Source organism: Duganella paludis (genome assembly GCF_054461335.1).
The window spans coordinates 5,842,443-5,957,375 of sequence record NZ_CM136922.1 but is presented as its reverse complement, the minus strand read 5'-3'; the positions used below and the strand labels follow the sequence as shown (position 1 = coordinate 5,957,375).

Sequence of the window (114,933 nt, the reverse complement as noted above, 5' to 3'; positions counted from 1 at the left end):
CCTTCCGGCAGGTTTTTCCAGAAGCGTGACGGGATATGGCTGCGCAGCAGGTCGGCGTTCAGGCGCGCGGGGTTGAAAATGCTGCGGTAGTAGGTGAGCCACAGCGCTTCGCCGGCGTCTTCGATGTCGGCGGCGCTGCGCAGCAGGGATGGGGCGTCGTGCAGGTGTTCGCCGTCCCACAGCACGGCGGCACTGGGCGTGGCGATCATCCAGGTGGTTTTGCCCATGCGGCGGGCGAAGTGCCGCGCCACTTGCGGCAGGACGTCGTGCGTCGGTTCGAACCAGGCGACGAAGCGCGGTGCACCGTCGTCCTCCTTGCGTTCGCGGAAGCGTACGTAAGCGTGCATATCGTGCTCCTCGCGGTGCACGGCTTTTACCATTGCGTAGAGCCGCGCGCCGTCCTGGTCGGCGGCCGACACCACATCGCGTTCGCCGAGGTGCCAGCGCCAGATGATTTTGTACAAAAAGGCCCAGCGGTCTACAGCGCTGAAGCATGCCGCACTGGCCAACATCTCCATCAGCTCGCGCGGCAGGCGCAGGACTGGCGCGGGGACGGCAGCCGGCGGCTCAGCGGCGTCGCCAAGCGGCGCAGCAGCGGCGCCGGCCGGCGACTCGACGGCGGCCGAGAACAGGTCGCCCTCCTCCTCGTTGGAAGCCCATTCTACAAATTCCGGCGCTACTCGGCGCGCGATTAGTTCGCGGGCGGCCTCACGCCACTCATCAAACGAGCGCACTACCTTGCGCATCATGCCGCCTGCAGCTCCGGCCACAGATTCATTTGCTGCGGCGCCTCGGCCATCGACCGGCGCAGATGCTCGGACGGACTGGCGTCACGTGCAGGAAAATAATCCGCCGTAATGATGAACGGCGAAATCTTCTTCATGCTGCAGCGCAGGCGCGACAAATCCGCATACCGCACCTGCCGCAAACGCCGCAGCTCCACAATGCGCTGCGCATTGCGCAAGCCGATGCCCGGCACCCGTGCAATCATGTGCGGCTCGGCGCGATTCAAATCCAACGGAAAATGCTCGCGATGCTCCAGCGCCCACGCCAGCTTGGGATCAATGTCGAGCGCCAGATTGCCGCCGCTCGCCGGCAGCAGCTCGCTGGCCTGGAAGCCATAACTGCGCAACAGGAAATCGGCCTGATACAGCCGGTGCTCGCGCATCATCGGCGGCGGCGCCAGGGGCACGCTCTTGGGACTTTGCGGAATCGGACTGAAAGCCGAGTAGTACACGCGCTTCAGCTTATAGCTGCCATACAGCGTCTCGGCGGTGGACAGGATCTGCTGGTCATCGCTGGCATCCGCGCCGACAATCATCTGCGTGCTCTGCCCGGCCGGCGCGAAGCGCGGCGACTTCGGCTCCTCGGCCTTTTCATCCAGCTTGCGGCGAATCGAACCCATGGCCAGCTTGATGGTATGGACGCTCTTCTCCGGCGCCAGCTTCTGCACGCTGTCCTGCGTCGGCAACTCGATGTTCACGCTCAAGCGATCGGCATAACGCCCCGCCGCCGCGATCAGCGCAGGATCGGCGTCCGGTATCGTCTTCAAATGGATATAGCCGCGGAACTGATGCACCTCGCGCAGCTCGCGCGCCACCTGCACCAGCTGCTCCATGGTGTAGTCGGCCGACTGGATAATCCCCGAGCTGAGGAACAGCCCATCGATGTAATTGCGGAGATAGAAATCGGTGGTCAGCTTGACCACCTCCGCCACGGTGAAGCGCGCACGCGGCACGTTGGACGTGCGGCGATTCACGCAATACTGGCAATCGTACAGGCAGTAATTGGTCAGCAAAACCTTCAGCAGCGACACGCAGCGGCCATCCGGCGTGTAGCTGTGGCAGATGCCCATGCCGGTGGTGGCGCCAAAGCCGTCCTTGCCGATGGAGTTGCGCTTCGGCGCCCCGCTGCTGGCGCAGGATGCGTCGTATTTGGCCGCATCCGCCAGGATCTCCAGCTTGTCCGTCAACTCCATATGTGCGCTCCGATACACTGTATTTATATACAGTATAACAGAACGTTGTTCAGGACAAAATGGCTTTCAGTGCGTCGACCAATTTGCCGCACTCTTCGTCCGTGCCGATCGAGATGCGCAGGAACTGATCGATGCGCGCAGCGGTAAAGTGGCGCACGAGGATGGCGCGCTCGCGCAAGGCCTTGGCCAGTTGCGCGCCATCGTGCTGCGGATGACGCGTGAAGACGAAGTTGGCCTGCGACGGCAGCACCTCGAAGCCCAGCGCCTGCAACTCCGCCACCAGCCACGCGCGGCTGGCGATGATCGCCTGCGAGGTCTGCTCGGTGTACGCCACATCGTCCAGCGCCGCCACCGCGCCGGCCTGCTGGACCTGGCCCAGCGGATAGCAATTGAAGCTGTTCTTTACCCGCTCCAGGCCCGCGATCAGGTCCGGATGGCCGAGCGCAAAGCCCACGCGCAGGCCGGCCAGCGAGCGCGATTTGGACAGCGTCTGGATCACCAGCAGATTGTCGTAACGGCCCAGCAGCGCGGCAGCGCTCTCGCCGCCGAAGTCCACATAGGCTTCATCGATCACCACCACCTGCTCCGGATGCGCCGCCACCAGCGCCTCGATCTGCGCCAGCGGCAGGCCGATGCCGGTCGGCGCATTCGGATTGGCGAGGATGATGGCGCCGCACGGCTGCTCATAGTCCGCCACATCGATCTCGAAGCGCTCGTTCAGCGGCACCTGCACGCACTCGATGCCATACAGGCTGCAATAAGTCGGGTAGAAGCTGTAGCTGATATCGGGCGCCAGCAGCGGCAAATCATGCTTGAGCAAAGCATGGAAGGTATGCGCGAGCACCTCGTCCGAGCTATTGCCGACGAAGACCTGCTCGCGCGTGAGGCCGAAACGGCGCGCCACCGCGTCCTTCAACGCCGCGTTGGACGGATCGGAATACTTGCGCAGTCCATCGCCGGCGGCGGCCTGCATCGCGGCGATCGCCTTGGGCGATGGACCGTAGGGATTTTCGTTGGTGTTCAGTTTGACCAGGCCGGGCATCTGCACCTGCTCGCCCGGCGTGTAAGGGGTTAAACCGTGTACGACTTTGCTCCAGAACTTGCTCATGCCATTTCCTCAAATGCCCGCTCGATATCGGCGATTAAATCCTGAACGTCTTCCAGGCCGACGTTGAAGCGCACCAGGATGCCCTTGTCAGTCCAGTTCTTGCGCATATGTTGTATGCGGTAAGGCATCACCAGGCTGTTGGCGCCGCCCCAGCTATAACCGATCTTGAACAGCTTGAGCGCATCGACAAAACGGTCGGTCTGCGCTTCGGTAAAACGCTCGTCGAAGATCACCGAGAACAAACCGCCGGCGCCGCTGAAGTCGCGCTTCCATATCTCGTGGCCGGGGCAATCCGGAAACGCCGGATGCAGTACCCGCGTGATTTCGGGCCGCGTTTGCAGCCAGGCCGCCAGCTTGCGCGCCGCCGCGTCGTGCGCGTCGAAGCGCAGGCGCATGGTCGGCAAACCGCGCGACACCAGATAGGCATCGTCCGCGCCCACGCCCATGCCGAGCCGCATATGCGCAAGGCTGATGCGGTCGTGCAGTTCGCGGTCGCGCGTGATCACTGCGCCCATCAGCATATCCGAACCGCCCGACTGGTACTTGGTCAGCGCCTGCATGATGATGTCCACGCCCAGGTCGAAACCGCGCAGCGCCAGGCCGGCGGCCCAGGTGTTATCCAGCGCCACCAGCACGCCGTGTTCGTGCGCCACCTTGCAGATGGCCGGCAGGTCCGGCACTTCCATCGACACCGAACCCGGTGCCTCGGTCCAGATCAGCTTTGTATTCGGCTGGATCAGCGCCGCGATGCCCTCACCGATCAGCGGATCGTAGTAGCGCGCGGTGATGCCGTAGTCAGCCGACAGCCAGCGTCCCAGCTCGCGGTTCGGGTTGTAGACGTTATCCGGCAACAGCACATCGTCGCCCGACTTAAGCACCGCGAAATCGACCATGGCGATGGCCGCCAGGCCGCTCGGCGCCAGCAGGCAGTGCTTGCCGTCTTCGATTTCAGCCAGCCGCGCTTCCAGCGTAAAAGTGGTCGGTGTGCCGTGCAGCCCGTAGGTATAGGCGTTCTTGTCTTTCCAGTCGCCCGAGCGCATGGCCGCCACATTCTTGAACAGCACCGTGGAGGCGTGATGGATACCGACCGGGAACGCCTCGAAACCTTCAGGCGCCTTGTAGTCGGTGTGGATCAGCGCCGTTTGCGGAGATTTTTTTACCATCGTCATCAGCGCATATTGCCGGTGTGGCCCAGCGAGTAGCGCCCCGGTTGCGGCCACACGGTCAGGCCGTGCGGCTCCTGGCCGACCTTGATCTGCTGCACGTCGCCGTTGCTGGTGTCGATGCGGTACACGCGGTCGTCGAAGCGGCCGGACAACCACAGGTATTTGCCATCGGCGCTGACGTTGCCCATGTCCGGGCTGCCGCCGCCTGGAATCGCCCATTGCGCCACCACTTTTTCGGTGGCGAAGTCGATCACCGTCACGCGGCCTTTGCCTTTCGGCTTGCCGTGGATCTTGTGCGTGCCGCGATTGGCCACATACAGCTTGGTGCCGTCGCGACTTGGATACAAGCCGTGCGCGCCGACGCCGGTCGGAATGAAGCCGACCTTGGTGAAGCTGGCCGAATCCACAATGTGCACGCCGTCGGCGTCCATGTCGGCGATGTAGTAACGCTTGCCGTCCGGCGAAACGCGGATATCCTGCGGCATGCCCTTCTTCTTGCTGCACACCTCATTGGCCAGCAGCTGGTCGATCGGATCTTTCTCCGAGAAGCGCGTGGCCGGCATCGACAGCTTCAGATAGCCTTCGACCTTGCGCGTCTGCAGATCGATGCGCGCCACCGAGCCGCTGAATTCGCAGGTGAACATGGCGTAGCGGCCGTCAGGCGAAAAGTCGGCATGGTTGATGCCGCCGCATTCCGGCACGTCGATGGCGTACTGCACGGCCATGGTCTTCGGATCGCGGAAATCCAGGCGGTGCAAAGCCTCCGCTACCACGATGGCCGATTTACCGTCCGGCGAGAAGTACATATTGTAGGGATCTTCCACCGCCACCTGCGTGCCCGGCTTGCCGGTGCGCGGATCGATCGGCGTCAGGCTGCCTTTGTTAGTGCGCTCGGCGTTGTTCGCCACCCACAGCGTCTGCAGGTCGTGCGACGGCACCACGTGCTGCGGGCCGACGCCTACCTTGAACTTGTCGACCACCTTCATCGTCTCCGGGTCGATCACGTAGACATCGTTGGAGCGCAGGTTGGGCACATAGATGCGCTGCAAATGGTCGCGCACGGATGGGCTCATATTCGCCGGTGCGATGCCGGCATACACGCTGACCGGAGTCGAAGCCGCTGCGGTTGCGGCAGCGGCGGCGGCGGCGACCGTCTTGGCCGGCGAACTCGCGGCGGCCATCAGGCCGCCCGTTGCGATCAGACCGGCGGCGGCCAGGGCCGCATAAACCATATGATTAGTTTTCATTTGGGTTCTTTACTCAAAGTGGACGGCGCTCCATGCGCCGCAAATGCGGAAATAGCGGCAACCGAGGTATCGACGATGCGCTGCACGCCAAGCTTGCCCAATTCGGCAGTGGCGCGGCGCGCGTCTCCGCGCACGCCATCGTTGACGGTGGGCGCGGGACCGCGCGCCAGCGCCTCGGCACGCACCAGGGATTTGTCGGTGGCCAGCATCAGCGCGGCGTCGGCCAGGCCGGCATGCAGGCCGATTTCGGCCTTGCTGTAGCCGCGCTTTTCAAGATCGGTGATATACCCTTCCTGCGTGACGTCGTAATAGGCCAGCAAGGCCAGCGCACCGGCCTTGCCATCCTTGGCCCAGGCCTTGTTCAGGCGCTGCGCCACGCGCGTTTCGCTTTTCTGGTAACCGCCATGGTCGCCGACGAAGACGACGTGGCGGAAGCCGTGCTGGCGCAGGCTCTGGCCGGTGGCGAACAGCAGGTCTTCAAACGTGGACTCGGGGATGGACAAGGTGCCGGCAAACTTCATATGGCCGGCCGGCGGCGTGATACTGCCTTCCGGGACGTAAGCCACCACCGGCGCGACCACGGCGTTGTCCAGCTTTTGCGCGATCATCCGCGCCAGCACGGCGGCGCGCACATTGTGCTTGCCCAGCGCGATAAAGGGACCGCTTTGCTCGGTGCCGCCGATGGGAATGATGGCGGTGGTGGCCCCGCCGTCGATGCGCGCACGCAGTTCGGTGCTGGTCATTTCTTCCAGCATGACGGGCGCCTCGGCTGCGGAAACCGCAGCGGGCCGCGCCAGCGCGCCTACCAACAAGCAAGCGGCAAGCACCGCCGGGAATTTCAAGTCAGGCATAAGCACATCATCTAACAAAAAAGGCGAACTGCCGTTACGCTAGTTCGCCTTTATTATAGTGGAAGAAACGCTTAAAGCGCCTCGCCCCACAGGTCATGTGCATCCGATGTCGTAATTTTCACATCAACGAACTGACCGACCACCAGTTTCTTGTGCGGTTCGTACGGCGGCTTGACGTACACCACGCCGTCGATTTCCGGCGCGTCGGCTGCCGAGCGGCCTACGCCGCCGGTACGATTGACTTCATCGATCAGCACGCGCACGGTCTTGCCGACTTTCGCTTTCAGGCGCGCTTTCGAGATTTCTTCCTGCAGCAGCATCACGCGGCCGCGACGTTCTTCGCGCACTGCTTCCGGTACCGGATTGGCCAGTTCGTTGGCGGTGGCGCCTTCCACCGGCGAGTAGGCGAAGCAACCCAGGCGGTCGATCTGCGCTTCCCGGAGGAAGTCCAGCAGGTATTCGAATTCCTCTTCGGTCTCGCCTGGGAAACCGGCGATGAAGGTCGAACGGATGGTCAGGTCCGGATTCATTTTGCGCCAGGCCAGGATGCGGTCCAGGTTCTTCTCGCCGCTGGCCGGACGCTTCATGCGCTTCAGCACATCGGGATGCGCGTGCTGCATCGGGATGTCCAGGTACGGCAGCACGTGCTCGCCCATCAGTGGAATCACCTGGTCGACGTGCGGGTACGGATAAACGTAGTGCATGCGCACCCAGGCGCCGTAGGACTTGGCCAGTTCGCCCAGCGCTTCCATCAGCTGCGTCATGTGGGTCTTGATCGGACGGCCGTTCCAGAAACCGGTGCGGAACTTGACGTCCACGCCGTAGGCCGAGGTGTCCTGCGAGATCACCAGCAATTCCTTCACGCCCGACTTGAACAGGTTCTCCGCTTCCAGCAGCAGTTCGCCGATAGGACGCGACACCAGGTCGCCGCGCATCGACGGAATGATGCAGAACGAGCAGCGGTGGTTGCAGCCTTCCGAAATCTTCAGGTAGGCGTAATGCTTCGGCGTCAGCTTGATGCCCTGCGGCGGAATCAGGTCGATGAACGGCTCATGCGGCTTAGGCAGGTGGAAGTGGACCGAGTCCATCACTTCCGCCAGCGCGTGCGGGCCGGTCACGGCCAGCACCTTGGGGTGGATCTTGGTGATCAGGTCCGAGCCGTCGGCATCCTTCTTGGCGCCGAGGCAGCCGGTCACAATCACTTTACCGTTTTCGGCCAGCGCTTCGCCGATGGCGTCCAGCGATTCCTGCACGGCGGCGTCGATGAAGCCGCAGGTATTGACGATCACCAGATCGGCGCCGTCATACGATTTGGCGGTTTCGTAACCTTCAGCACGGAGCTGGGTCAGGATCTGTTCGGAGTCGACCAGCGCTTTAGGGCAGCCGAGCGATACAAAGCCCACTTTCGGTGCTGGCGCGCCGGCGGCTGGCTGGGGAATACGGGAGAGTGGTTGCGATTGCATGATTGGTTGCTTTATACGTCACAAAGATTACGAGCAATCGACGATTATACCATGTTACGATAGTGGCTTAACGCCCTTTGCTAGAGGAGATTGTGTGGCAACACTGAAAGACGTCGCAATGCTTGCGGGTGTAGGCATGTCGACAGCATCGCGCGCCATTTCCGGCGCCGGACCGGTATCGGCCGAAGCGATGAAAAAGGTCCAGGCCGCAATCGAACAACTGAACTTCCGCCCTTCCTCCATCGGCCGCTCGCTGTCGGCGCAGTCGCTGGGCATGATCGGTATTTTCGCGCCCTCCTTCTTCGGCGCCTACTACGGCACCATCCTCAAACAAACCGACATCGAACTGCGCGCCATGCGCCGCCACGTGGTGGTCGCCACCGGCTGCGGCGACGGCACGCCGCGCGAGGAAGCCATCGAAGCGGTGAAGTTCCTGATCGGCCGCGATTGCGACGGCATCGTGGTGCTGGGCCACGACCTGCTCGATGAAGACATGCAGATGCTGCACAAAATGCATCCGAAGATGGCCTTCCTAAACCGCCGCAGCGAAACGCTGGAGGCATCGTCCTTCTGCCCGGACCACTACCACGGCGGCGAACTGGCCGCGCGCACCCTGCTCGACGCCGGCCATCGCCAACTGGCCGTGATCTCCGGCCCGGCCGGCACCTCGGACAACCAGGAGCGCTTGCGCGGTTTCTTCGACGAGCTGGAACGCCAGGGCATCGCGCGCGACGCGGTGCGCATGATTCCATCGGACTTCTCGCGCGAAGGCGGTTTCAGCGCGGCGCAGCAGTTGCTCAACGAAGGCCGCCATTTCACGGGCCTGTTCTGCGCCAACGATGAAATGGCGATCGGCTCGATGTCCTGCTTCCACCGCGCCGGCGTGCGCGTGCCGCAGGAAGTGTCCATCGTCGGCTATGACGATGACTACTCGGCCGAGTTCTCGTCGCCGGGCCTGACCTCGGTGCACATCCCGATGCAGCAGCTGACGCAGAACGCGGTGCGCTGGCTGCTCAACCTGTGCTACGGCACCCACCACCAGATCTCGCGCGAGTTCCCGGTGTCCGTCACCATGCGCGGCTCGGTGGCGCCGCCGCAGTAGCGGCTACACAAAAGCGCCTAGTCCGGAGCGCTCAGCCATTCCTCGATGGCGGCGCCGGAAATCGGCCGGCTGTACAGATATCCTTGCCCCTTGTCGCAGCCCTGCTCCGCCACCACGGCGGCCTGCTGCTGCGTTTCGATGCCCTCGGCCACCGTATTCATGCCCAGGCTGCGCGCCACCTTCACCGTGGCCTCGATCAGCACCTCGTGATGCTTGCTGGTGGCGGCCAGCGTAATGAAGGAGCGGTCGATCTTCACCGTATCGACCGGCAGCAGATGAAGACTCGATAACGATGAGTAGCCGGTGCCGAAATCGTCCAGCGCCAGCTTCACGCCCAGCCCCTTTAACCCCAGCAGCTGCGACTGGATATCCGTGCCCTGCGCCGCCAGGCTCTCGGTGATTTCCAGCTGCAGCTGTTCGGGCGCCATGCCGTTGGCGGCCAAAATCGCTCCGACCCGCTCGCACAAGCCGTCCTGGTTCAGCTGCGCGCGCGACAGGTTGACCGCCAGCAGGCGCGGCGCGCGCTCGCCCAATTGCCGCTGCCAGCGGGCGAAATCGGCACAGGCCATGGCCAGCACCTGCTCGCCGATGGCGCCGATCAAGCCGCAATCCTCGGCCACGCCGATGAACTCAACCGGCCCGACCACGCCGCGCAGCGGATGGTTCCAGCGCACCAGCGCCTCCACGCCGGCGCTGCGGTCGATGCCGCCGTCCGGCAGCAGGCCCACCACCGGCTGATACACGGTAAACAATTCGCCACGCTCGATGCCGCTACGCAGGTCGGCCTCCATGCCACCGCGCCAGATCGCCTGTTCGCGCATCTCGCGCGCGAACGCGGCAAACTGGTTGCCGCCGCCGGCCTTGGCCGCGCGCATGGCGATGGCGGCGTCGCGCAACACGTCGTCGGCCTGCTGCGGCTCGGCCTCCATTCCAAGCGCCACGATGCCGATGCTGAAGGTGCAGGACAACTCGTATTCACCGACCTGATAGGGTTTGCTCAGCCGGTCCAGCAGGCGCGCCGCGATGCGTTCGGCGGTGTCGCGCTGCGGCAGGCCGTCGAGCAGCACGGCGAATTCGTCGCCGCCCACGCGCGCCGCGATCTCGGTGCTGTGCGGCTGGCCCGGCGGGCGACTGCTGGCGCGCACGGTGCTGCGCAGCCGCTCTGCCACCAGCATCATCACCTGGTCGCCGACGTCGTTGCCGAAGGTGTCGTTGATTTGCTTGAAGCGGTCGAGATTCAGGAACATCACCGCGCAGTGGTCGTTCGGCACGGCGCGCTGCAGCATGTCCTGCAACAGCTCCAGCGCCCGGCTGCGGTTGGGCAGCTGCGTCAACGGATCGACCCGCGCGGCGCTGGCCAGGCGACTGGCCAGCGTGCGCTGCTCGCGCATCACCTCGTGGGTGGCGTCCAGCAGCACCGCCATCAGCCGCTGCGCATCGACCTTGAGCAGGTTCAGCGACAGCACCGACGGTCCCTTGTCGGTGGCGGCCAGCACGATGCGCCGGCCCTCGCACACCACGCCATGCGCTCCCTGGAAAGCGGCGCACTGCTGCGCCAGGTCCGGCGCATATGGCTGCAGCACCTCGAACAGGTTGAGCAAGTCGCCGTCCGGCGCCAGTGGCATCAGCAGCTGCGAGGCCATCGGATTGAGCATCTCGATTTCGCCGTTGTGCTGCAGCTGGATCAACGCCACCGGCGCCCGGTACAGGAACTGGATCAGGGTTTCATACGCGGTGTCGGTGTCGGGCTGCATTCAGCGCCCTCCTTCGGCCAAGCCGGGACGCCAGCAGGCCACCTGGTTGCGGCCGCTGCGCTTGGCCAAGTACAAAGCCTGGTCGGCACGGGTGAGCAGGCCGTCGAAGCCGGTCACGTCGTCGTCCATCATGGCCACGCCAATGCTGACCGTGTAGGCAATCTGCTGCTGCTCGTACACCGCCGGCGCCTGTTGCACCTGGGCGCGCAAGCGTTCGGCCACGGCCATGGTGTCGTCCAGGTCCACCGATGGCAACAGCACGGCGAATTCCTCGCCGCCGATGCGGGCCAGCACGTCGACCTGGCGGCACACGCCGCGCATGGCCGCAGCCAGCTGGCGCAGCACTTCATCGCCGGCCGGATGGCCGTAAGTGTCGTTGATGCCCTTGAAATGGTCGGCATCGAGCATGATCAGCGCCACCGGCCGGGGCGTTTTCTTGCGCCGCGCCAGCTCCACGTCGGCCGCCTCGAAGAAAGCGCGCCGGTTAAACAGGCCGGTCAGGTGGTCGCAGTAGGCGGCCTGGCGCAGGCTCTGGCTGATTTCACGCTTATCCGAGATGTCGCGGATGATCATGCAATAAGCCGGCTCGCCGCTATCTTCCTCGACCCGGCCCGGCAGCGGCGAAATCATGGCGCTGCCCCAGAACTGACTGCCGTCGGCGCGACGGCGCAAGCCTTCGTCCAGCGTCCAGCCGTTCTCGTCGGCTTCGCGCAGGCGGTCGGCCTGCTGCGCGGGCGTGGTGGCGTCGTCCGGATAGAACAGCGCATACGGCTGTCCCACCACCGCCGCATCGTAGCCGGTCACGCGGCCGATGCTTTCGTTCCACGATTCGATGCGACCGTGCCGGTCCAGGCTGGCCAGCGCATAGTCGGCGATATTGGTCATGATGGCGTTCAGCCAGGCGTCGGTGTTGCGCAGCTGGCGCTCGCGCCGGTCCTGCACGGTTATATCGCTGAGCACCGCCATCAGGCGCGCGTCATCGAGCTTCAACAAGCTGAGCGACAACACCTGCGGTCCGCCGCCGACATTGTCGGCGTGCAGGAACAAACGCGTGGCGTCGCACACCTGGCCGCTGGGTTCGGTGTAGGCGGCACACAGCTGGCGCAGGTCCGGCGCCACTTGGGCCAGCGCCTCGAACAGATTGGTCAGCTCGCCGTCGCGGCTGAGCGGCATCAGCAGCTGGGCCGAGAGCGGGTTGAGCATGAGGATGCTGCCGTCGCTGCTGAGTTGCACCAGGCCCACCGGCGCCATGTACAGGAACTGCAGCAGGGCTTCGTACTCTTCCGCATCCGGATGCGGCGGCTGCACGGCGGCGCAGGTAGCGCCGCTCATAGCCGGTGCACCAGCACGTAGGACAGCGCCGCCGATGGCGCCGATACCAGCCGCAGCTTGACCTTGGTCGGCCGCATGCGCAAGGTCAGCACGTAGTTGATGATGTCGTCGAGCGGCTCGCCGGCCTCGCGCGCATCCACGAAGCGCTGGGCCACCAGGAAATTGTTCATACACGGCGCCACCACGGTAAACAAATCCTGGTCCAGCACGCGCTCGGGACGCAGCCCGGCAGCCTGCGACTCGAAGCTGTTGTAACGCAGCACCCGGTGCTCGTGGTCGAAGCCGATCACGCCGAAATCCAGGGTATTGAGAGCCGCCTCGTCCATGTCCGCCAGCAGCGTGGCGATGCCCGGCTGCTCAAACTGTACTGCTGCCTGCATAGTCATTCCTTCACCGAAAAACCTTCAAACGACACTTTCAGCATGTGGCGGACGATATCGTCGGTTGTCATCTTGCTGAAGGTCTGCAAATACTCGACCGCCGGATCGCAGGTGCGCGCGTAATAGCTGAACAGAATCACATCCGTCGGCAGCTCGCGGTTCAGCAGGCCCTGCTCCTGGCCCTGCTTGACCAGCGCTTCCAGTTGCCGGTTCAGCTTCAGCACCTTCATCATGTACTTCAAATTGCGCATCAACATCTCGCGCACATGCGGGCTGGTGGAGGGCAGGAACGGCAGGCCGCCATCCAGCCGCACCCGCAGCGCCCACTCCAGCAGCGCCGACAGCTTCTCCACCGGTCCCAGCGCCGGGTCGATGGCGGCGACGTAATCGAGCGCGCCGTCCAGCAGGCGGATCAGCGCCTCGCCCACCAGCTCCTCCTTCGATTTGAAGTGCTTGTACAGGCTGGGCTTGGAGATGCCAACCGCACCGGCCACGTCATCCATGGTCATTAAATCATAACCTTTGGTGCTGAGCACCGCAGTCGCGGCGTCCAGTATCGCGTGCTCCCGCAGCTTAAAGGCTTGATTTTTAAAGCTTAATTTTGGAAAAATACTCATTGGTCAATTTTCGCTACTGATTAGTAGCTTTTCTTATTGGACGGTAGTAATATTAGCACACCAGTTAAACATTCTCATCATCACCCTATGAATCAGAAACGTCAACGTATAGCCATCGTCGGCGCCGGCATCTCCGGCCTGGCCAGTGCCTACTTCCTCAGCCGCGCCCACGATGTGGTGCTGTTCGAGGCCGGCACCTACCTGGGCGGCCATACCAATACCGTGGACGTCGCGCTGGAAGGCCGCACCCATGGCGTCGATACCGGCTTCCTGGTTTATAACGAACTCACCTACCCCAACCTGATCGCGCTGTTCGATGAACTGAACGTGGCCAGCATCGCCAGCGACATGTCGTTCGCGGTGTCGATGGATGATGGCGCGCTGGAATGGGCCGGCACCAATCTCGACAGCGTGTTCGCCCAGCGCAGCAACCTCGGCAGCCCGTCTTTCCTGCGCATGCTGTGGGATATTTTGCATTTCAATCGCAATGCGGAGCGCTTTCTTGAACAGGCCATGCAGAGCGGCGCCACGCTGGGCCAACTGCTGGAACAACAGCGCTACAGCGCGCGCTTCCGTGACGCCTACCTGCTGCCGATGGCGGCGGCCATCTGGTCCAGCGCGCCGAACGACATCCTCAACTTCCCGGCCGCGACCTTCCTGCGTTTCTGCCTGAACCACGCGCTGCTGCAAGTAAACAATCGGCCGCAATGGCGCACGGTGGCCGGCGGCGCACGCAACTACGTCGAAAAAATCGCCGCCGTGTTGCCCGATTGCCGCCTGCGCACGCCGGTGCGCGGCGTGTGGCGCAATGCCGACGGCACGCTGCAGGTCGATAGCGGACTCGACAGCGAAACCTTCGACGCCGTGGTGTTCGCCACCCATGCGCCGACCACGCTGTCGCTGCTCAAGGATGTCAGCCTGGCCGAACGTTCGATCCTCGGCGGCTTGCGCTACCAGCCCAACACCGCCTACCTGCACACGGACGCGAAGCTGCTGCCGCGCCGCCGCAAGGTGTGGTCGGCGTGGAACTACCTCTCGGGCGCCAGCACATCGGGAGGCCGCCCGGTTTGCGTCAGCTACTGGCTCAACCAGTTGCAGGCGCTGCCGTTCGAAACCCCGGTGGTGGTGACGCTCAATCCCCACGTGCCGCCCGACGCCGCCAAGGTGCTGGCGAAATTCGAGTACGACCACCCGATCATGGACCAGGGCGCGATCCAGGCGCAGCAGCAATTGCAGCAGATCCAGGGCGTCAACGGCACCTGGTACGCTGGCGCCTGGACGGGCTATGGCTTCCATGAAGACGGCCTGAAATCGGCGCTGCGCATCGCCGCCGCATTCGGCGTTGCACCAGCCTGGGCCACGCTGCCATGAAACCGGCCCAATCCCCGGCCCAGCTGGTGCACGGCCACGTGGTGCACGCGCGCCTGCGGCCGGCGTTGCACCGCTTCGTCTATCCCCTGTTCTACGTGCGCCTGAACCTGGCGCGGCTGGACGAATGCAACTCGCGCTGGTTCGGCGTGGACCGCTGGCGGCCGCTGGCCATCCGCCGCCGCGACTACGGCCCGCGCGACGGCTCCAGCCTGGAATTGTGGATGCGCGCCCTGCTGCGTGAACACGGCATCACCGCCGACGGCGAAATCTGGCTGCAAACCTTTCCGCGCGTGGCCGGCTACGTCTTCAACCCGGTCAACTTCTGGCAATGCCATGCGGCCGACGGCCGGCTGGCCGCCGTGCTGGCCGAAGTCAACAACACCTTCGGCGAAACCCACCGCTACCTGCTGCGCATCGATGACGGCATGAGCGTGGCCGCCGTCAAGCAGATGCACGTGTCGCCGTTCTGCGAAGTGCAAGGCCACTATCGCTTCCGCTTCCGGCTCGGCGGCGCCAGCCACAGCATCGGCATCGACTACCACGACAACGACGGCCTGCTGCTGCGCACCGCCGTCAGCGGCCATCCGGCGCCGATGACCGACCGCGCCATCGTCGGCGCGCTGTGCCGCTACCCGCTGCTGGGGGTCGGCATCGTCGCCCGCATTCACTGGCAGGCGCTGCGGCTGTGGCTGAAGCGCGTCCCCTTCTTCAGCAAGCCAGCCGCACCGCTTACCCAGACCACCGTGCACCAGGAGACCGCACAATGAACCGCACCTTGACCACCCAGTTCTCGACAGCGCCCACCGGCGCGCGCTGGTTTCTCAAACTGCTCAACAATATCCGCGTCGGCCACCTGGAGCTGATCGCACCGGACGGCGCGCGCATGGTGTTCGGCAATGCCCACGATACGGCCGGCGCCACGCTGCAGGTGCACGACTGGCGCGCATGCCAGCGCATCCTGCGCGCCGGCGACATCGGTTTTGCCGAAGCCTGGTCCGCCGGCTGGATCGACACGCCGGACCTGACCGCCCTGCTGCGACTGGCCCTGCGCAATGAGGCGGCGCTGGACCGCCTGGTATTCGGCGGCGCGCTGGCCCGAGCCTGGTATCGTCTGCGCCACTGGCTGCGGCCGAACACGCGCAAAGGCAGCCAGCGCAACATCCACGCTCACTACGACATCGGCAACGCCTTTTACAAGCTGTGGCTGGACCCGAGCTGGACCTATTCCAGCGCGCTGTTCGAAGGCGATTACAACCTGCCGCTGCAGGAAGCGCAGCGCCGCAAATACCAACGCATCATCGACACGCTGCAACTCAAGCCGGGCCAGCGCGTGCTGGAAATCGGCTGCGGCTGGGGTGGCTTTGCCGAGCAGGCCGCGCGCCAGGGCATCCAGGTGCACGGCGTGACGATCTCGCCATCGCAGTTGGAGATTGCGCAACAGCGCATCCGTGACGGTGGCCTGGGCGACCGCGTGCAGCTGGAGTTGCGCGACTACCGCGACCTCGACGGCCAGTACGACGCCATCGTCTCGATCGAAATGTTCGAAGCCGTGGGCGAGCAATACTGGCCGCAGTATTTCCAGACCGTGGCGGTGCGGCTCAAACCGGGTGGCCAGGCGCTGGTGCAAAGCATCACCATCGGCGAGCAGCACTTCGAGCGCTACCGCAGCAGTACCGACTTCATCCAGCAGTACATCTTCCCCGGCGGCATGCTGCCCAGTGTCGAGCGCTTCGAACAGCACGCCGCGCGCGCCGGACTGCAGCCGCTGGAAGCGCACGCGTTCGGCCCCGACTATGCGGAAACGCTGCGCCGCTGGGATGCGCAATGCCGCGTCACGCGCCATCAGCTAACCGAGCAAGGCTTCGATGAGCACTTCCTGCGCATCTGGCACCTGTACTTCGCCTACTGCGAGGCGGCGTTCGACGAAGGCCGCACCGACGTAGTCCAATTCCTGTTGCAAAAAGCCTGAGGCCGGGAGCCCGCCATGCGCACCTTGAACCATCCTGTCAGAGACTGGCGCGGCCGGCGCATCTGGCTGATCGGCGCCTCCAGCGGCATCGGCGCGGCGCTGGCCGTGCAACTGCTGGAGGCCGGCGCGCAGGTGGTGCTGTCGGCCCGCCGCATCGCGCAGCTGGAAGCGGTGGCTGCTGGCCATCCGCAAGCCATCGTGGCGCCGCTCGACATCCTCTACCGCGAAGGCTGGAAGGAGCGCTACCGCGACATCTGCGCGCAGATCGGCGGCATCGACCTGATCGTATTTTGCGCCGCCGACTACCTGCCGGAACGCAGCTGGGAAGTCACGGCGGACGGCGCGGCGCACACGCTGGCCGTCAATCTCGGCAGCGTCTACACCGGGCTGGCGACGGTGCTGCCGGACATGCTGACGCGCGGCAGCGGCGGCATCGCCATCGTTGCCAGCGTGGCCGGCTACATGGGACTGCCGAACGCCAGCGTCTACGGCCCCAGCAAAGCGGCGCTGATCAACCTGGCGGAACTGCTCTACTCCGACCTGCACCCGCGCGGCCTGGACGTGTACCTGATCAATCCCGGCTTCGTGCGGACCGAACTGACCGCCAAGAACGCCTTCACCATGCCGGCGCTGCAGACGCCACAGGAAGCGGCGCATGCCATCCATGGCGGCCTGAGCGCCGGCAAATTCGAAATCCATTTCCCGAAGCGCTTCACGCTGGTGGTCAAACTGCTACGATGGTTGCCCTACCGTGCGCGCTTTGCCTTGTTTACCCACTTGCTGAAACCGACATGAACCCAAAACGTTCCTTCCATTCCCTGTTCTCCCTGCTCGGCTGGATCGCCCTGACAGCCGCCGTTGCCGCCATAGGCGCCATGGGCTCCACCCAGGCCCCGGAATTTTATGCGCAGCTCGATCAGCCATCCTGGGCGCCGCCCACCTGGCTGTTCGGCCCCGCCTGGACCGTGCTGTACTTGCTGATGGCGGTGGCCGCCTGGCGTGCCGTCCGCAGCACCGCCCTGCCGGCCGCGCCGGCCGTGCGCCTGTATCTGATCCAGCTGGTGCTCAACGCGCTGTGGAGCTGGCTGTTCTTCGCCTGGCACCAAGGGGCCTGGGCCTTCGCCTGCATCGTCGCGCTGTGGCTGCTGATCGCCGCCACGATGACCGCGTTCTACCGTCGCGATCGCCTGGCGGGCGCATTGATGCTGCCCTACATCGCCTGGGTCAGCTTCGCCGGAGCGCTGTGCTTCACCATCTGGCAGCGCAATCCCACCCTGCTATAAAAAAAAGGGCTGGCGAGGGGAGCCGCCAGCCCGAAATCACTACCCCCTACAACAACAGAAGACTTAGAACTTCATCGACACGCGCGCGCCCAAGGTGCGAGGATTGTTGTAATACGCGGCCCAGATCTGCTGCTTCGGCTGGCATGGCGCGCCGACTTGCGTGCAGACTTCGATGGCGTCGTACTTCACTTCCTTGTCCGTGGCGTTGTTGACGAACAACTCGGCCGTGTAGGCCTTGCCGCGCGGCTCGTAGCGGATGCTCAGGTCCAGCGTGGTGTATGCGTCCTGCATCTTCACGCCTGGGTGGCCCGGCACATCGTTGGCGAACGCGCCCGAACCGACGAACGATTTGGTTTCGTAGTGCGCCGAGATGCGCGGCGTGATGCGGCCCTTGCCGGTGTCGAAGTCATGCTCGTACATCAGCGTCGAGGCAAACGTCGGTGCGTGTTTCAGCACGCTGCCGCCGACATTGACCGTCGGCGCCGTGGTGCCGCACGATAGTCCGTTGGCGCGCGCCGCGTCCACGTCGCAGGACAGGAAGTCGTCATAGCGCGCTTTCAGCCAGGTGGCGTTGCCGCTGAAGCGGTCCACGCTGGTCGGACGCCATGCCCATTCCGCTTCCACACCCTTCACCGAGGCGCCGGCCGCGTTGAAGTTTTGCAGCGTGTTGTTGACCACCTGCGATTCCAGCTTGTCCTTGTACTTCATCCAGAAGGCGTCGATGTTCAGCGACAGCTGGCGGTCCAGCAGGTCGGACTTGAAGCCGAATTCGTAGCTGGTCAGTTTTTCAGGCTTGGTGGTGGCGCCGCCGTCGCCAATCGCCGGCGAGTGGAAGCCGGTGGTGACCGAGGCGAAGGTCAGGATGTCCTTCGATACCTTGTACTCCACGCGGCCCAGGTAGGTGCCTTGGCCATACGCCAGGTCGGCGGTGTTGTCGCCGTAGGTATTGCCGCAGGTGGACTGGTTCACCACGCCGCCCGGTCCGATGTTGTGGGTGTTGATGGTGCCCACGCCCGGAGTCACCAGTTGCGCGATCTGGCCCGGCGTCAGCGCTGCGCCACGCGGCGCGTTGTCCGGCCAGTTCGGGCAGGCCCAGTTCTGGCCACCGATATCGTATTTGTGATCCTTGGTGTAGCGCGCGCCGGCGGTCAGTTTCCACATCGGGTCGAGCTCATAGCTGGCTTGCGCGAACGCCGCCTTGGAATGCAGTTGGCGGTTGCCCTGGATGAAGGACATGGCCGACGCATACTGGCCCACCGTCGGCTGCACGAAGATCACGCTGCCGGAGGCGATGCTCTGCGCCAGCATCGCTTCGGAGATCTGGCTGCGGTCGATGTCGAAGCGGATCTTGTTTTTCTCGCGGAAGAAGAACAGGCCGCCCACCCATTGCAGCGCCGCTTCGGAATCCGAACGCACTTGCAGCTCGTTCGACAGGCTGTCGAACTGGCCCCACTCGGTGCGGTTTTCCGCTTTGAAGCCTGGATAGAAGCCGGCATCCGCATCGCTGGCGTTGCTGCGTTTCAGGCGGCTCCACGCACCCAGGTACTGCGCTTCGATGCCTTCGACCGGACGCCATTGCACCTTGCCCTTGGCGGTGATGATGGATTGGTCCAGCGTCCCCGGCGTGTCGATCAGCGCCGAGCGCAGATCTTGCCCCGCTTTCGGTTCTGCCGCCAGGTAGATGTTGCCGGCGCCGGTGTCGCTGTAGTAGTCGGCGATGAAGGTGGCCTTCAGGTCGGGCGTGAACTTCCACAGCAGCGAGGCGCGCGCGCCTTGCTGGTTGCCGGCGCCGTACTTGTGCGTGCCCGGCGAGACGTTGGAGCCTTTCAGGAAGTCGACGTAGCCGTCATGCTGGTCCTTGATGGCGGCCACGCGCAGCGCGATGTCGTCGCTGAGCGGGATGTTGATCATGGCCTGGGTTTGCAGGCGGTGGTAATCGCCCACCACCACGCTGGCCGAGCCGAAGACCTTCTGCGTGCTCGGTGCGCCCGACACCAGGTTGACCGCGCCCGCCGTCGAATTGCGGCCGTTCAGCGTGCCCTGAGGGCCGCGCGCCACCTCGACGTGATTCAGGTCGTACATCAGCGCCGTGGCGCCTTGTGGACGCGGCACATAGATGCCGTCCACATAGAACGCCACCGCCGGATCGCCCAGCTCCGTGTGATTGGCCGAACCGACGCCGCGCATGTAGACGTGCACGCCGCCCGAATCGCTGTGCGGCTCCACCACCAGGCTAGGCACCATGGCGGTCATGCTGGCCAGGTCCTTGACCTGGTTATTGGCCAACGTGTCCTGCGTGTAGGCGGTGATGGCCAGCGGCGTGTCCTGCACCAGCGTGTCGCGGCGGGTGGCGGTGATGATGATTTTCTCGACGTTGTCCGACGATGCCGCCGGTGCTTCGGCCGCTGCCGTTTGCTGCGCGTAGGCCGCGCCGCAGGTCAGCGCGATCTGCGCAACACTCAATGCCAATATGGTTTTTTTCATTGCTGTCTCCTCGTTTCTTCAAGTGGAACCGGTTCCACCGCCAGACGCACGGGTGCGTCGGGCCATGCCTTGGCAGGCCCGGTGTTGAGTTAACTACGGTTTTTTATCCGGGGTCAGGTCCTCCATTGCTACACGGTCTCTGCTGTAGCCACAGCTACAGCAGAGACCGTGTAGCAATGGAGGACCTGACCCCGGATTTTTTAGAGCCGCTGTTCGCTGGCCCCGTCAAACAGGGAAATGCGATTGGGTCGGATAGCGAAGCTGATGTCCTTCCCGCTGTCGATCTGCTGCTGGTCCTGCACGATGCCCGCAACCTGCGTGCCGTGGAAGTCCAGCCACACTACGCGGTGCGCACCCATGGCTTCGACCAGCGAAACCGATGCGCGCACCGCCTGACCGACGCCGTCACCATGGCCGACGTCGATGTCTTCAGGCCGCACGCCGAGCACGCAGGCGTGCTTGCCGGTGGGCGGCTGCTTGAAGGGATAGCCGGTCACGTCGACCGACACATGCTCGTTGCTGAAGATGGTTTTCGCGCCCTGCTGCTCTAGCGTCCCGGTGAACAAATTCATGCCCGGCGAACCGAGGAAGGTGGCGACGAACAGGTTGGCCGGCGTGTTGTAGATCACGTCCGGCGTGTCGAACTGCTGCACCACGCCGCCCTTCATCACGGCCATGCGCTCGGCCAGGGTCATCGCCTCGACCTGGTCGTGGGTGACGTAGATCATGGTGGCGCCGAGCTGCTTGTGCAGCTGCTTCAATTCGCGGCGCAGTTCCGTGCGCAGCTTGGCGTCCAGGTTGGACAGCGGTTCGTCGAACAGCATCACGTCCGCTTCGCGCACGATGGCGCGGCCGATCGCCACGCGCTGGCGCTGACCGCCCGACAGGTTGGCCGGCTTGCGCTTCAACAGCGGTCCCAGTTGCAGCATGTCCGAAGCGCGCGTGACGCGGCGCGTGATTTCCGCCTTCGGCGTGCCGCTGATGCGCAGGCCGAAGGACATATTCGCTTCCACGTTCATGGTCGGGTACAGCGCATAGGACTGGAACACCAGCGCGATGCCGCGATCCTTGGGATCGGCCCAGGTCATGTCCTTGCCGCCGATTTCGATCTGGCCGGCGCTGGTGTCGATCAGGCCCGCGATACTGTGCAGCAGCGTGGACTTGCCGCAGCCCGAAGGCCCGAGCAACACCACGAACTCCCCTGCCTTCACATCGAGGTTGAGCGACTCGATCACCTTGTTGCCGCCCAGCTGGATCTGCAAATTACGAATAGCTACGTTAGACATGTTTATCCTTTAACCGCGCCAGAGGCGATGCCGCGCACGAACCAGCGGCCTGAAATGAAGTAGAGCGCCAGCGGCACGACCGAAGTCAGAATGGTCGCCGCCATGTTCACGTTGTACAGGCGCTCGCCGGTGGTGGTGTTGATGATGTTGTTCAGCTGGACTGTCATCGGCAGATGCTCGGAGCCCGCAAACACAAGGCCCAGCAGGAAGTCGTTCCAGATGCCCGTCACCTGCATGATGGCCGCGACCACGATCACCGGGGTCGACATCGGCAGCATCAACTGCAGGAAGATGCGCCAGAAACCGCCGCCGTCGATACGCGCCGCCTTGAACAGTTCCAGCGGCAGCGCAGCGTAGTAGTTACGGAACAGCAGCGTCATCACCGGCATGCCGAAGATGGTGTGGATCAGGATGATGCCCGGCAGAGAGCTGAACAAATTCACCGAAGCCAGCACCCGCACCAGCGGATAGATCATCACCTGCACCGGAATGAAGGCGCCCATCATCAGGATGGCGAACAAAAAGCCGGCGCCGCGCGGACGCCAGAACGACAGCGCATAGCCGTTCACCGCGCCGATGGCGATCGACAGGATGGTGCTGGGCACCACGATGGCGACCGAGTTCCAGAAGCCGGTGCGGATGCCGTTGCATTCCAGGCCGGTGCAGGCCGAGGACCACGCCTGCAGCCACGGTTCCAGCGTCATGTTCTGCGGCAGCGCGAACAGCGTGCCGAGACGGATCTCTTCCATCGGCTTCACCGACGTCACCAGCATCACGTACAACGGCAGCAGGAAGAACAGCGCCGCCACGATCAGGAAGCCGTACACGCCGATGCGGGCCGGCGTCCATGCCGGCGTGCGGCGCGGACGTGGCGTCGGGATGCTGGCGTCGTTGGCGGCGCGGCGCGCAGCTTCCTTGGCGGCGGCGGCTTCGGCGGCGGTGCCGCCGACTTTATCGAGTTTCACAACTTGTCCCATCATGCCCCCAGCGCAGCGCGGCGGTTGCGCACAAAGTACAGCGGCGCGACGATGGCCAGCACTGTCAGCAGCAGCACGATCGAAGCGGCGGAAGCCAAACCAATATTGGCGCGGCCGAACAGGTAGTCCATGATGAACTTGGCCGGCACTTCGCTGGCGGTGCCGGGACCGCCCTGCGTCATCGCCACCACGGCGTCGAACACCTTGACCACCATCACGAACAGCAGCACGAAGGCGGTGGACACCGAAGGCCCCAGCATCGGCAGCACGATGCTGACGTAGACGCGCCAACGCGGGATGCCGTCGATGCGGGCCGCCTTCCAGATTTCCTCGTCCACGCCGCGCAGGCCGGACAGCATCAGCGCCATCACCAGCCCGGAGGCCTGCCACACGGTGGCGATGACGATGGTGTAGATCGCCATGTCCTGGTCGACGATCCAGTCGAATTGTGCGTTCTCCCAACCCAGCTTGCGCAGCACTTCCTGGATGCCCAGCTCCGGATTCAGTATCCACTGCCAGATCAGGCCCGTGGCCACGAACGACATCGCATACGGATACAGGAAGATGGTGCGCAGCGCGCCTTCGGCCATCACTTTCTGGTCGATGAACACCGCCAGCAGGAAGCCGAGGATCAGGCAGGCGGCGATGAACAGCACGCCGTAGACGGCCACGTTTTGCAGCGACAGCAGCCAGCGCTCGTTGTTGAACAAACGGATGTACTGCGAGGCGCCGACAAAGTCGCTGGCCGGGAAGGTGCGCGAACTGCTGACCGATACGCGCGCCGTCCACAGCATGGTGCCGAGGTAGGCCAGCAGCACCGTCAGCGCCATCGGCAGGATGGCGATGTAGGCCGCGACGGAAACGTTCTGGCGTTTCTTGATCATGGCTTATTCGCCTTTAATGGCGCGGGCGAACGCTTTCTGCGCGTCGTCCGCAGACTGGTTCTTGTTCCAATAGCTGGTCAGCACGTCCTGCAGCGCGCCGGTGGTATCCGGCGTGGCCAGCATCTCGGTGTTCGGCAACTGGCGCGACTTGTCCTTCATGATGGCCAGGCCCTGGCGCGCGCAGATATCGAGCTGCGATTCATCGACGTCGCCACGGATCGGGATCGCGCCCTTGCGCGCGGCGAAGGCCACTTGCGCCGCTGGCGACGTGACCACATTGGCCAGCAGCTTCTGCGCCTTGACGGCGTTGGCGTCGTTCGTTTTCGGGAACACGAAGGCGTCGCCGGCCACGATGTACGGCGACTTCGGACCGAAGCCCGGATAGCAGCCAAAGTCCTTGCCGGCCACCTGCTTGGCGGCGTTGAATTCGCCCTTGGCCCAGTCGCCCATGATCTGCACGCCGGCCTTGCCCTGTACTACCAGCGCGGTGGCGTCGTTCCAGTTGCGGCCCGGCGAGCCGGCGTCCACGAAGCCTTTCAGCTTCTTGAATTCGACCAGCACCTGCTTGAAGGCCGGCGACATCACGGCTTTCTGCTCGCGGTCGCGGTACACCTTCAGGTACAGGTCCGAACCGCCGACCATGGCGAAGATGGCGTCGAAGGTGATCTTCTCCTGCCACACCTGGCCGCCGAAGGCCAGCGGCACCACGCCGGCCGCTTTCAGCTTGGCCAGTTGCGCCAGGAATTCTTCCCACGACTGCGGTTCGTTGGTGATGCCGGCTTTTTTATACGCGGCCTTGGAGTAGAAGAACCAGGCCGGCATGTGGATGTTGACCGGCGCGGCGTAGAAATGGCCGTTGATCTTGATCGCCTGCAGTATCGACGGCGGCATGATCTGGTCCCACTTGTTCGCAATGGCGACGTCGTCGACGTTGTTCAGCAAGCCCTGCTCCACGAAATCGCGGAACTGCTTGGAGGTGTTGAATTGCGCGGCGGTCGGCGCATTGCCGCCGACGATGCGGTTGATGGTGGTGGCGCGCGACTGGTCGGCGCCGGCCACGGCCTGGTCGATCCACTGGCCGCCGGCCTTGTTGTATGCATCCGCGAACTGCTTGACGGCGGCCGACTCGCCGCCCGAGGTCCACCAGTGAATCACGGTCGCTTTCAGCGGTGCTTGCGCGTGCGCCGCGCTGACTGCCAGGGCAAGCGCAACGGCGCCGCCCAGTTTTGAGGCCTTGTACATGCTGTCTGTCTCCCTTGAGGGCGTCGTGCGCCCCATTCTATTCGACTTGCTCAATTCCGGTCGGCGCGCTCCGCCAAAAATTGGGTCACCAGTTTGGCGCTGCGTTTCAGCGTACGCTTCTGCGTGGCGTAATCGACATGGATGATACCGAATCGGCGCTCATAACCAAAGGCCCATTCGAAATTGTCCATCAGCGACCAGATAAAGTAGCCGCGCACGTCGACGCCGGCCTTCACCGCCTGGTTCACCGCTTCGAGATGGCGGTTCAGGAAGGAGATGCGCTGGAAGTCATTGACTTCGCCCTCGATCACCACGTCGTCGGTGGCCATGCCGTTTTCGGTGATGTAGATCGGCGGCAGGTTCGGGTAGTCGCGGTGGAAGCCGACCAGCAGGTGGCGCAGGCCATCCGGATAAACTTCCCAGCCCATTTGCGTGCGCTCCACGCCTTCCAGGTCGACTTCGGTGTAGCCATGCTTGCCGTCGCTGACGACGTTGGTGCGGAAGTAGTAATTAATGCCCAGGAAGTCCAGCGGCGCGCCGATGATCTCCATGTCTCCATTCAGGATGGTCGGCTCGGCGCCCGGCCACAGTTCCCACAGCGCGGCCGGATAGGACTTCTTCAACAGCGGATCGAGGATCCAGTTATTGTGCTGCAGCTCGAACAGCCAGGCGGCGCGCTGGCCGGCGGCGCTGTCGTCGGTGCTGGTGCCGCGTCCCACGTTGGCGACGATGCCCACTTGCGCGGCCGGATCGTTGGCGCGCAGGTGCTGCACCGCCAGACCGTGACCGAGCAGCAGGTGGTGCATGGCCTGGGTGGCGAAGACCACGTCCTGCTTGCCCGGTGCGTGGTGGCCGGTGCCGTAGCCGTGCATGGCCGAGCACCACGGCTCGTTCAGCGTGGCCCAGGCGTCGACCAAGCCGGCCAGCTGCTTGCTGATCATGTCGGCGTATTCGGCGAACTTGTAGGCGGTGTCGCGATTGACCCAGCCGCCCTTGTCTTCCAGGTGCTGCGGCAGGTCCCAGTGGTACAGGGTGACGTAGGTTTTCAGGCCCTTGGCACGCAGTGCGATCAACAGCTTGCGGTAGAAGGCGATACCCTTCTCGTTCGGCTGGCCGTCGATGGTCATCACGCGCGGCCAGGAGATCGACAGGCGGTAGGCGCCGACGTTCAGGCTGGCCAGCAGCTCGACGTCCTGTTCCCAGCGGTGATAGTGGTCGCAGGCGAATTCGCCGGTGTCGCCGGCCAGGGTCTTGCCCGGCGTGGCCGAGAAGGTATCCCAGATCGACGGCAGGCGGCCGTCTTCGTTGATCGCGCCTTCAATCTGATAGGCGGCGGTGGCCGCGCCCATCAGGAAATCCTTGCGCCACAGTACCGAATCGGCAGGCGGCGAAAACGTCTCTTCATGTGCTACAGAACCCACGAAAACTCCTTAGTCTGAACTGGAAGTGGAAGCGCTTCCACAAGATGTTCAGATACTAACAGCGAAGAATTTCGGGTGTCAACGACATTCGCTAAAAATAAAGGGCGGCGCTGGCGGCGCCGCCCTGTTTTTCGGAGCGAATTACTTAGTCAACGAAGGCGCGCACACCTGCGTGCACGCTGTTCACTTTTGGCAACGGTTCGCTGGTATCGACCTCCAGCGTCGTGGTGCCCTTGCGCGCCGCGCCCAGCATGTAGTTCACCGCGCCCAAGTAGCGCTTGCCGGTTTCCAGGCCGGACCAGCTCATACCCACGGTGCCGGTGCCGTTCACGTAGGAGATGCCCGGCAAGGTGACCTTGAAGTTGCCGCCGGTGTTGCCCGCGTTCAGCACCCATTGCGACAGCTTGTACTCGGCCTGGCCGCCCTCCGGGTCATAACCGAACACGCACACCTTGTAGGTGCCCGCTGCGGGATTGTTCAACTGTATCGACTCGGTCGCACCGGTGGTGGTGCTGGCGAACAGGCCGACGCCGTCCGGCAGCAGCAGCCCCAGGTCGAGGTCGCTGTTGTCGCCGCCGCTGGTGTCGGCCGCGTACAGCCCTACCCTCAGCACCATGGTGCCGGGCGGGACCACCAAGGGCTTGACGTTCACGCCCGGACCGCCATTGCCACGGCAAGCCGCGACCGCCGCCGCATCGGACGTGTATTGGCCGATACTGCCGCTGGTCTGGGTCGCCGCCACCAGGCCGGTTTTCACGCCCGTCAGCGAGCCATTGAAGCCGGTGCCGATGGTCAGCACCTTGCTGCCCGTGGCCGCTTCGCTATACACCTGCGGCAGGATTGCCAGCGCCGCACCGCGCGCACTGATCGGGCTGCGCACCTTGTGGCCGTTACCGTCCGACCACAGTAGCGAGCCGTAGGTCCAGGTTTCCAGCGGCGCCGTGGTGCGCGTCAGCCTGACCTTGAACGTTCCCTTGGCGCCCGGCGCCAGCGTGAGCGTGGCCGGCTGCACTTCCACCGCGAAGCCCGGCACGCTGGCTTGTGCCGTGTAGGTGGCGTTGGACTGGCCCACATTGGTCACGGTGCGGTTCAGCGTCTGCGTGCCGACTACCGAGGCGGCGGTCAGCGACGGCAGGTTCAGGTTGTACGGCTGGATGCTGCCGTAGCTCTGGCAGGTAGCCGCCGAGTAGACGTCAAGACCCTGGCCGCACAGGAAGCGGATGTAGTCGCTCTCGTCGGCATCGTAGACCAGGCCGGGATCGGCGGCCGACGTCGGCACCACCTGCCCTGCCCCCTGCGCCCACGGCAAGGTGCCGGTGTCGAGCGCGCTGCTGTCCCAGCCCAGCGAGCCGCTGCGGCCGTCCGGCTTGGTGTCGGCGGCGGTGGTCATCAGCGCCGACTTGATGGCGGCCGGACTCCAGTCCGGATGGCGCTGCTTGATCAGGGCGGCGATGCCGGCCACGTGCGGCGAGGCCATCGAGGTGCCGGAGTAGAACGCCCAGTCGACCTTGCTGGCTTTGCCGTCGATCACGACGGCGGCGCGCTCCGCCTTGCTCAAGGCGGGCGTGACGCCGGCCAGGATGTCGGTGCCGGGCGCGGCCAAGTCGGGCTTCAGGATGTTGGCATTGGCCACGTTCGGCCCACGCGACGACGAATCGCTCATCACCGGCGCCGGCAGGTTGGGGTCGATCACCATCTTGACCTCGCCCAGCGCGGCGGTGGCCGTGGTCGGCGCCGAGGCGACATACGACTTCAGCGTCTTGCCATCGGCCAGCGACAGATGCACGGCCGACAGCGAGTGCGCCGCGTTCAGCACCGTGGTGGCGCCGCCGTCGACGTTGACGATCACCACCCCGGCGGCACCGGCCGCCTTGGCATTGGCGCTCTTGTTGATGAGCGCGTTGGCGCCACGGTCGCAGACCAGGATCTTGTCCTTCACCTTGGCCGGATCGAGCAGCGCCGCCACCTCGTCGGCCGCGCCGTAGCAGCGCGCCAGGCTGAGGTCGCCCGCCGGCACGCCGGCCTTGCCGGCGTCCTTGGCCAGGATCAGCCTGGCGGACTCGGTGTTGGCGTTGCTCGATGCGCCGGTCAGCTTGCTGCCGTTGCCGAGGCTGGCGGTGGCGCTGTAGGTGCGGTTATGAGTCGAGTTGCCCACCGTCGTCAGCCAGGGGCTGATGTGCGAGGCCGGCGCCGGCGCCCCCGATCCGGGGCCGGAATTGCCGGCCGAGGCGGCGACGAACACGCCGGCATTGGCCGCCTCCAGGAAGGCCAGCTCGGTCGGGTCGTCGAACTCGCCGCCGCCGGCCGTCGGGCCGATCGAGAAGTTGATGACGTTGACGCCGTCCAGCACCGCCTGCTCGATCGCGGCCACGCTGTCGGAGCTGGGGCAACCGGACTGGCCGCTCGGCGCCGTCCAGCACACCTTGTAGGCGGCGATGCGCGCACGCGGCGCGATGCCCGACAAGGTGGCCAGCGGCACGCCGCCGACCACCGCGCCGACGCCGGCGTTGCCGCCGGCGGTGGTCGAGGTGTGGGTGCCGTGGCCGCCGCTGCCGGACGGCGCGCCCAGCGAATCGCGCGCGGAGTTGAACTCGCTCCAGTGCAGCGTCATCAATGGATGCTTGAAATAGCGTGCGCCGATCAGCTTGTTGTTGCAGCTGCTGGCGCCGAACCCCTCGCCGGTGTCGCAACTGCCTTTCCAGCTGGCCGGCGGCGCGTCGTAGGCCAGCGTGCCGCCGTTGAAGGTCGGCAAGCCGTTCTGGTCGACGTGGTCGGCAAAGGCCGGATTCTCCGGCCACACACCGCTGTCGACGATGCCGATGATGATGTCCTCGCCGGCCGCGCCCTGCCCGCCCAGTTGCGACCACAGGCCGCCGGGCTGGCTCAGGCCCAGAAAGGCCGGGGTGTAGCTGGTGTGCAGTTCGAGCAAGTTGTCGACGCTGATTTTGGCCACGCCGCTGTTCTTTTTCAGCGCGCGCACTTCGGACTCGCTGAGCATGGCGGCAAAGCCGTTGAACACCACGTTGTACTTGTGAGTCACTTCGGCCGCGCTGACCGTGTTCAGCACGTCGGCCTTCTTGCGTTCCAGGTAGCCGATGTAGGCTTGCACGTCGGCGGCGTCGGCGTTCAGGCGCTGGCCCGGTGCCGGCTTGGTCGCCGCCAGGCCGGCCACCTGGCCGGTGTAACCGGCCACCGGCTTGTCGGCCAACTGCACCAGGTAGGAGCGGCGGCCGTCGTCGGCCTGGGCCTGCGCCGACAGCGACGCCAGGCCCAGCACCACGGCCGCAGCCTTGCGCCGGCGCCGCCGCGCCGCCAGGCCTACGCCGCCCAGGCCGGCCAGCATCATGGCCCAGGTTTCAGGCTCCGGCACCGCGCTGATGCTGAGGTTGTCGACCGCGAACTGGGCCTGGCCATAGGCCGGCTGGTCGAGCGAGTTGACACAGGCGCCGCTGTCGTCGAACAGGCAGGCGCTGAAGGTCACACTGAGCAGGCCGGCGCCGTTGAAGGCCGAACCGAGCAAGGCGTTTTTGAAGGTGAAATTATCGTTGCTGTCCTGGCCCGGCAGGTCGAGCGCCAGCAGGCTGGTGCCGCCGCCGGCGCGCACGCCGCTCAGCACCAACTGGCCGTAGCTGCCGTCCCGCACGCTGAGCGGCGCGATGAAGGCGAAGTCCAGGCTGGACAGGCTGAACGCCTTGCCATCGGTGCGGCTCAGACTGAAGCCGCCGTCGCCGAGGCCGGCGTAGTACTTGCTGCCGTCGCCGACCGGGCACGATACGATATCGCAGCTGTAGCGGTCGGCAGAATCGAGGATGGCGCCCGAGGTACTGGAGATCCCGTGGGCCGCCGTGTAGGGCCCCTCCAACACCAGCAGGTCATACCCGAGTTCGTTGATGGCGTCGCCGCCGACAAACACATCCGGTTTCTGGCCGTCAAACGTAATGACGTCCGCCATGGCCGGCGCTGCGGTCAGCAACGCGATGGCACCCAAGGTGCCGGCCAGTTTTCCCAGCATGCCGTGCGCCTGGTGGGCGCATCGGTGCCGATGATTTCTGATTTTCTTCATTCTTCTACCCTATCGATATGGAATCAATGTCGATGCTCGTGGCTCTACGAACACCCGTGCCACCACCTCAAGCTGCCGCGCGTTCTCCTTTTTTTTGTGCGCGGCGGCCGAACACGCCCAGCAGGCCCAGGCCGCCCATCAGCATGGCCCAGGTGGTTGGCTCAGGCACCGGCGCCATCACGTACTGCAGGCGGTCCAGGTAGATGCCGTCGCCTTCCACCTGGCCGGTGATGGTGATGGAGGTGATCGGCTCGGAGAAATAGGCGGCGGCAAACAGGAAGAACTCCGGGTTGCCGTTCGAGGCGTAGCCGCTGAAGAAGTCGTGCGAACCGTTGACGTAGGTCACCGTCAGCGCCGACGGGATCGGCGCGCCGCCCGGGGCGTTGAAGATGGTCGCCAGGCCCCAGACGTCGAACGCCAGCTTGCTGACCGGACGGTCGAAGGTGAAGGTCAAGGTATCCGGCGCGCCGAAATACACGGCGTGGCTGCCGTCCGACTGACCGAACTTGTCGGTCGGGCCGCCGGTGAAATACGGGCTGCCGCTGTCGCAATACTGGCCGGCGCAGCTGACGGTGACGTCGCCGTAGTCCCACGACTGGCCGTTCTGCACATAGCTGCCCTCGAAGCTCTCGGTCGTCACTTTCTCACCCCAGGTGATCAGCTTGAACTCGCGCTCGGTCTCGACAAAGCCCTCGTAGGCGTACGCAGGGGCGGCGCCGAAGGCGGTGATCAGGGACAGTGCCAACATCAGTTTTTTCATTTTTAAGCTCCTTCAAGTTCATTGATCCGAATGAATCAATGGCGATTTGCAAGGCCGATACTACGACCGTTTGTAGCGCTATCAAATAAAAAAATGTTAACGATTTTAGCGATGTTGGATGCGTGACACACAGGTCTATACAAGCGTAAAAATGACAAATAAATAATGTTTTAACATCAAACAAGCTACGTGTTTTTACCTATATATCATTGATTACTCCGGATATTTCGTTTATTTAAAGGAAAATTAATTTCTGTAACAAAAAGTAAATAACCAACTTTGTTTTATATTTAAAATGGTTTTCATGACGTAAGGAAACGGCCGGATTTTCCTAGTTGAATCGCTGATTTTGATAGCGCTAACCTATGTGAGCAATAAAAAACGGCACAGGGCGAGAGCAGCTGTGCCGTTCTTGCCGGAATGGTCGGCGTTTATTTCTTGTCGGTCGGGGTCGGTGGGACCGGGACGAATGGGAAGGTGCCGAACAGGTTTTTGCTCTGGCTTTGCATCTGCTCCTGCATCTGCACGAACAGGCTCTTGCTCTGGTCGATGTAGTTGTTCATCATGCCCTGCATCATCGGACCCTGGACGTTCATGAACTGGGTCCACATTTCAGGGCTGAACGGCTGGCCACCGACGGCGGTGCTGGTGAATTTGCGCTGGATGTCGGTGAACGCCTGGACGTTCTTTTCCAGGTAGGAGCCCATCATGCCCTGCATGGCGTGGCCGTAGAAACGGATGATCTGGGCCAGCACGTCGCTGGAGAACATGGGCGCACCGCTCGCCTCTTCTTCCAGGATGATCTGCAGCAGGATGCTGCGGCTCAGGTCTTCGCTGGTCTTGGCGTCGACAACGGTGAATTCCTCGTTGTCCAGTACCAGCTGTTTCACGTCGGTCAACGTGATGTAGGAGCTGGTCTGCGTATCGTACAGACGGCGGTTAGGGTATTTCTTAATCAGGCGCTCTGCATTTTTTTTCGCACTACTCATCACAAGTCCGTTTATTGCGCCGCAGCGCATGTCTCTTAAATATCGGAAAGAAGGTGGACGGATGGTCCCCTTCCCGCGTGCCTACTTTACTTATTATAGAGGGGAAAAAGCATGTCTTGCACAATCTGATATAACTTTTGGCTTTTATTGCAACGCAACCAATTTTACAGCTTATCAACTTTCTGCTTTTCTCCCCTGCAACGTCAATCCGCCTTGACCTTTACATAACGTCCCGGCGCCGGCTCGATCGGCTGGTACTTGGCGTTGCCCGGCTTGGCCTTGGGCTTGACCTTCTTGCCGCCGTTCTGGTTCAGGAACTCTGCCCATTCCGGCCACCAGCTGCCCGCCACTTCGGTGGCGCCGTCGAACCAGGCTTCGGCGCTGCCGGCCTGGCCGCCGTCGTTGGTCCAGTAGTTGCGCTTGTTCTTCACCGGCGAGTTGATGACGCCGGCGATGTGGCCCGACGCGCCCAGCACGAAGCGGTTGGCCTTGGCCTTGCCCGGATTGAGAATGCTCAACGAATCAAAGGCCGACGGCCACGGCACGATATGATCCTCGCGCGAGCCGTAGATAAAGGCCGGCGCGTCAATCTTGCCCAGTTCCACGCGCTCGCCCGCCACCACCAGTTGGCCGGTCTTGAGCTTGTTTTCCAGATAGGTATTGCGCAGGTACCAGCAGAACATCGGCCCCGGCAGGTTGGTGCTGTCCGAGTTCCAGAACAGCAGGTCGAAGGCGGCCGGATCGTTGCCCTTCAGGTAGTTCGACTGCACGTAGTTCCACACCAGGTCGTTAGGGCGCAGGCTGGAGAAGGTGCTGGCCAGGTCGCGGCCCGGCATCAGGCCGCCATCCTTGAGCTGTTGCTCGCGCAGCGCGACTTGCGTTTCGTCGACAAACACATCCAGCACGCCGGTGTCGTTGAAGTCGAGGAAGGTGGTCAGCAGGGTCAGGCTGTTGGCGACCTGCTCGCCGCGCGCGGCCAGCACCGCCAGCGCGGTCGAGACGATGGTGCCGCCGACGCAGAAGCCGAACATATTCAGTTTTTCCTGGCCGCTGATGTCCTGCACCGCGCGGATGGCGTTGATCACGCCCTTGTCCACGTAGTCGTCCCAGGTGGTGTGGGCCAGCGATTTATCGGGATTGCTCCACGAAATCAGGAACACGGTATTGCCCTGCTCCACCGCGTAGCGTACCAGCGAATTTTCCGGCTGCAAGTCCAGGATGTAGAACTTGTTGATGCACGGCGGCACCATCAGCAGCGGCGTCTGGTTGACGGTGGCGGTCTTGGGCGTGTACTGGATCAGCTGGAACAGCGGCGTTTCATACACCACCGTGCCTTCGGTCATGGCCAGGTTGCGGCCGACCTCGAAGGCCGATTCGTCGGACAGCGAAATATGCCCCTTGTTCATGTCGGCCAGCATATTGGCCAGGCCCTTGGTCAGGCTCTCGCCCTTGGTTTCAATCAGCTTTTGCTGCGCTTCCGGATTGGTGGCCAGGAAGTTGGCGGGCGACATGGCGTCGACGATCTGCTGCACGGCAAAGCGGATCTTCTGCTTTTGCTGCGGCGTCACTTCCACGGTATCGACCATGGCATTGAGGAATTTCGCGTTCAGCAGGTAGGCCGCCGCGTTGAAGGCGGTCAGCGGATTGCCTTGCCACGCCGGCGAGGCGAAACGGCGGTCGCCCACGGCCGGGGTCTTGCCGGATACGAATTCCTGCCATAGCCCGGCGAAATCGTTCAGATAGTCATTCTTCAGCCGTTCCATGGCGTCTGGCTTGATGTGCGCGCCAACATCCTGCATCATGGCGGCCAACGGATGCGCCTCCACCGCCGGCGCCGTAGTGAACCAGGATTGCCATTGCCCAGGGTCGCTCATCTGCGACATCCAGGCGTTGGCAATAGCTTGAGGATCGGGCAAATTCATGTGTGGTTCCCTAAAGTAAGTTAAACACAATGCTGATTGTTGCTATTGCTTGGATTTACGTGGTCGGACTCATGGCATTGACGGAAACTTCCATCATTGCGGGAATTGTAACGTTTTTGTTCTATTGCGTGCTGCCCTTGGGGACTTTGATTTACATCGCGGGCACGGGAAAGCGCAAAGCGCGCCGCCGGGCGGCCCTGCAAAAAGACCAGGCGCCCGGGGAATAGGTTCATTTGATCCAGATCAACGTGGCCTGGCGGCCCGTGACGCCGTCGCGCCGGTAGGAGTAGAAACGGCCGGAGTTGGACACGGTGCAGAATTCGCCGCCGTGCACTTCCTTCACGCCAGCGCGGTGCAGCAGGTAGCGCGCCAAGCCATAGATATCGGCCAGGTATTTGCCAGGCCGGCTGGCGACGACGCTGAAGGCCGCCTCCACGTGGCGCTGGTCGGAGGCGTCGCGTGCGCCTAGAAGAAACGCCTGCTTGACGTCCGGCCCGACCTCGAACTGGTAGGCGCCGATGGCCGGCCCCATCCAGGCCATCAGCTCGCCGGCGCCGGCCGCGCGCATGCTCTCCACCGTATTTTCCAGCACGCCGGAAGCCAGCCCGCGCCAGCCCGCATGGGCGGCGGCCACGGTCTTGCCCTGCTTGTCGCAGAACAGCACCGGCAGGCAGTCGGCGGTCATGATGACGCAGACCTTGCCGGCCATGGTGGTCATGCTGGCGTCCGCCTCCGGCACCTGCTGCGGCCGCACCTCGGCCAGGTCGACCACGGCCGTGCCATGCACCTGCGCCAGCCAGGCCGGTTCGTTGGGCAGCTGAGCGCTGAGAACGGCGCGGTTGTGCGCCACGTTGTGCGGCTGGTCGCCGACGTGGGTGCCGAGGTTGAGGCCGCCACGGCCCATGCCATCGTCATACGGCGCAGGGCTGACGCCACCGCGCCGGGTGGTGGACAGCACACCGATATGTTCTGGCAAACCCGGCCAGTGCGGGACCAACCATTGCTGCTGTATCGACATTAAATCGTTTCCGGTTCCTCGATGCCGGCGCGGGCCAGCAATTCTGCAAAATCATCGGCCAGCGGCACTTGCCACTCGCATTGCTCGCCGGTGGCCGGATGCACCAGCCCCAGGCGGCGCGCTTGCAGCGCCTGGCGCGGGAAGTAGTCGGCCAGGTGCGGCTTGCCGTAGACGGTGTCGCCGACCAGCGGGAAGCCGATCGACATCATGTGCACGCGGATCTGGTGGGTGCGGCCCGTTTCCAGACGGCACTGCACCAGGCTGACGGGACGGCCTTCGCCCAGCTTGCCGCTGGAGATCAAGGTGTAATGCGTGATCGCCGGCTTCGAGCCCATGGAGGTCGAGACCGCCATCTTGACGCGCTCGCGCGGGTGGCGTCCCATCGAAGCATCAATAGTACCGCTAATGCGCGGCGTGCCCCACACCAAAGCGAAGTACTCGCGCTTGACGGTGCGCGCGGCCAACTGGCGCACCAGGTCGGTCTGGGCGGCCAGGGTCTTGCCGACCACCATCAGGCCGCTGGTATCCTTGTCCAGGCGGTGGACGATGCCGGCGCGCGGCACACCGCTCAGCTGCGGATAGCGGTGCAGCAGGCCGTTGAGCAGCGTGCCGGACCAGTTGCCGTTGCCGGGGTGAACCACCAGGCCAGCCGGTTTATTCACGACAATCAGGTGCTCATCTTCAAAAACAATGTTAAGTTCTATCGGTTCGGGCTTAAAAGCCTCGTCTTCCGGCTCCGGTTGGGGCAGAATGACGATCTTCTCGTCGCCGTAGACGGTATCCTTGTTGCTTTTCGGGGTTTTGCCGTCGACCGTGACAAAGCCGTCGGTGATCCAGGTTTGCAGGCGGCCGCGAGAAAATTGCGGGATCAGGCCGGAGATGACTTTATCGAGGCGCTGGCCGCAATGTTCAGGGCTCAGTGCGAGTTCGATCGGCGCCAGACCGTCGTCATCGTCGTCGTGTAACGCCAATTCGGCGTCGATATCGAGTTCGGAGGAAGATTCGGCCAAATTTGGCTTTGCGTTTAATATCACGGTAATCCTATCGGCTATAATTAGCCTCGTAAAACTTTGGTTAAACAGTTTCTTGCAAAAGATATGCAAAAAAAATTATCGGTAATTGCAGCAACAGTAGTCCTGCTTGGTTTGTCCGGTTGCGGCCTTTTCTCTGAAAAAGCCGACGAAACAAAAGGTTGGAGCGCGACGAAATTATACTCGGAGGCGAACGAAGAACTGGAAGGTCAGCACTACGAGCGCGCAATTCAGTTGTTTGAACGACTGGAATCGAGCTATCCTTTCGGCACCTACGCCCAGCAGGCGCAGATGAATATCGCCTACGCCTATTACAAATCGCAGGATCAGGCACAGGCCCTGGCATCGGTTGAGCGCTTCATCAAGCTGCACCCGAACCACACCAACGTCGATTACATGTACTACCTGCGTGGCCTGATCAGCTTCAACGACCAGATCAGCTTCCTGAACTTCGTCTACGAACAGGATGCGACTGAGCGCGACCCGAAGGCCACGCGTGAAGCTTACGCCGCCTTCAAGGAGTTGGTCACCAAATTCCCAGAGAGTAAGTATACCCCGGATGGGCTGGCCCGTATGCGATATCTGGTGAATGCGATGGCGTCGTATGAAATCCACGTGGCGCGCTACTACTACCGCCGTGGCGCCTACCTCGCTGCGGCCAACCGCGCGATGGGCATCATGAGCGACTTCCGCGACTCGCCGTCGATCGAGGAAGCTCTGTTCATCATGATCCGCAGCTACGACAAGCTCGGCATGACCGAACTGAAGAACGACACCGAACGCGTGTTCAAGCTCAACTACCCGAACTCCAAGTTCCTGGACGAGGGTAAAAAAGCCGAGCGCCACTGGTGGAAGTTCTGGAGTTCGAACGCCAGCATGTAAAGCTACGTAAAAAAACCGGGAGTCGCCTCCCGGTTTTTTTATTCAACGATCCTGCGGCGGAAGACCCAGGTTTTTTCGTCCGAGTCCTTCTTATCGAAGGTGTAGCCGTCGACGTTGAATTTCTTCAGCTTTTGCGGATCGGTGATGTTTTTGACCGCCGCATAGCGCGCCATCAGGCCACGCGCGCGCTTGGCGTAGAACGAGATGATCTTGTATTTGCCGTTCTTCCAGTCCTCGAACATCGGCGTGATCACCGGCACGTCCAGCAGTTTCGGCTTGACCGATTTGAAGTATTCCTCCGACGCCAGGTTGACCAGCGTGTCGGCGCCCTGCTCCGCCGCCTGCCGGTTCAAGGCCTGGGTAATGGTCTCGCCCCAGAAGCTGTACAAGTCCTTGCCGTGCGGCGTGCTCAGGCGCGTGCCCATCTCCAGCCGGTGCGGGTGGATCAGGTCCAGCGGCCGCAGCATGCCGTACAGCCCGGACAGGATGCGGATGCGCGATTGTGCGTAGTCGAGCTGGCCCGGTTTCAGGGTGCGGGCGTCCAGGCCGTCGTAGACGTCGCCATTGAAGGTCATCACCGCCTGGCGCGCTTCGCTGGTGTCCTTGGTCCATGAGGCGTAGCGGGCCACGTTCAGCGCCGACAGGTTGTCGGACAGGTCCATCAGTTCACCGAGTTCGGTCGGCGAAAATTCGCGCAGGCGGTGGATCAGCTGCTCGGAGTGGTCCAGAAACGACGGTTGGGTGTGCAGCTTGGTGGTTGGCGGAGTCTCCAGGTCGAGACTTTTTGCCGGGGAAAGCACTATCAGCATAAGATTCCAAAAAACATTTTCACAAAACTAGCCCTACATGATACCTGTTCCAAAGAAACGCATCGTCATCGATACCAATGTTTGCCTCGACCTGTTCGTGTTCAACGATCCGCGCTGGGGAAAACTGGTGGCCGCCATCGAGAGCGGCGAGCTGGAGGCGGTCACCCGCTCCGATTGCCGCGACGAGTACAACATCGTGCTCCACTACAAGCACCTGCCGCTGGACGACGACAGCCGCCCGCTGGCCTCGGCCCGCTTCGACGCGCTGATCAAGGTGGTGGCGCCGCCCGTGTCCGGCGTGCGCCTGCCGGTGTGCGCCGACAAGGATGACCAGAAGTTCCTGGAAATCGCCCGCGACGCCCAGGCCGAGGTGCTGATCACCAAGGATAAGGCGCTGCTGAAACTGGCCCGCCGCCTGGCTCGCGAAGGGATGTTCAAGGTCATGTTGCCGGAGAAGTGGATTGCGCTAGAATAGGCTATCCGTTCACTACTCAGCCACCATGAATAGCCGCACAACCCTGCCGATGACGCCTGCCCTGACCACCCGCCTGCCGGCGGTTGGCACCACTGTTTTCACCCGCATGTCGGTGCTGGCCGCGCAAGCGGGCGCCGTCAACCTCGGTCAGGGCTTCCCCGACTTCGGCTGTGAACGCAACCTGATGAACGCGGTGACCGAGGCCATGCAGGCCGATTTCAACCAGTATCCGCCCATGAACGGCGCGCCGGTGCTGCGCCAGGCCATCGTCGCCAAGATCGCGGCCTTGTACGGCCACCAGTACCACGTCGATAGCGAAATCACCGTCACCGCCGGAGCCACCCAGGCGCTGACCACGGCGATCTTCTGCTGCGTCCATCCGGGCGACGAGGTGGTGGTCATCGAACCGGTGTACGACAGCTATGTGCCGGCGATTACCCTGGCCGGCGGCGTGCCGGTTGCGGTGGAGATGGAACTGGGCGCCGACGGCTACACCGTGCCCTGGGCCAAGGTGGCCGCCGCCGTCAACGGCAAAACCCGCCTGATCATCATCAACACGCCGCACAATCCCACCAGCACCGTGCTGCGCGCGGCCGACATGCAGGCACTGGCCGACATCGTGCGCGGCACCGACGTGCTGATCCTGTCGGACGAAGTCTACGAACACATGGTCTACGACAGCCACCAGCACGAGTCGGTCAGCCGCCACCCGGAACTGGCGGCGCGCGCCTTCGTGGTGTCGAGCTTCGGCAAGACCTACCACGTCACCGGCTGGAAGGTCGGCTACGTCGCCGCGCCGGCCACGATGATGGCGGAGTTCCGCAAGGTCCACCAATACAATGTGTTCAGCGTGAATACGCCCATGCAGCACGGCATCGCCAGCTACATGGCCGATCCCAAGCCCTACCTGGAATTGCCGGCGTTTTACCAGCGCAAGCGCGATCTGTTCCGCGATGGCTTGAAAAATACACGTTTTGAGTTGTTGCCAGCCGACGGTACCTACTTCCAATGCGTGCGCTACGATAAAATCTCTACACAAACCGAGGCCGAATTCGCGGAGTGGCTGACCACCGAAATCAAGGTGGCGGCAATTCCAGTATCGGCCTTTTACCAGCAAGGCAAGGAGTCCGGCATCGTGCGCTTCTGTTTTGCCAAAAAAGATGAGACCTTGGCGCTCGCATTGGAGCGACTGGGCAAAGTGTAGATCGGGATCGAATCATGTCCGAAGCAAATCAACTGCAATCGCCGCTGGAGGCGCCGGCGTTTGCGGAATCCACGCCGTCGGTGCTGCATCAGCTCAACCTGTGCAACCGCCTGCTGGAACGCCTGCTGCACAACCTGCGCAACGAGCACAACGCCGAAAGCGAAATCCGCGACATCGCGCGCGAGGTGATCCAGGCCGTGGCCATCAATCCGGACATCGCGCTGGCCTGCATCTTCCTCAGCCAGATCAACGGCACCTATGCGGTGCGCCACTGCATCGAAACCGCAGTGGTGACGGTGGTGATCGCGCGCGCCATGGAACTGAGCGCGGTCGATACGCTGACCGTGACGGCCGCCGCCCTGACCATGAACGTCGGCATGCTGCGCCATCACGAAACCTTCCAGAACAAGAACACGCCGCTGAGCAGCGAGGAAATGGCCATTGTGCGCCGCCATCCCGAGGAAAGCGTGGACATGCTGCGCTGCGTGGGCATCGAGGACGACGACTGGATTTCCTGCGTGCTGATGCACCATGAGAACGACGTCGGCAGCGGCTACCCGGCCGGCATCGCCAGCCCGCAGGTGACCTTGAACGCCAAGCTGCTCAGCCTGGCCGACCGCTATTGCGCGCAGGTGTCGGCGCGCAATTACCGGCGCTCGCTGCCGGCGCAGCAAGCGCTGCGCAACCTGATCGAGGACAAGGCGGCGCCGGTCGATCCGACGCTGGCGCAGTATTTCCAGCGCGAGCTCGGCGATTTCCCGCCGGGCTGCCTGGTGCGTTTGGAGAGCGGCGAGATCGGCGTGGTCAGCCAGCGGCTGGACGGCGGCGAGGCGCGCACCGTCCACTGTCTGCGCGACCCGGCGGGCGGCGTGCTGTCACCGGCGGCGCAACGCCGTACCGACGACGGTTGCTGCATTGCCGAGGCGCTCAGCGAGGACCAGGCCTCGATCCGCTTCAGCATGAAGCAGATCTGGGGCCCGCAGGCCAGCCTGTAGGCGATTTAGCGGGAGAGCTGTTCGATCTTGCGCTCGACGAAGGAGCGCAGTTCGGGCGTGAGGCCGGCGGCGCCGCGCGCGCGGACAAAGGCTTCGCGCGCCTCGGGCAGATGCTGGTCCGCCTGCAACGAGATGCCCAATCCCATCCACCACACGCCGTTTTGCGGCGCCAATTGCAGCGCATGCCGATAGTGTTCGGCGGCGTCGGCGTGTTTTTGCTGGCGTTGCAGCACACCGGCCAGGAAGGCGTGATAGTCGGCGTTGTTGCCTGCGTATGGCAAGGTCTTCAGCAGCGTATCGAGGGCCGGTTCGCCCTTCTCCAGTTGCAGCCGCGCCAGCACCATCGCCAGCCCCGGTTGACGCGGATCGACACCCAGCGCCAGGCGCAGCTGGCGGATAGCGTCATCGGTGCGGCGGTTTTCCAGTAGCAGGCTGACGTAGGTCTGGCGCGCGGCTTCGTTGCGCGGATCGATTTCGACGGACTTGTCCAGATCGGCCAGCGCCGCGCTCACGCGGCCTTCCTGCAAGGCGGCCAGGGCGCGGCGATAACTATTGTCCGACATCTGTTTTGGCGTCAGCTCGCGCACCACCACGCCGTCTTCCGCTTTCGCAGCCGGCGCGGCGGCTTTGCGCGGACGCACCGGCTCGGCGCTATCAGTGCGCTCAGCACGCGCTACGCGATCGCCACGTTCCGCGCTGCGCTTGCGCGGCGCAGCCTCGCCACGCTCCGCATGTTCCGCATAGTCCGTCGTCTCGGGCGCCGCACGTTTCGGCTTGGCGGCAACCGATGGCGGCACCGCCTCCACTTCAGGCTTGGCCTCCGCCACGGCTGCGTGGGCCGAAGCCGACGACGGCTCAGCCGTGACGGCCGAAGGCGGCTCCTGGAAGCGCTGCTTGTTCGGCACGCGGTTATCGATCACCTTTGCCATGGTCGCCGCCGGCGGCGCGCTGCGCGCCTGCCACCACTGCCAGCCATACCAGCCGCCGGCGGCCAGCACCAGCACGCCCAGCGCGGCACCGCCCAACAACAGCGGACGACGCTCGCGCTCCGTCTGCGGCACCGCCTTCACTTGTTCCTGTTGCATGGCCGACGCGCCCTCGCCGCCGCGCGCATCCAGGTCCTGCAGCATTTTATTAATCAGGCTCATTTGGTCAACGCCCAGGTCAGGCCGCAAGCGGCAATCAGCAGGCCCACGCCAGCCGCCATCCAGGCCCAGCGCATGCGCTTGGCCGGCGTTACCGTGTCGCTGGCGGCCAGGTTGACATGGCGACGGGTCACCTGCCGCTTGCCTTCGCCAAAGCACAGCATCAAAGCCTTGTTGGCCATGATGTTCACCAGGCGCGGAATGCCGCCGCTGGATTTATACAAGCCGGCGATCGCCCCACGGCTGAACAGGCGTCCGCCCGCATAGCCTGCGATGCGCAGGCGGTGCGCCAGATAGTATTCGATATCATCGCGCGACAAAGGTCCAAGGTGGTAATGGAAGGTGATGCGCTGCGCCAGTTGGCGGATCGAATTTTCCTGCAAATGCTGGTTCAGTTCCGGCTGGCCGAACAGCACGATCTGCAGCAGCTTGCGCTTTTCGGTTTCCAGGTTGGTCAGCAGGCGCAACGCTTCCAGGCTCTCGGTCGGAATCGCCTGCGCTTCATCGAGCAGCAGCAACACCCGCTTGCCGTCACGCGCCAGGTCCATCAGACGGTGCGTGATCGACTTCAGCAACTGGTGCTGGTCCACATCGCGTTCCAGCGGCACTTCCAGCTCATCGGCCAGAGCCAGCATCAGCGTGCGCGGCTCGAGATAGGGATTCGGAATGTAGGCCGTCACAAATTCCGGGCCGATGGTGGCGATGAACTTACGGCACAGCAGCGTCTTGCCGGTGCCCACCTCGCCGGTGATCTTGATAAACCCTTCGCCGCTCTTGGCCGCCACCAGCAAGGTGTTTAACGCCTCTTGCGAATGCGGACTGGTGAAGAAGTAGCTGGTATCCGGCGTGATGCTGAACGGCGCCTCGCGCAGGCCGAAGTGTTTGCTGTACATGATCAGTTGCGTCCCTTGGCACGGCCTGGATCGAGCTCTTTCATGCGGCGGCCGCTATCGAGCAAATCCTGATTCCAGTCCGACGACGATTCGATCACGGTCGGCTTGATCAGCACCACCAGTTCGCGTTTCTGGACCACTTCGCTCTTGCTGCCGAACAGCGCGCCCAGCACCGGCACGCTGTTCGCGCCCGGCACGCCGGAACGGTCGGTGGTCGTGGCCTGGCGCATCAAGCCGCCGATCGCCACCACTTGGCCGTTCTGGCCGCGCACCATGCTGTCCATTTCCGAAGTCGACGACGCCGCCAGCGGCAGGTTGAAGTTGCCCAGCGAGCCGAGGTTCAAGCCCTTGTTCACGGTCGACACCTGGCTGACCGATGGGTGAACGTGCAGCAGGATATTGCCCTCTTCATCGATCTGCGGCGTCACATCCAGCACCACGCCGGAGAAGAACGGCTGCAGCGTCACGGTTGGCGAGCTGGTGCCGCCGCCGGAGCTGTTGGTGGTCGTGGTGGTGCTGACGCCGGTCACAAAAAATTCATCGGTGCCGATTTTCAGCAGCGCCTTTTGATTGTTCATCGTCGCAATGCGTGGGCTGGACAGCACATGCACCGTGCCCTGCCCTTCGAGGAAGGAAATCAGCGCGGCGAAATTGCTGGTCTGGAAAGCCATGCCGAACAGCGAACCGACGGCATCGGCCGACGCGCCAATCAGGCTGCCCGGCGTGGCGCTGATGCCGGCCGGACCGGTGCTGCTCAGCGGCGTGCCCAACGGCCCCAGGGTGGACCCCGGCTGCAGCGTGCCGGCCGAGAAGCGGTTGTTGCCGCCGGCAGCAAACTTGCCGAACGCCGCCCAGTTGACGCCGCTCTGGAAGTTGCTGTTCAACTCCACTTCCAGGATCTTCGCTTCCAGGATCACCTGGCGGTCCACCGACAGCTGGGTGGCGCGCAGATACATGTCCACATTGCGCAGCTCTTCCGGCATGGCGCGGATCACGATCACGCCCGACTGCGGGCTGATGGTGACGTTGCGGCCGTCCTTGCCGGTGGCGACCAGTGCGTCCAGCGCGGTCTTCAGTTCCAGCCAGAAGTCGCTTTCCGAGCGGGTCGAGACATTGGCCGAGTCGCGCTGCGACTGCGAACCGCCGCCGTTGGGATTGTTCGGATCGGAGCCGTTGTTATTGTTATTGTTGTTATTGCCGCCCGAACCGTTGTTGTTCTGGCCGCCGCTGTTGCTGGTACCGGCATTGGCCACCGAGGTCGACGACACGCGCAGGCTCGACCCGCCCTTGCGGACGGCGGTCAGGTAGTTAATCTTGAACATCTTGGTCTGCATGGTCAGCGGACGGATGTAGATGCGCGTGCCTTCCACCTTGTAGTCGTAGCCGTACAACTCGCGCACGGCGTCGAGCGCCTCGAACAGCGTCACGTCCTTCAGGTTGGCGGTGATGTTGCCGGTCACCTCAGGGTTGATCAGCATGTTGTAGCGGGTGCCGGCCACGATGGAGTTGTAGAACTGTTGCACCGGCACGTTGTTGAACGAGACGTTGAAGCGCTCATCCAGCACCGCGCGCGCCTTCGGCAGCTGGTCGGCCAGTTGCGACACCGGCGGCAGCAAGGCGCTGGCCACGGCGTCGCTCTGGGTGACGACGGCCGGCCGGGCGCTGGCGGCGTTGACTTCGCTGTTGATCTTGTCGTAGGTATCCCGCGTGGACGGCGTCTGGCAGCCGCCGAGCAGCAGCGTCACGATAGCAATGGTCAGAATTTTTTGCATGAGCGTTCTTTGCGTTATTTGTGCGGCGGTTCGGGGAACAAGGTCAACACTTGCTTGCTCCGGCCGTTTTGCAGGACTACCTGATTCTTGCGGACTTCCACCAGCACCGCACCGTTAAACTTTTCACCCTTGCGCACCGTCTGGCCGTCGATCACGGCGACCTCGCGCCCGCGCGAACCGATCAGCACCGATTGCAGCTGCGGGCCTGTCGGCGTCGCCACTGCCGCTTCCGACGTCGGCAACAGGCGCGATTCGGGCGGCGGCTGGGTCGGATCGACCAGGGTTTGCGCCTGCGCCGCCCCTGTCAGCAACAAGACTGTGCAGAGCAGGCGCTTCATAGTTTCATCCATTTCTGATCCAGGCTCAAGGTGTACAGGGTCAAGGTCAGGCGCGAGTTCGGGTACTGTTGCGCGTCCAGCCGGGCCTTGCCCCAGAACAGCTGCACTGGCAAGGATTCCAGCGCGTCCATATAAGTGACCATGTCCAGATAACTACCTTGCAGCACGATCTCGACGCCGTGGCGGTACAGCAGCTCGCGCGGCTTGGCCGACGCATTCGGCGCTGCCGCAACCGCTGGCTGGCTCGCCGCCTGGCCCGCAGGCGCTGGGTTGGCGGGCAGCGCGGTCTCGTTCAAGCCGGTGACCGGCAAGGTCTTCATCGACATCAGCTTCAGCTTGCCATTGCCGCGCAACAGATGCTCCAGCAGCGGCACAATCTTATCCGGCGCCACCAAGCCTTTTTGCACCGCCATCAGGCCGGCGCTGGTGGTATCGATGTCGCGCCGCAGCGCTTGCAGTTTGGCCCGCGCGTCCGCATCCGGATCGACCACGAAGCCCTGCGCTATGGCGGCGATCTCCATGTCGATGCCGCTGATCTGGTTCTGCTGCTGCTTGACCTGCATGCGCAGCAGCTTTTGCTTGTTGAGCAGCGGCTCCACCGACATCGTGTACAGCAGGAACAGAATGCCGGCCACGATCGCCGCAAACACCATGGCGCGCTCGCGCAGGGTCATGGCATCCAGTTTGGTGCTGAGCTTAATCCATTGTTGCAGAAGCTGTTGTTTCATTTGACCACCTCCTGCGCCGTCGTTTGCAGGTTGAATTCCACAAACGGCGATGCCGCCGATACCGCCGGCGCCGGGGCTCCGTTGGCAACCGGCGCTGCTGGCGCAGACACCGCCGAATTCTGCGGCCGCCCGATATCCAGCGTAGCAAAGCTCTTGCCGCGCATGACGCGTTCGGCGGTCAGGCGGGCGATATAGTTTGGAATCAAGGTCGCCTGCATGGCCCTGCCCTGCACGCCGATGTCATTGCCAGCGCCGTTGATGCTCACACCGGTCAGCCACAAGCCGCTGACGTTCTGGCGCGACAGCGCGCGGAAGTATTCCGCATAGCCGGATGTATTCCCCAGCGCGCCACCCTGCAGCACCGAGGTCACATCATGCAGCGCCTTCAGTTCCGCCTCGGCCTCGGCTTGTTGCAACGCCAGCGACGGATCCTTGGCGCGCGGCGCGAACTGCGCCTTGGTCTGCACCAGGCGCTGCTCGCGTTTGGCCAGCGCGGCTTTGCCGGCAATGGCTTCCTGCTCCAACGCGGCCACGCTCTGACCGGCATACCAGGTCAGCAGCAAGGCGCCGGCAACGATCACGCCGAGCGCCTCGGCCATCGGCAAGGCGGTGAAAATCTTCTTCTGCTTGAGGAAGATGGGATTGAAGAGATTGATCTGCTGGCTCACAGATGCACCTCCTCATGCCGCAACGCCGCACCCAGCGTCAGGAAGAAACGCTGCTGCTGGGCCGCGTCCTGCAGTTCCGGTGTTTTGCTGAGATCGAACACATCGTCCAGCGTCATCGCTTCCACCGGCATGTATAGATTGGTGGCCAGGTGTTCGTGCAGGCCATCGGCGCCGGTCGGCGCCAGCAGCAGCTTGATCACGTTCACAAACGAGAACTGGCGGTCGAAGTGGTCGAGCGAGCGTTGCAGCTCCAGCGTGATTTTGTCGAAATAGGTTTGCTGGCGCTCGGAATCGCGCTCCAGTAGTTGCGCCAGCGTGACATCGATGCGACGAGACAGGTACAGCTCAGCCTTGAAAGTAATCGTCAGCAGGCCGCCGTCGCCGTCGAAGGACAGCATGGCCAGACCGCGCCCCTCGGTCTCCAGCAGCGCCGAGATATTCCGTTGCGCCATCTCGGGAATATCGATCACGGTCAGCGCCAGCTTGGCTTCGCTGAACAGTGCCTGGCGCGACTGGATCAAGGCATTGCGGGCGGCGATGGCAAACATCGAGTGGCCGCGCGCGGCGTTGCTGGCATCGACCGGAATGTCGAGCACGTCGATGGTGGCGTCGTCGACGTGGAAGTCGAGCATATCCTTCAAGCGCCAGCGCACGGCGGTTTTCAATTCGTCTTGCGGCACGTTCGGAGCGTCGACCATCAGCAGCTGGTACTCGCCGCCGCTAAGCATGGTGCCGCAGGAATAGCCGCCGGCCTTCAGGTCTTTATTGAGTTTGTCGAGCGCTTCGGGCGAGACGGCGGCGTCGGACGGATAGAACGCCGACAGCTCGACGATGGCCTTGGCGTCGCGCCTGCGCTGAACGCGGCCCGCGCAAACACCGTCCCTCAGAAAAGTGACAGTAAGCCATCCATCGGTTTTTTTAGCTCGCTTAAAGAAGCTCATAGATCAACACACGAAGTTTGCGCGCTAGACGATTGATTATATTCAAGTTGTAGATCTTTTCATGCTTAAAATTACAATGATTCCGCAAAAATACACACATTTCCACACAGTTGCGTCTTTAAAGCTGCGCGGTGATCACCCGCTGCACGTAATCAGGTCCGGGAACGGCGGCGGGACAGGCTGCGGCATTGCAGGCCGTAACGGTGATCAGGAAGTGGCCAGCGGTCCGATCATTGGGGCTGCCGTCGCCGTAGGAACGCGGGCCAAGCGGGTCAAACGTACAAGTAATATTCACGGAAAATGCAGACAATGTGGTGTTGGGCGGCAAAGTGAAGTTCACTGGTGCCGCGTTACAGAGATTGGCGGCACGCGTGGCGGCCGGGCCTTGCAGCGCTGTGAATAGCGCCCAGTCCATGCCCCCTTTCGCCGCAAGGTATGCGCGCGTACCCAATTCATCCTTGACCGACGAGTCTTGCTGCGAGGTCCTGAGCGACACCACGGCCACCGCCAATCCGGCCAGCACCACCAGTAGGAAGATGGCGGTCACCAGCGCCAGCCCGGTTTGTTTGCGTAAGATATGCGGCATCATGGCGTGTTATCCACGTGAATTTGATGAACCAGCGTCACCGTCTCCAGTCCGTTAGCTGCCCCGCCGACGCGCGGCCGCGCCAGCGCCAACGACATGCCAATCATGCCGGTATTCACATTGGCAGCTTGATCCGCGCTGAAGTTGCAAGCCAGGACATTGGTTGCCAGCCGAGGCATGTCCGGCGTCAGCGCCTGCGGCACCTGCGCGGCGGTAAAGGCCTGATTAGCAATACGTACCAGCGTACCTGTGCCAGTAGCGTTGCCCTCGCACCGGAAAGTGACGGGACTGGTAACGACGCTGAACCGGTGCTCGGGAGAAGCATTCGGCGTTGCGCCGCCCCATGGGTTGTTTGCCAGCGTAATCAGCCAGCCATTCGGCATGTTATTCACTGCATTGACCCGCGCGAGGTTGGTTTGCGCGTAGGCGTCCGCGCCGGCTATGCCGTTACCCAGGTTATAGATGACGATGGAATCGGTTGCCGGGTTGATGGCGGCGGCACCGGCGGGCATATGGCCGACAACACTAAATTGGTTGCCCCCTCCAACGAAATCCAAAGGAGTGCCATTGGCCACTTCGTCTTCCACAGCCAGATACTGGCCGCCGGCCTTGACCGGAATGAACTGCACATACCAGACGCCGTTGGCGAACATCGCCCGGACGCTGTTGGGTAGCGCGCCGCGCAGCTCGCGCGCCATGCGCCGCAAGGCCAGATCGGCCGTATCGCTCAGGTCGGCGCGCGCGGCGGCGTCCACATAATTCTGCACCGGCTGGCGCAGGAACAACATCATGGTCCCGGCCAGAATACCGGTCAGCACCATGACGATGATCGCTTCCACCAGCGTGAAGCCCAGCTGCGTGCGTGGGATGGGCGGGCGCGATTTCATCATGGCGTCACCGTCGGCGCGTAACGCGTGCGATAGGCATCCAGCTCCACGAAATCATTATTGCCGGTACCGTAGGTGGTGCGAATAGTGATGCGCAATGCCCTGACCTCCAATGCGCTTGACCTGATCTGGTTCGCAGCAGGCCCCAAACCCTCGGCGGCAGTGGGAAGATAGCGCAAAGTCACCGTGCTAGTGATGCCGCCGAGCGAAGCGTTGCCTATCGTATTCAGACCCGCGTCCCGTCCCAGCGGCACGCCGTTGATGTCGACGTCCACGCCGCCAACGGCAAAAGTGCGGTTGGCGACGCCGTCCAAGCTACCGTAGTTGGCAACGTTACCGTAAGGTCGGGATCCAGCGGGTATGCCGATGGTCACCTGGTTCGCGCAGGTCCCCGGCCCCGCTACGATATCGACGTTGGGATTGGGCTGGCCGCAGGAGAAACGCGCGAGTAGAACTTCTTCCATCAAGGCTTCCGCAATCATCAGGGCTTGCTTGCGCCGCACAGGATCGGCGCTGGCGCCACCACCCATGTTGAGTACGCCCAGAACGCCCGCCGCCGCGACGCCCATGATGACCATGAAAATCACCAGCTCGATCAGGGTCAGCCCCGTCTGGCGCTTAGTGAACATAGCCCGTGTCCGGTTCGATGGTGATGCTGGAAACGTTGGTGCCCTGCGTGAACGTAAGAACCATACGGGTGAAGGTCGAGGCGCCGATGGCGTCATTCGCGTTGTAAGGACGGCCCAGTCCATCGAAAGAGAAAACACCGGCGGCGCCGAATTCGTTGCGCACGCTGTCCGCAGTAACGACCAGGTTGGCGTTGGGACGGCCTTCGCACATCCAGTTGGCAATATAGAAGTTGTTCAGCCGGCAGAAGGTACGGGTGCCCGCGCTGCCGCTATTGCTGCCGCCCGGCGCGCGCGCCAGTCCGGCGTTGGGACAGGTATTGGCAAAGCACACCGCAAACCCGCCCGGCTGGGAACGCACGAACACGGGACGGTTTTGGGTAATGGCCAGCTTTTGCGCGTAGCGAATGAGGCTCTTGACCTGATCGGCGTAGGCGCGGTTGCTGAAGGTGGCGGTATCGGCAAAACGCCCGTAACCGATCGCGCCCAGTATGCCGATCAGCACCATCACTGTGATCAGCTCCACTATCGTGAAGCCGGCACAGGAACGAAGCGACTTGCGGCGCACCACAACTCCAGGCTAGCGCCAGCGAGGAATTAGTTGCAATTATCCGGAGTAGCCGTGGCCGCCAGCGCGATAGTCGGTTGCCCACCGGCGGCGGCTGGCGTGTACACCAGGAAGCAATTCTTCGCTGCAGTGGTCGTAGCGCCTGCCAGCGTGGCGGACTGAATAACCATCGAACCAGCAGGGACGACCGGGAAGCCACTAGCCACCGGCGTTGCCGTGTAAGCGGAGTAGTCAGTGGCGGTCAAGCCAGCAGCGAGCGCGGTATTCGCATCAGCGGCTGGATAACCATTGGTGACAGCAACAGTAGTGCCCTCGTAATTAAAGCCTGCGGCGGCGTTTGCCGGATTCATCAGCACTTGGCCGTGCACCGTGGCGGCAACGGATGACAGCGCGCCGCGCGCGGCATTCAGGGACGCGATGCGTGCATCCCCGCTCAAACTGGAAAAGCGCGGCAAGGCGGTGGCCGCCAGAATACCGAGGATCACGATCACTACAATCAGTTCGATCAGCGTGAAGCCGCCTTGGGCTTGTTTGCGCATTGCGGTCATTGCTGGCTTGTTCATGTACTTTTTCTCCAAATCGTCTAAGAAGGATCATCCTTAACTTGCTCAAAGGCCACACTTATAAGGTCTTGTGTGCCTGACGGCTTGGCGGGGCTATGGGGCAAGCGAAATAATTTTACCTTGAATTTCAAGTGTTTCGATTGAGCATCTACAAAAGAATTTCTATTATTTAACAAATAAATCAGACTTTTATCAGAACGGTCAAAACACCAATTACCCGGACCGATGTCACTGTCATGCGGGTGAAATAATTCGCCGATGTAGTTGACCGGCTTATCTTTTAGCAAATTAAACGGATTTTCTTCGGCCAAAAACGTTAAATCGATATTTCGCCCCGGCAATTTAGCTTCAGATACCTTAATTTCTAAGGCAGTGCGCACGTTCGCCACCGTCATCTGTACGGCGCGCTGCTCCGCCGCGCCTTGGTAATACCACATGGTTTTCAACAGCAGCGCCATCAAAATGCCGATCACCGCCACGCTGACGGCGAATTCGAGCAAACTCGCGCCCCGTTGTTTCGCCGACACAAATCTTGCCAAGAATGTCACAATATCAACCTTAGTGACGCAACGCCGCTTTACCCAGATCCCAGATCGGCAGGAAGATACCGAGCGCCAGCACCAGCACCATGATGCCGAGGAAGACGATCAGGATAGGCTCGATCTGCGCCGACAGCGTCTTCAGCTCATAATCCACTTCGCGCTCGTACATCTGCGCGATCTCATCCATCAGATCGTCGATGGAGCCGCTCTCCTCGCCCACCGCAATCATCTGCAGCACCACCGGCGTGAACACATTGGTGGCGGCCGCCGTGCGCAGGATGCTGTCGCCGCGCTCGACACCGTCGCGCATTTGCTCCACGCGGGCGGTCAGGTAGGCGTTGTCCACCGTCTGCGCCACCACTGTCAAGGCCTGCACGATCGGCACGCCGCTGCGGCTGGACAAGGCAAAGCTGCGAGCAAATCGCGCCATGGTGGCCTTCAGGATAATCTTCCCGGCCACCGGCACGCGCAGCTTGAACTTATCCCACTGATACAGACCCTTGGGCGTACCGACCCAGGCGCGAAAGCCCCAAATACCGGCCACCAGCGCCACCGCCATCACCGGCCAGTAGCGCACGGTGAAATTGGACGTGCCGATCAGGATGCGCGTCATCAGCGGCAACTCGGTATTAAACCGCGCGAACACCCCGACGAACGCCGGAATCACAAACATATTCACCACCACCATCGCCAGCACCATGGCGATCACCACGAAGGATGGATAGCGCGTCGCGCTCTTGACGCGCTCGCGCATGTCGCGGTCGAACTCCAGGTGGTCGAACAATCGCAGGAACACCTCCTCCAGCCGCCCGGTCATCTCCCCCACCCGCACCATCGACAGATAAAACGGCGTAAACACATCAGGATGGCGGCGCATGGCGGCCGACAGTTCGCGGCCGGCGTCGAGCGACTCGCGCAAATCCTTGATGACTTTGGCGAACGACTTGCTCACCGCCGATTCCTGCAAGCCCGCCAGGCCGCGCATGATCGGCACGCCGGACTTGAGCAGGGTATACATCTGGCGACTGAACAACTGCACATCCATCGACGTGACCTTCTTCTCCAGCAGCCTGGCCCACCAGGTCTCGCCGTCGGCGGTGGTGGCGGCTTTCTTGGTCACCACGATCTCGATCGGCGTCACGCCGGTGTTGAACAGCTGATCGGCCACCGCCCCGCTATCGACGGCCTCCAGTACGCCCTGCATCAGCTCGCCGCGCGCATTGCGGCCCTTGTATGCGAAGAAAGGCACGGATTAGTCCTCGACCTGGTTGCTGATGCGCATCGCTTCCGACACCGTGGTGCGGCCCTGGATCACCAGCGCCACCGCATGCCGGCGCAGCGTTTCGCCGGCCATCTGCGCAGCGGCCGCCTTCAGGAAGTTGGCCGGATCGGCGTCGTTGGCGGCGTCCACCACCGCCCGCGTCATCTCCAGCAACTCGTACACGCCGGTACGGCCGCGATAGCCCATGCCGTTGCAATGCGAGCAGCCCTTGCCGTGGAAATAGCGGCCCTTGTCGACCTTGTCGTTCAGTTCCAGACTCAGCCATTCGCGTTCGGTCGGCGTCGGTTCATAAGGCGTGGTGCAGCTCTCGCAGATCACCCGCACCAGGCGCTGCGCCAGCACGGCCTGCAGCGAACTGCCGACCATGTAGCGCGGCACGCCCATGTCCATCAGGCGCAGCGGCGTGCTGAGGGCGTCGTTGGTGTGCAGCGTCGACAGCACCAAGTGACCGGTCATGGCGGCGCGCAGGCCGATGGCGGCGGTTTCCTGGTCGCGCATCTCGCCGACCAGCACGATGTCCGGGTCTTGCCGCAGCGCGGAACGCAGCACGCGCGCGAAGTTCAGTTCAATCTTTTCGTTGACCTGCACCTGGTTGATGCCGGCCAGCCGGTATTCGACCGGGTCTTCCACCGTGATCAGCTTTTTCTCCACCGAGTTCAGCTCGGACAGCGCGCAATACAGCGTGGTGGTCTTGCCGGAGCCGGTCGGCCCGGTCACCAGCACCAGGCCGTTGGGACGCTGGACGATGGCGCGGAATTTTTCCAGCATGGCGCGCGGCATGCCGATGGCGTCCAGCTTGAGCTGCATGCCGCTCTGGTTCAGCAGACGCATCACCACCGACTCGCCGTACTGGGTCGGCATGGTCGAGATACGCACGTCGATGCGCTGGTTCTTCACGCGCACGGCGAAGCGGCCATCCTGCGGCAGGCGTTTTTCGGAGATGTCGAGGTCCGACATCAGCTTCAGGCGCAGCGCCAGCGATGGTGCGATCTTGATATCGGATTCGGTCTGTAGGTGCAGCACGCCGTCGATGCGGAAGCGGATCTGCAGCCGGCCTTCCTGCGGTTCGATGTGGATGTCGGAAGCGCGCACCTGCGCCGCGTCGTCGAACACCGACTGCAGCAGCTTGACCACCGGCGCTTCTTCCAGGTTGGGATTGGCGGCGGCCAGCGCGCCGAAGTCGACCGAGACGTCGCCCAGATCCTGCTCCAGCTCGCGCGCCAGGTCGGAAATGTCATCGGTGCGGCGGTAGATGCGGTCGATGGCGGCCAGCACCTCGGTCTCGTTGACCACGGCCAGCTCGATGCCCTGCTTGACGATGCGGGCGATCTCGTCATACGCGAACAGGTCGGTCGGATCGGACATGCCGACCAGCAGCACGCCATGGCGGTCTTCCAGCACCAGCGCGCGGAAGCGGCGGGCCTGGGTTTCCGGCAGCAGCCGCACGATCTCGGGATTGATGTTGAAGAACTTCAGGTTCAGGTACGGGATGTTCAGCTGCCGCGCCAGCGCGCCGGCGATCTGTTCCTCGGTAACATAGCCATTCTCGACAAAGACGCGCCCGAGCTTGCGCCCGCTGCGTTTCTGGTCGGCCAACGCCAGACCCAGCTGCTCTTCCGAGAGCAGCTTTTGCTGCACCAGGATTTCCCCCAGCCTGACTTTCTCCGGCCTCGACATACCCGCTCCTTGAAGATGCTCAACAAAACTTGCGGCCATTCTAGTCCAGAAACCGCACTCAGCGCGAGGTGATGTCGCATTCTTCGCACGAATGCGCTACAGTGTGGTTCGTTTCATTCGTCCCAGCTTCCATGACCGTTCCAGCCCTGCGCTTACAGCAAGTCGTCAAACGCTACGGCGCAGCCTCCGTGCTGCACGGCGTGGACCTGGAACTGCGCGCCGGCGCGTGTTTCGGCCTGGTCGGCGTCAACGGCGCCGGCAAAACCAGCCTGATCAAATGCCTGCTCGACTTTTGCGCGCTGGACGGCGGCGGCATTGAGATCTTCGGCCAGCCGCACACCCAGCCCGCCGCACGCCGGCCGCTGGGCTTCCTGCCCGAACGGTTTACGCCGCCCTATTATTTAACCGGCGCCGACTTCATCCGTTATCTGCTGACCCTGCAAGGACTGGCCTACGAGCCGCCAACGGTGCACGCCATGCTGAGCGCGCTGGACCTCGATCCGGCTGCGCTCAAGCGCGCGGTGCGCAGCTATTCCAAGGGCATGACGCAGAAACTCGGGCTGGCCGCCTGCCTGCTGGCGCGCAAGCCGCTGTACGTGCTGGACGAACCGATGAGCGGGCTCGACCCGAAAGCGCGCGCACTGTTGAAAAACCAGCTGCGCGCGTTGCACCAGTCCGGCAGTACACTGTTCCTGACCTCGCACGCGCTGGCCGACGTGGACGAGCTGTGCGACCGCATGGCCATCCTGCACGACGGCCGCATCCGTTTTAGCGGCACGCCGGCCGAATGCCGCGCCGCATACGGCGCGCAGACGCTGGAACAAGCTTTCCTGAATTGCATAGCGTGACCACGACCATGTACCAATCCCACTTCGGCCTGCGCGAATCGCCGTTCAACATCACGCCCAATCCGGCGTTTTTCTATTCCGGCAACGCCCGTGGCGATATCCTGGAGGCCATGCTGTATGCGGTCGGCCAGGGCGAAGGCATCATCAAGCTCACCGGTGAAGTCGGCACCGGCAAGACCATGTTGTGCCGCATGCTGGAAAGCCGCATGCCGCCGCACATCGACGTCATTTACCTGGTCAATCCCAACCTCAACCCGCTGGAAGTGCAGCACGCCATCGCCGCCGAACTGGGCCTGCCGACCTGCGGCCAGCGCGCCGACGAGGTGCAACGCGCCCTGCACGCCGAGCTGATCGCCCGCCACAGCGCGGGCCGCCAGGTGGTGTTGCTGGTCGAGGAAGCCCAGGCCATGCCGCTCGATACGCTGGAAGCGATCCGCCTGCTGACCAACCTGGAAACCGCGCGCAGCAAGCTGCTGCAGATCGTGCTGTTCGGCCAGCCGGAGCTGGACCAGCATCTGGAACTGTCGAGCATGCGCCAGTTGAAGGAGCGCATCACCCACAGTTTCCAGGTGCCGGCGCTGCAGGCCGACCTGACCGGCGACTTCCTGGCCTTCCGCCTGCGCGCGGCCGGCCACGCGGGTCCGGCGCTGTTCAGCCCGGCTGCCGCCCGGCTCATCGCCGAGGCCTCGCAAGGCATCGTGCGCCGCATCAACATCCTGGCCGACAAGGCGCTGCTGGCCGCGTTTGCCGACGACGCCGAGACGGTCGACGTGCATCACGCCCGCCAGGCCATCCTGGAATCGCCATTCGGGCGGCGGCGCGGCCGCTGGCGGCCAAAACCTGTTGTTTTGATGGTCGTATTAATTGGGGCCATCTGCGGCCTCGTCCTTGCAGTGGCAGCATTTTTATAAGATGATGGCACCTATAATTGCAAAAGCACAACAAAAAGAACAACTTCCTGCATTCTCCTGGGCCTTAAAGAAACGATGAAAAACTTCAGCTCCCCTCTGGTCCCTGTAGTCTGCAGCGTCCTGCTGAGTGCTTGCGCCAGCCAAACCATTTCCCCCTCCCCGGTCCACATCAGCGAGCCGCCACCGGCGGCCGGGGCGATTCCTGACACAGTGCAGCAAAGCGTGGCCCTGCCGCCGCCGAAACCGGCCGCCAAGGTGGAAACCTACAGCGTGACCGTGCACAAGGTGCCGGTGCAGTCGCTGCTGTTCGCGCTGGCGCGCGACGCCGGCCTGAACGTCGACGTCCATCCCGGCATCGAGGGCACGGTCACGCTGAACGCGCTGGACCAGACGCTGCCGCAACTGCTGAGCCGCATCCAGCGCCAGGTCGATATGCGCTATGAAATCAGCGGCAGCACCCTGATCGTGCTGCCGGACACGCCGGAGTGGCGCAATTACAAGGTCGACTACGTCAACATCGCGCGCAGCACCACGAGCAGCGTGAACATCGCCACCCAGATTTCCACCACCGGCGGCGGCAACAACGGCGACTCGGGCGCGAGCGCCAATCAGGGATCGCAGCAACAGAGCTACAACCAATCGAATAATAGCGGCAACAGCAACAACAATAATAATAACTACAATAACAACAACAACGGTTCGCAACCGCCTACGAACAACGGCCCGTCCGGCAACGGCAACAACAATTCCACCACGGTGGTCAACAACCGTTCGGACAACAATTTCTGGTACGTCCTCGAAAAGAACATCCGCGACATGTTGCGCGCTTCCTCGTCGGACAGTGCCACATCCGATTCCTTGGGCGGCCTTCAGGCGCAGGCCGGAGCCAACGGCCTGGGGCAGCAGGGAATCAACGGCCTGGGCCAACCGGGAGCCAACGGCCTCGGCCAGGCTGGCGTCGCCGCAGGCGGGGTCGATAACCGCGCCAGCGCGCGCAACTCGGTGATCGTCAATGCTGAGGGCGGCCTGATCGCCGTGCGCGCCACCGCGCGCCAGCACGACAAGATCCAGCAATTCCTCGACGTGGTGCTGGGCGCGGCCAAGCGCCAGGTGCTGATCGAGGCCACCATTATTGAAGTCAAGCTCAGCGACGCCTACCAGCAAGGCATCAACTGGGCCAGCATCGGCGGCGGCGGCCTGAAAATGACCCAGGGCGCGGTCGGCACCGCCGGCCTGCCGAGCAATGTGGCGGTGGGCGCCACGCCGGGCCTGTTCGTGCTGAACTACGTCAACCCGACCAGCCGGCTCGGCAACATCGCCGCCACCATCCAGCTGCTGGAATCGTTCGGCAAGGTGAAAGTGCTGTCGAGCCCGAAAATCAGCGTGTTGAACAACCAGACCGCGCTGCTCAAGGTGGTCGACAACAATGTGTTCTTCTCGATCAAGGTCACGCCGGCCATCCTCAACGCCAACGGCGGCGTGAGCACGCCGGCTACCTACGAATCGCGCCTGGAAACGGTGCCGGTCGGCTTCGTCATGAGCGTGACGCCGCAGATTTCCGACAGCGACGAAGTCACCCTCAACGTGCGGCCGACGATTACCCGCGTGGTCGGCAAGGTCAAGGACCCGAACCCGGCGCTGGCCGCCGCCAACGTCACCAGCGAAGTGCCGGTGATCCAGGCGCGCGAGCTGGAGTCCATCATGAAGGTCAACAGCGGCCAGATCGCCGTGATGGGCGGCCTGATGCAGGATTCGGTGGACAACACCCGCGACAGCGTGCCGCTGCTGGGCCGTATCCCGGTGTTCGGCGACCTGTTCTCCTACCGCAACGAGAACACCACCAAGACCGAACTGGTGATCTTCATGCGCCCGGTGGTGGTCAAGGACGCCAGCCTCAATGGCGACTACAAGGATTACCGCTACATCCTGCCGGGCCAAACGCCCCGAACCGAACAGTCCCCCGCTCCTAAGGCCAATGGATCATGAGTCTCTTAATGCAGGCGCTCAAGAAAGCCGAGCGCGCAAAACAAAACTCGCTCGCCGACGACGAGCAGGACAAACCGTCGGAAGCGTTTGACGAGATCCTGGCGCTGACGCCGGAACCGGCCAGGCCGGCAACCGCGCCGGCCCCGGCGCCGGCCGCGCGTTCGTTCAGCCTGGAAGGCCTGAGCCTGGAGCCGATGGCGGGCGACGCACCGGGCGGCGCCGCGCCGGCCGCCAGCGAGCCGCGTCCATCGCCCAGCCCCCTGCCCGCCGCCAGCGACCACAAGGACGCCGGCCTGACGCTGGATCTGGTGCCCGATCCGTCCGCGCCGGCCAGCCCGGCAGCGGCAGCTCCGGCCAGCGCGCCGGCGCCATCAACAGCGACCGCAACGGCGGCGCGCGCCTCTGCCCAGCCAGCATCGACTTACGCCACTCGCCCGGCTGACGCCGCGGCAGCAGGCGCCACCGCAGCGGCTGCAACTGCAGCTGCCACGGCCGCTGCGGAAACAGCAGCAGGCGCAGCTAACTCAGCCGCAACAGCCGCCGCCGCAGCGCGCGCCAGCGCCGCACAAGCCAGCGCCGCCGGTAAAGGCGCCGCGCCGGCTGGCGACGACAAACCGCGCGCCGCCGCCCGCGCCCGCGCCCGCGCGCGCGCCGCAGCCACCACCGAACCGACCGGCATGGACCCGGAACGCCTGCGCCTGATCGGCCTGATCGCCCTGGTGGTGATCCTGGTCGGCGGCTTCGGCCTGTACTACTGGCGCGCCCTGACCGCGCCGGGCGCCGGCGCCGACCTGCCACCCGTGCCGATGCCGCCACCCGGCGCCACCGGCGCCACGCCCGCGCAAGCCATCGTCAGCGTCATCGCTCCCGGCGCCTCGGCTGGCGGTACAGCCGGCGATCCGTCCGCCAACGCCGACGCCGCCCTCGACGACCCGATGCTGTCTTCGGGCGGCGGCAACCGCGCCGCCCAGCAGGCGCTGGAACGCCGCATCGCCAAGACCGAGGAAGAGCTGGCCGCCGCACGCCAGGCCATCCAGGCGGCCACGGCCGCCGCCACCGCGCCGCGCGTCGAGCAGATGCCGCCATTGGCCGCCGCCGAGAGCGGCGAGATCCGCGTGGCCCGCAGCAGCCAGCCGTCGGCCGTGTCGCCGGCGCTGGACGGCGCCTACACCGCCTTCAACAGCGGCGACCTGCCCACCGCCCAGCAACAGTACGACGCCGCGCTAAGCCAGGACCCCAACAACCGCGACGCCCTGCTCGGCGCCGCCGCCGTGGCCGCGCGCCAGAACCAGAAGGACAAGGCCGCCGCCTACTACCTGCGCCTGCTGGAACTGGCGCCCAACGACGGCGCCGCCACCGCCGGCCTGATCGGCCTGCGCCAGGGCGACATCAGCCAGAGCGAAGCGCGCCTGAAAGCCATCCTGGCCGGCAATCCGGAAGCGGCGCCGGTGCTGTTCGCGCTCGGCAACCTGTACTCGCAGCAAGGCCGCTGGTCGGACGCGCAACAGGCCTACTTCCGCGCCACCGGCGCGGCGCCGGACAATCCGGACTACGCCTACAACCTGGCCGTCGGCCTGGACCGCCTGAACCAGCCCAAGCTGGCGCTGACCTATTACCAGCGCGCGCTGGCGCTGGCGCAGGACAAGGCCGTCGGCTTCGACCGCAACGCGCTGCGCAAGCGCATGCACGAACTGAGCACCTCGCACTAGACACATGGCCGAACAACCTAAACTCCCGCTCGGCAAACTGCTGATTCAAAAAGGCATCATCAGCGAAGACCAGCTGCGCATCGCGCTGATCGAGCAGAAAAGCAGCAACGAGCCGTTGGGGAAACTGCTGATCTCGCTGGGCTTCGTCACCGAAGCCACGGTACGCGAGGCGCTGTCCGAAAACCTCAACACCCAAAGCGCCGACCTCAACAGCCTGGTGGTGGACGCCATCGCCCTCAAGCTGATCCCCAAGGACGTGGCCAAGCGCTACCGCGTGTTCCCGATCGTCTACGAACGCGCCACGGACAACCTGATCCTGGCCATGTCCGACACCAGCAACATCGTCGCGCTGGACCAGATCAGCGCCATGCTGGTCAAGGGCATCACCATCACGCCGCTGCTGGTCAACGAGTCCGACATCCAGCGCGCCATCGACCAGTTCTACGGCTTCGAACTGTCGATCGACGGCATCCTGCACGAAATCGAAACCGGCGAAGTCAACTACGCCAGCCTGGGCACCACCTCGGACGAATACAGCCAGCCCATGGTGCGCCTGATCGACGCCATCCTGGCCGACGCGGTGCAGAACGGCGCCTCCGACTTGCACTTCGAGCCGGAGCAAAGCTTCCTGCGCATCCGCTACCGCATCGACGGCATCCTGCGCCAGATCCGCAGCCTGCACAAATCCTACTGGCCGGCCATGGCCGTGCGCCTGAAGGTGATGTCGACCATGAACATCGCCGAAACGCGCGCGCCGCAGGACGGCCGCATTTCGATCAAGTTCAGCGGCCGGCAGATCGATTTCCGCGCCTCGGCCCAGCCCACCACCCACGGCGAGAACTTCGTGCTGCGCGTGCTGGACCGCCAGAAAGGCATCGTGCCGCTCGACGGCCTGGGCCTGGCCGAGGAAGAACTGAGCCTGCTGAAGCTGATGATCGCCCGTCCCGACGGCGTGATCCTGGTGACCGGGCCGACCGGCTCCGGCAAGACCACCACCCTGTATTCGATCCTGAACCACATCAACACCGAAAGCGTCAACATCATGACGCTGGAAGACCCGGTCGAATACCCGATGAACATGATCCGCCAAACCTCGGTCAACGAGTCGGCCAAGATGGGCTTTGCCGAAGGCATCCGTTCGATGATGCGGCAAGATCCGGACGTGATCCTGGTGGGCGAGATCCGCGACAAGGAAACCGCCGAAATGGCCTTCGCCGCCGCCATGACCGGCCACCAGGTGTATTCCACCCTGCACACCAACTCGGCCATCGGCTCGATTCCGCGCCTGCTCGACATCGGCGTGCTGCCCGACATCATGGCCGGCAACATCATCGGCATCGTCGCCCAACGCTTGGTGCGCAAGCTGTGCCCGGCCTGCCGCGAGGCCCACGTGGCCGACGACATCGAACGCCGCCTGCTGGCCATCCCCGACGACAGCGGCCCGCAAACCCTGTACCGCCCGGTCGGCTGCGACAAGTGCTCGCACCAGGGTTACAAGGGCCGCATCGCCATCATCGAACTGCTGAAGATGACGCCCGAGCTGGATGAACTGATCGCACGCCGCGCCTCCACGCGCGAGCTCAAGACGGCCGCCGCCAGCGGCGGTTTCCATAGCCTGATCGACGACGGCCTGCGCCGCGTGCTCGAAGGCGTCACCACGCTGGAGGAAGTCGGCCGCGTGGTGGACCTCACCGAAAGGCTGGGCTGATGCCGCAATACCTCTACCGCGCGATGGACGCCGCCGGCGCTATCCAGCCCGGCAATATGGACGCCGCCAACGAGCCGGACCTGGAGCTGCGCCTGCACCGCATGGGGCTGGACCTGATCGACTGCCGCGTCTCGCGCACCCGCGTGGTGGCGCTCAAGCGCGTGATCACCCGCAAGGATCTGATCAATTTCTGCTTCCACATGGACCAGATGACCGGCGCCGGCGTGCCCATCCTGGACGGCTTGAACGACCTGCGCGACAGTATCGACCACCCGCGCTTCCGCGAGATGATCACCGGCCTGATCGAGAACATCGAGGGCGGCAAGCAACTGTCGGCCTCGATGGCGGCCTATCCGGAAGTGTTCGACGTCACCTTCACCAGCCTGATCATGGCCGGCGAGCAGAGCGGCAAGTTGACGGAAGTGTTCCGCAACCTGTCGGAAACCCTGAAATGGCAGGACGAGCTGGCCTCGCAGACCAAGAAGATCATCATGTACCCGGCCGCCGTCGGCCTGTTCGTCACCGGCGTGATGTTCTTCCTGATGATCTACCTGGTGCCGCAGCTGACCTCCTTCGTCAAGAACATGGGCAACACGCTGCCGTTCCACACCAAGGCGCTGATCTTCGTCTCCAACATCTTCATCAACTACTGGTACATCATGCTGGCGCTGCCGCTGGTCGCCTTCTTCGGCCTGCGCGCCTGGCTGGCGCGCAGCGAACAGGCGCGCTACGCGGCGGACGGTTTCAAGCTGCGCATCTGGCTGGTCGGCCCGGTGCTGCACAAGATCATCCTGGCGCGCTTCGCCACCTTCTTCGCCATGATGTATGCGTCCGGCATCACCATCCTCGAATGCATCCGCCTGTCCGAGGGCATCGTCGGCAACCGCGTGGTGGCGGCCGGCCTGCGCCGCGCGGCGCAGCAGATTTCCGAGGGCCAGGGCATCACCGCCGCCTTCCAGAACACCGGCATCTTCCCGCCGCTGGTGATCCGCATGCTCAAGGTGGGCGAATCGACCGGCGCGCTCGACGGCGCGCTGCGCAACGTCAGCTACTTCTACAACCGCGAAGTCAAGGAGATGATCGAGAAGGTGCAATCGATGATCGAACCGGCCATCACCGTGGTGCTGGGGGTGATGGTGGGCTGGATCATGCTGTCGGTGATGGGCCCGATCTACGACACGATCAGCAAGATCAGAACCTGAGGCCATCGTGTTCAGCAAACATTTATTCTATCTGACCGGCGACCAGCTGTGCGCCTACCTGTGGCACGGCGGCAAGCTCACCGGCGGCGTCTGCTTCGTCAACAACCGTGGCGGCGTCGACGACTTCATGGACTATGTCGACAGCCATCAGCGCAGCGCGCCGGTCTACATCCTGGCCGACCTGATCGAGGAAGACTTCCAGCGCGTGACCATGCCGCACGTGAGCGGGCGGGCCGCGCGCCAGCTGCTGCAGCGGCGCCTGCTGCAGCAATACCGCGAAACGCCGTTCCGCCACCACGAGGTGCAGGGCCGCGAGGAAAGCGGCCGCCGCGACGACACCGTGCTGCTGTCGGCGCTGACCAATCCGTCCTCGGTGCAGCCGTGGGTGGAGGCGCTGGAACAGATGCAGATTCCGCTGGCCGGCCTGTACACCACCACGCTGCTGAGCGAAGACCTGGTGCACAAGCTGGGCCTGCGCGACCAGCACCTGCTGCTGGTGACGCAGCAGTCGGCCGGCTGGCGCCAGAGCTACTTCCAGAAAGGCATGCTGAAGTTTTCGCGCCTGACGCCGGCCATCGACCGCGACGGCAATCCGGTCAACATCGGCACGGAAACCGCCAAGACCCAGCAGTTCCTCACCAGCCAGCGCCTGCTCGGACGCGGCAACGTGCTACATACCGTGGTGGTGTCGCCGGCCGCCGACAGCGCCGAGCTCGACGCGCAATGCGAGGACGCCACCGAAACCCAGTTCCGCTTCATGACGCTGGAATCGCTGGCCGCGCGCGCCGGCCTGAAGACCGGCGGCGACGAGGTCGACGAGCGCGCCGCGCGCCTGGCCGAGCCGGCCATGCTGGCCTTCCTGGCGCGGCGCGATCCGGAAACCCATTACACGCTGGGCGCCTGGCAGCGCTACTTCAAGCTGTGGCGCGCACGCGTGCGCCTGTACGCCGTCAGCGCCGTGATGACCGTGGTGTGCGCCGCCTGGACCGGCCACAACCTGTGGGAAAAGATCGAGGCCGACCGCGACAGCGCGCGCCTGACGGCGGAAGCGTCGCAGTTCGACCGCCGCTACCGCGACATCATGGCCGAAATGCCGCCGCGCGTGACCACCACCGCCAATATGCGGGCGGCGGTCAATGTCGAGCGCATGTTGGCCACGCAGTCGGCCACGCCGCTGGGCATGGCCCGCATCGTCAGCCAGGCGCTGGAAGGTGCGCCGCAGATCCAGCTGCTGCAGCTGGACTGGAAAGTCAGCGTGCCGGCTGCGGGCGCCTCGGCGCCGACGCCGGGCCAGGAAGACAACCAGGCCGCGCCGATCTCCTCGCTGGTGGCCGGCATCCCCACGCGCGCGCCGCAAAAGCTGGTGCTGGAAGCGGAGATCACGACCCCCGAGGACGACTATCGCGGCGCCGTCGACAGCATGAACCAGTTCGCGCAGGCGCTGGCCCGCCACCCGCGCCTGACGGTGGAAATCGACAAGCCGCCGGTGGACACGCGCTCCTCGGTCAAGCTGACCGGCAAGGCCGGTCCGCAAGCGGCCGCCGCAGGTCGCGCCAAATTCACCCTGAACCTGGTGTGGAAGCCATGAGCCAAGCCCCTGTCCCCGTCAAAAAGCAAGCGGCAAAGGCCGTGGCGCTGCCCTACTGGATCAACGAATTCCCGCTGATCCGCCCGGCCGTGCTGACGCTGGTGGCGGCGCTGACCGTCTCCATCACCGGCGTGCTGCTGAGCCAGTCGAAAATGCGCGACGCCATCGACCTGGCCGAGCACGCGCAGCGCAACCGCGACGCCGCCTACTCGCGCTACGCGCAGGTGGACAACGAAAAACGCGACATCCGCAACTTCCAGCACCGCTTCGTGGCGCTGCGGCAGCGCGGCCTGATCGGCGACGAACGCCGGCTGGAGTGGCTGGACGCGATCCGCCAGGCCCAGGACCAGCTCAAGCTGCCGCCGCTGAGCTACGAGATCGAACCGCAGCAAGTGGTCACGCTGGAGGCGCCGCTCGACCTGGGCGAATTCCAGCTGCGCGGCAGCCGCATGCACCTGCACATGGAACTGCTGCACGAACTGGACCTGTTCAACTTCTTCGTCAACCTGCGCGACAACAGCTACTTCGCCGTGCAGGACTGCTCGATCAAGCGGCTCGGCGTGGTGGCCGGCACGCCGGGCGCCTCGACGCTGGGCGCCGACTGCACGCTGAACTGGATCACCCTCAACACCGCGCCGAAAGCGCCGTCGCTGGCGGTAGCCGGGCCGAAAGGCAAACCATGAAGCGCGCCGCTTCCCCGACCTCCGCTCTGGCCGCCGTTGCCACGGTGGTGGCGCTGGCGCTAGGCACGCCGGCCCAGGCGCAAACCCAGCTCGGCCGCCTGTTCTCCACGCCGGCCGAGCGCGATACGATGGAAGCCGGGCGCGGCAACAGCGCCGCCCTGCTGCCCAATTCGCAGGGCGTGGCGCCGGCCCCCGGCATGCCGGGCGGACCGGCCGCCATGCCCGACATGAACCCCGGCGCCGGGCAAGCCGCACCAGCGGCGGCGCCCACGCTGGCCATGAGCGGCGTGCTGCGCAGCAGCGACAACCGCAGCACGGTATGGCTCAACGGCGTGCCGCAACCTGGCCTGCAAAACAATCTGTCGCGCCAGGACAGCCTGACGGTGACCCTGCCGTCCGGTAAGAAGATCGTGCTCAAGCCCGGCCAGCGCTACGACTTGAACCAAAACCGCATCAAGGATGTAAATGAACAATAAGTACCCGCCTGGCCGGCAATCCGGCTTCTCGCTGGTGGAAATCGCCATCGTGTTGCTCATCATCGGCCTGCTGATGGGTGGCCTGATGGCGCCCATGGCGTCCATGATGGAGCAGCGCCGCGTGACCGACACGCAACGCGCCATGGGCGAAGCGCGCGAGGCGCTGTTCGGTTTTGCGCTCCGTAGCGGCTATCTGCCCTGCCCCGCCATCTCGGCCAGCAACGGGCTGGAAGACCGCAACGGCAATGTCTGCAACAAGCGCTACGGCTACCTGCCGTGGGCCACGCTGGGCGTGCAGCGGCTGGACGGCTGGAACCACCTGCTTGGCTACACGGTCACGCCGGCCTTCGCCAATTCGGGTTTGCTGTTCACGCTGAGGACACCGCGTGACATCACCATCGCCACGCGCGCACTCAACGGCCAGCTCGTCGCGGCCACCGGCATGAGCGACATTCCAGCCGCCATCATCTCGTTCGGCCGCAACGGCTACGGCGCCACCAGCGACCAGAACACCGTGGTGGCCGATGCCGGCAGCGGCAACCTCGATGAAAAAACCAATCTGCAAAGTTCCGGCAACGCCCTGATCACGCGCGACCCGAGCGACGATCCGCGCGCCCCCGGCGGCACCTTCGACGACATGGTGACCTGGGTCTCGCCCAATATCCTGTACAACCGCATGGTGACGGCGCAGCGCCTGCCATGATCGCGCCGGCCGTCACCATCGCCCGCTACACGCTGCTGGAAGCCCTGCGCAACCGGCTGCTGTGGCTGCTGCTGATCATGGCGGCCGGCGCGGTGGCCGTGAGCGGCTTCCTCAACGAACTGGCGCTGACCGAAAGCCGCGCGCTGCAGGCGGCCCTGCTGGGCGCCGTGCTGCGGCTGGCGGCGGTATTCCTGGTGGCCACTTTCGTGGTCACCAGCATGGCGCGCGAAGCCAGCGACAAGGGACTGGAACTGCTGCTGGCCCTGCCCTTGCCGCGCGCCGTCTACCTGTTCGGCAAGCTGGCCGGCTTCGGCGCGCTGGCGCTGCTGCCGGCGCTGCTGTTCGGCACGTTGGGCCTGTTCTTCGCGCCGCCCGCGCAGGCCGCGCTGTGGGCCGTCTCGCTGCTGTGCGAATGCTGGATCGTGGCCGCCTTCAGCGTGCTGTGCATGCTGACCTTGAACCAGGTAATGCCGGCGCTGGCGGCGGTGTGTTCCTTTTATCTGCTGGCGCGCGCGATCGCCACGCTGCAGTTGCTGGGCCACGGCGGCTCCAGCGTGCAAAGCGCCGGCCAGCAGGTGCTCAACACCGGCATCGACGGCCTGGCGCTGCTGCTGCCGCACCTGGACCAGTTCACGCGCAGCGACTGGCTGGTGTACCACAACGGCGGCGGCGGCGACCTGGCGTCCATCGCCGCGCAAACGGCCATCTACGTGGCGCTGCTGGCCGCCGCCGCGCTGTTCGACCTGCACCGCAAGAACATCTGAGGCCCGCGCGTGTCCGCCGCCACCCTCCCCGCACCTTCCTCCGCACGCCGGGCGCCACGCGCGGTGCTGCTGGCCGTGCTGCTGGCGCTGTCCGCGCAACTCCTCTGGCAAGCCAGCCGTCCGCCGCCCAGCGCCCGCGCGCAGGACCTGCCGCCCGCCCCATCGCTGGCGGCCTTGCAGCTGGCCGCGCTGGGCGACCCGGTCGCCCTGTCGAAAGCCACCATGCTGTACGTGCAGGGCCACGACGACCAGGCCGGCGTCAGCATCGCCTGGCGCAATCTCGACTACGGCCGCGTGGTGAGCTGGCTGCAGCGCGTGCTGGAGCTCGACCCGCGCGGCCAGTACCCGCTGCTGGCCGCCAGCGAAGTGTACGGCGCGGTGGCCGATCCGGTGCGCGTGCGCGTGATGCTGGACTTCGTCCACGCCCGCTTCGCCGAAGACCCCAACCGCCGCTGGCCATGGCTGGCGCACGCCGCGCTGACCGCCAAGCACCAGTTGCACGACCTGCCGCTGGCGCGCCGCTACGCCGCCGCGATCCGCCTGCAAGCGACCGGCCCGCAGGTGCCGGCCTGGGCCCGCCAGCTGGAAATCTTCATCCTGGAAGACATGAACGAACGCGACGCCGCCCGCGCGCTGATCGGCGGCATGCTGAGCAGCGGCCAGGTCACCGATCCGCGCGAACTGCAGTTTCTCTCCGAACGCCTGAACCAGCTCGATGCCGGCCGCAAGCCCTAGTGCACTTGATCTTCCACTTGCTATACTACGCAGATAAAAACGAAAGGATTCTTCCATGCGCCACCGTCCACAACCTGCCCGTCAACGCGGCTTTACCCTGGTCGAAATCGCCATCGTGCTGGTCATCATCGGCCTGCTGCTGGGCGGCGTGCTGAAAGGCCAGGGCCTGATCGACAGCGCCCGCGTCAAGAACATCATCCAGCAATCGACTTCGCTGACGGCGGCGGTCAACGCCTACCAGGATAAATTCCGCGCCCTGCCCGGCGACGACGTCCAAGGCACCACCCACGCGCCCGGCGCCACCGGCAACGGCAACGGCGACGGCCAGATCGGCGAATACCTGCTGGCGCCGCAACACCTGGCGCTGGCCGGCTTCATCACCGGCTCCTTCAACGGCACCACCGACTTCATGACCAGCGCCCAGGGCGGCGCGGTCTACATCTACAACGACGTGGTGGCCGGTCGCGGCGGCAACGGCGTGCGCCTGGACAACCTGCCCGACTCCTTCGCCGAACAGGTCGACAGCAAGCTCGACGACGGAAAATACAACACCGGTTCGGTGCGCGCCACCGGCCCGTACACCAACAACGGCAGCGTGATCCAGCGCACCGGCCTGTTCTTCTGAAATTAAAAGCACGTCCGTACTTTTATGGACTAGAATAGCTGTCACCAATAACTGCCAATAACCAGCGGAGACAGCATGTTCGAAGAATTCATCGGTACCAAGGCGGTGTCGGCCCGCCACCAGTTCGACCTGGCGGCGCTGGACGCCTGGCTGCGCCAGCACGTGGCCGGCTACCCGCAGGGCGAGCTCACGGTCGAGCAATTCAAGGGCGGCCAGTCCAACCCCACCTTCAAGCTGAGCATCGGCAGCGCGCCGCACATCCAGCATTATGTGTTGCGCACCAAGCCGGCGCCGGCCGCCAAGCTGTTGCCTTCGGCCCACGCCATCGAACGCGAATACCGCGTCATGGACGCGCTGCAACAGCACGGCTTCCCGGCCGCGCGCCAGTACGCGCTGTGCACCGACGAAGAGGTGATCGGCCGCGCCTTCTACGTGATGGAATTCGTCGAAGGCCGGGTGCTGTGGGACCAGGCCCTGCCCGGCATGACGCCGGCCGAACGCGCCGCCATCTACGATGAAATGAACCGCGTGATCGCCCAGCTGCACACCATCGACTACGCCGCCATCGGCCTGGCCGACTACGGCAAGCCCGGCAACTACTTCGCGCGCCAGATCGAGCGCTGGAGCAAGCAATACCTGGCCGCGCAGACCGAGACCATCGAAGCCATGGACCAGCTGATCGCCTGGCTGCCGGCCAACATCCCGGCCGGCGACGACACCGCCATCGTGCACGGCGACTTCCGTCTCGACAACCTGCTGTTCCACCCGACCGAGCCGCGCATCCTGGCCGTGCTGGACTGGGAGTTGTCGACCCTGGGCCACCCGTTCGCCGACTTCTCCTACCACTGCATGAGCTGGCACATCGAGCCGGGCAAGTTCCGCGGCATCGGCGGGCTGGACCTGGCGGCGCTGGGCATCCCCTCGCAGCAGGACTACATCGCCCGCTATGCCGAGCGCACCGGCAAGACCATCCAGCTGGCCGATTTCAATTTCTACCTGGCGTTCAATATGTTCCGCCTGGCCAGCATCATGCAAGGCATCATGAAGCGCTACGTGGACGGCACGGCGGCCAGTGCGCAGGCGCTGGAGTCGGGCCAGATGGCGCGGCCGATGGCCGAGCTGGGCTGGGCCTACGCCTGCGGCAAGGCCATCTAGGACCGCCGTAAGGGACTCACTTATCGCTGTGGCGGAACGGCCGGCGACGGGATAAAAGCCCTTGGTTAAAACCGTCGGGCTCGGCTACTATCGTGCTGCCAGCACAGAGTGAGGCCAAGGGCGTGCCAGACCAGAAACGCAAACCGTTACCATCCATCCGTTCGCAGATCGCGCTGCTGGTGCTGGCTTGCGCGCTGCCGACGGTGATCGGTTTCGGCGCCCTGGTCGGCAAGTTCTACACCAACGAGCGCGAGTCCCTCAAGCAAGACACCCAGCAAGAGGCGCGCGCCGTGGCCGCCGCCATCGACCGCGACCTGGTGCAAAGCGAAGGCGCCATCACCGCGCTGGCCACCTCGCCCAGCCTGCGCAACGCCGACTTCAACGCCCTGCGGCTGCAAGCCGGCGCCCTGCTCAGCCCGAATTTCCCAGCGTCCCAGTTCATCCTCAGCGACCACACCGGCCGCACCTTGCTCAACCTCGGTGCGCCCCTGCCCGAGCGCTTCAACCCGGTCAGCAACGCGCTCCGGCTGGCGCCGCTGTTCGAGCGCGGCCGGCCGCAGATCTCGCTGATGGTGGTGCAAGGCAGCGCGCTGCTGGCGATCGACGTGCCGGTGTTCCTCGACAGCCGGGTCGTCTACGCGTTCACCTCGCTGCTCAAGCCGGACCGGCTGGAACGCATCCTCAAGGACGAACACATCACCGCCGAGCAGGCCGTCACCCTGTTCGACGCCAACGGCAACATCATCGCCCAGGCCGGCGGCCCGCGCCTGTTGCTGGGCAGCGCGGCGGCGCCCGAGCTGCGCGCGCGGCTGGCCCAGGTGCAGGAAGTGCTGCTGGAAATGGACGACGCCAGCGGCACGCCGGTGTACACAGGCCTGAACCGGGCGCCGGTCAGCGGCGTCGCCGTGGCCCTGTCGACGCCGCAATCGAAAGCCATCCAGGCATCGATGGAAGCGGTGATGGTGATCGCGCTGACCATGCTGGCCGTGCTGGCGGCCGGCTTCTCACTGGCGTGGTCGGTGGGCGGACGCATCGCCGGCTCGATCCGCGAACTGGTCGGCCCGGCGCAGGCGCTGGCCGGCGGCAAGCCGTTCGCCATGCCGGCCGCCACCTTCGCCGAGGCCGACATGCTGGCCCACGCGCTGGGCTCGCTGGAGGGCGACCTGCTGCGCCACAGCCACGAACTGGAAAGCCTGGTGGAGGAGCGCACCCTCCAGCTCGAAAAAAACCGCACCCAGCTGGAAACCCTGTACGCCACCGCGCCCGTCGGCCTGAGCTACGTGGACGCCGAACTGCGGGTGCTGCGCATCAACGACTACCTGGCCGCCCTCAACGAGCAAAAAGTGGTGGCCCACCTCGGCCGCCACATCGGCGACATGATTCCCGACGACGACGTGCGCAACCGCGTGCTGGAGGATTACCGCCAGGTGCTGGCCAGCGGCAAGCCGCTGACCGGCATCGAGCGCAGCGGCCATCCGGCCTCCTCGCCCGACCAACTGCGCCACTGGGTGGTCAGCTACTATCCGCAGTTCGGCACCGACGGCAAGGTCATCGGCATCACCGCGCTGTTGCTGGACGTGACCGACCACAAGCACGTGGAGGCGGAATTGCGGCGCTCGCGCCAGTTGCTCAGTTCGGTCGTCGACAATATGCCGGCCATGATCTTCCTGAAACACGCCGCCGACCTGCGCTACGCCATGTTCAACCGCCACGGCGCCCAGATGTACGGGCTGGACAGCAGCGAACAGCTGATCGGCAAGAGCGACTACGAGATCGCGCCCGCCGAGCAGGCCGACGTCTTCACCGCCGCCGACCGCTGGGTACTGGCGTCCGAGCCGGGCAGCGTCACCGAAATCGCCGAGGAGCCGCTGACCACGCCGGCCGGCACGCGCTATCTGACCACCCGCAAGGTGGCCCTGCGCGACGAGCACGGCCAGGCCACCCACGTGCTGGGGATCGCCTTCGACATCACCGAGCGCAAGCAGGCCAAGGAAGCGTTGCGCGCCACCGCCGAACGGCTGGCCGCCAGCGAGCACTTCGTGCGCACCGTCACCGACAACCTGCCCGGCATGGTGGCCTACTGGGACGCCACGCTGCGCTGCCGCTTCGCCAACCGCTACTTCCTCGACTGGTACGGGGTCGGCCAGAACGACATCCTCGGCGCCGCCATGCCCGAGCTGCTGGGCGCCGAACAATATGCCGAAAGCGCGCCGTATGTGAAGGCCACGCTGGCCGGCGAACCGCAGGGCTTTGCCGGCCGCCTGTGCTGGCCCTCGGGCGAGACCAGCCACACCTGGGTCAATTACATCCCCGATGTCGACGATGGCGGCACGGTAGTGGGTTTCTTTGTGCTAGTCTCTGATGTCACCGAATTAAAGGAAACGGAGTTGCATTTGCAGGAGGTCAACGAGGAGCTGATCGTCGCGCGCGACCGCGCCGAAGCCGCCAGCCGCGCCAAGAGCGAATTCCTGGCCAATATGAGCCACGAGATCCGCACGCCGATGAACGCCATTATCGGCCTGGCACGCCTGCTGGAGGAAGCGCCGCTAGCGCCGCGCGAGCGCGGCTACCTGCACAAGATCCAGTTCGCCACCCAGTCCCTGCTCAGCCTGGTCAACGACGTGCTCGATTTCTCGCGCGTGGAGGCCGGTCAGCTGGTGCTCGAACACGCCAACTTCCAGCTGCAGCACATCCTCGACAGCATCAGCGTGATGCTCAGCGGCAGCGCCTGCGACAAGGGCGTGGAGCTGGTGTACGACATCGACCCGGCCATGCCGACCGAGCTGGCGGGCGACCCCATGCGCCTGCAGCAGGTGCTGCTCAACCTGATCGGCAACGCCATCAAATTCACCGAGCACGGCGAGGTGGTGCTGTCGGTGCGCCCGGCGCCCGGCATGTCCCGGCCCGGCGACCGCGCGCTGCTGGTGGAGTTCCGCGTGCGCGACACCGGCATCGGCATCGCCGCCGGCCAGCAGGCCGGCATCTTCGACGCCTTCTCGCAGGCCGACAGCAGCACCAGCCGCAAGTTCGGCGGCGCCGGGCTGGGCCTGGCGATTTGCCGCCAGCTGGCCGACATGATGGGCGGCGCCATCAGCGTCGTCAGCGCGGCGGGGCGCGGCGCCGAATTCCTGTTCGCCTGCCCGCTCGAATGCGGCGCGGCAGTGGCCGAGGCCCCGGCCGCGCCGCTGTCGGCCGACGCCGCGCTGTCGGTGCTGATCGTCGACGACAACGCCAGCGTGCGCCAGGCGCTGCAAGCGGCCGGCCACAGCTTCGGCTGGCACGTGGCCTGCGCCGCCGGCGCGGCCCAGGCGCAAACCCTGCTGGCGGCGCGCGCCGCCGCCAGCCGTCCCTACGACCTGCTGCTGCTGGACCGCGACATGCCCGGCATCGACGGACCCGCCATGCTGCAACAACTGCCGGCCGGCCTGCACCTGCCGCCGGTGCTGATGATGGTGTCCGAGCACCAGGCCGCCACGCTGGTGCAGCAATCGGCGGCGCTGGGCCTGGCCGGCGTGCTGGCCAAGCCGGTGAGTCCTGGGCGGCTGCTGGGACGGGTCAACGCCCTGCTGGCCGGCGACCACGCCAGCGCCGGCTTGTCCATGCAGCTGGAGCACACGCCGCTGCAGGACCGCCTGAACGGCATGCGCATCCTGCTGGTGGAAGACAATGAAATCAACCAGGAAGTGGCGCAATACATGCTGCTGCACGCCGGCGCCACGGTCGAAGTGGCGGTCAACGGCGAGCTGGCCGTGGCGCTGCTGGCGGGTGCGCCGGAGCGCTACGACGTGGTGCTGATGGACGTGCAGATGCCGGTCATGAACGGCTACGACGCCACCCGCGAAATCCGCCGCCAGGGCTTGCTGACGCTGCCGATCATCGCCATGACCGCCAATGTGCTGGAGGACGACCGCCGCCGCGCCGCCGAGGCCGGCATGAACGCCCACGTGGCCAAGCCGATCGACGTCGAGGAACTGATCTCGGTGCTGACGCGGCTGGTGACGATCCGTGGCGCCACGCGCGAAATGGTGGCGCCGGTGCCGGCCAAGGCGCTGCCGCCGGCCAGCCAGACGCCGCCGTGGTCGCCGCTGCCGGGCATCGATGTCGACGCCGCGCTGGCGCGCCTGGGCGGCAACCAGGACGCCCTGACCGCGCTGCTCAAACGCTTCGAACAGTCGCAAGGCGGCGCCGTGGCCGAAGTGCGCGCCCTGCTGACGGCCGGCGAGCGCCACCTGGCCTTGCAGGTGCTGCACCGCCTGCGCGGCGTGGCGGCCAATCTGGGCGCCACCGACGTCGCGCGCCTGAGCGCCGCCGCCGAAGCGGTGCTGCACGACGAGCACGCCGACACCCTGGCCATGCCCGCCGCGCTGGGCCGGCTCGAGCAGGCGCTGGAACTGGTCACGCGCACCGCCCGCAACCTGGCCGCGCCGGCCCAGGATATTCCCACAAGCAACACCAACCAAGCCGAACTTGCGCAAAAACTGGCGGAGTTGCAAAGTTTGCTTCAGAATAACAATCTGAAAGCACTGGAACACTACAAGGCATTGCGTCCGGCGCTGGCATCGTCCGGACAGGCGCAGGCCTTGGGCGACGCAGTGGAAACCCTCAACTTCAAGGCCGCGCGCCAGATGGTGGAAGACATGTTGCAGCGAAAGGAAAGTGCATGAGCTGGACCGACCTGGCGCGGAATGGACGCATCCTGGTGGTGGACGACGCCATGGAAAACATCCAGATCCTGCACCACGCACTGCGCGAGGAGCACGAAGTGTTGTTTGCGCTGGACGGCGAGCAGGCGCTGCAGATCGCGCTTGACCAGCAGCCGGACCTGATCCTGCTCGACGCCGTCATGCCCGGCATGGACGGATACGCGGTGGTGGCCGCCATGCGCGGCTCGCCACGGTTGCAGGACATTCCGGTGATCTTCGTCACCGCGCTCAGCCAGCCGGAAGACGAAACGCGCGCGCTCGAAGGCGGCGCGGTGGACTTCATCAGCAAACCGTTCAATGTGGCGGTGGTGCGGGCGCGCGTGCGCAGCCAGCTGACCATCAAGCGCCAGGCCGACGCCATGCGCGAGCTCAGCCTGACGGACGGCCTGACCGGCGTGGCCAACCGCCGCAACTTCAACGACACCGTGGACGCCGAATGGCGCCGCTGCGCGCGCGCCGGCCTGCCGCTGTCGGTGATCATGATCGACATCGACCACTTCAAGCTCTACAACGATCACTACGGCCACCAGGCCGGCGACGCCTGCCTGCAGGAGATCAGCGCGGCGATGAAGCGTTGCGCCACCCGCCCTCAGGACTTGCTGGCGCGCTACGGCGGCGAGGAATTCATCCTGCTGTTGCCGCAGGAAGGGGCCGACGGCACGGAAGTGGTGGCCAGGCGGATCATGGACGAAGTGCGCAAGCTCGCCGTCCCGCACGCGGCCTCGCCGACCGCCCCGCACGTCACGTTGAGCATGGGCCTGGCGACCACCCTGCCGCCGTCGGACAGCACCGACCCCAGCACCCTGATCCGCACCGCCGACACCAACCTCTACCGCGCCAAACAAACCGGCCGCAACCGCTACAGCATCAGCCTCGATGACTAGCCGTCGTCAGTAGAAATGCACACCAGGCCTGAGTAACAACTGAAAGATTAACAGCAGCGCCAGAACGCCAGCCAGCGGCCGGGCGAGCGACGCCTCCGCAGGCGCGGCGCCGGCCGAGGCCACACTGGCGCGCCACAAGACCGCATGCAGCGCCACCAGTCCCACCACGGTGACCACCAGCGGCACCATCAGCACTTCTATCCATTCACGCGGCACCCGGAACAGGACGATCAACGGCAAGGCCAGCAAACCCGGTACCGTGACGTATCGGAACAGGAAGCTCGCGGCGCCGACCTGCTGCACATTGCCCACCTGCGCAAGCAGGATCAGCCCGAGGCTGCGTGCCGCCAAGGGAGCGAGCGCCAGCGCCAGCAGCGCGGCGACGTTCTTGCTGGTTGCGCCGAGACCGAAATAGACCATCGCCATGCCGATGTCGCTCTGCTCGCTGAGCGCGCCGATGACCACTTGCGGCAACGCCATGAAAATGCCGCTGAACGCCATCCAGAACAAAAACAGCCGCATGCCGGCAGACTTGCCTGCGCCGCGACGCAACAGCACTGCGCAGGCGATGCCGGCAAGCAGCGTGGCCAGTGCGCCGGTGCCTTGAAACAAGGCCGCCAATGGGCTGTCGCCCTGCCAGCGGTGATTGTTGTGAAACAGCGTGGGACGCAGTCCCGGCACCGCCGCCTTGGGCAGAACCAGGAACAGCTCCTGGATGAAGAAGGTCAGGTTAAACGCCAGCGTGTACAGCAGCGCCGACGCCGACGTCCAACGCCAGTTCCAGTTCCACGCGGCGGCGCTCACGAGTGCTGTTGGAAGCTGCGCTGGGCGGCGAAGCGTTCGAGGTGGTGGTCGACGTCGCCCAGCGTGAGATCGATCATGGTCAGGCGCTTGAAGTGGTGCGCCGCCGGTAGTTCGTCGGTGACGCCCATGCCGCCGTGCAGCTGCACCGCCTGCTGGCCGATGAACTTGGCCGCCTGGCCGATGCGCACCTTGGCCGCCGACGCCACCCGCCGCCGCTCCTCCGTGTCGCACGACATGCGCGCCGCCGCCAGCATCGCCATCGAGCGCGCCTGCTCCAGGTGGATGTACATGTCCGCCATGCGGTGCTGCAAGGCCTGGAAGCTGCCGATCGCCAGCCCGAATTGCTTGCGCGTTTTGACGTACTCCAGCGTGGCGGCGAAGATCGCGTCCAGCGCCCCCACCGCTTCCGCGCACAACAGGCTGACGCCGTAGTCGGCCGCCTCTTCCAGCATGTCCCAGCCGCCGCCCAACTTGCCCAGCAGCGCCGAAGCCGGCACCGCCACGTGGCTGAACTGCACCATCGCCGCGCGCTGGCCGTCGATGGTGCGGTAGTCGCGGATCACCACGCCCGGCGTGTCGGCCGGCACCACGAACAGGCTGATGCCGTTGGTGTCGCGCTGGGTGCCGGCGCTGCGGGCCGAGACGATCAGCGCGCCGGCCTGGCCGCCATGGACCACCACAGTCTTGGTGCCGTCGATGCGGTAACCTTCGCCATTGATGCTGGCGATGGTCTTGATGTCGGCCAGGTCGTGCCGCGCATGCTTTTCGCCGAGCGCGCACGCCAGCTTGAGTTCGCCCTTGGCCACGTCCTCCAGCCGGTGGTGCTGGTTGCCCGCCAGTTGCAGGAACTTGGCGCCCCACACCGTGGCGAAGTACGGTTCGACCACCAGGCCGCGTCCCAGCTCCTGCATCACCACCAGCATGTCGACCGCGTCGCCGCTGAAGCCGCCTTGCTCCTCCGGCACCGGCAAGGCTGTCATGCCCAGCTCCACCAGCGTGTTCCAGGCCGCGTCCGAGACGCCGCTGGCCGAATGCACGATGCGCTGGCGCACGTCGAAGCCGTAATCCTTGTCCACCCAGCGGCGCAGGGCATCGGCAAATTGCAGTTGCTCTTCCTTGAAATTGAAATCCATCGCCGCTCCCTTACAAGCCCAGAATCATCTGGGTGATGATGTTCTTTTGTATTTCGTTGGAACCGCCGTAGATCGAGGTCTTGCGGAAGTTGAAATAGTAGCCGCTCAGCGGCGCGGCGGCGTCGTCGCCGGTCACCGCGTGGTCGGCCTTGCCTTCGAGATAATCGGTATCGAACGGCAGCGCGTCCGGCCCCAACGCTTCGACCATCAGTTCGGTCAGCTGCTGCTGGATTTCCGAACCGCGCACCTTGAGCAGCGACGCTTCCGGCCCCGGCGCGTGCGATTCGCGCGTGATCACGCGCAGCACCGTGGTTTCCAGCGCCATCAATTCGATCTCCAGGCTGGCCACCTTGGCCGCATATACCGGATCCTGCATCAGCGGCTTGCCGTGCTTGTAGTGTTCGGAAGCGATTTTCTTGAGGAACAGCAGCTCGCGCTTGGAACGGCCGACCGCCGCGATGCCGGTGCGCTCGTGGCCCAGCAGATACTTGGCGTAGGTCCAGCCCTTGTTTTCCTGGCCGATCAGGTTCTGCACCGGCACCTTGACGTTGTCGAAGAAGACTTCGTTCACCTCGTGGTCTTCATCGAGCATGATGATCGGGCGCACCGTGATGCCGGGCGATTTCATGTCGATCAGCAGGAAGGAAATGCCCTCCTGCTTGCGCACGGTGCTATCGGTCCGCACCAGGCAGAAGATCATGTCGGCGTGCTGCGCCAGCGTGGTCCAGGTTTTCTGGCCATTGACGATGTAGTGCTCGCCCGCGCGCTCGGCGCTGGTTTTCAGCGAGGCCAGGTCGGAACCGGAACCGGGCTCGGAATAACCCTGGCACCACCAGTCGTCGCAATTCAGGATGCGCGGCAGGTAGTGCGCTTTCTGCGCCTCGCTGCCAAACGCCATGATGACCGGCGCCACCATGTTGACGCCGAACGGCAGGATGGGCGGCGTGCCCGATCGCGCGCACTCTTCTTCCCAGATATGGCGCTGGGTGGCGCTCCAGCCGGTGCCGCCGTATTCCACCGGCCAGCCGGGCGCGGCCCAGCCCTGGCGGGCGACGATCTGGTGCCAGCGCACATAATCCTGGCGGCTCAGGCGCAGGTGATTGCGGACTTTCTTTTGCAGGTCGCTCGGCAGGTTGGTGTCCAGGAAGCTGCGCACCATGTCGCGAAACGCCAGGTCCGCAGCCGTGTAAGTCAAATCCATGCTGTCTCCTTTTTTGCGGCCTTAATAAAAAGCACGACCGTTCATTTCATTGTAGCCCATGTTTCTTTAAAAGGGCGACAGAACGCACGCGTTTGTTCACTTCGCCGCGAGTTTTTTCACCACAGCCTGGGGCGCGCGCAGGACATTGCCGTCGTGGTCGAGCGGCTGCATGGCCGCCACGCGCCGGCCGCTGGCCTTTTCAACCAGCGTCGAATGCGCCTCGCCGGGAGCGAACAAGTGACGCTCGCCCCATTGGCGCAGGGCGACGATGGCGGGAAACAGGCTCTCGCCTTTCGGCGTCAGCACGTATTCCTGGTAGGCGCTGCCGTCGGAAGCCGGTTGGACCGCGAGCAAGCCTTCTGCGACCAATGCCGCCAGGCGGTCGGACAGGATGTTGCGCGCCACGCCGAGGTTGCGCTGAAAGTCGCCAAAGCGGCGGATGCCGTCCAACGCGTCGCGCACGATCAGCATGGACCAGCGGTCGCCCACCAGATCGACGGCGCGGGCGACGGGACAGGAATCGTCCTGCAGGGATTTTCGTTTGACCATGGTTGCATTTTAAAACTGGTTTACGGTACGCTGCAAGTAGTTTTAATTTGCAACCAGATCAAGGAGTTTTCCATGTCAACCATGTCGCGTTCCCTGGTGGCGCTGTTTGCCTGCGCCAGCGGGCTGAGTGTCGCCAATGTCTACTACGCCCAACCCCTGCTGGACGCGCTGGCCGCCGATTTCGGCATCGGCCGCGCGGCGGTGGGCGGCGTGGTCACCGTCACCCAGGTCGGCAGCGTGCTGGCGCTGTTGTTGCTGGTGCCCTTGGGCGACCGGCTGCCGCGACGGCGCCTGCTGCTGGCGCAACTGGCGGCGCTGGTGCTGGCCCTGTTGGCGGTCTGCATGGCGTCGGGCACGGCGCCGTTGATGGCCGCGATGCTGGCGGTCGGCATGTTCGGGACCGCCATGACGCAAGGCATGATCGCCAGTGCCGCCAGCGCCGCCGGTCCGCACGAGCGCGGCCGGGTGGTCGGCGCGGCGCAAGGCGGCGTGGTGGCCGGCTTGCTGCTGGCGCGGGTATTTGCCGGCCTGGTGGCCGACCTCGCCGGCTGGCGCGCAGTGTACGGCGCGGCGGCCCTGCTCATGCTGGCGCTCGGCGCGCTGCTGTGGCGCTCCCTGCCGTCGGCGGCACCGCCGCACACCGCTGCGCGGGCGTCATCGGCCGCCGCGCCGGCACAATCTGCGGCCGCCGCGCCGTTGTCCTGGCTGGGCCTGCTGGGCTCAACCTTCACACTGCTGCACCGTGACCGCGTGCTGCAGGTGCGCGGCGTGATCGCGCTGCTGATGTTCGCCGCCTTCAACGTCTTCTGGAGCACGCTGGCCTTGATGCTGAGCGCACCGCCCTACCGCTACTCGCACACGCAGATCGGCGCTTTCGGCCTGGTCGGCCTGGCCGGCGCGCTGGCGGCGGCGCGCGCTGGCCGCTGGGCGGACCAAGGCCGGGCGCAGCGCGCCAGCGGCCTGGCGCTGAGCGTGATGCTGCTGTGCTGGCTGCCGCTGGCATGGGCGCCCGTATCGCTGGCCGCGCTGGTGCTAGGCATCCTGGCGCTGGACCTGGGCGTGCAAGCCCTGCATGTCACCAACCAAAGCCTGATCCTGCAAGGCGACGCCCACGCCCACAGCCGCCTGATCGGCGCCTACATGATGTTCTACGCGCTCGGCAGCGGCGGCGGCGCGCTGGCCGCCACCGCCGTCTACGCACAGGCCGGCTGGCACGGCGCCTGCCTGCTGGGCGCCGGCCTTAGCCTGGCCGCGCTGTTGTTCTGGTTTTTCACAAAGTGGCCTGTCCGGATTGCAAAATTGGCCGGACCAATCTAGAATGGCCTGACCAAATAAACGTTTAACAACAACGAGACAAGAAACCGTGATCTCCCCTAAAGTCCTGCTCGCGGCCGCTGCCGCCACGCTGTTCGCCCTTCCCACCCACGCCGAAGGTCCGTACCGCAATCCCGACAACAAAAGCGTCTACGACGCCGGCGAAGGCACGTACACCGTGCCCTACAAAAAGCCGACCGTGGCCGAGATCACGTCCGCGCTGGACCGCATTCGCGGCTACATGGAAGCGACCACGCCGACCAGGGTGGTGCACAAGGACAGCGGCGTGCAGATCACCGACTTCAGCAAGCCGGTGGCCGACGCCGTGGTCGAGCCGAGCAGCGCCGAATGGGGCCTCCAGGTCTATGAAATGGGCGTGGTGCACGACGGCCTGCTGAAGAGCGCCGCCGTCACCGGCGACAAGAAATACACGGCCATGATCGAGCGCCACTTCCAGTTCATGCACGACAAGCTGCCCTACTTCAAGGCGCAGGAAGACCAGTTCAAGCTGAAACGCGCCAACAGCTTCGCCCGTTTCATCGAGCCGCGCTCGCTGGACGATGCCGGTTCCATGTGCGCCGCCCTGATCCGCGCGCGTTTCGCCAAGGTCGGGCCGGACATGAGCCAATTCATCGACATCTGCAGCAACTGGGTCTACAAGAAACAGTTCCGCCTGAAGGACGGCACGCTGGCGCGCGAACGTCCGCAGGCGGTGTCGCTGTGGGCCGACGACATGTACATGGGCGTGCCGGCGCTGGCCGAAATGGGCCACCTGACCGGCAAGCGCGAGTACTATGACGACGCCGTCAAGAACGTGCTGCAGATGACCGGCTATATGTTCAATCCGCAGCTCAGCCTGTACACCCACGGCTGGAACGCCAACAACCCGGACGCGCCGCGCTTCTACTGGGGCCGCGCCAACGGCTGGGCCGTGCTGACCATGAGCGACCTGCTGGACGTGCTGCCGAAAGACCATCCCGGCTATCCGAAAGTGTTGGCGCAACTGCGCGTGGCGCTGCGCGGCATCGCCGAACAGCAATCGGGCACCGGCCTGTGGCACCAGATGCTGGACCGTCACGATTCCTACCTGGAGACCTCGGCCAGCGCCATCTTCACCTATGTGATCGCGCACGCCGTCAACGAAGGCTGGGTCAGCCCGGCGACCTACGGCTCGATCGCGCAGGCCGGCTGGGTCGGCCTGTCGACCCGCATCAACGCGCGCGGCCAGGTGGAAGGCACGTGCGTCGGCACCACCTTCGCCAGCGACCACATCTACTACTACAACCGCCCGACCAGCGTCGACGCGCTGCACGGCTACGGCCCGGCGCTACTGGCCGGCGCCGAGATGATCAAGCTGCTCAACAATCCGAAGATCGACATCCAGGTCAAGCTGCGCACCTACCACTACGTGCCGAAGGAAGCCGGCGCCACCAACTACAGCCATGAATAAGAGGAACACCGCCATGCGTATCCGCCTGTTGCCCCTGGCCGCCTTGCTGGCCGGCGGCGCCCTGCACGCCGCCGAGCTAGCGCGCATCACCGTCACCCACGACCTCAACCTGGCGCGGCCGTCGGAAACCATCGCCATCCCGTGGAGCGAGATCAACCGCGCGCTGCCGGGCGCGCTGATCCAGAAGATCACGGTCAAGGACAGCCGTGGCAATGTGCTGCCCTACCAGGTCAGCAACGTCAAGCCGCAGGCCAAGGATCCGCAGGGCGTCGGCATCGCCTATGGCGAACTGTACTTCCAGCACAGCTTTGCCGCCGGTGAACAACAGGCCAGCTTCACGGTCGAGAAATCCGAGACCGTCACGCCACCGTTCGCCGCCAAGACCTTCGGCCGCTACATTCCGGAGCGGCTGGACGACTTCGCGTGGGAAAACGACCACGTCGCGCACCGCACCTACGGCCCGGCGCTCGGCGCGCCGGACACGGCGGGTATCGGCAAGGAAGTGCTGGTGACCAGCGGCCTCGACATCTGGTTCAAGCGCGTCGCCTATCCGGTGGTCGACCGCTGGTACAACAAGGGCCACGACCACTACCACCACGACGAAGGTGAAGGCATGGACCTATACAACGTCGGCAAGTCGCGCGGCGCCGGCGGCACCGGCGTGTGGGACGGCAAGCAGCTCTACGTCGGCCGCAACTACGCCAGCTGGAAAGTGCTGGCCAACGGCCCGATCCGCACCGTCTTCGAACTGAACTACGACAGCTGGGACGCCGCCGGCGCCAAGGTCAGCGAAGTCAAGCGCTTCACGGTCGACGCCGGGCAAGACTTCGACACCATGGACAGCACCTTCACCTTCAGCGGCCCAGCGCAGCTGACGGTGGCGGTGGGCCTGAACAAAAAGCCGTCCGACAAGAAACAGGATGAAAAAGTCACGGTCGGCCGCGACGGCGTGACGCTGACGCAATGGGTCACGCAGGCGAGCAACGGCGCTTTCGGCACGGCCGTCGTGCTGCCGACGGCCAGCGGCACGGCGGAAGACTCGCTGAACGAGCTGATCGTCGCGCCGGTGGAATCGGGCAAGCCGCTGCGCTATTACCTCGGCGCCGCGTGGGACCGTGCAGGCCACGTCAAAACCCCGGCCGAATGGCAGGAGAAAGTCAAACTGGTCGCCGCCCGCGCCGCCCACCCGCTGAAAGCCACCGTCAGCACCGACTGACCCCGAATTTGGCTTGTTTGTCAACGCGTGTGCGCCTGCGCGCACACCGCGCTGTATTCCATAGACAGTGGACCAAGTATTCCGTATGCTTCCAAACGCAATTCCCATTGCTATTGGGCATGGGAGCCTTTTAAACGGTCCTCTGTGCGCACTTTTTTCTCTACTTTTGCTGGACGCACCACGGCGGCGGCCTTGACCCTGGCGCCGCTGCTGGCGTGGGCTGCGCCCAGTCCCTGGCAAAAGCTGGCGCCCACCATGTTCGAGCACTTGGTGCCGGCCGAACGCGGCTTCCCCAATCCCATCACCATGAACATCGCGCAGGACGGCGACGGCTTCATGTGGTTCGCCACCCAGTCCGGCCTCGGCCGCTGGGACGGCTACCGCATGCGCAATTTCTTCTTCAGCGCCGATGATCCCCATTCCCTGCCCGGCGATTTCGTTCAGACCCTGCACGTCGACCGCCAGGGCCGCCTGTGGCTCGGCACCACTACCGGCGGCGTCGCCATGTACGACAAGCTGACCGAACGCTTCGTGCGCTATCCGGCCGGGCCGAAAGGCCTGAGCAGCCCCGCCATCGTCGCCCTGGCCAGCGACGCGCAGGGCGGCATCTGGGTAGGCACCGCCGCCGGCCTCGATTACATCGATACCGCGCGCCAGGGCGCGGTGCGCCATTTCCCGCGCGCCGCCAGCGCCGCCGGCGGCGCCAGCGCCAACCATATCCGCGCGCTGGTGACCGACGCCGCCGGCGACCTGTGGATCGGCTCCAACGCCGGCCTGGCCCGGCGCGACGCCCGCAGCGGCCAGGTCGAGGATCTGCCGATCGCCAACGGCGCCGGCGACGCCGTGCTGTCGCTGGGCACCAACCGCGCCGGCGAGGTGGTGTTCGGCACCCTCAAAAGCGGCATCGGCGTGGCCCGCGCCGGCGACGGCGCGCGCCTGCTCGGCATCGACCAGGTGCCGGACGCCGGCAACGCCATGGTGTTGTCGCTGACCGAAACCATGCCCGGCACCTGGTGGGCCGCGACCTACGGCGGCGGCCTGATCGAGTTCGACACCAACGGCCACGGCCGCCGCATCGTGCACCGCCCGGCCATGCCGATCAGCCTGGCGCACGACCGCGTGGCCGCCGTCTGGCGCGACCGCAGCGGCCTGGTGTGGGTGGCCAACGAACGCGGCGTCGACATCCACAATCCGGCCAACCGCACCGTCGACACCATCCTCGACGGCGTCGGCCTGCAGGAAATCTCGGCCTTCGCCTTCATGAACGACGCCGGCGGCCGCCTGTGGGTGGCGCTCGGCGACCAAGGCATCGATCTGATCGAGCCGGACGGGCGCCGCAGCGCCGGCCTGCGGCCCGATCCCGACCATCCCGACACCGCCCTGCCCAAGCGCCTGATCCTCGGCATGGCCGAGGCCGAACCGCAGGAGGCCTGGATCGCCACCGCGCTCGGCCTGTACCACACCAGCGGGAAAGGCACCCGCGCCACCCGCGTGCCATTGCCGGTGGGCGACCCGTATCCGCGCATCGGCAGCATCGTGCGCCAGGGCGACACGCTGTGGCTGGCCGTGCCGGCCGGCTTGATGCGCTACGACCTGCGCCAACGCAGCGCCCAGGTGCTGAGCCAGGGCGGCGCCGCCAGCGGCGGACTGAGCGACAGCCGCATCACCGCCATGCGCGCCGGGCCCGACGGCGCGCTGTGGGTCGGCACCCGCAACGGCCTGAACCGCGTTGACCCGGCCAGCGGCAAGGCCGAGCAGTTCGCACCGGGCCCGACACCCGCCAACTCGCTGCCGCGCAGCTTCATCACCAGCCTGGCCTTCGATGGCCAGGGCCGGCTGTGGGTAGGCAGTATCGGCGACGGCATCGCCATTCTTGAAGGCCGCGCGGCCGACGGCACGCCGCAATTCCGCCGCGTTGGCGTCGGCAACGGCCTGCCCAACAACACCGCCACCGCCCTGCACCCCGACCAGCGCGGCCGCATGTGGGCCTCCAGTTCCGACGGCATCGCCGCGATCGATACCAGCACGCTGCAGGTGCAGGTGCTCGACCGCGCCGCCGGCCTGGTGTTCCAGCCCTACATCGTCGGCGCGGTCGGCATGACGGCGCAATCGGAGGTCGTGTTCGGCACCTCGGGCGGCTATGTGGTGGTGCGGCCGGAACCGCCGCAACCATGGCGCTATCAGCCGCCGCTGGTGGTCAGCGCCGTGCACCTGGACCGCGACACGGTGCTGGCGGCGCCGCTGCTGGTCCCGGGCGGCGCGGCGCTGGCGATCCCGCCCGGCACCCGCAAGGTCGAGGTGGAGGTGGCGTCGCTGGACTTTTCCGCCAGCCAGCGCAACCGCTACGCCTTCCGCCTGGAAGGCTACGACAAGGAATGGATCGAGGCCGACGCCAGCCGCCGCGCCGCCACCTACGCCAACGTGCCGCCCGGCCGCTACCGCCTGGCCATGCGCGGCAGCAACCGCGACGGCGCCTGGAGCCCGCACGAGCTGAGCATGGAGCTGCACTTCCTGCCGGCCTGGTACCAGACCTGGTGGGCCCGCCTGGGCGCCACGCTGGGCGTGCTGGCCCTGGCGTGGGGCGTGTACCGCTGGCGCGTGCGCAACCTGCAGCAGCAGGTGTACTCGCGCACGCTGCACCTGGAGCGCGTGCACGCCATCGTCAAGTCGATCAACGACGAACTCGATTTCGATGCCCTGCTGCACACCATCCTGCGCGAATCGAGCGCCATCGGCGAGGTCGGCGTGGCCTATGCGCTGACCTGCGAGGCGCCCGGCGACACGCTGGAGATCCGCGCCAGCTGGGGCCACGACGCGCTGCCGTCGGCCTGCGCCGGCATGTCGCTGGCGGCGGCGCACGCGCAGTTCGTCGACGGCGCCAGCATCATCGCGCCCGACATGTTCCTCAAGCACAGCACCATGCTGGCGGTGCGCATCCGGGTCGAGCAGCAGGTACAGGGCTATCTGGTGTTCAAGCAGGACACGCCGTTCGCGCGCAAGGACCTCGACATGTTCCGCGCGCTTAAGGAGCCCTTCGTGTCGGCCTTCCAGAAGGCCAGCGCGATCCGCGCCATCCAGCAGGCGCGCGCCGACGCCGAAGCCTCGACCCGCGCCAAGAGCGAGTTCCTGGCCAATATCAGTCACGAGATCCGCACGCCGATGAACGCCATCCTCGGCTTCGCCGGCCTCGGCACGCACCTGGATTTGCCGGCCAAGCCGCGCGACTATTTCACCAAGATCGGCCGCGCCGGCCAGAACCTGCTGAGCATCATCGACGACGTCCTCGACTTCGCCAAGATCGAGTCCGGCAAGCTGGAGCTGGAAGCCCTGCCCTTCGACCTGGCCGATACGCTGACCCAGATCGCCGACCTGTTCTCGTGGCACGCCGCCGAAAAAGGCCTGGAACTGCTGGCCTGGGCCGCGCCCGAGGTGCCGCTGCGCCTGGTCGGCGACCCGCTGCGCCTGAACCAGGTGCTGGTCAACCTGGTCGGCAACGCCCTGAAATTCACGGCCGGCGGCCACATCGGCCTGCGCGTGGAGCTGCTGGAGGCGGCCGCTGATCAAGCGGAGACGGCGGTGCGGCTGCGCTTCATGGTCGACGACACCGGCGTCGGCATCAGCGAAGAGCAGCAGGCCCGCCTGTTCCGCGCCTTCTCACAGGCCGACACCAGCACCACGCGCCTGTACGGCGGCACCGGCCTCGGCCTGGCCATCTCGCAGCAGCTGGTGCAGGCCATGGGCGGCGTGATCGGCATCGAGAGCCAGCCGGGGCTGGGCAGCCGCTTCCATTTCGACCTGACGCTGCAGCGCCAGCAAGGCGCGCTGCCGGCGCCGGCGCCGCTGCCCGCAGAGGCGGCCGGCAAGCGCCTGCTGGTGGTGACGGCCAACCCCATGCTGCGCGACATGCTGGAACGCCAGCTGCGCAGCGACGGCTTCGCCGTGCACGGCGTCGACAGCGGCGCGGCGGCGGTCGAACACTTGCTGCGGGCAGGCGACGGCCAGGGCGCCGCTGACGGTGCAGCTCAGGGCCCCGCTCAGGGCGCTGACCTCGTGCTGCTGGACTGGGACCTGCCCGGCGTCAACGGCGCCGGCGCCGCGCAGCTGCTGCACGCCGAACTGGCGTCGGCCCAGGCGCCGGTGCCGCCGCTGGTGATGATGATGACCGAGTTCGCGCGCGAACCGGCGGCGCAGGCGGTCGGCCTGGCCGGCGTCGCCGCCGTGCTGGTCAAGCCATTGCAGGCGCAGCAGCTACTAGAGGCGGTGCTGGTCGGCCTGGGACTGGCCCTGCCGGCGCGGCCGGCCGGCGCAGCCTCGAACGCGCCGTCGGAGATGGCGCAACGCATCGCCGGCGCGCGCGTGCTAGTGGTCGACGACAATGTGATCAACCAGCAGGTGGCGCGCGAAGTGCTGCTGCGCGCCGGCGTGATGGTGGAGCTGGCCGACAGCGGCGCGGCGGCGGTGCGGATGGTCGACCAGCACAACTTCGATGCGGTGCTGATGGATATCCAGATGCCGGGCATGGACGGCTACCAGGCCTCGGCCCACATCCGCAGCAAGCCGCAGCACGCGCAACTGCCGCTGATCGCCATGACCGCGCACGCGGTGGCCGGCTTCCGCGAAAGCAGCCTGTCCATGGGCATGAACGATTATGTGACCAAGCCGATCGAGCCGGAACGCCTGTTCGCGGTGCTGGCCAGCCAGATCCGGCGCCCGCCGGAACGCGTGCCGCCGGCCGCCGCCGCCCCCGCGTCAGAGGCGGCGGACGCTGCCGACGCCACCGTCCATCCGCCGTCCCTGCCGGGCATCGACATGGCGACAGTGCTGGCGCGGCTCGGCGGCAACCGCAAGCTGCTGGCCACGCTGCTGGAGCGCTTCGTGATGGAGTTCCAGGCCAGCCCGCAGCAGTTGCTCGATGCGATGGAACAAGGCGCTTACGAGCAGGCCGCGCTGCTGGTGCACAAGGTGCGCGGCGCGGCCGGCAACCTGTCCATGCACGAGCTGCACCACGCCGCGAGCGAGCTGGAGCAAATGCTGCTGTCGCCGCGCCGCGTGCATTGCGAGGACGCGCTGGCCGCCTTCGGCGCCGCCCTGGAAGCCGTGCTCGACGGCGGGCAGGCGGGCAGCAATACCGCCGGTCAGATCGCTTCGGTCTCGCCGTAACGCAATTCCACCATGCTGCGCTCGCCCTTGCTGGCCGGGCCGCAGCCGCACATCGCCACCACCGCGTGCCGCAGGTGGTCCAACCCCAGCGTCTTCTCGATATCGGCGTCGTTGATGGCGGCGGTGACGAAGGCCGGCAGCCCCGCCTCGGCCGCCAGCAGGTAGAAGGTCTGCGATAGGTGGCCGGCGTCCAGCGCCAGCGCGCGGTAGGCCTTCTGGTGATTGCGGTACTTCCAGAAACTGCGCTCCATGCGCGCCACCATCACCACCTGCAGCGGCGCGGTCGCCAGCCAGTGCTGGTCGGCCAGCATGTAGCGCGCCAGCGCGCCGGCCGCCTCGGCGTCGAGCTCGCGCAGCGGACGCAGCTCGTGCGCGATCGGGTGATAGTGGTACAGGCCGGGCGCCACGCCGTCCACGCGCTGCACCAGCACGTAGGCTTCGATCGGGTGCAGGCCGCCGCCGGAAGGACTGGTTTTCTTCAACACCGATGAATGCGGGCCGACCTTGCGCACCTCCTGCGCGCCGAAGGTGCGCTGCAGCAGACGTGCCGCCACATCCAGCGGCACGCTGGCCTGCAGATCGAAATTGCGGCCCGTGTAGCGCTGCAGCAGTTGCTCATCCATGCGCCCCCCGGCGACGGCGGGCAGCTTGATCGCCGCCTCGGGCGCGAGGTCCAGGGTCGGCGGCGGCGGCTCGCCGTAACGGTCTAGCAAGGCCTGGAAGCTGGGCGCCTCCATGCCGGTCTCGCCGGTCACGCCACGCCAGCGGCCGAAGGTGTGGGCCAGGGCCGACAGCGGGCGCCAATGGGTGTTGCGCAAGGTGTCGTCGCGTTCGCGCTGGGCGGCGTACTGCGGCGTGTCGCCGATCAGCAGGCCCAGTGCCAGCAGCCCGGCGATGAGTTCTTCGCCGAAACGCCGCTCGGCGTCGGCGCGCTCGCTCCAGACGGTTTGGCCGATGGCGCCGAGCGCGGCCACCTGCTCCGCGCTGACATCCAGTTCCACGTCCAGATGCGGCGCCAGCGCCACCCAATGCGTGCTGGCGGCCAGAGCGTTGCCTCCGGACAACACACTTTTCCAATCGATAGCCAGTGCTTCACGGGACTCCAGATACAGTACGGCGCAACGGCGTAGCTTCATCTTTTCCTCCAGGCTTAGCGGTGCTTCGAGTCTAGCTTATCGTTAGCAAGTAAGCAATGAAGTTCTTGGCATTCAACGGTGTTCGGCGTAGGATGGATTGGGGCACAGCCGTGTCCCTTAATCCTTTATAGGGCTAACTAAATCATGCAAACTATCAACGAACTCAGCTCCGTCCTCGATAAACTGGCTAGCGATGACAAGTTTCGCGCGCAGCTCCTGAACGATCCCATCGCCACCCTCGCCGGCCTCGGGATCACCCTGTCGCCGCAAGACTTGCCGGAAGAGCTCAGCCTGCCATCAAAGGCCGAGATCGCCGGTGACCGCAGCGAACTGATGAAACAGCTGGAAAGCACCGGCACCATGGTGCCGTTCCTGCTGTCCGGCATGCTGACCCACGCTTGATCACCTTCTAGTCGATCGTGACCGCCAGCTCGCGGTTACGGTCGGCTGCGTTGCCGGCGTAGTCCTCGGCCGTAATGCGCAGGATGTAATTCCCCGGTCCTAACTCCCCCACTTTCCAAGCCCCCGGCGTCATTTTGCCGTTGATCAGCCGGTTGTTGATGGCGTAGGCAAAGCGCGTTTCGCGCGCGCCGTGCACGGTAATGCCGCTGTCGGGCGCATACGCCAGCTTGACCGCCTCGCGATTGCGCGGCAGGCGGTCGTATTGCTGCGTGATGACGGGCTCGGTCATGCCCGGTATGGTGTCGCCCTGCTGGTTCAGCAGCTGATAGCCGAGCCGGTATAGGCCGAGACGGCGGCGCTGCTGATTGCCGTTGATCTGATCGCTGGCATCGACCACGATCTGCGCCTCGCCCAGGCTGCGCGGGATGAGCAGGCGGCCGTCGCGCTTCTCCGTCAAAGGCTTGCCCTTGCCGTCCACCACACTGATGCGGTTGATCTGCGGCGCAATCGTGTCTTCCAGATCGATGAACGGCAGCAGCAAGGGATTCACCGGGCCGCCATTGGGCTTGTAGTCGAGATGGACGTGCGCCATGCGGTTGATGGTGCCCAGGGTGTCCCCCGCCACGAAGCGCGTGCCGCGCTTGACCCGCACCGCCTGCGCCGCGCCCTTGTCGTTTTTGGAGACCAGGAAGCGCGCATCGAGAGCCTGGTCCTTGCCGTCGCGGCCGACGCGCATGTGCACGTATTGCAGACCGCCCAGCGCCAGGCCTTCCGACAATTCGCCATAGCCCCAGCCGGCGCGCGGGTCGCTGACCTTGGCCGCGCTAATGGCCTGCACCGGCGTGCCGATCGCGCCCTGCACGTCGAGGCCGGTGTGGAAATGGTCGCGGCTTTCGCCATCGAAATTGCCGCGCACCTCGCCCATCAGCCCCACCACTTCATGCGGCTTGTTCTGCGGCTTGACCGGCCATTGCATGGTCGCGCTGCGCGCCGGCAGGCCGGGCCAGGGTTCGTCCGGCTGCGGCGTTTCGTCGGCGCCGACCATGGCGATGTGATGCAGGCGGAAGGTAGCGCCATCGGTGACGAACAGCGAGCCGTCGCCCGCCAGCGCGATGCCGCGCGGCGCGTACAGGCGCACGCCGCCGTCGGCGCCGTAGCCGGGCTGTGCCGGGTGATCGACGTCGCGCAGCGCCACCGCCTCACCGGCCGGGGTCAGCTGCGCCACGCGGCCGTGGGCGCTGCTGGCGAGGTATAGGAAGCCGTCGCCGGTGAGGGCGATGCCGACCGGGGACCGCAACAGCGAATCACGGTCGTCGTCCTTGGCGGCGGCGATGGTGGTGACATTGCCGTCCTTGCCCAGCTTGCGGATGGCGTGGTTGGCGGTGTCGGCGATATAGATGTCGCCGGCGGCGCTGACGGCCAGCCCGGTCGGCGTATCGAAGCGCGCCTGCGCGGCCGGGCCGTCGGCCATGCCGGCGCGCTTGCCGCCGGCGATGGTTGTCACCGTGCCGTCGCGCGTGATGCGGCGGATGCGGTCGTTATAAGTATCGGCCACGTAGAGCACGCCCTCGGCGTCGATCGCCACGCCGACCGGGCCGTTGAACTGGGCTGCGGCGCCCTTGCCGTCCTTGTCGCCCGCCAGGCCGTCACCGGCCAGCGTCGACACCACGCCGTCCGGCGTGATCTTGCGGATGGCGTTGTTGCCGGTGTCGGCCACGTACAGATTGCCGGCGCTGTCGATCGCCATGCCGGATGGCGTGTGGAAGGCCGCCGCGCCGCCCTTGCCTTCGGCATAGCCTTCGGTGCCGCCGGCCAGGGTGGAGCTGATGCCGGACAGGTCGATCTTGCGGATGTTGTTGTTGTCGCCGCCGTCGGCGACGTAGAGATTGCCTTGCCGGTCGAGCACCACGCCGAACGGGTCCGAGAAGCGGGTGCGCCGGCCGCCGCCATTGCCGCCGCCCGGCAGGCCGTCGCCGGCGATGGTGCTGACGCGCGCCGGCCAGCCCGAGGGCGTACCCTTGGCGGCGGAAGGCCGCGCCGCCTGCCCGCCGGCATCGTGTGTTGGTTGATGGACCAGCAGATAGGCGACACCGCCGCCGACCGCCGCGCCGCCCAGCGCCAGGGCGACCACGGCAATTTTGAATTGAGTTGGAGACACTTATCTGAACCTAAACGTTGATCTATAGAAAGCTTACCCGATCTTCGGCGTTTAGGCGAAAAAAAAGCCCGCTCAGAGAGCGGGCTGAAGTCTATTTCCTTGGAGGAGATAGAGGAGACAAGTGAAGTATGCTGCATCACAGCATATTAATCCAATTTATATTACCAATAGCGGCTATTCACAAAACCTATGACCTAGCCTACTTGCCGTCGGCCGCATACGGCAGCACGCGGGAAGCCATGCGGGTGTCGGTTTTCAGCAGGCTGACTTCGTCCGCGAGGATGTGCACGGCTTCGTTCAGCAGCACATCCTTGGCGGCCTTGGCCGCCTTTTCCGCTTCCAGCTCGGCCGCCAGCGAACGCTCGGCGCCCTGCAAGCCGTCGTCGCTGCGCAGCGCGCCCTTGACCCCCGCCACTTTCGGCGACGGCGCCGGCTTGCCGTTGGCTGGCTTGGCCGAGATCGCCTTATTCAGCGCATCTTTCGGATCCGGCACCAGGATAGGATCGTCGGCACCCGGCGTATTCGCCAGCAGACGCGCCTCGCGCAGCTTGGCGCGTGCTTCCTGCTGGTCGCGCTCCTTGCGGCGCACGGTTTCGTTCAGCGAGATCGAGTTTTCCTTGCGCTGCTTTTTCACCAGCGCGATATCCTCGGCCAGGTACTGGAAGTCCTTGTCCTTGGCGACGCGGGCCTCATGCTTTTTGTCGAGCAGCGGCACCACTTCCTTGACCTCGCCGGCCGGAATGTAGATGGCCGGCTTGATCTGGGTCCACGGCAAGGCGTTTTCGTAACTCGATTCGCCGAAGCTGTCGGAATCGCCCATGGTCGGCAACTTGATGTCCGGCGTGACGCCGCGCAGCTGCGTGGTGCCGCCGTTGATGCGGAAGAACTGCGCGATCGTGAACTTCAGCTCGCCGTAATGGACTTTCTCGCTCTGGGCAAAACGGTCCAGGCCGAACAGGGTCTGCACCGTGCCCTTGCCGAAGCTCGGTTCGCCGATGATGACGCCACGGCCGTAATCCTGGATCGCCGCCGCGAAGATCTCCGACGCCGAGGCCGAGCCACGGTTGATCAGCACGCCCATCGGACCGTCCCAGGACATGCCCGCATCAGTGTCGCTTTCCACTTCGACCTTGTTGTCGCCGCTGCGCTGCATCACCACCGGGCCTTTGTCGATGAACAGGCCGGTCAGTTCCACCGCCTCGGTCAGCGAGCCGCCGCCGTTGTTGCGCAGGTCGATCAGCACGTTGTCGACTTTATCTTTCTTCAGCTCGACCAGCAGGCGCTTGACGTCGCGGGTGGCGCTCTTGAAGTCCTTGTCGCCCTTGCGGCGCGCTTCGAAGTCCATGTAGAAGGTCGGCAGCGAGATCACGCCCACCCGGCGCTTGACGGCGCCATCCTTGACTTCGTAGATGGTTTTCTTGGCCGACTGCTCTTCCATGCTGATCTTCTGGCGCACCAGCGAGACGAAGTTGTGCTTGCCGTCCGGGCCGGCGTCGGCCGGGATGATTTCCAGCTTGACGGTCGAATCCTTGGGACCGCGGATCAGCGCCACCACGTCGTCCAGGCGCCAGCCCAGCACTTCGGTCAGCGGCGTTTTCTCGTCCTTGGCGACGGCGACGATCTTGTCGCCGACCTTGATCTTGCCGGACAGGCCGGCCGGGCTGCCGGGCACCACTTCGCGCACCACGGTGTAGTCGTCGCGCGATTGCAGCACGCAGCCGATGCCTTCCAGCGAGAGGCGCATGGCGATGTCGAAGTTCTCGGCGGCGCGCGGGCCCAGGTAGTTGGTGTGCGGCTCGATCGACATGGCGTAGGCGTTCATGAAGATCTGGAACACGTCTTCATTGGTCAGCTTGCGCGACGGGCTCAGGTAGCCCTCGTAGCGCTTGTCCAGCGTTTCGCGGATGGCCTTGTCTTCCTTGCCGGCCAGCTTCAGGCGCAGCCATTCATTTTTGACGCGCTTGCGCCACAGGTCCTTGACCTCGGTGTCGCTCTTGCCCCAGTCGGCTTTTTCGCGGTCGTACTGGTAGCTTTCGTCGGAGCTGAATTCGAACTTGCCGTTCTTGACCAGGTCGCGCGCATAAGCGATGCGCTCGTTGAAGCGCTGCTGGTAGAGATTGAAGATGGCAAACGGAACGCTGAGGTTCTCGCCGTTGATGGCGTCATCCAGGCGGGTGCGCACGATGGCGTACTGGTCGATGTCGGCTTGGGTGAAGAACATTTTTTCCCCGTCCAGCGACTTGAAGTAGCGGTCGAAGATTTTCTCGGACATGGCGTCGTCGAGCGGCGCCGGCTTGTAGTGCAGCTTGCCCAGCACGCGCGAGGCCCACAGCGCGGCCTGGGTTTGGCCGGGCTGGGGTTTGAGGATGGTGTCGGCCGTTTTCTCTGGCACGGCGGCGCCGGCCTGCACTGACAGGGCCGACAGGACGGCCACCAACAGTAATTGCTTCTTCATCGGCTTACTCCGAAACGTGTTAATCATCAGTTGCTTCATTCTACAGGATAGCGCAATGCGCACGGGACTGGTATTTCCGAGTTTCCCTGTCTAAGCTTAAGGGTAGCTGAAACGAAACATCCCTTCACATGGATTTACTCAGTAGGACTACTTACTTTTATACAACTTTCGGTACAAGTCATTGTTTTATAAATAGAAATCTTTTGAAAACCCGCTCTAATTAGTTGCCTTATAGCAAAATCGTGGTATCATTCTGGTCTTAGTTTCATCTTGACGGCCTGCACTCAAGTACGACGGCAGTGCCCACTTGCCTTGGCAGTGCTCCACCCTCGGAGCATGCTCGATATTGAGCGACCTCAACCGCAGTACCTTTATCTCTAAAAAAAATGCAAAAAATATTGAATCCCCGTAACTGGGGTGTCGGTAGCAAAATTACCGTTTTTACGTTCGGCCTGATTGCCGTCATCCTGGCACTTCTGCTGACCCTGATCAACCTGAGCACCTCGGCCATGCTGAAGGATCGCGCCAAGGCCAATGTCGCCAACACCCTGTCCGGCATCAGCAATACGGTGGAAGTGTTCAACACCGCCATGATGAACGAAGCGTCGAGTTTCGCACGCCTGTTTGCAGCGCAGTTCAGTAACGGCCAGTTCACGCTGGACCCGGCCACCACGGTCGAGATCGCCGGCAAGCCGACGCCGTCGCTGCTGTATGGCGGCAAGACGCTGAACATGGATTTCAGCATTCCCGACAAGTTCACCAGCGACACCGGTGTCGTGGTCACCATTTTCGCCGCCAATGGCGAAGAATTCGTGCGCGTCACCACATCGCTGAAAAAAGAAAACGGCGAGCGCGCCGTCGGCACCCAGCTCGACCACGCCCACCCGAGCTATCCGCTGCTGCGCGCCGGTAACAACTACATCGGCCTGGCCACGCTGTTCGGCAAGCAGTTCATCACCCAGTACGACCCGATCAAGGACAGCAGCGGCAAGGTCATCGGCGTGCTGTTCATCGGCCTCGACATCTCCAAGAACATGGCGATGCTGAAGGAAAAAATCAAGGCCATCAAGATCGGCGATACCGGCTACATCTACGTGGTGAACGCGGCGCCGGGCAAGAACCAGGGCGTGGAACTGGTGCACCCGACCAAGGAAGGCGAGAACGTGCTGGAGCTGAAGAGCAGCGACGGCCGCGCCTTCATCAAGGAAATGCTGGAAGCCAAATCCGGCGGCCTGAGCTACGACTGGGCCGACCAGGCAGGCGATGCGCCGCGCGAGAAGATGGTGGAGTTCCACACCTTCAAGCCATGGAACTGGCTGATCGTCGGCGGCACCTACACCGAGGAAATCACCCACGAGGCGGCGACGCTGCGCAACCGCTACGCGCTGCTGGGCCTGGTCGCATTGGTGCTGTTCGCCGGCGTGCTGTTCGTGCTGGTGCGCACCGTGGTGTCGCGTCCGCTGGCGCGCGCCACCGAGGCGGCCGAGCGCATCGCCAAGGGCGACCTGGACGTGCACCTGGAGATCGACAACAAGGATGAAATCGGCCTGGTGCTGCGTTCGCTGAACAATATCAGCGACAACCTGTCGGGCGTGGTGGGCCAGGTGCGCACCGGCGCCGAACAGATCACCACCGCCTCGTCGGAAATCGCCCAGGGCAACCTCGATTTATCAGGCCGCACGGAAGAACAGGCGTCCAGCCTGGAAGAAACCGCCGCCTCGATGGAGCAGCTGAGCAGCGCGGTCACGCAGAATGCGGAAAACGCATCTCAGGCCAACCAGATGGCGCTGGCCGCATCGGGCATCGCGGCCAAGGGTGGCGCGGTGGTGGCGCAGGTGGTCGAGACCATGGGTTCGATCAACCAATCGTCGCGCAAGATCGTCGATATCATCTCGGTGATCGACGGGATCGCCTTCCAGACCAACATCCTGGCGCTGAACGCCGCCGTGGAAGCGGCCCGCGCCGGCGAACAGGGACGCGGCTTTGCGGTGGTGGCGTCGGAAGTGCGCAACCTGGCGCAGCGCTCGGCCACGGCCGCCAAGGAGATAAAGGCGCTGATCGACGATTCGGTGAGCAAGGTCGAAGTCGGCAGCAAGCAGGTTGAGCAGGCCGGCACCACGATGCAGGAAGTGGTCGACAGCGTGCGCCGCGTGACCGATATCATGGCCGAGATCAGCCATGCCAGCGAAGAACAGCGCGCCGGCATCGGCCAGGTGCACGAGGCCATTACGCAGATGGACCAGGTGACGCAGCAGAATGCGGCGCTGGTGGAAGAAGCTGCGGCCGCCGCGCAGGCGCTGCAGGATCAGGCGCATGAACTGGAAGACGTGGTGCGCATCTTCAAGCTGGGCAGCCAGCCGGCGCAGAAGAAGCAGTATCTGGCGCTGAAGTAATTCCGATGTAGACTGGATCAGCCGCCCCGTGCAAACGGTGGCGGCTTTTTTATTTGAACACCTGTTTCAGCGATTGCGCCTCAAGCAGCGCATCGCTCCACGCATCCAGTTGCGCCTCGCTGGCCTTGGCCAACTTGCTGCTGACGGTCTTCGGCAGCGGCCCGAAGCGCCGTGCCAGCTGCCGCTCCAACAACGCCACCGCCCCCAGCTTGCGCCCCTGCTGCAAACCTTCCTCCAAGCCAGCCAAGCGGCCTTTCGCAACGCCCTGTTCCAAGCCCTGTTCCAAGCCTTGCTCCAAACCTTGCTCCAGTCCTTGCTCCAGTCCTTGTTCCAGGCCTTCCTTCCGTCCCGCCTTCCGCCCTTCTTGCAGCCCCTTCTTAAGTCCTTTCTGCCATCCCTTATCCATGAACGACTGTTCCAATGGCGTGATCCATTCCATTTTGCGCTCCTTTTCCAACTGCCGGACAGCCTGCCAATAACGCTGTTGGTATGCCTCAGGCAAGGCCATCATCCAGTTGATCACTTTGAATAATACGATTATGCGCGATCTGCTCCAGCGATGCTGATACAGTAATTTGGTCAACTGCCACTTGGACGCAAACAGCGTGTCGGCATCATGGCGAGCCTGCTGCGTGCACAGATGGGCCAGCGTGACCAAGGCGAATGGATTGTCGGAGGCCATCAGCGCGTCGGTTTGGTCTGCATATTCGAGCAGCTTGGCAACGGCAAATGAAAAATGCATTGTTGTACCCAGAGCCTCGCTATGAAAAGCGTCTGGACGCCAATTGGGGTCGCCATCGGCCAGCAGCACCAGGCTGGCAACCGGCCGTTGGTAGTCGTTGAAAATCCGGAAGTTGTATTGCAATATGCGCCACGCCAGCCCGGTGTCGCGCTGGGCTTGCACCTCAATGTGAACCAGCACCCATCTTGCACCGCCGTCGTGCAGGTAGACCTCGACAAGTTTATCCGCCACCATGGCGTTCGGGGCATCGCCGAAACCGATGCTGGTCAACTCCTTGTCCCGGAAGCGCGGACGTTTCGACCAGTCGATCTGCGCGCATAGCTCAGCAAAAAAGAATTCCATGAAGACGCGGAAAGCGTGTGCGATGGCGGCTTTCCAAGGCAAATCATAGCGGGCGGGTGGCGCGGTGTTTGTCATCGTTCTAGTTTAGAGGCGTGCCGGCCCCGCCGTATTGATGAGCTACAAAATCCGTGCAGACGGTTTTTTATTTATAATGCCGGCATGCCTCCATTGTTCCAGCACCGGCGCCTTACCAGTCTGATCGTCTTCCTGTCGATCTTGCTGAACCTGTGCGCGCCGGCCATTGGGCGGGCGGTCACGCTCGCCTCCGACCCGCTGGCGATGGACATTTGCAGTACCGCCGCAGCCCGTAGCAACCCAGCCCCGACCCCAGACAAGCAGCCGGCGCATAGTCTCAAGCATTGTGAATTCTGCGTCACCCACGCCAGCGGCGAGGCGCCGTCGCCCGCCCCGGCCGGCGGGCTCGCCGCGCTGGAAGGCCATGACGACTACCCGCAAACGCCCGGCACCGCGCCAGCCCTGCCGCTGGCCTGGTCCGAAGCCCAACCGCGCGGACCGCCTGCGGCCGGCTGATCCGCCTTCTGCCGCAGCGCCGCGCCGTCCATATCCGCGCCGCCCTGCGCCCCTTCTATCGCTAAAACAGGATTCACCATGCAACGTCGTTCGTTTATCTCGTCGTTGGCCGCCCTGCCCTTGCTGGCCTCCACGGCGCATGCCGCATCGGGCTTCACCGCCATCGACATCACCGGCGCCAGCATCGGCCCGGACTACCAACTGTCCTACACCAATGGCAAGCCGGCCTCGCTGCGCGACTTCAAGGGCAAGCTGGTGCTGCTGTTCTTCGGCTTCACCCAGTGCCCGGACGTCTGCCCCACCGCCCTGTCGCGCGCGGTGGAAATCAAGCGCCTGCTGGGCGAGGACGGCAACAAGCTGCAAGTCGTCTTCGTCACCGTCGACCCGGAGCGCGACACCGCGCCGCTGCTGGACGAGTACATGCGCGCCTTCGATCCGACCTTCGTGGCCGTGCGCGGCAACCTGGAGCAGACCGCCAAGACCGCCAAGGACTTCAAGATCTTCTACCGCAAGGTGCCCAGCGGCAGCTCCTACACCATGGACCACACCGCCCTCACCTACGTGTTCGACGCCAGCGGCAAAATCCGCCTGGCGATGAAGCACGAGCAAACCGCACAACAGTGCGCAGCCGACCTGCGCCTGCTGCTGAACCCTAAAAAAGAAACCGGCTTCCTGAAAGGACTCTTCCAATGAAAAAACTACTCTCCCTGCTGCTGATGGCAGCCCTGCCCGCCCTGGCCCAGGTCACCGTCGGCGAACCATGGGTGCGCGCCACCGTGGCCGCACAAAAAGCCACCGGCGCCTTCATGACGCTGACCTCGACACAAAACGTCAAACTGGTCGGCGTCAGCTCGCCTGCCGCCGGCATCGTCGAAGTGCATGAAATGAAAATGGACAACGACATGATGCGCATGCGCCAGATTCCAGCGCTGGATCTGCCGGCCGGCAAGCCGGTCAAGCTGGCGCCGGGCGGCTACCACCTGATGCTGCTGGACCTGAAGCAGCCGCTGAAGGACGGCGACAAGGTCGCGCTGACGCTGGAGATCGAAGATGCGCAAAAGGTGCGCAGCAAGGTGGTGGTCGACGCGCCGGTCAAGCCCCTCAACGCCGCGCATTGAAGCCGGCTAGCGCAGCACGCTGAACGCCCACCACGCCAGCACGGCGATCAGCAAATAAGGCCACGACCGCAGCGAGATTTTCCAGTCTGTGGTCGAGGGCCAGCACGCCAGGAATTGCGGCGCCACGGCAAACGCCAGCGCCACATCGACCCATTGGAAATGCAGTCCGCTGCGCGTGCGCCACCAGGCCACCACGAACGGCAGCACCACCACCGCGAACGGCGCCAGCGCCGACGGCGCCGCGTTATACCAGCGCACCCGCGTCAGCCTTACCGATCCCAGTTCCCAGCCTTGCCCGACGCGACGCGGTATCACCGTGAACGCGGCCGGCCGCGCGCCCGTCAGCAGGCCGGCGACAAAATGCGCCAGCTCATGGCACAGCGTGCCCGCAACGGTAAACAGGAAAAAGAAGGGATGCCGCGCCGATAAGACACGGATCAGCAGCGCCAGCAGCAGTGACGGCGCCAGGTAGATCAGGATGTCGCGGTGGTCGCACAACCACGAGGGCGCGAGCACGCTACATTCGAACAGGGTGTGCATGCGGCATCCTCGCACGGACGCCGCACACAGTCAACGCCGTTCCCGCGCAGGCGGAAACGGCATCGGCCTTCTTACGCCGAGATGGCGGCGTTGAAGGTGGCGCTTGGACGCATGACCGCTTCGGTCTTGGCTGGATCAGGGTAGTAGTAACCACCGATGTCCTGCGCCTGACCTTGAACGCTGTTCAGTTCATCAACGATCTTGGTCTCGTTTTCCGACAGCGACTTGGCCAGCGGCGCGAAGTACGCGGCCAGTTCAGCATCTTCGGTCTGCGAGGCCAAGCCTTGCGCCCAGTACAGCGACAGGTAGAAGTGGCTGCCACGGTTGTCCAGCTCACCGGTGCGGCTCGATGGCGACTTGCTGTTGTCCAGCAGTTTGCCGGTCGCTTCGTCCAGGGTCTTGGCCAGCAGCTTCGCTTTGTTGTTGCCTGCCTTGATGCCCAGCTCTTCCAGCGATACCGCCAGCGCCAGGAACTCGCCCAGCGAATCCCAACGCAGGTGGTTTTCTTCGACCAGCTGCTTGACGTGTTTCGGAGCCGAACCGCCGGCGCCGGTTTCGTACATGCCGCCACCGGCCATCAGCGGAACGATGGACAGCATCTTGGCCGAGGTGCCCAGTTCCAGGATCGGGAACAGGTCGGTCAGGTAATCGCGCAGGATGTTGCCGGTCACCGAGATGGTGTCCAGGCCGCGCGAGACGCGTTCCAGGGTGTAACGCATGGCGCGGGTCTGCGACATGATGTGGATGTCCAGGCCGGCGGTATCGTGATCCTTCAGGTAGACCTGAACTTTCTTGATCACTTCGGCTTCGTGCGGACGGTAGGTATCCAGCCAGAACACGGCAGGCATGCCCGACTGGCGTGCGCGGGTCACTGCCAGCTTGACCCAGTCGCGAATCGGTGCGTCCTTGACCTGGCACATGCGCCAGATGTCGCCCTGCTCCACGGTCTGGGTCAACAGCACTTCGCCGGTGGCCAGGTCGGTGATGTTGGCGATGCCGCCTTCAGGCACTTCGAAGGTCTTGTCGTGCGAGCCGTATTCTTCGGCTTGCTGCGCCATCAGGCCGACGTTCGGCACGGTGCCCATGGTGGTCGGGTCGAAGTTGCCATGCCATTTGCAGAAGTTGATCATCTCCTGGTAGATACGGGCGAAGGTCGACTCAGGCATCACGGCCTTGACGTCGGCGGTGCGGCCATCGGCGCCCCACATTTTGCCGCCGATGCGGATCATGGCCGGCATCGATGCGTCGACGATCACGTCGTTCGGCGAATGGAAGTTGGTGATGCCCTTGGCCGAATCGACCATGGCCAGCTTCGGACGGTGTTCGTGGCAGGCGTGCAGGTCTTTGAGGATCTCGTCCTTCTGCGACGACGGCAGTTTTTCGATCTTGTCGTACAGGTTGACCATGCCGTTGTTGACGTTCACGCCCAGTTCCTCGAACAGCTTGGCGTGTTTTTCAAACGCTTCCTTGTAGAAGATGCGCACGCAGTGACCGAACACGATCGGGTGCGACACCTTCATCATGGTGGCTTTCACGTGCAGCGAGAACATCACGCCGGTCTTGTACGCGTCGTCGATTTCCTTCTCGTAGAACTCCAGCAGCGCTTTCTTGCTCATGAACATGGAGTCGATGATTTCGCCGGCTTGCAGCGAGACCTTCGGTTTCAGCACGATGGTCTTGCCGGAGGCGGTGATCAGTTCCATCTTGACGTCGCGCGGCTTGTCCAGGGTCATGGACTTTTCACCGTGGTAGAAGTCGCCATGGTGCATGTGCGACACGTGGGTGCGCGATGCCTGGCTCCATTCGCCCATCGAGTGCGGGTGCTTGCGTGCGTACTCTTTCACGGCTTTTGGCGCGCGGCGGTCGGAGTTGCCTTCGCGCAGGACCGGATTGACGGCCGAGCCGGTGCACTTGCTGTAGCGTGCCTTCAGGGCTTTGTCTTCGTCGGTCTTTGGATCTTCCGGATAGTCCGGCAGCTTGTAGCCCTTGCCTTGCAGTTCGCGCACGGCGGCTTGCAGTTGGGCCACCGAGGCCGAAATGTTCGGCAACTTGATGATGTTGGCGTCCGGGCTCTGGGTCAGCGCGCCCAGCTCGGCCAGGGTGTTCGGCAGTTTTTGCGCATCGGTCAGATACTCAGGGAATTCGGCCAACACGCGCGCCGCGACGGAGATGTCGCTCGAGACCACGTCGATGTCAGCTGGTGCCGTGAACTTCTTGATGATCGGCAGCAGAGAGTACGTTGCCAGCAGTGGCGCTTCGTCGGTCAGCGTGTAGATGATCTTTGATTTTTGTGATGCCATGTCGATTTCCTCGGTAAACGATCGGTGCTTGGTTTAATTCCGCCCGTTATTTTAAACCTTCCCCCCGTATTTGTGCAAACGATGCCACTCTAATCATAGAGACTCTTGTCATCATACAACTTCAACACGCACCGGCGTGGTGCATCTGTATTGAAATCAACAAGTTAAACGGTTACTAGCAGAACGCAAGATGATATTAAGTTGTACGACGTCCTATATCTACGCTATGATCGTCGCACCAAAAGCAAGGAGACCGCATGACCACGCCACAACCCCAAGCCACCCGCGTCCGCTGGATGATCCTGGCTATCCTGTTCGCTGTAACGACGATTAACTACGCCGACCGCGCCACCATCGCGATCGCCGGCCCCGAGCTCAAAAAGCTGCTCGGCCTGAGTCCGGTCCAGATGGGCTTTGTGTTCTCGGCCTTCGCCTGGTCCTATGTGCTGGCGCAATTGCCGGGCGGCTGGCTGCTGGACCGCTTCGGCTCCAAGATCACCTATTTCTTCAGTATTTTCCTGTGGTCGCTGTTCACCATGCTGATGGGCGGCGTCGGCTTCTTCACCGGCGCGGCGGCGGTGACGGCGCTGTTTACCCTGCGCCTGCTGATCGGCGCGGCGGAAGCGCCCTCCTTCCCCGGCAATTCGCGCATCGCCTCGGCCTGGTTCCCCACCAGCGAGCGCGGCACGGCGGCCGCCATCTTCAACTCGGCCCAGTATTTCGCCACCGTGCTGTTCGCCCCGATCATGGGCTGGCTGGTGCACTCGTTCGGCTGGGAGAGCGTGTTCTTCGTCATGGGCGGCCTCGGCATCATCATGGCCTTCATCTGGATGAAAACGGTCTACGGCCCGAAGGACCACCCGAAAGCCAATGCCGCCGAAATCGCCTACATCGAGGCCGGCGGCGCGCTGGTGGACCTGGAAAGCAAGAACCGGATCGCCGCCACCAGCAAGCTCGACACCTGGGCCTGCATCAAGCAACTGCTGGGCAACCGCATGCTGCTGGGCGTCTACATCGGCCAGTACTGCATCAACACCCTGACCTATTTCTTCCTGACCTGGTTCCCGGTCTACCTGGTGCAGGAACGCCACATGACCATCCTGAAGGCCGGCTTCGTGGCCGCGCTGCCGGCGGTGGCGGGCTTCCTCGGCGGCGTGCTGGGCGGCGTTATTTCCGATCGCCTGATCAAGGCCGGCAAATCGCAGTCGGTGGCGCGCAAGACGCCTATCGTCTGCGGCATGCTGCTGTCGACCTCGATGGTGATCTGTAATTACGTGGAAACCGACTGGCTGGTCATCGCCGTGATGTCGCTGGCCTTCTTCGGCAAGGGCATCGGCGCGCTGGGCTGGGCGGTGGTGGCGGACACCTCGCCCAAGGAAGCGGGCGGCATGAGCGGCGCGCTGTTCAACACCTTCGGCAACACCGCCGGCATCACCACCCCGATCGTGATCGGCTACATCCTGCAGGCCACCGGTTCGTTCGCCGGCGCCCTGGTGTTCGTCGGCGCCAACGCGGTGGTGACCATCCTGTGCTACCTGTTCATGGTGGGCGAGATCAAGCGCTTTGAATTCAAGTCGCCCGTAATGCGCAAGATCGAAGACGCGAAAGCCGCCTAAGGGTTCAAGCGCGCACGACAAGAAGGCGATCTTCCTGTAAATTGTCGGATTCCAATTTACATTGCTTGAACATTATGCCTCCACGGCCACGGTTGACGTTTTCCTTGCGGTATTTGCTGATTATGCTGACCGCGATCGGATTACTGCCCCTGGCCCTGCTGGGGGCCTGGAGCCTGCAGGCCGCCGCCGAGTACAAGGAGCGCGAGCAGGAACGCTGGATGCTGGACCTGGCGCGCGCCCTGTCGAGCGCCACCGACGCCGAACTCGACAACGCCGTCGCCGTGCTGACCGGCCTCGGCGGCGTGCCCTCCCTGCAAAGCGGTGACCTGCCCACCTTCCACGCGGCCGCCCGCAGCGTGGTCAAGGCCCAGCCGGACTGGGTGGGCGTGATCCTCACCGACGACAGCGGCAAGGTCCTGCTGCGCACCATGGATGCCTACGGGGCGCCTGCGCCCCCGGTGGCCGATCCGCAAAGCCTGCAAACGGTGCTGACCACCGGCCAGCCGGTGGCCGGCGCCATCGCGCGCGGCCCTGGCGGCCGCGCCGCCTTCCCGGTGCGGGTGCCCGTCACCGACGCCAGCGGCAAACTCTACACCCTCACCGCTGTGATCCTGCCGGACCGCATGGTGCGCCTGATCGCGCGCCAGCAGGTGCCGGCGAGCACCATCATCGGCATCCGCGACTGCGCGCGCGCCCTGGTGGCGCGCTCGCGCGACCAGGAGCGCATGGTCGGCGGCCAGCCCAGCTCATCACTGATGTCGCTGATGCGCAGCCAGGGCGCGGAAGGCTACGGCGGCGCCCTCTCCAGCGAAAACCTGCGGATGACCACCGGCTACACCACCCGCTCGCGCTACGGCTGGGCGGTGGTCGTCGGCCAGCCGGTCGATAGCCTGCGCGCGGCCGCCTTCGAGCGCATGGGCGTGTTCGGCGTCGGCATCGCGCTGTCGCTGCTGGGCGGCATCGTGCTGGCCTCGCTGCTGTCGAACCGCCTGGTGTCCGCCATCGGTTCCCTGCAACGCAACGCCGCCGCGTTGGGCACCGGCGCACCGCTGGCCCTGGCGCCGTCCGCCATCACCGAGGTGGCGGCGATCGGCGAGGCGCTGCAACAGGCCGAACACCAGCGCAACGTCCAGGAACACGAGCGCGCGCAATTGCTGGAGTCGCTGAACCGCGCGCTGGCCAGCCACCAGGCGGCGCTGGCCGAAGCGCGCCAGGCCGGCCGCGCCAAGGATGAATTCCTGGCCGTGCTGGGCCACGAACTGCGCAATCCGCTCAGCCCCATCGTCACCTCGCTCGACCTGCTGGACGTCCGCAACGACCCCACCAACAGCAAGGAACGCGCCGTCATGCGGCGCCAGGTGGAGCACCTGCGACGGCTGGTCGACGACCTGCTCGACGTCGCGCGCGTCACCTCCGGCAAGCTGGAACTCGACGCCCGCCCGATCAACCTGGCCGAAGTGGTGCGCCACGCGGTACCCTCGTCGCCCGATCAGCAGGTGCGCCTGCTGGCGCCGACCTCCGTGTGGGTGAACGGCGACGACAGCCGGCTGACGCAGGTGCTCAACAACCTGCTGTCGAACGCCTCCCGCTTCGGCAGCAGCTTCACACAGGTGACGCTGAGCGCGGACGACACCCACGCCAGGCTGGAAGTCAGCGACAACGGCATCGGCATGAGCGAGGAACTGATGGCGCGCGTGTTCGAGCCCTTCCATCAGGCGCCGCAATCGCTGGCGCGCCGCACCGGCGGGCTGGGCCTGGGCCTGGCCATCGTGCGCAAGATCGTCGACCTGCACGGCGGCACGGTCAGCGCCCACAGCGCCGGTGCCGGCATGGGCAGCCGCTTCGAGGTGACCCTGCCGCTGGGTGCGCCGCCGCTGGCCGAGGCCGAGCGCGCCGCCGCGCCCGAGGGCGGGCGCATGAACTTGCTGCTGGTGGACGACAACGTCGATGCCGCGCTGGCCGGCGCCGCGCTGCTGGAACTGCTGGGGCATGAGGTGCGGGTGGCCCACAGCGCCGCCGAGGCGCTGGCGGCGGCCAACGACCAGATGCCGCAGGTCGCCATCCTCGACATCGGCCTGCCGGACATGGACGGCTACGCGCTGGCGGCCGCGCTGCGCGTGCTGGCTGACGGCGCAGCGCTGCGCCTGGTGGCCCTGACCGGCTACGGCCAGCGCGAAGACGTAGCGCGCGCCTACGACGGCGACTTCGACCTGCACCTGACCAAGCCGGCCACGGTGGCCGACCTGGAACGCGCCACCGCGCCGCTCAGCTAGCCGCTGGGCTAACCTTCACTGCGGCGATGCTGCTGGCGCGCGAAAATCCGTGGTGCTGCAGAATCTCGACCAGCTCCCCGGGCGCGCTGCCCAGGCGCAGGTTTTCAGCGATCCAGGCGTGCCAGCCGGCGCTGACCTCCAGCGCCTCTTCCGGTATTTCCAGGTCCATGATGAGCTGCGCCAGCAGCGCGTTGATGCGCTTCGTGTCGATCAAGTGCTGGACCACCGCATGCCCCGAATACGGATAAGGATGAAGCGTGCAATTGCCCATGGCCGCCAGCCGCTGGGCGTGCATGGCGTCCAGGTTGACCGATTCCTTGGCGCCCTGCTCCGGCTTGGTGCCGAACACCAGATGGGTCTCCGGCAAAACGCCGCCCGGCGCCCGCGCCATGGCCAGCCCCAGCGCCTGTAAATCGTTATAGCCGCTGGCCGGCGGATCGGCCGCCAGCGCGCGCATCACGGCCAGCCAGCGCCGATCGTGGTACAGCAAGGCCTGCTGCGGATCGAGGAAGGACAAGGGGCCGAAGGCGATCACCTGCTGCGCCTGTAGCAGCAGGCCATACATCAGCGCCGCATAGCCGCCCATCGACTGGCCGATGGTGACCACCTTGCTGGGCTGGATGGCGTCGATCAGCGCGCGCAGGCCAGCCGCCGTTTGGTCCGGGTGCGCGCCCAGGCCGTCGATCTTGCGTTGATACCAGGCGTTGCCCGAATCGCGCACCAGCACCTTGTTGATGTGGCGGCCGCTGGCTTGCTCCAGCTTTTTCAGCCGCCCGTAGAAATCGAAGTCCGGGCGCTTGTCCCAGGACACGAAACCAAACGCGATCACCAGCATTTCGCCCGGCACCACGCGGTCGACCAGCACGTCCTCGGTGCTGGTTTTGACGCGCCGATTATCCAGCGCGGGAAGACCGGTCAGCGTGGGCGGCATGGGGTCAGTGGATTTCGCTGTAGAAGCAGCGGCCGCAGGCCTGGCGGTAGCTTTCGTTGCCGCCGATGCTGATCTGCTCGCCTTCCTTGATGCGCTTGCCGTGTTCGTCGACGCGGATGTTCATGGTGGCTTTCTTGCCGCACGAGCAGATGTTCTTGATTTCTTCCAGATCGTCGGCCAGCGCCAGCAGATACGCCGAGCCGGGGAACGGTTCGCCCAGGAAGTCCGAGCGCAGGCCGTAGGTAATCACCGGCACGCCGCGCACCTGCGCCAGCTGGTGCAGCTGCTTGACCTGTTCCTTGGTCAGGAACTGGGCTTCGTCCACCAGCAGGCAGGCGATCTTCTTGTCGATGGTGAGCAGGAAATCGGTGTTCTTGTCGAACACTTCCGTCTCGCGCTGCGGCCCCAGGCGCGAGGTCACCTTGCCGACGCCGTAGCGGTGGTCGATGGCCGCCGTGAACAGGCGCACCTGCTGGCCCTGCTCTTCATAGTTGTGCGCCACCTGCAGCATTGCGGTGGATTTGCCTGCATTCATCGCAGAGTATCGGAAATAGAGTTTTGCCACTGCAGCCTTCTGGAAATCGAGTTGAGCCTTGAAGCCGCCGATTATATGCGCCCCGATCGATTATTTCTATCGTTGCGATAGAAAATATTCGCTTCCGCTTTAATCGGATACGCTTTAATATTCACTCATCGGGCAGCAACGCCCAGCCAACCAAACTCAAGGAGCCACACCATGAAAACCATCGCCATCGCCCTCGCCGCCACTCTGTTCGTTTCCGTCGCAGCCTCGGCCCAAACCACCGAAGACTACGCTGGCTACGCCAACTTCGTTGCGACCAAGACCCGTGCCGAAGTCAAGGCTGAAACCCTGGCCGCCATCCAGCGCGGCGAGCTGCGCGAAGGCGAGCAATATCCTGGCGCCGTATTCACCGTGCCGGCCGGCCAAAAAACCAAAACCCGCGCCGAAGTAAAGGCGGAACTGGCGGCCTACCGCAATGTGCACCGCGTCATCACCGACGACATCGCCACCGGCCAATAAGCAGGCCATATGCATCGGATGCGCTTAAATAGCGCAGAATCAAAGAAATACGGGAGCGGCATCATCGGCAGAAAAAGCGCATACTTGCTTTTAATGCAGCAAGGAGACGATGATGCGCACCCCCGCTTTGTTCACCCTGATAGGCAAGACGCCGCTCGCCGAGATTACCCGTCTCGATACCGGCCCTTGCCAATTATTCCTTAAACTGGAATCGCAAAACCCCGGCGGCTCGATCAAGGACCGCATCGGCCTGGCCATGATCGAAGCGGCCGAAGCCGCAGGCCTGCTCAAGCCCGGCGGCACCATCATCGAAGCCACCGCCGGCAATACCGGGCTCGGCCTGGCATTGGTGGGGCGGCTGAAAGGCTACCGCGTGCTGCTGGTGGTGCCGGACAAGATGTCCACCGAAAAAGTGCTGCACCTGAAGGCGCTCGGCGCCGAGGTGCGCACCACCCGCTCCGACGTCGGCAAAGGCCATCCCGAGTACTACCAGGACTACGCCGCGCGGCTGGCCGCCGAGATGCCGGGCGCCTGGTATTCGGACCAGTTCAACAATCCCGCCAATCCGCTGGCGCACGAAACTACCACCGGCCCGGAAATCTGGGAACAGATGGGACACGAGGTCGACGCCATCGTGGTCGGCGTCGGCTCGTCCGGCACCCTGACCGGGTTGACGCGCTACTTCCGCAAAGTCGCGCCGCACGTGGAATTCATCCTGGCCGATCCGGCCGGCTCCATCCTGGCCGAATACGTCCAGACCGGCCACGTGTCCGAAACCAGCGGCTCCTGGGCGGTGGAAGGCATAGGCGAAGACTTCATCCCCGCCATCGCCGACATGCGCGGCGTGACCAAGGCCTACACCATCACCGACGTCGACAGCTTCGCCACCGCGCGCGCGCTGTTGAAGGAAGAAGGCATACCGGGCGGCTCCTCCACCGGCACCCTGCTGGCCGCCGCGCTGCGCTACTGCCGCGAACAGACCACGCCCAAGCGGGTGGTCAGCTTCGTCTGCGACACCGGCACCCGCTACCTCTCCAAGGTTTACAACGACGGCTGGATGCGCGACCAGGGTCTGCTCCAACGCCAGCAGCACAGCGATTTGCGCGACCTGATCGGCCGCCGCTTCGACGCCGGGGAAGTCATCAGCGTCATGCCCGAAGACACGCTGATGATCGCCTTCAACCGCATGCGCGCGGCCGACGTGGCGCAGCTGCCGGTGCTGGAAAAAGGCCAGCTGGTGGGCATCATCGACGAATCGGACCTGCTGCTGACGGTGGGCGCAAAACCGGAGCGTTTCAACACGCCGGTCGGCGCCACCATGACGCGGCGCCTGGAACTGCTCAAGCCCTCCTCCGACCTGCACGCGCTGCGCGAAGTGCTGGACCGTGGCCTGACCGCCGTGGTGGCCGACGGCGGCACCTTCTACGGCCTGATCACCCGCTACGATTTGCTCAACCACCTCCGAAGGACGCTATCTTGAATTTGCCCAAAGCCGACAAGAAATCCGCCCTGGCCACGCGTGTCATCCATGCCGGCCAATCGCCCGATCCATCGACCGGCGCCATCATGCCGCCGATCTACGCCACCTCCACCTTCGTGCAATCGAGCCCCGGCGTGCACAAGGGTCTGGACTATGGCCGTTCGCACAATCCCACCCGCTGGGCGCTGGAGCGCTGCGTGGCCGATCTGGAAAGCGGCGCCCAGGGCTTCGCCTTCGCCTCCGGCCTGGCCGCCATCTCGACGGTGCTGGAACTGGCCGACGCCGGCTCGCACATCATCGCCGGTGACGATATGTACGGCGGCACCTACCGACTGTTCGAGCGTGTGCGCCGCCGCAGCGCCGGCCACCACTTCAGCTACGTCGACCTGACCAATCCGGAAAACCTGCTGGCTGCCATCAAGCCCGAAACCAAAATGGTGTGGGTGGAGACGCCCACCAATCCCATGCTCAAACTGGCCGACCTGCAGGCCATCGGCAAGATCTGCCGCGAGCGCGGCATCATCGCCATCGCCGACAACACCTTCGCCAGCCCCATTGTGCAGCGCCCGCTGGAACAGGGCTTCGACATCGTGGTGCACTCGGCCACCAAGTATTTGAACGGCCACTCGGACATCATCGGCGGCGTTGCGGTGGTGGGCGGGGAGCCGCACCAGCAAGCCTGGTGCGAGCAGCTGGCGTTTTTGCAGAATTCGGTGGGCGCCATCGCCGGCCCGTTCGACAGTTTCCTGGCGCTGCGCGGCGTGAAGACGCTGGCCATCCGCATGGAGCGTCACTGTGCCAGCGCGCTGGAACTGGCGCGCTGGCTGGAACAGCAGCCGGAGGTGCGCAAGGTGTTCTACCCCGGCCTGGAATCGCATCCCCAGCACGCGCTGGCGAAACGCCAGATGCAGGGCTTCGGCGGCATCATCTCGATCGACCTGAATACGGACCTGCCGGGCGCGCGCCGCTTCCTGGAAAGCTGCCAGGTGTTCGCGCTGGCCGAGAGCCTGGGCGGGGTCGAGAGCCTGATAGAACATCCGGCCCTGATGACGCACGCCTCCATCCCCGCTGAACAGCGCGCGGCGCTGGGCATCGGCGACGGCCTGATACGGCTATCCGTTGGAATTGAAGATATAGAGGATTTAAGGGCCGATATTCGCCGTTCGCTGGACGCTATTTAGCTGCTAATATCCTGCGCATGGAATTCATACTCATCATCGCTATCGTCGTCGCCCTGTGCTTCGCTTACTCAATCCTCGTGGCCGGCGCCAAGCCGGTGCTCGGCAGCGACTACTACAAGGTGTCCCGGGACGGCCGCGTGCTGCTGGCGGCCGGCTCCAAGGTCACGGCCCTCAAACCGACCCTGTATCCGGAGGGTTTGAAAGTCAAGCTGCGCGGCGGCTCGCGCACCGGCGAGTTCTTCGTCCACGAACTGGTGGCGGAGACCTACCTGCCCAATCCAAACAAGCTGCCGCTGGTGCGCCACAAGGACGGCAACGTCCGCAACAACAAGCTGGAAAACCTGCAGTGGGCCAAAGCAGAAACGGGCGCCGAGGCGCCCGCAAACTAAGTCTTTATTCGCCGGGGTGGTAGCGGCGTTCCAGGTTCTTCTCCACGTCCGCCTTGTAGAACAAGACTTCCTTGAATTCACCGCGCGCGTACATCGCGGCCTGGTCGTAGAAATGCGGCGAGGCCGGATTGCCGCTCTGCCCACCCGCCAGGATACTGCGCGCCTTGATGCGCGGCCCAAACTCCACCGCCGCCACAAAGCTGTTGCCACGTTCACCGTAGATGCGCTTGGTCTTCTGCTTGGACGTCATGCCATACGCCGCCAGCGAACCCCAGTTGGCCGACGCGAACGCCACCGGCAAGCTCGGTTTGCTGTCGTCGAACGGTTGCACCACGTCGCCGGTCAGGCGCTGGAAGCGGTTGATCTCGCCCCACGGCGTTTGCCACTTGCCGAAATCGGCGGTCAATTTCGCCGTAGCGCGCTCCAGCGCTTCCAGCCGCTGCAGCGGCGTGATGGCGGCCTGGATGTAGTCAAGCACCTGCACTTCCTTGGCCTTGGCGGACGGCTGCCAGGTAGTCCACAAATCCTGCACCCAGAAGGTCGCCAGCGAGGTGGCGGTCGATTCCAGCGTGTAGCGCATGTCCCAGCCGCGCAGCGCGGCGATCTGCGGCGCCAGCGCGGCCTTGCGCGCATCGTCCGCCGGCAGTTCATCGTAGGCGGCGAACAGCTGCGGCAGCAGCGGCTCGAAGGCCGGCAGCTGGTTGTCGTAGGACGCGGCGATCAGGCTGTCGATGGTGAAGCCTTTTTTATTTTCCAGCACGCGCACCGCGTGGACGCCGCGCGGGTTCTCCGGATTCATCGACATATAGGCCGGATAATCCTTGACCTTCGGGCTGTATGGTCCGGCGGCGGTGTACGGCCAGTTGTTGGTGTTCTGGATCCAGCCGTTCTTCGGATTGAACAGCGTGATGGTGTCCTTCACCTCGTGCAGGCCTTGCCACTCCGTGGCCGGATTGCTGCCGTCCACCGGATGGCGCCAGTCGAACTGCGGATCTCGGCGCGGAATGAAGTTCCCGTGGAAGTAGGCGATGTTGCCGTCAACGTCCGCATACACGGTGTTGTTGGACGAATTGGTGCGCAACTCCATCGACTTGTAGAACGCCTTGTAGTTGCGCGCCTTGGTACGGCTGAACGACTGCGTCAGCGCTTTCAACGGCTCGTTCATCAGGCGCACGGCGATCCACTTGCCGTCCTTGGCGCGCACGATGGGGCCGTGGTGGCTGTAGTAGACGCGCACCGTCTTGCTGGCCATGCCGTCCTTGCTCTTGTATGGTAGCGCGATATCCACCGCCTTGAGCGGACGCTGTTCGCTGCCGTACTGGTAGAAGAACTGGCCATCCTTTTCGCTGATGGTTTCCAGGTATTCGTCGATGACGTCGCCGCCGCCGGAGGTATGCATCCAGCCCAGGCGATCGTTGAAGCCCTGGTAGACGAAGAACTGGCCCCAGGTCACGGCGCCATAGGCGTTCAGGCCTTCCTGGCTTTGCACCTGGATCTCGGGACGAAAATAGAACGAGGTGTGCGGATTGATCATCAACAGCGCGTGGCCGTTTTTGGTCAGCGCCGGGGCGATGGCGAAACCGTTGGAGCCGCCCGGCTCCTTGTCCAGGTCCGCGCCGTCGCTGGACATTAGCACCGGCGGCATCAGCGGCGGCTTGGCGCCGTTGGCGTACAGCTCCTGCAACTGCTTGATGTCGATGGTTTCGATGTCGCCGCCGATGCTGCCTTCGCTGAAGCTGAGCGCCATCCACGGTTCGAAGCGCGTCAGCAGCGCCGGCTTCACGTCGGGATGCGTTTGCAGGTAGAAGTTCAGGCCATCGGCCCAGGCGTTCATCAGCTTTTTCAGCCAGGCCGGCGCGGCCGCGTACTGGCGCTTGAGTTCATCGGGCTGGATGAACAGTTTCATGCGCAGGTCTTTATACAGCTCGGCCTCGCCCTCCACTTCGGCCAAGCGGCCCATGGCGTTGATGAAGTTGAGTTCCACGCGGTGGAAATCGTCTTCCGCCTGCGCGTACATCATGCCGAACACGGCGTCGGCGTCGGTCTTGCCATAGACATGGGGAATGCCCCACTTGTCGCGCAGGATGGTGACGCGCTTGGCAACGGCCTGGAGCCGCGCCGCCTCGCCTGCAAGAACCGAAGGGACCGCAGGCGCTGCAACCGCCGCGCTCATCGAAACAAAACACATCAAAGCCAACGGGGTGTGCAGACGCTGCATAGTTTTAAAACTCCAATCAGGCGCTGGCCAATTCGGACAGACGGCGTTGCAGGACGGTGATTTCTTCAAGCAGCGCGGCGTTTTTCTGGCGCAGCGCCATGTTCTCGGCGCGCAGTTCGGCCACGTCGGCCGGCATGTCGCTGTAGTCGACGGCCTGCTTGGCTTCCTTCTCCTTGGCCGGACGCGAAGCGGCGCGCAGGTCGCGCACTTCCTTGGCGGCCTTCTGCAATTCCTTCTTGCCGCCGGCGACCGCCGCCAGTTGCACTTCTTCCGGCAACGACGCCACGGTGGCGGCGGCGTTGATCGAAATGGTGCCGGTGCGCACCGCTTCCACGAGCTCCGGCGTGGCGGTTTTCTGGATCTTCTCGATCTGGCCCAGGGTGGCCGTGCTCAGGCGGGCGGCGCGGGCGATGTCCTCGCGCGAAGCCAGCGGCATGGCGGCCGGCTTTTTCGTGACGGCATCGCTTTCTTCCGGCGCGATGCGGGCATCCTCGGCGGCGGCTTCGGCCGCCAGCTCCAGCGCGCGCGCGGCCATGATTTCCTTCTTGCGCAGCGCCAGCACGCCGCGCTGGTAGTCGGAAATACTGCGGCGGCCCAGGTTGTTATCGATCATCCACAGCTTGACGTCTTCCAGGCTGCGGAAACTTGTGTTCTCCGTGACCTTGAACGGCACGCCGTGCTGCTGGCAGATCTGGTAACGGTTGTGGCCGTCCACCAGCACGTCTTCCCACAGCACCAGCGCATCGCGGCAGCCTTCGGTCAGGATGCTGCGCTCCAGCGCCTGGTATTCACTCTCGGTCAGCGGCTCGATGTAAGCGCGCAGTACATCATTGATTTTGATTTGCATATCTATCCTTGAATTCCCGGCGAGGGCCGTGCCCGATCGCCGTCCAGCATGCTACACCATCCGACGGCCAGCCCAAAGAGCTGGGATGCAAGATGGTCACTAAGGCAATTTTAAGAAACGCGTTTTATACTCTTTTCCAGTCAAACGTGCTTTCTCCGCCAATTGACCAAAAGCCCCGACAGGTTCGCCTGCCCGGGGCTTTTCTGTTTTTTTGCACAAACACAACGATATTTTCAGTCTGACAACGACATTATCCTGAGTTCATGTTATCTTAGTTCCATTGGGTAAATATTAATTCTTTGGGGAAATAAAATGATCGCAAAAATGTCGCTCAAACTGTCCGCCTTCGTCGTCGCCGCCGCCTTCAGCACCATGGCCGGCGCCGTGGAAACCGGCCTGCAAGGCCAGTACACGCTGACGTCGAGCGCCACCCAGGTGGTCGGCGACAGCAATCAATACGTGTTCGACTACGCGATCAAGAACGTCAGCCAGGGTTACAAACTCACCCAGACCGGCCTGGACGGCTTCACCATTTACATCCCGAACAGCGCCGAAGTCATCAGCGTGACCGCGCCTACGCCTTACATCGGCGCACCTGGCTATTGGAGCACCGGCGCATCGGCCAGCCTCGACCTGCGCGGCGACGGTTCGCAGAACATGGTGGCGCCAACCGGCTACAAAGCCTTCACTTTCTGGGGTCAGTACACGGAATCGGTGTACCAGATCGGCTCCACCGCCCACTTCAGCATCACGCTGGATAATGTGTCGGTAGGCCAGAACACCGTCGGCGTCTCGACCTACTTCGGCGGCTACGGCGTGCCAAGCGGCCAGGAATTCGCCCACAATGAATACGGCAACTACACCACCTTCACCACCAATGCGGTGTCGGCAATCGCCGCCGTGCCGGAACCGGAAACCTATGCCATGATGCTGGCTGGCCTGGGCCTGGTCGGCCTGATCGCGCGCCGCCGCCGTCAAGCCTGATTGTTGTTCGCCCCACCAAAAAAACGCGCCACGGCGCGTTTTTTTTATGCCATGATTCGGCTCCGACAATAAGGATTTAACATGGTTAACTACATCATCCGCGTTTCTTACCCTGGAGCTGTCAACAGCGACACCTTCGACCGCATCAACGTAGAACTGGCGAAATTCAACGTCGCCGGCGCCATCAAGGCCGACGACGAAAAAGGCTACTACCTGCCCCAAGGCGAGTATTGCTACAGCGGCAGCGAAACCATCAACGAAGTGCGCGACGCCGTGTTCCGCCTCGCCAGCTCGATCCAGGCCGAGCCGCAAGTGCTGGTGCTGGAAGTGACCACACTGTCATGGGCCGGCCTCAAGCTGGTGGAAGGCGCGTAGGCATCGCTGCGCAGTCGTACCAGACGCACCAGGCCCGCACGCAGCGGGCTTTTTTTTCGTCCGGCAGCGCGGTTTAGCGCTGCGCCTTGGCGGCGGCCTTGATCTCGCCGCAGGACATCGGCTTGCCTTTCTTGACGGCCTCCGCTTCCAACTGCTGGCAACCGGTGTAGTTATGCCAGAACACCGCCACATACCCCAGCACACTCAGCGCCACCGCCACAATCGCGCAACCCAACATAAATTTCACGGTCTTTTCGGACGCCATTTCTCTAACCCGGTAAGCAAAAGAGCGCCATGTTAGCACGCGCCTATCGCTTGCCGCAGGCCCTAGCTTGCGCTCCTGCTGGCCAGAACCAGGTTGAGCTTGTCGATGTCGAGCGGCTTGACGAAGTGGTACTGGAAGCCGGCCTGCATGGACTGGCTGCGGTCGTCCGTCCGCCCGTATCCTGTCAGGGCGATGAACAGTGCCGCAGCGGAGCGTTCATCCTCGCGCAAGCGCCGCGCCAGTTCATAGCCGTCCATTTCCGGCAGGCCGATGTCGAGGATGTACACCTCGGGCGGATCGAGACGGGCGGCGCCAATCGCGTCCTGGGGGTGGTGATGGACCGAGACCCGGTGCCCCTGCATTTCCAACAAGGCCGCCAGCGCCTGCGCCGCGTCGACATTGTCGTCGACCACCATGATCGCTATCGGC

The 114,933-nt window shown here is 64.4% G+C and carries 99 protein-coding genes and 1 pseudogene (2 of these 100 running past the window's edge); 44 read left to right on the top strand and 56 right to left on the bottom strand.

The window, feature by feature from the left end; all coding sequences use genetic code 11:
- The 7 genes from ACXZ1M_RS26390 to rimO form a co-directional block, all read right to left on the bottom strand.
- On the bottom strand, positions 1-749 hold the 5' portion of the coding sequence (locus ACXZ1M_RS26390) for a UdgX family uracil-DNA binding protein (RefSeq protein WP_459050560.1). Its footprint begins 721 nt before the window's first position; 749 of the gene's 1,470 nt are visible here — the first part of the coding sequence; it begins with the start codon at positions 747-749; its stop codon lies beyond the left edge, outside the window.
- Complete coding sequence (locus ACXZ1M_RS26385) at positions 746-1,978, bottom strand: putative DNA modification/repair radical SAM protein (RefSeq protein WP_459050559.1); 1,233 nt, start codon at positions 1,976-1,978, stop codon at positions 746-748. The genes ACXZ1M_RS26390 and ACXZ1M_RS26385 overlap by 4 nt, the downstream gene beginning before the upstream one ends.
- A 49-nt stretch (positions 1,979-2,027) precedes the next feature.
- Complete coding sequence (hisC, locus tag ACXZ1M_RS26380) at positions 2,028-3,086, bottom strand: histidinol-phosphate transaminase (protein WP_459050558.1); 1,059 nt, start codon at positions 3,084-3,086, stop codon at positions 2,028-2,030.
- Complete coding sequence (locus ACXZ1M_RS26375; RefSeq protein WP_459050557.1) at positions 3,083-4,249, bottom strand: cystathionine beta-lyase; 1,167 nt, start codon at positions 4,247-4,249, stop codon at positions 3,083-3,085. The genes hisC and ACXZ1M_RS26375 overlap by 4 nt, the downstream gene beginning before the upstream one ends.
- Before the next feature lie 5 nt (positions 4,250-4,254).
- Positions 4,255-5,499 (bottom strand): YVTN family beta-propeller repeat protein, encoded by a 1,245-nt coding sequence (locus ACXZ1M_RS26370; RefSeq protein WP_459050556.1) that lies wholly within the window; start codon positions 5,497-5,499, stop codon positions 4,255-4,257.
- Positions 5,496-6,350, bottom strand: a complete 855-nt coding sequence (locus ACXZ1M_RS26365) for a creatininase family protein (RefSeq protein ID WP_459050555.1) — start codon at positions 6,348-6,350, stop codon at positions 5,496-5,498. The genes ACXZ1M_RS26370 and ACXZ1M_RS26365 overlap by 4 nt, the downstream gene beginning before the upstream one ends.
- A gap of 71 nt (positions 6,351-6,421) precedes the next feature.
- Complete coding sequence (gene rimO / locus ACXZ1M_RS26360) at positions 6,422-7,813, bottom strand: 30S ribosomal protein S12 methylthiotransferase RimO (RefSeq protein ID WP_459050554.1); 1,392 nt, start codon at positions 7,811-7,813, stop codon at positions 6,422-6,424.
- Between the two features lie 94 nt (positions 7,814-7,907).
- On the opposite strand from rimO, the gene ACXZ1M_RS26355 reads away from it, so the two are divergent.
- On the top strand, positions 7,908-8,915 hold the full coding sequence (locus ACXZ1M_RS26355; protein ID WP_459050553.1) for a LacI family DNA-binding transcriptional regulator: 1,008 nt from the start codon (positions 7,908-7,910) through the stop codon (positions 8,913-8,915).
- Positions 8,916-8,932: 17 nt separating this feature from the next.
- Here ACXZ1M_RS26355 and ACXZ1M_RS26350 read toward each other — a convergent pair whose 3' ends face one another.
- The 4 genes from ACXZ1M_RS26350 to ACXZ1M_RS26335 are packed head-to-tail and all read right to left on the bottom strand — an operon-like array spanning position 8,933 to position 12,998.
- Positions 8,933-10,669 carry a putative bifunctional diguanylate cyclase/phosphodiesterase gene (locus ACXZ1M_RS26350; RefSeq protein WP_459050552.1) on the bottom strand — a complete coding sequence of 579 codons (1,737 nt, stop codon included), beginning with the start codon at positions 10,667-10,669 and terminating at the stop codon, positions 8,933-8,935.
- Positions 10,670-12,001, bottom strand: a complete 1,332-nt coding sequence (locus ACXZ1M_RS26345) for a GGDEF domain-containing protein (RefSeq protein ID WP_459050551.1) — start codon at positions 11,999-12,001, stop codon at positions 10,670-10,672.
- A complete protein-coding gene (locus ACXZ1M_RS26340; protein ID WP_459050550.1) occupies positions 11,998-12,381 on the bottom strand; it encodes a phosphonate transporter in 384 nt (127 codons plus the stop codon). Before ACXZ1M_RS26340 ends, ACXZ1M_RS26345 begins: the two co-directional genes overlap by 4 nt.
- A gap of 2 nt (positions 12,382-12,383) precedes the next feature.
- Positions 12,384-12,998 carry a TetR/AcrR family transcriptional regulator gene (locus ACXZ1M_RS26335; protein ID WP_459050549.1) on the bottom strand — a complete coding sequence of 205 codons (615 nt, stop codon included), beginning with the start codon at positions 12,996-12,998 and terminating at the stop codon, positions 12,384-12,386.
- An 87-nt stretch (positions 12,999-13,085) separates the two neighbouring features.
- Between ACXZ1M_RS26335 and ACXZ1M_RS26330 the strand changes: the two genes are divergently transcribed.
- From ACXZ1M_RS26330 to ACXZ1M_RS26310, 5 genes are read left to right on the top strand one after another with little or no spacing between them, the layout of a single operon-like run.
- The gene (locus tag ACXZ1M_RS26330; RefSeq protein ID WP_459050548.1) at positions 13,086-14,369 is read left to right on the top strand and encodes an NAD(P)/FAD-dependent oxidoreductase; all 1,284 of its coding nucleotides are present in this window, start codon (positions 13,086-13,088) and stop codon (positions 14,367-14,369) included.
- Positions 14,366-15,136 (top strand): DUF1365 domain-containing protein, encoded by a 771-nt coding sequence (locus tag ACXZ1M_RS26325; protein ID WP_459050547.1) that lies wholly within the window; start codon positions 14,366-14,368, stop codon positions 15,134-15,136. Before ACXZ1M_RS26330 ends, ACXZ1M_RS26325 begins: the two co-directional genes overlap by 4 nt.
- Complete coding sequence (locus ACXZ1M_RS26320; protein ID WP_459050546.1) at positions 15,133-16,338, top strand: class I SAM-dependent methyltransferase; 1,206 nt, start codon at positions 15,133-15,135, stop codon at positions 16,336-16,338. Before ACXZ1M_RS26325 ends, ACXZ1M_RS26320 begins: the two co-directional genes overlap by 4 nt.
- A 15-nt stretch (positions 16,339-16,353) precedes the next feature.
- Positions 16,354-17,133 (top strand): SDR family NAD(P)-dependent oxidoreductase, encoded by a 780-nt coding sequence (locus ACXZ1M_RS26315; protein ID WP_459050545.1) that lies wholly within the window; start codon positions 16,354-16,356, stop codon positions 17,131-17,133.
- Positions 17,130-17,621 (top strand): TspO/MBR family protein, encoded by a 492-nt coding sequence (locus ACXZ1M_RS26310; RefSeq protein ID WP_459050544.1) that lies wholly within the window; start codon positions 17,130-17,132, stop codon positions 17,619-17,621. Before ACXZ1M_RS26315 ends, ACXZ1M_RS26310 begins: the two co-directional genes overlap by 4 nt.
- A 63-nt stretch (positions 17,622-17,684) precedes the next feature.
- On the opposite strand, the gene ACXZ1M_RS26305 is transcribed toward ACXZ1M_RS26310, so the two are convergent.
- The 11 genes and pseudogenes from ACXZ1M_RS26305 to phaC form a co-directional block, all read right to left on the bottom strand.
- Complete coding sequence (locus tag ACXZ1M_RS26305; RefSeq protein ID WP_459050543.1) at positions 17,685-20,105, bottom strand: TonB-dependent receptor; 2,421 nt, start codon at positions 20,103-20,105, stop codon at positions 17,685-17,687.
- Between the two features lie 200 nt (positions 20,106-20,305).
- The gene (locus tag ACXZ1M_RS26300) at positions 20,306-21,391 is read right to left on the bottom strand and encodes an ABC transporter ATP-binding protein (RefSeq protein ID WP_459050542.1); all 1,086 of its coding nucleotides are present in this window, start codon (positions 21,389-21,391) and stop codon (positions 20,306-20,308) included.
- A 2-nt stretch (positions 21,392-21,393) separates the two neighbouring features.
- Positions 21,394-22,272, bottom strand: coding sequence for a carbohydrate ABC transporter permease (locus ACXZ1M_RS26295; RefSeq protein WP_459054077.1), 879 nt, complete (start codon positions 22,270-22,272; stop codon positions 21,394-21,396).
- A gap of 95 nt (positions 22,273-22,367) precedes the next feature.
- Positions 22,368-23,252 (bottom strand): carbohydrate ABC transporter permease, encoded by an 885-nt coding sequence (locus ACXZ1M_RS26290; RefSeq protein ID WP_459050541.1) that lies wholly within the window; start codon positions 23,250-23,252, stop codon positions 22,368-22,370.
- A gap of 3 nt (positions 23,253-23,255) precedes the next feature.
- A complete protein-coding gene (locus tag ACXZ1M_RS26285; RefSeq protein WP_459050540.1) occupies positions 23,256-24,494 on the bottom strand; it encodes an ABC transporter substrate-binding protein in 1,239 nt (412 codons plus the stop codon).
- 50 nt (positions 24,495-24,544) lie between these two features.
- Positions 24,545-25,915, bottom strand: coding sequence for a GH1 family beta-glucosidase (locus ACXZ1M_RS26280; protein WP_459050539.1), 1,371 nt, complete (start codon positions 25,913-25,915; stop codon positions 24,545-24,547).
- 145 nt (positions 25,916-26,060) lie between these two features.
- Positions 26,061-28,982, bottom strand: a complete 2,922-nt coding sequence (locus ACXZ1M_RS26275; RefSeq protein ID WP_459054076.1) for a S8 family peptidase — start codon at positions 28,980-28,982, stop codon at positions 26,061-26,063.
- A gap of 216 nt (positions 28,983-29,198) precedes the next feature.
- Positions 29,199-29,867: pseudogene (locus ACXZ1M_RS26270) on the bottom strand (NF038120 family PEP-CTERM protein); the annotation flags it as partial.
- 178 nt (positions 29,868-30,045) lie between these two features.
- Positions 30,046-30,738 carry a PEP-CTERM sorting domain-containing protein gene (locus ACXZ1M_RS26265; RefSeq protein ID WP_459050538.1) on the bottom strand — a complete coding sequence of 231 codons (693 nt, stop codon included), beginning with the start codon at positions 30,736-30,738 and terminating at the stop codon, positions 30,046-30,048.
- Between the two features lie 431 nt (positions 30,739-31,169).
- Positions 31,170-31,727: a polyhydroxyalkanoate synthesis repressor PhaR gene (phaR, locus tag ACXZ1M_RS26260; RefSeq protein ID WP_373992000.1), complete on the bottom strand. Its 558-nt coding sequence runs from the start codon at positions 31,725-31,727 to the stop codon at positions 31,170-31,172.
- A 203-nt stretch (positions 31,728-31,930) separates the two neighbouring features.
- A complete protein-coding gene (gene phaC / locus ACXZ1M_RS26255) occupies positions 31,931-33,649 on the bottom strand; it encodes a class I poly(R)-hydroxyalkanoic acid synthase (RefSeq protein WP_459050537.1) in 1,719 nt (572 codons plus the stop codon).
- A 29-nt stretch (positions 33,650-33,678) separates the two neighbouring features.
- Here phaC and ACXZ1M_RS26250 point away from each other — a divergent pair, with 29 nt between their 5' ends.
- Complete coding sequence (locus ACXZ1M_RS26250) at positions 33,679-33,876, top strand: hypothetical protein (protein WP_459050536.1); 198 nt, start codon at positions 33,679-33,681, stop codon at positions 33,874-33,876.
- 2 nt (positions 33,877-33,878) lie between these two features.
- On the opposite strand, the gene pgeF is transcribed toward ACXZ1M_RS26250, so the two are convergent.
- A complete protein-coding gene (gene pgeF / locus ACXZ1M_RS26245; RefSeq protein WP_459050535.1) occupies positions 33,879-34,667 on the bottom strand; it encodes a peptidoglycan editing factor PgeF in 789 nt (262 codons plus the stop codon).
- On the bottom strand, positions 34,667-35,677 hold the full coding sequence (locus ACXZ1M_RS26240; protein ID WP_459050534.1) for an RluA family pseudouridine synthase: 1,011 nt from the start codon (positions 35,675-35,677) through the stop codon (positions 34,667-34,669). Before ACXZ1M_RS26240 ends, pgeF begins: the two co-directional genes overlap by 1 nt.
- Before the next feature lie 87 nt (positions 35,678-35,764).
- On the opposite strand from ACXZ1M_RS26240, the gene ACXZ1M_RS26235 reads away from it, so the two are divergent.
- Complete coding sequence (locus ACXZ1M_RS26235; RefSeq protein WP_459050533.1) at positions 35,765-36,580, top strand: outer membrane protein assembly factor BamD; 816 nt, start codon at positions 35,765-35,767, stop codon at positions 36,578-36,580.
- A gap of 38 nt (positions 36,581-36,618) precedes the next feature.
- On the opposite strand, the gene yaaA is transcribed toward ACXZ1M_RS26235, so the two are convergent.
- Complete coding sequence (yaaA, locus tag ACXZ1M_RS26230; protein WP_459050532.1) at positions 36,619-37,389, bottom strand: peroxide stress protein YaaA; 771 nt, start codon at positions 37,387-37,389, stop codon at positions 36,619-36,621.
- 37 nt (positions 37,390-37,426) lie between these two features.
- Here yaaA and ACXZ1M_RS26225 point away from each other — a divergent pair, with 37 nt between their 5' ends.
- The 3 genes from ACXZ1M_RS26225 to ACXZ1M_RS26215 are packed head-to-tail and all read left to right on the top strand — an operon-like array spanning position 37,427 to position 40,063.
- A complete protein-coding gene (locus ACXZ1M_RS26225; RefSeq protein ID WP_459050531.1) occupies positions 37,427-37,864 on the top strand; it encodes a putative toxin-antitoxin system toxin component, PIN family in 438 nt (145 codons plus the stop codon).
- A 25-nt stretch (positions 37,865-37,889) separates the two neighbouring features.
- Positions 37,890-39,068 (top strand): pyridoxal phosphate-dependent aminotransferase, encoded by a 1,179-nt coding sequence (locus ACXZ1M_RS26220; RefSeq protein WP_459050530.1) that lies wholly within the window; start codon positions 37,890-37,892, stop codon positions 39,066-39,068.
- 14 nt (positions 39,069-39,082) lie between these two features.
- Positions 39,083-40,063, top strand: a complete 981-nt coding sequence (locus tag ACXZ1M_RS26215; RefSeq protein ID WP_459050529.1) for an HD-GYP domain-containing protein — start codon at positions 39,083-39,085, stop codon at positions 40,061-40,063.
- 5 nt (positions 40,064-40,068) lie between these two features.
- Here the strand turns inward: ACXZ1M_RS26215 and ACXZ1M_RS26210 are convergent, their stop codons facing one another.
- From ACXZ1M_RS26210 to ACXZ1M_RS26140, 15 genes are all read right to left on the bottom strand, one after another.
- A complete protein-coding gene (locus tag ACXZ1M_RS26210; RefSeq protein ID WP_459050528.1) occupies positions 40,069-41,211 on the bottom strand; it encodes a tetratricopeptide repeat protein in 1,143 nt (380 codons plus the stop codon).
- Entirely contained in the window at positions 41,208-42,101 is an 894-nt protein-coding gene (locus tag ACXZ1M_RS26205) for an ExeA family protein (RefSeq protein ID WP_459050527.1), read from the bottom strand. The genes ACXZ1M_RS26210 and ACXZ1M_RS26205 overlap by 4 nt, the downstream gene beginning before the upstream one ends.
- Positions 42,102-42,103: 2 nt before the next feature.
- Positions 42,104-43,873 (bottom strand): pilus (MSHA type) biogenesis protein MshL, encoded by a 1,770-nt coding sequence (gene mshL / locus ACXZ1M_RS26200; RefSeq protein ID WP_459050526.1) that lies wholly within the window; start codon positions 43,871-43,873, stop codon positions 42,104-42,106.
- A gap of 14 nt (positions 43,874-43,887) precedes the next feature.
- Positions 43,888-44,211, bottom strand: coding sequence for an MSHA biogenesis protein MshK (locus tag ACXZ1M_RS26195; RefSeq protein ID WP_459050525.1), 324 nt, complete (start codon positions 44,209-44,211; stop codon positions 43,888-43,890).
- Positions 44,208-44,939 carry a hypothetical protein gene (locus ACXZ1M_RS26190; protein ID WP_459050524.1) on the bottom strand — a complete coding sequence of 244 codons (732 nt, stop codon included), beginning with the start codon at positions 44,937-44,939 and terminating at the stop codon, positions 44,208-44,210. The genes ACXZ1M_RS26195 and ACXZ1M_RS26190 overlap by 4 nt, the downstream gene beginning before the upstream one ends.
- Positions 44,936-45,607, bottom strand: coding sequence for a hypothetical protein (locus ACXZ1M_RS26185; protein ID WP_459050523.1), 672 nt, complete (start codon positions 45,605-45,607; stop codon positions 44,936-44,938). The genes ACXZ1M_RS26190 and ACXZ1M_RS26185 overlap by 4 nt, the downstream gene beginning before the upstream one ends.
- Positions 45,604-46,548, bottom strand: a complete 945-nt coding sequence (locus ACXZ1M_RS26180) for an agglutinin biogenesis protein MshI (RefSeq protein WP_459050522.1) — start codon at positions 46,546-46,548, stop codon at positions 45,604-45,606. The genes ACXZ1M_RS26185 and ACXZ1M_RS26180 overlap by 4 nt, the downstream gene beginning before the upstream one ends.
- A gap of 118 nt (positions 46,549-46,666) precedes the next feature.
- On the bottom strand, positions 46,667-47,137 hold the full coding sequence (locus ACXZ1M_RS26175; protein WP_459050521.1) for an agglutinin biogenesis protein MshP: 471 nt from the start codon (positions 47,135-47,137) through the stop codon (positions 46,667-46,669).
- Positions 47,134-48,024 (bottom strand): PulJ/GspJ family protein, encoded by an 891-nt coding sequence (locus ACXZ1M_RS26170; protein ID WP_459050520.1) that lies wholly within the window; start codon positions 48,022-48,024, stop codon positions 47,134-47,136. The genes ACXZ1M_RS26175 and ACXZ1M_RS26170 overlap by 4 nt, the downstream gene beginning before the upstream one ends.
- On the bottom strand, positions 48,021-48,650 hold the full coding sequence (locus tag ACXZ1M_RS26165) for a type IV pilus modification PilV family protein (protein ID WP_459050519.1): 630 nt from the start codon (positions 48,648-48,650) through the stop codon (positions 48,021-48,023). Before ACXZ1M_RS26165 ends, ACXZ1M_RS26170 begins: the two co-directional genes overlap by 4 nt.
- Positions 48,640-49,215 carry a pilus assembly FimT family protein gene (locus tag ACXZ1M_RS26160; protein WP_459050518.1) on the bottom strand — a complete coding sequence of 192 codons (576 nt, stop codon included), beginning with the start codon at positions 49,213-49,215 and terminating at the stop codon, positions 48,640-48,642. Before ACXZ1M_RS26160 ends, ACXZ1M_RS26165 begins: the two co-directional genes overlap by 11 nt.
- A 29-nt stretch (positions 49,216-49,244) precedes the next feature.
- A complete protein-coding gene (locus ACXZ1M_RS26155; RefSeq protein ID WP_459050517.1) occupies positions 49,245-49,778 on the bottom strand; it encodes a type II secretion system protein in 534 nt (177 codons plus the stop codon).
- A 20-nt stretch (positions 49,779-49,798) separates the two neighbouring features.
- Positions 49,799-50,305, bottom strand: a complete 507-nt coding sequence (locus tag ACXZ1M_RS26150) for a type II secretion system protein (RefSeq protein ID WP_459050516.1) — start codon at positions 50,303-50,305, stop codon at positions 49,799-49,801.
- A gap of 31 nt (positions 50,306-50,336) precedes the next feature.
- On the bottom strand, positions 50,337-51,569 hold the full coding sequence (locus ACXZ1M_RS26145; RefSeq protein WP_459050515.1) for a type II secretion system F family protein: 1,233 nt from the start codon (positions 51,567-51,569) through the stop codon (positions 50,337-50,339).
- A gap of 3 nt (positions 51,570-51,572) precedes the next feature.
- Positions 51,573-53,279: a GspE/PulE family protein gene (locus tag ACXZ1M_RS26140; RefSeq protein ID WP_459050514.1), complete on the bottom strand. Its 1,707-nt coding sequence runs from the start codon at positions 53,277-53,279 to the stop codon at positions 51,573-51,575.
- Between the two features lie 131 nt (positions 53,280-53,410).
- Between ACXZ1M_RS26140 and ACXZ1M_RS26135 the strand changes: the two genes are divergently transcribed.
- The 16 genes from ACXZ1M_RS26135 (at position 53,411) to ACXZ1M_RS26060 (ending at position 73,959) form a co-directional block, all read left to right on the top strand.
- Positions 53,411-54,127, top strand: coding sequence for an ABC transporter ATP-binding protein (locus ACXZ1M_RS26135; RefSeq protein WP_459050513.1), 717 nt, complete (start codon positions 53,411-53,413; stop codon positions 54,125-54,127).
- An 8-nt stretch (positions 54,128-54,135) separates the two neighbouring features.
- Positions 54,136-55,038, top strand: a complete 903-nt coding sequence (locus tag ACXZ1M_RS26130) for an ExeA family protein (protein WP_459050512.1) — start codon at positions 54,136-54,138, stop codon at positions 55,036-55,038.
- A gap of 75 nt (positions 55,039-55,113) precedes the next feature.
- Complete coding sequence (gene mshL, locus ACXZ1M_RS26125) at positions 55,114-57,024, top strand: pilus (MSHA type) biogenesis protein MshL (protein ID WP_459050511.1); 1,911 nt, start codon at positions 55,114-55,116, stop codon at positions 57,022-57,024.
- The gene (locus tag ACXZ1M_RS26120; RefSeq protein ID WP_459050510.1) at positions 57,021-58,733 is read left to right on the top strand and encodes a tetratricopeptide repeat protein; all 1,713 of its coding nucleotides are present in this window, start codon (positions 57,021-57,023) and stop codon (positions 58,731-58,733) included. The genes mshL (ACXZ1M_RS26125) and ACXZ1M_RS26120 overlap by 4 nt, the downstream gene beginning before the upstream one ends.
- Before the next feature lie 4 nt (positions 58,734-58,737).
- Complete coding sequence (locus tag ACXZ1M_RS26115) at positions 58,738-60,441, top strand: GspE/PulE family protein (protein WP_459050509.1); 1,704 nt, start codon at positions 58,738-58,740, stop codon at positions 60,439-60,441.
- Positions 60,441-61,643: a type II secretion system F family protein gene (locus tag ACXZ1M_RS26110; RefSeq protein ID WP_459050508.1), complete on the top strand. Its 1,203-nt coding sequence runs from the start codon at positions 60,441-60,443 to the stop codon at positions 61,641-61,643. Before ACXZ1M_RS26115 ends, ACXZ1M_RS26110 begins: the two co-directional genes overlap by 1 nt.
- Positions 61,644-61,650: 7 nt before the next feature.
- Positions 61,651-63,231 carry a hypothetical protein gene (locus tag ACXZ1M_RS26105; RefSeq protein ID WP_459050507.1) on the top strand — a complete coding sequence of 527 codons (1,581 nt, stop codon included), beginning with the start codon at positions 61,651-61,653 and terminating at the stop codon, positions 63,229-63,231.
- Positions 63,228-63,914 (top strand): hypothetical protein, encoded by a 687-nt coding sequence (locus ACXZ1M_RS26100; RefSeq protein WP_459050506.1) that lies wholly within the window; start codon positions 63,228-63,230, stop codon positions 63,912-63,914. The genes ACXZ1M_RS26105 and ACXZ1M_RS26100 overlap by 4 nt, the downstream gene beginning before the upstream one ends.
- A complete protein-coding gene (locus tag ACXZ1M_RS26095) occupies positions 63,911-64,390 on the top strand; it encodes a hypothetical protein (protein WP_459050505.1) in 480 nt (159 codons plus the stop codon). Before ACXZ1M_RS26100 ends, ACXZ1M_RS26095 begins: the two co-directional genes overlap by 4 nt.
- Positions 64,380-65,093 (top strand): prepilin-type N-terminal cleavage/methylation domain-containing protein, encoded by a 714-nt coding sequence (locus ACXZ1M_RS26090; RefSeq protein ID WP_459050504.1) that lies wholly within the window; start codon positions 64,380-64,382, stop codon positions 65,091-65,093. Before ACXZ1M_RS26095 ends, ACXZ1M_RS26090 begins: the two co-directional genes overlap by 11 nt.
- A complete protein-coding gene (locus tag ACXZ1M_RS26085; RefSeq protein ID WP_459050503.1) occupies positions 65,090-65,857 on the top strand; it encodes an ABC transporter permease subunit in 768 nt (255 codons plus the stop codon). Before ACXZ1M_RS26090 ends, ACXZ1M_RS26085 begins: the two co-directional genes overlap by 4 nt.
- A 9-nt stretch (positions 65,858-65,866) precedes the next feature.
- Entirely contained in the window at positions 65,867-66,592 is a 726-nt protein-coding gene (locus ACXZ1M_RS26080) for a hypothetical protein (protein ID WP_459050502.1), read from the top strand.
- 55 nt (positions 66,593-66,647) lie between these two features.
- Positions 66,648-67,217 (top strand): type II secretion system protein, encoded by a 570-nt coding sequence (locus tag ACXZ1M_RS26075; RefSeq protein WP_373991963.1) that lies wholly within the window; start codon positions 66,648-66,650, stop codon positions 67,215-67,217.
- Between the two features lie 75 nt (positions 67,218-67,292).
- A complete protein-coding gene (locus ACXZ1M_RS26070; RefSeq protein WP_459050501.1) occupies positions 67,293-68,372 on the top strand; it encodes a phosphotransferase in 1,080 nt (359 codons plus the stop codon).
- Positions 68,373-68,464: 92 nt separating this feature from the next.
- On the top strand, positions 68,465-73,036 hold the full coding sequence (locus ACXZ1M_RS26065; RefSeq protein ID WP_459050500.1) for a PAS domain-containing protein: 4,572 nt from the start codon (positions 68,465-68,467) through the stop codon (positions 73,034-73,036).
- Complete coding sequence (locus tag ACXZ1M_RS26060; RefSeq protein ID WP_459050499.1) at positions 73,033-73,959, top strand: diguanylate cyclase domain-containing protein; 927 nt, start codon at positions 73,033-73,035, stop codon at positions 73,957-73,959. The genes ACXZ1M_RS26065 and ACXZ1M_RS26060 overlap by 4 nt, the downstream gene beginning before the upstream one ends.
- 6 nt (positions 73,960-73,965) lie before the next feature.
- Here ACXZ1M_RS26060 and ACXZ1M_RS26055 read toward each other — a convergent pair whose 3' ends face one another.
- From ACXZ1M_RS26055 to ACXZ1M_RS26040, 4 genes are all read right to left on the bottom strand, one after another.
- A complete protein-coding gene (locus ACXZ1M_RS26055; protein WP_459050498.1) occupies positions 73,966-74,763 on the bottom strand; it encodes a hypothetical protein in 798 nt (265 codons plus the stop codon).
- Positions 74,760-75,896, bottom strand: coding sequence for an acyl-CoA dehydrogenase family protein (locus ACXZ1M_RS26050; RefSeq protein ID WP_459050497.1), 1,137 nt, complete (start codon positions 75,894-75,896; stop codon positions 74,760-74,762). The genes ACXZ1M_RS26055 and ACXZ1M_RS26050 overlap by 4 nt, the downstream gene beginning before the upstream one ends.
- A 10-nt stretch (positions 75,897-75,906) precedes the next feature.
- Entirely contained in the window at positions 75,907-77,097 is a 1,191-nt protein-coding gene (locus ACXZ1M_RS26045) for an acyl-CoA dehydrogenase family protein (RefSeq protein WP_459050496.1), read from the bottom strand.
- Positions 77,098-77,193: 96 nt separating this feature from the next.
- The gene (locus tag ACXZ1M_RS26040) at positions 77,194-77,646 is read right to left on the bottom strand and encodes a winged helix-turn-helix transcriptional regulator (RefSeq protein ID WP_459050495.1); all 453 of its coding nucleotides are present in this window, start codon (positions 77,644-77,646) and stop codon (positions 77,194-77,196) included.
- Between the two features lie 81 nt (positions 77,647-77,727).
- On the opposite strand from ACXZ1M_RS26040, the gene ACXZ1M_RS26035 reads away from it, so the two are divergent.
- From ACXZ1M_RS26035 to ACXZ1M_RS26020, 4 genes are all read left to right on the top strand, one after another.
- A complete protein-coding gene (locus ACXZ1M_RS26035; protein ID WP_459054075.1) occupies positions 77,728-78,963 on the top strand; it encodes an MFS transporter in 1,236 nt (411 codons plus the stop codon).
- 46 nt (positions 78,964-79,009) lie between these two features.
- Positions 79,010-80,410, top strand: coding sequence for a glycoside hydrolase family 88/105 protein (locus ACXZ1M_RS26030; protein ID WP_459050494.1), 1,401 nt, complete (start codon positions 79,010-79,012; stop codon positions 80,408-80,410).
- Positions 80,411-80,423: 13 nt separating this feature from the next.
- On the top strand, positions 80,424-81,626 hold the full coding sequence (locus ACXZ1M_RS26025) for a DUF4861 family protein (RefSeq protein WP_459050493.1): 1,203 nt from the start codon (positions 80,424-80,426) through the stop codon (positions 81,624-81,626).
- A gap of 144 nt (positions 81,627-81,770) precedes the next feature.
- On the top strand, positions 81,771-86,786 hold the full coding sequence (locus ACXZ1M_RS26020; protein ID WP_459050492.1) for a response regulator: 5,016 nt from the start codon (positions 81,771-81,773) through the stop codon (positions 86,784-86,786).
- Here the strand turns inward: ACXZ1M_RS26020 and ACXZ1M_RS26015 are convergent.
- Entirely contained in the window at positions 86,762-87,922 is a 1,161-nt protein-coding gene (locus ACXZ1M_RS26015) for a putative peptide maturation dehydrogenase (protein WP_459050491.1), read from the bottom strand. The two genes, ACXZ1M_RS26020 and ACXZ1M_RS26015, sit on opposite strands and share 25 nt — an antisense overlap.
- Before the next feature lie 144 nt (positions 87,923-88,066).
- On the opposite strand from ACXZ1M_RS26015, the gene ACXZ1M_RS26010 reads away from it, so the two are divergent.
- Entirely contained in the window at positions 88,067-88,324 is a 258-nt protein-coding gene (locus ACXZ1M_RS26010; RefSeq protein ID WP_459050490.1) for an NHLP-related RiPP peptide, read from the top strand.
- 7 nt (positions 88,325-88,331) lie between these two features.
- Here ACXZ1M_RS26010 and ACXZ1M_RS26005 read toward each other — a convergent pair whose 3' ends face one another.
- Positions 88,332-90,482, bottom strand: coding sequence for an NHL repeat-containing protein (locus ACXZ1M_RS26005; protein WP_459050489.1), 2,151 nt, complete (start codon positions 90,480-90,482; stop codon positions 88,332-88,334).
- A 199-nt stretch (positions 90,483-90,681) separates the two neighbouring features.
- Positions 90,682-92,937, bottom strand: coding sequence for a carboxy terminal-processing peptidase (locus tag ACXZ1M_RS26000; RefSeq protein ID WP_459050488.1), 2,256 nt, complete (start codon positions 92,935-92,937; stop codon positions 90,682-90,684).
- Positions 92,938-93,323: 386 nt separating this feature from the next.
- Between ACXZ1M_RS26000 and ACXZ1M_RS25995 the strand changes: the two genes are divergently transcribed.
- The gene (locus ACXZ1M_RS25995) at positions 93,324-95,330 is read left to right on the top strand and encodes a methyl-accepting chemotaxis protein (RefSeq protein ID WP_459050487.1); all 2,007 of its coding nucleotides are present in this window, start codon (positions 93,324-93,326) and stop codon (positions 95,328-95,330) included.
- Positions 95,331-95,379: 49 nt separating this feature from the next.
- Here ACXZ1M_RS25995 and ACXZ1M_RS25990 read toward each other — a convergent pair whose 3' ends face one another.
- Complete coding sequence (locus tag ACXZ1M_RS25990) at positions 95,380-96,489, bottom strand: Rpn family recombination-promoting nuclease/putative transposase (RefSeq protein ID WP_459050486.1); 1,110 nt, start codon at positions 96,487-96,489, stop codon at positions 95,380-95,382.
- An 84-nt stretch (positions 96,490-96,573) separates the two neighbouring features.
- On the opposite strand from ACXZ1M_RS25990, the gene ACXZ1M_RS25985 reads away from it, so the two are divergent.
- From ACXZ1M_RS25985 to ACXZ1M_RS25975, 3 genes are all read left to right on the top strand, one after another.
- On the top strand, positions 96,574-96,945 hold the full coding sequence (locus ACXZ1M_RS25985; RefSeq protein ID WP_459050485.1) for a DUF2946 family protein: 372 nt from the start codon (positions 96,574-96,576) through the stop codon (positions 96,943-96,945).
- A gap of 78 nt (positions 96,946-97,023) precedes the next feature.
- Positions 97,024-97,638, top strand: a complete 615-nt coding sequence (locus tag ACXZ1M_RS25980) for an SCO family protein (RefSeq protein ID WP_459050484.1) — start codon at positions 97,024-97,026, stop codon at positions 97,636-97,638.
- A complete protein-coding gene (locus ACXZ1M_RS25975; RefSeq protein ID WP_459050483.1) occupies positions 97,635-98,063 on the top strand; it encodes a copper chaperone PCu(A)C in 429 nt (142 codons plus the stop codon). Before ACXZ1M_RS25980 ends, ACXZ1M_RS25975 begins: the two co-directional genes overlap by 4 nt.
- A 6-nt stretch (positions 98,064-98,069) precedes the next feature.
- Here ACXZ1M_RS25975 and ACXZ1M_RS25970 read toward each other — a convergent pair whose 3' ends face one another.
- Together ACXZ1M_RS25970 and ACXZ1M_RS25965 are read right to left on the bottom strand one after the other, a co-directional pair.
- Entirely contained in the window at positions 98,070-98,603 is a 534-nt protein-coding gene (locus tag ACXZ1M_RS25970) for a hypothetical protein (protein WP_459050482.1), read from the bottom strand.
- Positions 98,604-98,674: 71 nt separating this feature from the next.
- Positions 98,675-100,903 carry an NADP-dependent isocitrate dehydrogenase gene (locus tag ACXZ1M_RS25965; RefSeq protein WP_459050481.1) on the bottom strand — a complete coding sequence of 743 codons (2,229 nt, stop codon included), beginning with the start codon at positions 100,901-100,903 and terminating at the stop codon, positions 98,675-98,677.
- Positions 100,904-101,160: 257 nt separating this feature from the next.
- On the opposite strand from ACXZ1M_RS25965, the gene ACXZ1M_RS25960 reads away from it, so the two are divergent.
- Both ACXZ1M_RS25960 and ACXZ1M_RS25955 read left to right on the top strand, forming a co-directional pair.
- Positions 101,161-102,519 carry an MFS transporter gene (locus ACXZ1M_RS25960; RefSeq protein WP_459050480.1) on the top strand — a complete coding sequence of 453 codons (1,359 nt, stop codon included), beginning with the start codon at positions 101,161-101,163 and terminating at the stop codon, positions 102,517-102,519.
- A gap of 122 nt (positions 102,520-102,641) precedes the next feature.
- Complete coding sequence (locus ACXZ1M_RS25955; protein WP_459050479.1) at positions 102,642-104,792, top strand: hybrid sensor histidine kinase/response regulator; 2,151 nt, start codon at positions 102,642-102,644, stop codon at positions 104,790-104,792.
- On the opposite strand, the gene ACXZ1M_RS25950 is transcribed toward ACXZ1M_RS25955, so the two are convergent.
- The gene (locus tag ACXZ1M_RS25950; RefSeq protein ID WP_459050478.1) at positions 104,785-105,723 is read right to left on the bottom strand and encodes an alpha/beta fold hydrolase; all 939 of its coding nucleotides are present in this window, start codon (positions 105,721-105,723) and stop codon (positions 104,785-104,787) included. The genes ACXZ1M_RS25955 and ACXZ1M_RS25950 overlap by 8 nt on opposite strands.
- Positions 105,724-105,727: 4 nt before the next feature.
- Positions 105,728-106,288: a thymidine kinase gene (locus ACXZ1M_RS25945; protein WP_459050477.1), complete on the bottom strand. Its 561-nt coding sequence runs from the start codon at positions 106,286-106,288 to the stop codon at positions 105,728-105,730.
- Between the two features lie 171 nt (positions 106,289-106,459).
- Between ACXZ1M_RS25945 and ACXZ1M_RS25940 the strand changes: the two genes are divergently transcribed.
- From ACXZ1M_RS25940 to ACXZ1M_RS25925, 4 genes are all read left to right on the top strand, one after another.
- Positions 106,460-106,765, top strand: a complete 306-nt coding sequence (locus ACXZ1M_RS25940; protein WP_459050476.1) for a DUF4148 domain-containing protein — start codon at positions 106,460-106,462, stop codon at positions 106,763-106,765.
- 112 nt (positions 106,766-106,877) lie between these two features.
- The gene (locus ACXZ1M_RS25935; RefSeq protein WP_459054074.1) at positions 106,878-108,245 is read left to right on the top strand and encodes a pyridoxal-phosphate dependent enzyme; all 1,368 of its coding nucleotides are present in this window, start codon (positions 106,878-106,880) and stop codon (positions 108,243-108,245) included.
- Complete coding sequence (locus tag ACXZ1M_RS25930; RefSeq protein WP_459050475.1) at positions 108,242-109,426, top strand: trans-sulfuration enzyme family protein; 1,185 nt, start codon at positions 108,242-108,244, stop codon at positions 109,424-109,426. Before ACXZ1M_RS25935 ends, ACXZ1M_RS25930 begins: the two co-directional genes overlap by 4 nt.
- Before the next feature lie 17 nt (positions 109,427-109,443).
- Positions 109,444-109,815, top strand: a complete 372-nt coding sequence (locus tag ACXZ1M_RS25925; RefSeq protein WP_459050474.1) for an HNH endonuclease family protein — start codon at positions 109,444-109,446, stop codon at positions 109,813-109,815.
- A 4-nt stretch (positions 109,816-109,819) separates the two neighbouring features.
- On the opposite strand, the gene ACXZ1M_RS25920 is transcribed toward ACXZ1M_RS25925, so the two are convergent.
- Together ACXZ1M_RS25920 and ACXZ1M_RS25915 are read right to left on the bottom strand one after the other, a co-directional pair.
- The gene (locus ACXZ1M_RS25920) at positions 109,820-112,033 is read right to left on the bottom strand and encodes an acylase (protein WP_459050473.1); all 2,214 of its coding nucleotides are present in this window, start codon (positions 112,031-112,033) and stop codon (positions 109,820-109,822) included.
- Between the two features lie 16 nt (positions 112,034-112,049).
- Positions 112,050-112,880, bottom strand: a complete 831-nt coding sequence (locus tag ACXZ1M_RS25915; protein ID WP_459050472.1) for a hypothetical protein — start codon at positions 112,878-112,880, stop codon at positions 112,050-112,052.
- A 312-nt stretch (positions 112,881-113,192) separates the two neighbouring features.
- Here ACXZ1M_RS25915 and ACXZ1M_RS25910 point away from each other — a divergent pair, with 312 nt between their 5' ends.
- Positions 113,193-113,864 carry a PEP-CTERM sorting domain-containing protein gene (locus tag ACXZ1M_RS25910; protein ID WP_459050471.1) on the top strand — a complete coding sequence of 224 codons (672 nt, stop codon included), beginning with the start codon at positions 113,193-113,195 and terminating at the stop codon, positions 113,862-113,864.
- A gap of 81 nt (positions 113,865-113,945) precedes the next feature.
- Positions 113,946-114,239 carry a hypothetical protein gene (locus tag ACXZ1M_RS25905; RefSeq protein ID WP_459050470.1) on the top strand — a complete coding sequence of 98 codons (294 nt, stop codon included), beginning with the start codon at positions 113,946-113,948 and terminating at the stop codon, positions 114,237-114,239.
- Positions 114,240-114,312: 73 nt separating this feature from the next.
- Here ACXZ1M_RS25905 and ACXZ1M_RS25900 read toward each other — a convergent pair whose 3' ends face one another.
- Positions 114,313-114,486 (bottom strand): hypothetical protein, encoded by a 174-nt coding sequence (locus ACXZ1M_RS25900; protein WP_459050469.1) that lies wholly within the window; start codon positions 114,484-114,486, stop codon positions 114,313-114,315.
- A gap of 80 nt (positions 114,487-114,566) precedes the next feature.
- A protein-coding gene (locus ACXZ1M_RS25895; protein WP_459050468.1) for an ATP-binding protein crosses the window boundary here: on the bottom strand, positions 114,567-114,933 show its 3' end. Its footprint extends 2,030 nt past the window's final position; only the last 367 of its 2,397 coding nucleotides appear in the window; its start codon lies off the right edge, out of view — the gene reads right to left on this strand; it ends in the stop codon at positions 114,567-114,569.

Bases quoted from the DNA above. Each gene is read 5' to 3' on its own strand.
- ACXZ1M_RS26385 (WP_459050559.1), bottom strand. From the start codon at position 1,978: ATGGAGTTGACGGACAAGCTGGAGATCCTGGCGGATGCGGCCAAATAC.
- hisC (WP_459050558.1), bottom strand. From the start codon at position 3,086: ATGAGCAAGTTCTGGAGCAAAGTCGTACACGGTTTAACCCCTTACACG.
- ACXZ1M_RS26375 (WP_459050557.1), bottom strand. From the start codon at position 4,249: ATGGTAAAAAAATCTCCGCAAACGGCGCTGATCCACACCGACTACAAG.
- ACXZ1M_RS26370 (WP_459050556.1), bottom strand. From the start codon at position 5,499: ATGAAAACTAATCATATGGTTTATGCGGCCCTGGCCGCCGCCGGTCTG.
- ACXZ1M_RS26365 (WP_459050555.1), bottom strand. From the start codon at position 6,350: ATGCCTGACTTGAAATTCCCGGCGGTGCTTGCCGCTTGCTTGTTGGTA.
- rimO (WP_459050554.1), bottom strand. From the start codon at position 7,813: ATGCAATCGCAACCACTCTCCCGTATTCCCCAGCCAGCCGCCGGCGCG.
- ACXZ1M_RS26350 (WP_459050552.1), bottom strand. From the start codon at position 10,669: ATGCAGCCCGACACCGACACCGCGTATGAAACCCTGATCCAGTTCCTG.
- ACXZ1M_RS26345 (WP_459050551.1), bottom strand. From the start codon at position 12,001: ATGAGCGGCGCTACCTGCGCCGCCGTGCAGCCGCCGCATCCGGATGCG.
- ACXZ1M_RS26340 (WP_459050550.1), bottom strand. From the start codon at position 12,381: ATGCAGGCAGCAGTACAGTTTGAGCAGCCGGGCATCGCCACGCTGCTG.
- ACXZ1M_RS26335 (WP_459050549.1), bottom strand. From the start codon at position 12,998: ATGAGTATTTTTCCAAAATTAAGCTTTAAAAATCAAGCCTTTAAGCTG.
- ACXZ1M_RS26330 (WP_459050548.1), top strand. From the start codon at position 13,086: ATGAATCAGAAACGTCAACGTATAGCCATCGTCGGCGCCGGCATCTCC.
- ACXZ1M_RS26325 (WP_459050547.1), top strand. From the start codon at position 14,366: ATGAAACCGGCCCAATCCCCGGCCCAGCTGGTGCACGGCCACGTGGTG.
- ACXZ1M_RS26320 (WP_459050546.1), top strand. From the start codon at position 15,133: ATGAACCGCACCTTGACCACCCAGTTCTCGACAGCGCCCACCGGCGCG.
- ACXZ1M_RS26315 (WP_459050545.1), top strand. From the start codon at position 16,354: ATGCGCACCTTGAACCATCCTGTCAGAGACTGGCGCGGCCGGCGCATC.
- ACXZ1M_RS26310 (WP_459050544.1), top strand. From the start codon at position 17,130: ATGAACCCAAAACGTTCCTTCCATTCCCTGTTCTCCCTGCTCGGCTGG.
- ACXZ1M_RS26305 (WP_459050543.1), bottom strand. From the start codon at position 20,105: ATGAAAAAAACCATATTGGCATTGAGTGTTGCGCAGATCGCGCTGACC.
- ACXZ1M_RS26300 (WP_459050542.1), bottom strand. From the start codon at position 21,391: ATGTCTAACGTAGCTATTCGTAATTTGCAGATCCAGCTGGGCGGCAAC.
- ACXZ1M_RS26290 (WP_459050541.1), bottom strand. From the start codon at position 23,252: ATGATCAAGAAACGCCAGAACGTTTCCGTCGCGGCCTACATCGCCATC.
- ACXZ1M_RS26285 (WP_459050540.1), bottom strand. From the start codon at position 24,494: ATGTACAAGGCCTCAAAACTGGGCGGCGCCGTTGCGCTTGCCCTGGCA.
- ACXZ1M_RS26265 (WP_459050538.1), bottom strand. From the start codon at position 30,738: ATGAAAAAACTGATGTTGGCACTGTCCCTGATCACCGCCTTCGGCGCC.
- phaR (WP_373992000.1), bottom strand. From the start codon at position 31,727: ATGAGTAGTGCGAAAAAAAATGCAGAGCGCCTGATTAAGAAATACCCT.
- phaC (WP_459050537.1), bottom strand. From the start codon at position 33,649: ATGAATTTGCCCGATCCTCAAGCTATTGCCAACGCCTGGATGTCGCAG.
- ACXZ1M_RS26250 (WP_459050536.1), top strand. From the start codon at position 33,679: ATGCTGATTGTTGCTATTGCTTGGATTTACGTGGTCGGACTCATGGCA.
- pgeF (WP_459050535.1), bottom strand. From the start codon at position 34,667: ATGTCGATACAGCAGCAATGGTTGGTCCCGCACTGGCCGGGTTTGCCA.
- ACXZ1M_RS26235 (WP_459050533.1), top strand. From the start codon at position 35,765: ATGCAAAAAAAATTATCGGTAATTGCAGCAACAGTAGTCCTGCTTGGT.
- yaaA (WP_459050532.1), bottom strand. From the start codon at position 37,389: ATGCTGATAGTGCTTTCCCCGGCAAAAAGTCTCGACCTGGAGACTCCG.
- ACXZ1M_RS26225 (WP_459050531.1), top strand. From the start codon at position 37,427: ATGATACCTGTTCCAAAGAAACGCATCGTCATCGATACCAATGTTTGC.
- ACXZ1M_RS26220 (WP_459050530.1), top strand. From the start codon at position 37,890: ATGAATAGCCGCACAACCCTGCCGATGACGCCTGCCCTGACCACCCGC.
- ACXZ1M_RS26215 (WP_459050529.1), top strand. From the start codon at position 39,083: ATGTCCGAAGCAAATCAACTGCAATCGCCGCTGGAGGCGCCGGCGTTT.
- ACXZ1M_RS26210 (WP_459050528.1), bottom strand. From the start codon at position 41,211: ATGAGCCTGATTAATAAAATGCTGCAGGACCTGGATGCGCGCGGCGGC.
- ACXZ1M_RS26205 (WP_459050527.1), bottom strand. From the start codon at position 42,101: ATGTACAGCAAACACTTCGGCCTGCGCGAGGCGCCGTTCAGCATCACG.
- mshL (WP_459050526.1), bottom strand. From the start codon at position 43,873: ATGCAAAAAATTCTGACCATTGCTATCGTGACGCTGCTGCTCGGCGGC.
- ACXZ1M_RS26195 (WP_459050525.1), bottom strand. From the start codon at position 44,211: ATGAAGCGCCTGCTCTGCACAGTCTTGTTGCTGACAGGGGCGGCGCAG.
- ACXZ1M_RS26190 (WP_459050524.1), bottom strand. From the start codon at position 44,939: ATGAAACAACAGCTTCTGCAACAATGGATTAAGCTCAGCACCAAACTG.
- ACXZ1M_RS26180 (WP_459050522.1), bottom strand. From the start codon at position 46,548: ATGAGCTTCTTTAAGCGAGCTAAAAAAACCGATGGATGGCTTACTGTC.
- ACXZ1M_RS26175 (WP_459050521.1), bottom strand. From the start codon at position 47,137: ATGATGCCGCATATCTTACGCAAACAAACCGGGCTGGCGCTGGTGACC.
- ACXZ1M_RS26170 (WP_459050520.1), bottom strand. From the start codon at position 48,024: ATGATGAAATCGCGCCCGCCCATCCCACGCACGCAGCTGGGCTTCACG.
- ACXZ1M_RS26165 (WP_459050519.1), bottom strand. From the start codon at position 48,650: ATGTTCACTAAGCGCCAGACGGGGCTGACCCTGATCGAGCTGGTGATT.
- ACXZ1M_RS26155 (WP_459050517.1), bottom strand. From the start codon at position 49,778: ATGAACAAGCCAGCAATGACCGCAATGCGCAAACAAGCCCAAGGCGGC.
- ACXZ1M_RS26140 (WP_459050514.1), bottom strand. From the start codon at position 53,279: ATGTCGAGGCCGGAGAAAGTCAGGCTGGGGGAAATCCTGGTGCAGCAA.
- ACXZ1M_RS26135 (WP_459050513.1), top strand. From the start codon at position 53,411: ATGACCGTTCCAGCCCTGCGCTTACAGCAAGTCGTCAAACGCTACGGC.
- ACXZ1M_RS26130 (WP_459050512.1), top strand. From the start codon at position 54,136: ATGTACCAATCCCACTTCGGCCTGCGCGAATCGCCGTTCAACATCACG.
- mshL (WP_459050511.1), top strand. From the start codon at position 55,114: ATGAAAAACTTCAGCTCCCCTCTGGTCCCTGTAGTCTGCAGCGTCCTG.
- ACXZ1M_RS26120 (WP_459050510.1), top strand. From the start codon at position 57,021: ATGAGTCTCTTAATGCAGGCGCTCAAGAAAGCCGAGCGCGCAAAACAA.
- ACXZ1M_RS26115 (WP_459050509.1), top strand. From the start codon at position 58,738: ATGGCCGAACAACCTAAACTCCCGCTCGGCAAACTGCTGATTCAAAAA.
- ACXZ1M_RS26110 (WP_459050508.1), top strand. From the start codon at position 60,441: ATGCCGCAATACCTCTACCGCGCGATGGACGCCGCCGGCGCTATCCAG.
- ACXZ1M_RS26100 (WP_459050506.1), top strand. From the start codon at position 63,228: ATGAGCCAAGCCCCTGTCCCCGTCAAAAAGCAAGCGGCAAAGGCCGTG.
- ACXZ1M_RS26095 (WP_459050505.1), top strand. From the start codon at position 63,911: ATGAAGCGCGCCGCTTCCCCGACCTCCGCTCTGGCCGCCGTTGCCACG.
- ACXZ1M_RS26090 (WP_459050504.1), top strand. From the start codon at position 64,380: ATGAACAATAAGTACCCGCCTGGCCGGCAATCCGGCTTCTCGCTGGTG.
- ACXZ1M_RS26085 (WP_459050503.1), top strand. From the start codon at position 65,090: ATGATCGCGCCGGCCGTCACCATCGCCCGCTACACGCTGCTGGAAGCC.
- ACXZ1M_RS26075 (WP_373991963.1), top strand. From the start codon at position 66,648: ATGCGCCACCGTCCACAACCTGCCCGTCAACGCGGCTTTACCCTGGTC.
- ACXZ1M_RS26070 (WP_459050501.1), top strand. From the start codon at position 67,293: ATGTTCGAAGAATTCATCGGTACCAAGGCGGTGTCGGCCCGCCACCAG.
- ACXZ1M_RS26060 (WP_459050499.1), top strand. From the start codon at position 73,033: ATGAGCTGGACCGACCTGGCGCGGAATGGACGCATCCTGGTGGTGGAC.
- ACXZ1M_RS26050 (WP_459050497.1), bottom strand. From the start codon at position 75,896: ATGGATTTCAATTTCAAGGAAGAGCAACTGCAATTTGCCGATGCCCTG.
- ACXZ1M_RS26045 (WP_459050496.1), bottom strand. From the start codon at position 77,097: ATGGATTTGACTTACACGGCTGCGGACCTGGCGTTTCGCGACATGGTG.
- ACXZ1M_RS26040 (WP_459050495.1), bottom strand. From the start codon at position 77,646: ATGGTCAAACGAAAATCCCTGCAGGACGATTCCTGTCCCGTCGCCCGC.
- ACXZ1M_RS26035 (WP_459054075.1), top strand. From the start codon at position 77,728: ATGTCGCGTTCCCTGGTGGCGCTGTTTGCCTGCGCCAGCGGGCTGAGT.
- ACXZ1M_RS26025 (WP_459050493.1), top strand. From the start codon at position 80,424: ATGCGTATCCGCCTGTTGCCCCTGGCCGCCTTGCTGGCCGGCGGCGCC.
- ACXZ1M_RS26015 (WP_459050491.1), bottom strand. From the start codon at position 87,922: ATGAAGCTACGCCGTTGCGCCGTACTGTATCTGGAGTCCCGTGAAGCA.
- ACXZ1M_RS26010 (WP_459050490.1), top strand. From the start codon at position 88,067: ATGCAAACTATCAACGAACTCAGCTCCGTCCTCGATAAACTGGCTAGC.
- ACXZ1M_RS26000 (WP_459050488.1), bottom strand. From the start codon at position 92,937: ATGAAGAAGCAATTACTGTTGGTGGCCGTCCTGTCGGCCCTGTCAGTG.
- ACXZ1M_RS25995 (WP_459050487.1), top strand. From the start codon at position 93,324: ATGCAAAAAATATTGAATCCCCGTAACTGGGGTGTCGGTAGCAAAATT.
- ACXZ1M_RS25990 (WP_459050486.1), bottom strand. From the start codon at position 96,489: ATGACAAACACCGCGCCACCCGCCCGCTATGATTTGCCTTGGAAAGCC.
- ACXZ1M_RS25985 (WP_459050485.1), top strand. From the start codon at position 96,574: ATGCCTCCATTGTTCCAGCACCGGCGCCTTACCAGTCTGATCGTCTTC.
- ACXZ1M_RS25980 (WP_459050484.1), top strand. From the start codon at position 97,024: ATGCAACGTCGTTCGTTTATCTCGTCGTTGGCCGCCCTGCCCTTGCTG.
- ACXZ1M_RS25975 (WP_459050483.1), top strand. From the start codon at position 97,635: ATGAAAAAACTACTCTCCCTGCTGCTGATGGCAGCCCTGCCCGCCCTG.
- ACXZ1M_RS25970 (WP_459050482.1), bottom strand. From the start codon at position 98,603: ATGCACACCCTGTTCGAATGTAGCGTGCTCGCGCCCTCGTGGTTGTGC.
- ACXZ1M_RS25965 (WP_459050481.1), bottom strand. From the start codon at position 100,903: ATGGCATCACAAAAATCAAAGATCATCTACACGCTGACCGACGAAGCG.
- ACXZ1M_RS25960 (WP_459050480.1), top strand. From the start codon at position 101,161: ATGACCACGCCACAACCCCAAGCCACCCGCGTCCGCTGGATGATCCTG.
- ACXZ1M_RS25955 (WP_459050479.1), top strand. From the start codon at position 102,642: ATGCTGACCGCGATCGGATTACTGCCCCTGGCCCTGCTGGGGGCCTGG.
- ACXZ1M_RS25950 (WP_459050478.1), bottom strand. From the start codon at position 105,723: ATGCCGCCCACGCTGACCGGTCTTCCCGCGCTGGATAATCGGCGCGTC.
- ACXZ1M_RS25940 (WP_459050476.1), top strand. From the start codon at position 106,460: ATGAAAACCATCGCCATCGCCCTCGCCGCCACTCTGTTCGTTTCCGTC.
- ACXZ1M_RS25935 (WP_459054074.1), top strand. From the start codon at position 106,878: ATGCGCACCCCCGCTTTGTTCACCCTGATAGGCAAGACGCCGCTCGCC.
- ACXZ1M_RS25925 (WP_459050474.1), top strand. From the start codon at position 109,444: ATGGAATTCATACTCATCATCGCTATCGTCGTCGCCCTGTGCTTCGCT.
- ACXZ1M_RS25920 (WP_459050473.1), bottom strand. From the start codon at position 112,033: ATGCAGCGTCTGCACACCCCGTTGGCTTTGATGTGTTTTGTTTCGATG.
- ACXZ1M_RS25915 (WP_459050472.1), bottom strand. From the start codon at position 112,880: ATGCAAATCAAAATCAATGATGTACTGCGCGCTTACATCGAGCCGCTG.
- ACXZ1M_RS25910 (WP_459050471.1), top strand. From the start codon at position 113,193: ATGATCGCAAAAATGTCGCTCAAACTGTCCGCCTTCGTCGTCGCCGCC.
- ACXZ1M_RS25905 (WP_459050470.1), top strand. From the start codon at position 113,946: ATGGTTAACTACATCATCCGCGTTTCTTACCCTGGAGCTGTCAACAGC.